This is a genomic window from Streptomyces sp. GbtcB6 (assembly GCF_019091475.1).
GTDB lineage: Bacteria > Actinomycetota > Actinomycetes > Streptomycetales > Streptomycetaceae > Streptomyces > Streptomyces hyaluromycini.
Map to the genome: position 1 here is coordinate 171,877 of NZ_JAGXJL010000006.1, position 115,343 is coordinate 287,219.

The 115,343-nt window shown below is 70.7% G+C and carries 93 protein-coding genes, 3 pseudogenes and 1 riboswitch (2 of these 97 only partly in view); of the genes and pseudogenes, 51 read left to right on the top strand and 45 right to left on the bottom strand.

Features of this window, described 5'->3' with window-relative positions; all coding sequences use genetic code 11:
- The 6 genes from KVT45_RS13125 to KVT45_RS13150 all read left to right on the top strand — a co-directional run.
- Window positions 1–321, top strand: partial view of a hypothetical protein gene (locus tag KVT45_RS13125; RefSeq protein ID WP_217547132.1) — the 3' portion only. Its footprint begins 75 nt before the window's first position; 321 of the gene's 396 nt are visible here — the last part of the coding sequence; its start codon lies beyond the left edge, outside the window; the stop codon is at window positions 319–321.
- A 103-nt stretch (window positions 322–424) separates the two neighbouring features.
- On the top strand, window positions 425–1,003 hold the full coding sequence (locus KVT45_RS13130; RefSeq protein WP_217547134.1) for a carbonic anhydrase: 579 nt from the start codon (window positions 425–427) through the stop codon (window positions 1,001–1,003).
- Window positions 1,004–1,011: 8 nt separating this feature from the next.
- The gene (locus tag KVT45_RS13135; protein ID WP_217547136.1) at window positions 1,012–2,481 is read left to right on the top strand and encodes a SulP family inorganic anion transporter; all 1,470 of its coding nucleotides are present in this window, start codon (window positions 1,012–1,014) and stop codon (window positions 2,479–2,481) included.
- A gap of 144 nt (window positions 2,482–2,625) precedes the next feature.
- Window positions 2,626–3,462, top strand: coding sequence for a slipin family protein (locus tag KVT45_RS13140; protein WP_217547351.1), 837 nt, complete (start codon window positions 2,626–2,628; stop codon window positions 3,460–3,462).
- Window positions 3,463–3,526: 64 nt separating this feature from the next.
- Window positions 3,527–4,381 carry a polysaccharide deacetylase family protein gene (locus tag KVT45_RS13145; protein ID WP_217547137.1) on the top strand — a complete coding sequence of 285 codons (855 nt, stop codon included), beginning with the start codon at window positions 3,527–3,529 and terminating at the stop codon, window positions 4,379–4,381.
- 18 nt (window positions 4,382–4,399) lie between these two features.
- The gene (locus tag KVT45_RS13150) at window positions 4,400–4,582 is read left to right on the top strand and encodes a hypothetical protein (protein ID WP_217547139.1); all 183 of its coding nucleotides are present in this window, start codon (window positions 4,400–4,402) and stop codon (window positions 4,580–4,582) included.
- Here KVT45_RS13150 and KVT45_RS56240 read toward each other — a convergent pair.
- Together KVT45_RS56240 and KVT45_RS56245 are read right to left on the bottom strand one after the other, a co-directional pair.
- Window positions 4,574–5,245 carry an ABC transporter gene (locus KVT45_RS56240; protein ID WP_254646703.1) on the bottom strand — a complete coding sequence of 224 codons (672 nt, stop codon included), beginning with the start codon at window positions 5,243–5,245 and terminating at the stop codon, window positions 4,574–4,576. The genes KVT45_RS13150 and KVT45_RS56240 overlap by 9 nt on opposite strands.
- Entirely contained in the window at window positions 5,242–6,114 is an 873-nt protein-coding gene (locus KVT45_RS56245; RefSeq protein ID WP_254646704.1) for an ATP-binding cassette domain-containing protein, read from the bottom strand. The genes KVT45_RS56240 and KVT45_RS56245 overlap by 4 nt, the downstream gene beginning before the upstream one ends.
- A 108-nt stretch (window positions 6,115–6,222) precedes the next feature.
- Here KVT45_RS56245 and KVT45_RS13160 point away from each other — a divergent pair, with 108 nt between their 5' ends.
- Window positions 6,223–6,942, top strand: a complete 720-nt coding sequence (locus tag KVT45_RS13160) for an aminoacyl-tRNA hydrolase (RefSeq protein WP_217547141.1) — start codon at window positions 6,223–6,225, stop codon at window positions 6,940–6,942.
- A gap of 7 nt (window positions 6,943–6,949) precedes the next feature.
- Here KVT45_RS13160 and KVT45_RS13165 read toward each other — a convergent pair whose 3' ends face one another.
- The gene (locus KVT45_RS13165) at window positions 6,950–8,278 is read right to left on the bottom strand and encodes an NAD(P)/FAD-dependent oxidoreductase (RefSeq protein ID WP_217547142.1); all 1,329 of its coding nucleotides are present in this window, start codon (window positions 8,276–8,278) and stop codon (window positions 6,950–6,952) included.
- 199 nt (window positions 8,279–8,477) lie between these two features.
- Here KVT45_RS13165 and KVT45_RS13170 point away from each other — a divergent pair, with 199 nt between their 5' ends.
- From KVT45_RS13170 to KVT45_RS13190, 5 genes are all read left to right on the top strand, one after another.
- Window positions 8,478–9,269: a DUF4142 domain-containing protein gene (locus KVT45_RS13170; protein ID WP_217547144.1), complete on the top strand. Its 792-nt coding sequence runs from the start codon at window positions 8,478–8,480 to the stop codon at window positions 9,267–9,269.
- Between the two features lie 123 nt (window positions 9,270–9,392).
- Window positions 9,393–10,679 (top strand): DUF692 domain-containing protein, encoded by a 1,287-nt coding sequence (locus KVT45_RS13175; protein WP_217547146.1) that lies wholly within the window; start codon window positions 9,393–9,395, stop codon window positions 10,677–10,679.
- Between the two features lie 263 nt (window positions 10,680–10,942).
- Complete coding sequence (locus KVT45_RS13180; RefSeq protein WP_217547148.1) at window positions 10,943–11,737, top strand: DUF4142 domain-containing protein; 795 nt, start codon at window positions 10,943–10,945, stop codon at window positions 11,735–11,737.
- Between the two features lie 96 nt (window positions 11,738–11,833).
- Window positions 11,834–12,613, top strand: a complete 780-nt coding sequence (locus KVT45_RS13185; protein WP_217547149.1) for a TIGR04222 domain-containing membrane protein — start codon at window positions 11,834–11,836, stop codon at window positions 12,611–12,613.
- A gap of 152 nt (window positions 12,614–12,765) precedes the next feature.
- Window positions 12,766–14,406: an alpha/beta hydrolase gene (locus KVT45_RS13190; protein WP_217547151.1), complete on the top strand. Its 1,641-nt coding sequence runs from the start codon at window positions 12,766–12,768 to the stop codon at window positions 14,404–14,406.
- A 7-nt stretch (window positions 14,407–14,413) separates the two neighbouring features.
- On the opposite strand, the gene hemQ is transcribed toward KVT45_RS13190, so the two are convergent.
- Both hemQ and hemG read right to left on the bottom strand, forming a co-directional pair.
- Window positions 14,414–15,145 carry a hydrogen peroxide-dependent heme synthase gene (hemQ, locus tag KVT45_RS13195; protein ID WP_217547153.1) on the bottom strand — a complete coding sequence of 244 codons (732 nt, stop codon included), beginning with the start codon at window positions 15,143–15,145 and terminating at the stop codon, window positions 14,414–14,416.
- 5 nt (window positions 15,146–15,150) lie between these two features.
- Window positions 15,151–16,635, bottom strand: a complete 1,485-nt coding sequence (gene hemG / locus KVT45_RS13200; protein WP_217547154.1) for a protoporphyrinogen oxidase — start codon at window positions 16,633–16,635, stop codon at window positions 15,151–15,153.
- A gap of 154 nt (window positions 16,636–16,789) precedes the next feature.
- Between hemG and KVT45_RS13205 the strand changes: the two genes are divergently transcribed.
- Complete coding sequence (locus KVT45_RS13205) at window positions 16,790–17,683, top strand: DUF4349 domain-containing protein (RefSeq protein ID WP_217547156.1); 894 nt, start codon at window positions 16,790–16,792, stop codon at window positions 17,681–17,683.
- A gap of 37 nt (window positions 17,684–17,720) precedes the next feature.
- On the top strand, window positions 17,721–19,112 hold the full coding sequence (locus tag KVT45_RS13210) for an FAD-dependent oxidoreductase (protein ID WP_217547158.1): 1,392 nt from the start codon (window positions 17,721–17,723) through the stop codon (window positions 19,110–19,112).
- A 102-nt stretch (window positions 19,113–19,214) separates the two neighbouring features.
- Here the strand turns inward: KVT45_RS13210 and KVT45_RS13215 are convergent, their stop codons facing one another.
- On the bottom strand, window positions 19,215–19,526 hold the full coding sequence (locus KVT45_RS13215; protein WP_217547159.1) for a hypothetical protein: 312 nt from the start codon (window positions 19,524–19,526) through the stop codon (window positions 19,215–19,217).
- Window positions 19,527–19,647: 121 nt separating this feature from the next.
- Here KVT45_RS13215 and KVT45_RS13220 point away from each other — a divergent pair, with 121 nt between their 5' ends.
- Window positions 19,648–20,472, top strand: a complete 825-nt coding sequence (locus tag KVT45_RS13220; protein ID WP_217547161.1) for a rhomboid family intramembrane serine protease — start codon at window positions 19,648–19,650, stop codon at window positions 20,470–20,472.
- Window positions 20,473–20,481: 9 nt separating this feature from the next.
- On the opposite strand, the gene hemE is transcribed toward KVT45_RS13220, so the two are convergent.
- A complete protein-coding gene (gene hemE, locus KVT45_RS13225; RefSeq protein WP_217547162.1) occupies window positions 20,482–21,549 on the bottom strand; it encodes a uroporphyrinogen decarboxylase in 1,068 nt (355 codons plus the stop codon).
- Window positions 21,550–21,669: 120 nt separating this feature from the next.
- On the opposite strand from hemE, the gene KVT45_RS13230 reads away from it, so the two are divergent.
- From KVT45_RS13230 to KVT45_RS13240, 3 genes are all read left to right on the top strand, one after another.
- The gene (locus KVT45_RS13230) at window positions 21,670–22,347 is read left to right on the top strand and encodes a DUF3000 domain-containing protein (RefSeq protein ID WP_217547164.1); all 678 of its coding nucleotides are present in this window, start codon (window positions 21,670–21,672) and stop codon (window positions 22,345–22,347) included.
- 324 nt (window positions 22,348–22,671) lie between these two features.
- The gene (locus KVT45_RS13235) at window positions 22,672–23,331 is read left to right on the top strand and encodes a response regulator transcription factor (protein WP_217547166.1); all 660 of its coding nucleotides are present in this window, start codon (window positions 22,672–22,674) and stop codon (window positions 23,329–23,331) included.
- Window positions 23,332–23,611: 280 nt separating this feature from the next.
- Window positions 23,612–24,892, top strand: coding sequence for a ribonuclease D (locus KVT45_RS13240; RefSeq protein ID WP_217547167.1), 1,281 nt, complete (start codon window positions 23,612–23,614; stop codon window positions 24,890–24,892).
- A 33-nt stretch (window positions 24,893–24,925) separates the two neighbouring features.
- On the opposite strand, the gene KVT45_RS13245 is transcribed toward KVT45_RS13240, so the two are convergent.
- Complete coding sequence (locus tag KVT45_RS13245; protein WP_217547169.1) at window positions 24,926–25,657, bottom strand: TetR/AcrR family transcriptional regulator; 732 nt, start codon at window positions 25,655–25,657, stop codon at window positions 24,926–24,928.
- 839 nt (window positions 25,658–26,496) lie between these two features.
- Between KVT45_RS13245 and KVT45_RS13250 the strand changes: the two genes are divergently transcribed.
- The 3 genes from KVT45_RS13250 to KVT45_RS13260 all read left to right on the top strand — a co-directional run bounded on the left by KVT45_RS13250 (window position 26,497) and on the right by KVT45_RS13260 (window position 31,250).
- A complete protein-coding gene (locus KVT45_RS13250) occupies window positions 26,497–27,513 on the top strand; it encodes a hypothetical protein (RefSeq protein WP_217547171.1) in 1,017 nt (338 codons plus the stop codon).
- A gap of 393 nt (window positions 27,514–27,906) precedes the next feature.
- Window positions 27,907–29,124 carry an acetyl-CoA C-acyltransferase gene (locus KVT45_RS13255; RefSeq protein WP_217547172.1) on the top strand — a complete coding sequence of 406 codons (1,218 nt, stop codon included), beginning with the start codon at window positions 27,907–27,909 and terminating at the stop codon, window positions 29,122–29,124.
- Window positions 29,121–31,250 carry a 3-hydroxyacyl-CoA dehydrogenase NAD-binding domain-containing protein gene (locus tag KVT45_RS13260; protein WP_217547174.1) on the top strand — a complete coding sequence of 710 codons (2,130 nt, stop codon included), beginning with the start codon at window positions 29,121–29,123 and terminating at the stop codon, window positions 31,248–31,250. Before KVT45_RS13255 ends, KVT45_RS13260 begins: the two co-directional genes overlap by 4 nt.
- Before the next feature lie 77 nt (window positions 31,251–31,327).
- Here the strand turns inward: KVT45_RS13260 and KVT45_RS13265 are convergent, their stop codons facing one another.
- On the bottom strand, window positions 31,328–32,344 hold the full coding sequence (locus KVT45_RS13265; RefSeq protein WP_217547176.1) for a hypothetical protein: 1,017 nt from the start codon (window positions 32,342–32,344) through the stop codon (window positions 31,328–31,330).
- Window positions 32,345–32,408: 64 nt separating this feature from the next.
- On the opposite strand from KVT45_RS13265, the gene KVT45_RS13270 reads away from it, so the two are divergent.
- Entirely contained in the window at window positions 32,409–32,780 is a 372-nt protein-coding gene (locus KVT45_RS13270; RefSeq protein ID WP_217547177.1) for an NTP pyrophosphohydrolase, read from the top strand.
- A gap of 95 nt (window positions 32,781–32,875) precedes the next feature.
- On the opposite strand, the gene KVT45_RS13275 is transcribed toward KVT45_RS13270, so the two are convergent.
- The 10 genes from KVT45_RS13275 to ngcE form a co-directional block, all read right to left on the bottom strand.
- On the bottom strand, window positions 32,876–34,324 hold the full coding sequence (locus KVT45_RS13275; protein ID WP_217547179.1) for a glycosyltransferase family 39 protein: 1,449 nt from the start codon (window positions 34,322–34,324) through the stop codon (window positions 32,876–32,878).
- A 72-nt stretch (window positions 34,325–34,396) separates the two neighbouring features.
- Window positions 34,397–35,893, bottom strand: coding sequence for an amino acid permease (locus KVT45_RS13280; protein WP_217547181.1), 1,497 nt, complete (start codon window positions 35,891–35,893; stop codon window positions 34,397–34,399).
- A 224-nt stretch (window positions 35,894–36,117) separates the two neighbouring features.
- Window positions 36,118–38,034 carry a 1-deoxy-D-xylulose-5-phosphate synthase gene (gene dxs, locus KVT45_RS13285; RefSeq protein WP_217547182.1) on the bottom strand — a complete coding sequence of 639 codons (1,917 nt, stop codon included), beginning with the start codon at window positions 38,032–38,034 and terminating at the stop codon, window positions 36,118–36,120.
- 262 nt (window positions 38,035–38,296) lie between these two features.
- On the bottom strand, window positions 38,297–39,562 hold the full coding sequence (locus KVT45_RS13290) for a sugar ABC transporter permease (RefSeq protein WP_308310723.1): 1,266 nt from the start codon (window positions 39,560–39,562) through the stop codon (window positions 38,297–38,299).
- 86 nt (window positions 39,563–39,648) lie between these two features.
- Window positions 39,649–40,440 carry an ATP-binding cassette domain-containing protein gene (locus KVT45_RS13295; protein WP_217547354.1) on the bottom strand — a complete coding sequence of 264 codons (792 nt, stop codon included), beginning with the start codon at window positions 40,438–40,440 and terminating at the stop codon, window positions 39,649–39,651.
- A gap of 328 nt (window positions 40,441–40,768) precedes the next feature.
- Window positions 40,769–41,860, bottom strand: coding sequence for a sugar ABC transporter substrate-binding protein (locus tag KVT45_RS13300; protein ID WP_217547185.1), 1,092 nt, complete (start codon window positions 41,858–41,860; stop codon window positions 40,769–40,771).
- Window positions 41,861–41,994: 134 nt separating this feature from the next.
- On the bottom strand, window positions 41,995–43,194 hold the full coding sequence (locus tag KVT45_RS13305) for an ROK family transcriptional regulator (protein WP_217547187.1): 1,200 nt from the start codon (window positions 43,192–43,194) through the stop codon (window positions 41,995–41,997).
- A 372-nt stretch (window positions 43,195–43,566) separates the two neighbouring features.
- Window positions 43,567–44,466 carry a carbohydrate ABC transporter permease gene (locus tag KVT45_RS13310; protein WP_217547189.1) on the bottom strand — a complete coding sequence of 300 codons (900 nt, stop codon included), beginning with the start codon at window positions 44,464–44,466 and terminating at the stop codon, window positions 43,567–43,569.
- Between the two features lie 4 nt (window positions 44,467–44,470).
- A complete protein-coding gene (locus tag KVT45_RS13315) occupies window positions 44,471–45,397 on the bottom strand; it encodes a carbohydrate ABC transporter permease (RefSeq protein WP_217547191.1) in 927 nt (308 codons plus the stop codon).
- Between the two features lie 28 nt (window positions 45,398–45,425).
- Window positions 45,426–46,877 carry an N-acetylglucosamine/diacetylchitobiose ABC transporter substrate-binding protein gene (gene ngcE, locus KVT45_RS13320; RefSeq protein ID WP_217547192.1) on the bottom strand — a complete coding sequence of 484 codons (1,452 nt, stop codon included), beginning with the start codon at window positions 46,875–46,877 and terminating at the stop codon, window positions 45,426–45,428.
- 423 nt (window positions 46,878–47,300) lie between these two features.
- Between ngcE and KVT45_RS13325 the strand changes: the two genes are divergently transcribed.
- Window positions 47,301–51,044, top strand: coding sequence for a GH92 family glycosyl hydrolase (locus tag KVT45_RS13325; RefSeq protein WP_217547356.1), 3,744 nt, complete (start codon window positions 47,301–47,303; stop codon window positions 51,042–51,044).
- 60 nt (window positions 51,045–51,104) lie between these two features.
- Here KVT45_RS13325 and KVT45_RS13330 read toward each other — a convergent pair whose 3' ends face one another.
- On the bottom strand, window positions 51,105–54,413 hold the full coding sequence (locus KVT45_RS13330; RefSeq protein ID WP_217547194.1) for a GH92 family glycosyl hydrolase: 3,309 nt from the start codon (window positions 54,411–54,413) through the stop codon (window positions 51,105–51,107).
- A gap of 359 nt (window positions 54,414–54,772) precedes the next feature.
- Window positions 54,773–55,864, bottom strand: a complete 1,092-nt coding sequence (locus tag KVT45_RS13335; RefSeq protein ID WP_308310713.1) for a lytic polysaccharide monooxygenase — start codon at window positions 55,862–55,864, stop codon at window positions 54,773–54,775.
- Between the two features lie 264 nt (window positions 55,865–56,128).
- Between KVT45_RS13335 and KVT45_RS13340 the strand changes: the two genes are divergently transcribed.
- Both KVT45_RS13340 and KVT45_RS13345 read left to right on the top strand, forming a co-directional pair.
- Window positions 56,129–56,677, top strand: a complete 549-nt coding sequence (locus KVT45_RS13340) for a hypothetical protein (RefSeq protein WP_217547196.1) — start codon at window positions 56,129–56,131, stop codon at window positions 56,675–56,677.
- A gap of 168 nt (window positions 56,678–56,845) precedes the next feature.
- Window positions 56,846–59,110 (top strand): NEW3 domain-containing protein, encoded by a 2,265-nt coding sequence (locus KVT45_RS13345; protein WP_254646707.1) that lies wholly within the window; start codon window positions 56,846–56,848, stop codon window positions 59,108–59,110.
- 31 nt (window positions 59,111–59,141) lie between these two features.
- Here KVT45_RS13345 and KVT45_RS13350 read toward each other — a convergent pair whose 3' ends face one another.
- Window positions 59,142–60,653, bottom strand: coding sequence for a HAMP domain-containing sensor histidine kinase (locus KVT45_RS13350; protein WP_217547199.1), 1,512 nt, complete (start codon window positions 60,651–60,653; stop codon window positions 59,142–59,144).
- Window positions 60,650–61,375, bottom strand: coding sequence for a response regulator transcription factor (locus KVT45_RS13355; protein WP_217547201.1), 726 nt, complete (start codon window positions 61,373–61,375; stop codon window positions 60,650–60,652). The genes KVT45_RS13350 and KVT45_RS13355 overlap by 4 nt, the downstream gene beginning before the upstream one ends.
- A gap of 290 nt (window positions 61,376–61,665) precedes the next feature.
- Here KVT45_RS13355 and KVT45_RS13360 point away from each other — a divergent pair, with 290 nt between their 5' ends.
- Window positions 61,666–65,349 carry a S8 family serine peptidase gene (locus KVT45_RS13360; protein ID WP_217547202.1) on the top strand — a complete coding sequence of 1,228 codons (3,684 nt, stop codon included), beginning with the start codon at window positions 61,666–61,668 and terminating at the stop codon, window positions 65,347–65,349.
- 57 nt (window positions 65,350–65,406) lie between these two features.
- Window positions 65,407–66,408, top strand: a complete 1,002-nt coding sequence (locus KVT45_RS13365) for a response regulator transcription factor (protein WP_217547204.1) — start codon at window positions 65,407–65,409, stop codon at window positions 66,406–66,408.
- Window positions 66,409–66,479: 71 nt separating this feature from the next.
- Here KVT45_RS13365 and acnA read toward each other — a convergent pair whose 3' ends face one another.
- The 3 genes from acnA to KVT45_RS13380 all read right to left on the bottom strand — a co-directional run bounded on the left by acnA (window position 66,480) and on the right by KVT45_RS13380 (window position 71,856).
- Window positions 66,480–69,194: an aconitate hydratase AcnA gene (gene acnA / locus KVT45_RS13370; protein ID WP_308310714.1), complete on the bottom strand. Its 2,715-nt coding sequence runs from the start codon at window positions 69,192–69,194 to the stop codon at window positions 66,480–66,482.
- A 611-nt stretch (window positions 69,195–69,805) separates the two neighbouring features.
- Complete coding sequence (locus tag KVT45_RS13375) at window positions 69,806–70,696, bottom strand: hypothetical protein (RefSeq protein ID WP_217547208.1); 891 nt, start codon at window positions 70,694–70,696, stop codon at window positions 69,806–69,808.
- A complete protein-coding gene (locus KVT45_RS13380) occupies window positions 70,693–71,856 on the bottom strand; it encodes a hypothetical protein (protein ID WP_217547209.1) in 1,164 nt (387 codons plus the stop codon). Before KVT45_RS13380 ends, KVT45_RS13375 begins: the two co-directional genes overlap by 4 nt.
- Before the next feature lie 148 nt (window positions 71,857–72,004).
- Between KVT45_RS13380 and KVT45_RS13385 the strand changes: the two genes are divergently transcribed.
- The gene (locus tag KVT45_RS13385; RefSeq protein ID WP_217547211.1) at window positions 72,005–73,297 is read left to right on the top strand and encodes a LuxR C-terminal-related transcriptional regulator; all 1,293 of its coding nucleotides are present in this window, start codon (window positions 72,005–72,007) and stop codon (window positions 73,295–73,297) included.
- 260 nt (window positions 73,298–73,557) lie between these two features.
- On the top strand, window positions 73,558–74,337 hold the full coding sequence (locus KVT45_RS13390; protein WP_217547213.1) for a hypothetical protein: 780 nt from the start codon (window positions 73,558–73,560) through the stop codon (window positions 74,335–74,337).
- 263 nt (window positions 74,338–74,600) lie between these two features.
- On the opposite strand, the gene KVT45_RS13395 is transcribed toward KVT45_RS13390, so the two are convergent.
- Window positions 74,601–74,762 (bottom strand): hypothetical protein, encoded by a 162-nt coding sequence (locus KVT45_RS13395; protein WP_217547214.1) that lies wholly within the window; start codon window positions 74,760–74,762, stop codon window positions 74,601–74,603.
- 264 nt (window positions 74,763–75,026) lie between these two features.
- Here KVT45_RS13395 and KVT45_RS13400 point away from each other — a divergent pair, with 264 nt between their 5' ends.
- The 5 genes from KVT45_RS13400 to KVT45_RS13420 all read left to right on the top strand — a co-directional run bounded on the left by KVT45_RS13400 (window position 75,027) and on the right by KVT45_RS13420 (window position 82,667).
- Window positions 75,027–76,556 (top strand): UDP-N-acetylglucosamine 1-carboxyvinyltransferase, encoded by a 1,530-nt coding sequence (locus KVT45_RS13400; protein WP_217547216.1) that lies wholly within the window; start codon window positions 75,027–75,029, stop codon window positions 76,554–76,556.
- A gap of 363 nt (window positions 76,557–76,919) precedes the next feature.
- The gene (locus KVT45_RS13405) at window positions 76,920–77,765 is read left to right on the top strand and encodes a fumarylacetoacetate hydrolase family protein (protein WP_217547217.1); all 846 of its coding nucleotides are present in this window, start codon (window positions 76,920–76,922) and stop codon (window positions 77,763–77,765) included.
- A 51-nt stretch (window positions 77,766–77,816) separates the two neighbouring features.
- On the top strand, window positions 77,817–78,650 hold the full coding sequence (locus KVT45_RS13410) for an enoyl-CoA hydratase/isomerase family protein (protein WP_217547219.1): 834 nt from the start codon (window positions 77,817–77,819) through the stop codon (window positions 78,648–78,650).
- 71 nt (window positions 78,651–78,721) lie between these two features.
- A complete protein-coding gene (locus KVT45_RS13415; RefSeq protein WP_217547221.1) occupies window positions 78,722–81,646 on the top strand; it encodes an FAD-binding and (Fe-S)-binding domain-containing protein in 2,925 nt (974 codons plus the stop codon).
- A gap of 58 nt (window positions 81,647–81,704) precedes the next feature.
- Window positions 81,705–82,667: a phosphotriesterase gene (locus KVT45_RS13420; RefSeq protein WP_217547222.1), complete on the top strand. Its 963-nt coding sequence runs from the start codon at window positions 81,705–81,707 to the stop codon at window positions 82,665–82,667.
- 72 nt (window positions 82,668–82,739) lie between these two features.
- On the opposite strand, the gene KVT45_RS13425 is transcribed toward KVT45_RS13420, so the two are convergent.
- The 5 genes and pseudogenes from KVT45_RS13425 to KVT45_RS13445 form a co-directional block, all read right to left on the bottom strand.
- Window positions 82,740–83,798 (bottom strand): cation diffusion facilitator family transporter, encoded by a 1,059-nt coding sequence (locus KVT45_RS13425; RefSeq protein WP_217547224.1) that lies wholly within the window; start codon window positions 83,796–83,798, stop codon window positions 82,740–82,742.
- A gap of 205 nt (window positions 83,799–84,003) precedes the next feature.
- Entirely contained in the window at window positions 84,004–85,299 is a 1,296-nt protein-coding gene (locus KVT45_RS13430) for a divalent metal cation transporter (RefSeq protein WP_308310715.1), read from the bottom strand.
- Window positions 85,296–86,642, bottom strand: coding sequence for a CBS domain-containing protein (locus tag KVT45_RS13435; protein WP_254646708.1), 1,347 nt, complete (start codon window positions 86,640–86,642; stop codon window positions 85,296–85,298). Before KVT45_RS13435 ends, KVT45_RS13430 begins: the two co-directional genes overlap by 4 nt.
- 311 nt (window positions 86,643–86,953) lie before the next feature.
- Window positions 86,954–87,126: riboswitch (M-box (ykoK) riboswitch) on the bottom strand.
- A gap of 28 nt (window positions 87,127–87,154) precedes the next feature.
- A pseudogene (locus KVT45_RS13440) lies at window positions 87,155–87,443 on the bottom strand (DUF475 domain-containing protein); the annotation flags it as partial.
- A 50-nt stretch (window positions 87,444–87,493) separates the two neighbouring features.
- Window positions 87,494–87,883 carry a metalloregulator ArsR/SmtB family transcription factor gene (locus KVT45_RS13445; protein ID WP_217547228.1) on the bottom strand — a complete coding sequence of 130 codons (390 nt, stop codon included), beginning with the start codon at window positions 87,881–87,883 and terminating at the stop codon, window positions 87,494–87,496.
- Window positions 87,884–87,979: 96 nt separating this feature from the next.
- Here KVT45_RS13445 and KVT45_RS13450 point away from each other — a divergent pair, with 96 nt between their 5' ends.
- A complete protein-coding gene (locus KVT45_RS13450; protein ID WP_217547230.1) occupies window positions 87,980–89,977 on the top strand; it encodes a heavy metal translocating P-type ATPase in 1,998 nt (665 codons plus the stop codon).
- Window positions 89,956–90,138 (top strand): annotated as a pseudogene (locus KVT45_RS56250) (cation transporter); the annotation flags it as partial. The gene KVT45_RS13450 and the pseudogene KVT45_RS56250, both read left to right, overlap by 22 nt.
- Before the next feature lie 59 nt (window positions 90,139–90,197).
- Here the strand turns inward: KVT45_RS56250 and KVT45_RS13455 are convergent.
- From KVT45_RS13455 to KVT45_RS13465, 3 genes are all read right to left on the bottom strand, one after another.
- Window positions 90,198–90,863, bottom strand: coding sequence for a response regulator transcription factor (locus tag KVT45_RS13455; RefSeq protein WP_217547231.1), 666 nt, complete (start codon window positions 90,861–90,863; stop codon window positions 90,198–90,200).
- Window positions 90,860–91,966 (bottom strand): sensor histidine kinase, encoded by a 1,107-nt coding sequence (locus tag KVT45_RS13460; RefSeq protein ID WP_217547362.1) that lies wholly within the window; start codon window positions 91,964–91,966, stop codon window positions 90,860–90,862. Before KVT45_RS13460 ends, KVT45_RS13455 begins: the two co-directional genes overlap by 4 nt.
- A 107-nt stretch (window positions 91,967–92,073) precedes the next feature.
- Window positions 92,074–92,598 carry a hypothetical protein gene (locus tag KVT45_RS13465; RefSeq protein ID WP_217547233.1) on the bottom strand — a complete coding sequence of 175 codons (525 nt, stop codon included), beginning with the start codon at window positions 92,596–92,598 and terminating at the stop codon, window positions 92,074–92,076.
- Window positions 92,599–92,768: 170 nt separating this feature from the next.
- Between KVT45_RS13465 and KVT45_RS13470 the strand changes: the two genes are divergently transcribed.
- Window positions 92,769–92,921: a hypothetical protein gene (locus KVT45_RS13470; protein ID WP_217547235.1), complete on the top strand. Its 153-nt coding sequence runs from the start codon at window positions 92,769–92,771 to the stop codon at window positions 92,919–92,921.
- Between the two features lie 7 nt (window positions 92,922–92,928).
- Here the strand turns inward: KVT45_RS13470 and KVT45_RS13475 are convergent, their stop codons facing one another.
- Window positions 92,929–93,894, bottom strand: coding sequence for a zinc-binding alcohol dehydrogenase family protein (locus KVT45_RS13475; RefSeq protein WP_217547237.1), 966 nt, complete (start codon window positions 93,892–93,894; stop codon window positions 92,929–92,931).
- A 99-nt stretch (window positions 93,895–93,993) separates the two neighbouring features.
- Here KVT45_RS13475 and KVT45_RS13480 point away from each other — a divergent pair, with 99 nt between their 5' ends.
- Window positions 93,994–94,485, top strand: a complete 492-nt coding sequence (locus KVT45_RS13480; protein ID WP_254646709.1) for a MarR family winged helix-turn-helix transcriptional regulator — start codon at window positions 93,994–93,996, stop codon at window positions 94,483–94,485.
- A 161-nt stretch (window positions 94,486–94,646) separates the two neighbouring features.
- Here the strand turns inward: KVT45_RS13480 and KVT45_RS13485 are convergent, their stop codons facing one another.
- The 3 genes from KVT45_RS13485 to KVT45_RS13495 all read right to left on the bottom strand — a co-directional run bounded on the left by KVT45_RS13485 (window position 94,647) and on the right by KVT45_RS13495 (window position 97,327).
- On the bottom strand, window positions 94,647–95,336 hold the full coding sequence (locus tag KVT45_RS13485) for an IMP cyclohydrolase (RefSeq protein ID WP_217547238.1): 690 nt from the start codon (window positions 95,334–95,336) through the stop codon (window positions 94,647–94,649).
- A gap of 169 nt (window positions 95,337–95,505) precedes the next feature.
- On the bottom strand, window positions 95,506–96,486 hold the full coding sequence (locus tag KVT45_RS13490) for an XRE family transcriptional regulator (RefSeq protein WP_217547240.1): 981 nt from the start codon (window positions 96,484–96,486) through the stop codon (window positions 95,506–95,508).
- Window positions 96,479–97,327: a peptidoglycan-binding protein gene (locus KVT45_RS13495; protein ID WP_217547242.1), complete on the bottom strand. Its 849-nt coding sequence runs from the start codon at window positions 97,325–97,327 to the stop codon at window positions 96,479–96,481. The genes KVT45_RS13490 and KVT45_RS13495 overlap by 8 nt, the downstream gene beginning before the upstream one ends.
- A gap of 170 nt (window positions 97,328–97,497) precedes the next feature.
- Between KVT45_RS13495 and KVT45_RS13500 the strand changes: the two genes are divergently transcribed.
- Window positions 97,498–97,758: a hypothetical protein gene (locus KVT45_RS13500; protein ID WP_217547243.1), complete on the top strand. Its 261-nt coding sequence runs from the start codon at window positions 97,498–97,500 to the stop codon at window positions 97,756–97,758.
- Between the two features lie 532 nt (window positions 97,759–98,290).
- A complete protein-coding gene (locus KVT45_RS13505) occupies window positions 98,291–99,295 on the top strand; it encodes a substrate-binding domain-containing protein (RefSeq protein WP_217547245.1) in 1,005 nt (334 codons plus the stop codon).
- A gap of 42 nt (window positions 99,296–99,337) precedes the next feature.
- On the opposite strand, the gene KVT45_RS13510 is transcribed toward KVT45_RS13505, so the two are convergent.
- The gene (locus KVT45_RS13510) at window positions 99,338–100,351 is read right to left on the bottom strand and encodes a LacI family DNA-binding transcriptional regulator (protein WP_217547247.1); all 1,014 of its coding nucleotides are present in this window, start codon (window positions 100,349–100,351) and stop codon (window positions 99,338–99,340) included.
- A gap of 219 nt (window positions 100,352–100,570) precedes the next feature.
- Between KVT45_RS13510 and KVT45_RS13515 the strand changes: the two genes are divergently transcribed.
- The 4 genes and pseudogenes from KVT45_RS13515 to KVT45_RS13525 all read left to right on the top strand — a co-directional run bounded on the left by KVT45_RS13515 (window position 100,571) and on the right by KVT45_RS13525 (window position 103,599).
- Entirely contained in the window at window positions 100,571–101,521 is a 951-nt protein-coding gene (locus KVT45_RS13515; RefSeq protein ID WP_217547248.1) for a TIM barrel protein, read from the top strand.
- An 18-nt stretch (window positions 101,522–101,539) separates the two neighbouring features.
- Window positions 101,540–101,709, top strand: a pseudogene (locus tag KVT45_RS56255) (MFS transporter); the annotation flags it as partial.
- A gap of 10 nt (window positions 101,710–101,719) precedes the next feature.
- A complete protein-coding gene (locus KVT45_RS13520; protein ID WP_217547250.1) occupies window positions 101,720–102,736 on the top strand; it encodes a Gfo/Idh/MocA family oxidoreductase in 1,017 nt (338 codons plus the stop codon).
- Window positions 102,733–103,599, top strand: a complete 867-nt coding sequence (locus KVT45_RS13525; protein WP_217547252.1) for a sugar phosphate isomerase/epimerase — start codon at window positions 102,733–102,735, stop codon at window positions 103,597–103,599. Before KVT45_RS13520 ends, KVT45_RS13525 begins: the two co-directional genes overlap by 4 nt.
- Here KVT45_RS13525 and KVT45_RS13530 read toward each other — a convergent pair.
- The gene (locus KVT45_RS13530) at window positions 103,577–105,802 is read right to left on the bottom strand and encodes a BTAD domain-containing putative transcriptional regulator (protein WP_308310724.1); all 2,226 of its coding nucleotides are present in this window, start codon (window positions 105,800–105,802) and stop codon (window positions 103,577–103,579) included. The two genes, KVT45_RS13525 and KVT45_RS13530, sit on opposite strands and share 23 nt — an antisense overlap.
- Before the next feature lie 63 nt (window positions 105,803–105,865).
- On the opposite strand from KVT45_RS13530, the gene KVT45_RS13535 reads away from it, so the two are divergent.
- Window positions 105,866–106,738, top strand: coding sequence for an alpha/beta fold hydrolase (locus tag KVT45_RS13535; RefSeq protein ID WP_217547253.1), 873 nt, complete (start codon window positions 105,866–105,868; stop codon window positions 106,736–106,738).
- A 57-nt stretch (window positions 106,739–106,795) separates the two neighbouring features.
- Here KVT45_RS13535 and KVT45_RS13540 read toward each other — a convergent pair whose 3' ends face one another.
- The gene (locus KVT45_RS13540) at window positions 106,796–107,170 is read right to left on the bottom strand and encodes a DUF6299 family protein (RefSeq protein WP_308310716.1); all 375 of its coding nucleotides are present in this window, start codon (window positions 107,168–107,170) and stop codon (window positions 106,796–106,798) included.
- A 322-nt stretch (window positions 107,171–107,492) separates the two neighbouring features.
- Between KVT45_RS13540 and KVT45_RS13545 the strand changes: the two genes are divergently transcribed.
- The 6 genes from KVT45_RS13545 to KVT45_RS13570 all read left to right on the top strand — a co-directional run bounded on the left by KVT45_RS13545 (window position 107,493) and on the right by KVT45_RS13570 (window position 112,192).
- Complete coding sequence (locus tag KVT45_RS13545; RefSeq protein ID WP_217547255.1) at window positions 107,493–107,693, top strand: DUF5999 family protein; 201 nt, start codon at window positions 107,493–107,495, stop codon at window positions 107,691–107,693.
- Between the two features lie 111 nt (window positions 107,694–107,804).
- Complete coding sequence (locus KVT45_RS13550) at window positions 107,805–108,617, top strand: PaaX family transcriptional regulator C-terminal domain-containing protein (protein ID WP_217547257.1); 813 nt, start codon at window positions 107,805–107,807, stop codon at window positions 108,615–108,617.
- Between the two features lie 208 nt (window positions 108,618–108,825).
- A complete protein-coding gene (gene cysC / locus KVT45_RS13555) occupies window positions 108,826–109,377 on the top strand; it encodes an adenylyl-sulfate kinase (protein ID WP_217547258.1) in 552 nt (183 codons plus the stop codon).
- A complete protein-coding gene (cysD, locus tag KVT45_RS13560) occupies window positions 109,374–110,276 on the top strand; it encodes a sulfate adenylyltransferase subunit CysD (RefSeq protein WP_217547260.1) in 903 nt (300 codons plus the stop codon). Before cysC ends, cysD begins: the two co-directional genes overlap by 4 nt.
- A gap of 2 nt (window positions 110,277–110,278) precedes the next feature.
- Window positions 110,279–111,487, top strand: coding sequence for a sulfate adenylyltransferase subunit 1 (locus KVT45_RS13565; RefSeq protein ID WP_217547261.1), 1,209 nt, complete (start codon window positions 110,279–110,281; stop codon window positions 111,485–111,487).
- Window positions 111,488–111,739: 252 nt separating this feature from the next.
- Complete coding sequence (locus tag KVT45_RS13570; RefSeq protein ID WP_217547263.1) at window positions 111,740–112,192, top strand: ATP-binding protein; 453 nt, start codon at window positions 111,740–111,742, stop codon at window positions 112,190–112,192.
- On the opposite strand, the gene KVT45_RS13575 is transcribed toward KVT45_RS13570, so the two are convergent.
- From KVT45_RS13575 to KVT45_RS13585, 3 genes are all read right to left on the bottom strand, one after another.
- Window positions 112,152–113,594 (bottom strand): amino acid permease, encoded by a 1,443-nt coding sequence (locus KVT45_RS13575; RefSeq protein ID WP_217547265.1) that lies wholly within the window; start codon window positions 113,592–113,594, stop codon window positions 112,152–112,154. The genes KVT45_RS13570 and KVT45_RS13575 overlap by 41 nt on opposite strands.
- Window positions 113,595–113,697: 103 nt before the next feature.
- On the bottom strand, window positions 113,698–114,705 hold the full coding sequence (gene argF / locus KVT45_RS13580; RefSeq protein WP_217547267.1) for an ornithine carbamoyltransferase: 1,008 nt from the start codon (window positions 114,703–114,705) through the stop codon (window positions 113,698–113,700).
- 197 nt (window positions 114,706–114,902) lie between these two features.
- Window positions 114,903–115,343, bottom strand: the final stretch of a protein-coding gene (locus tag KVT45_RS13585) for an arginine deiminase (RefSeq protein WP_217547268.1). It continues 783 nt past the right edge of the window; 441 of the gene's 1,224 nt are visible here — the last part of the coding sequence; the start codon falls outside the window, past its right edge — the gene reads right to left on this strand; its stop codon occupies window positions 114,903–114,905.

Genomic DNA, 115,343 nt, shown 5'->3' on the forward strand with positions numbered 1-115,343 from the left:
CCTACGGCAACCTTCGCAGCCGCGCACACCCTCAGTCATGTCGAGGCCAAAGCCCAGTCCGGCCCGCACCCCTCGGCGAAGGTCGTGCGCGACGGCTCGCACACCCTCCGCGACCACGGTCGCTGCGGCGAGCCCCCCAGCCCGCCGCAGACCGCCGACCGCCATCGCAGCGCCACCGTCGGCTGGGCGGACGACCGTCCGTCCACCGCGCGCCACACCGAGGCCATACGCGCCTCGGTGCCTCCCGCAGCCAGGCACCACGGCACGTCAAGAGCATCGAGAGCCCACTCACCGGCCACGCTTCAGGTCTTCCGCTGCTGACGGGACGGGCTCTGCCCCGGGGCTCTCCATGCCCTTCATCCCCCCACAAACGTCGTGCAAGCCCGACGCGCTGCTGTAGCGCGCCAGGAGGAATCCACACACCATGCAGCCCCTCATCGACAACGCCCGTACGTTCGGACAGCGCCCTGAGGAGTTCGCCAGACTCGCCGAAGGCCAGTCCCCGCAGGTGCTCTTCATCACCTGCTCCGATTCCCGGGTCGTCCCGGCCCTGATCACCGGCGCCCGCCCGGGCGAGCTCTTCGAGCTGCGCACCGCGGGCAACATCGTCCCGCCGTACGCCTCGGTCCACCCCACCAGCGAGGCGGCCACCATCGAGTACGCCGTGGAGGTGCTCGGCGTCCGCGACATCGTCGTCTGCGGGCACTCGCACTGCGGTGCCGTCGGAGCGCTGGTGCGCGGCGACGACCTGACCGCCGTACCCGCCGTCCGGGACTGGCTGGCGAGTGCCGAGCCACGCCCGACCGGGGCGGTCGAGGACCCGGCCGTGGCCGAGGGCGTGCAGAGCCATGTGCTCGCCCAGTTGCTGCGGCTGCGCTCCTACCCGTTCATCGACAGGAAGCTGGCGGAGGGCGAACTGACCCTGCGCGGCTGGTACTACGAGGTCCACACCGGTGCCGTGCGCGAACACCGCGCCGAGACCGACGCGTTCGAGACCCTGTGAGCGTCGCGATGACCAAGTTCCCCCACATCAAGTTCCCTTACATACGGCAGGACTTCGCCGCCTCTCTCGTCGTCTTCCTGGTCGCGCTCCCGCTGTGCGTGGGCGTGGCCGTCGCCTCCGGTGTCCCGGCCGAACTCGGCCTGGTCACCGGCATCGTGGGCGGTCTCGTCACCGGGCTGCTGCGGGGCAGCAGCCTTCAGGTGTCGGGGCCGGCCGCCGGTCTGACCGTGCTCGTCTTCGAGGCGGTGCGGGAGTTCGGACTGCCGCTGCTCGGGGTGATCGTGCTGGCCACCGGCGTCCTGCAGATCACCATGGGCGTCCTGAAGCTGGGGCGCTGGTTCCGGGCCATCTCGGTCTCGGTCGTCGAGGGCATGCTGGCCGGAATCGGCCTGGTGCTGATCGCCGGCCAGCTGTATCCGGCACTCGCCGCCAAGGCCCCCGAGTCCGGCCCCGGCAAGATCGCCGGGCTGCCCGGGGCGTTTCTGGACGCCCTCGGGGACGGCGGGGCGCTGGCCTCGCTCGCCCTCGGCGCGGGCACGATCGCGGTCCTGGTGCTGTGGAAGTACACCCCGGCGAAGGTGCGGAAGGTCCCCGGACCGCTGGCCGCCGTCGGCCTCGCCACCCTGGCCGCCTTCGTCCTGAGCCTTCCGGTGGCCACCGTCGAGGTGCACGGGCTGCTGGGTTCCGTCCAGCCGCCGCCGCTGAGCGCCTTCGGCGAACTGGCGGGCGTCGGGCTGATCGGCACGATCGTCGCGTTCACACTGATCGCGTCGGCCGAGTCGCTGTTCAGCGCGGCGGCCGTGGACCGGTTGCACGACGGTCCGCGCACCCGGTACAACCAGGAGCTGATCGCCCAGGGCGCGGGCAACGCGCTCTGCGGGGTGCTCGGCGCGCTGCCGATGACCGCGGTGATCGTGCGCAGCGCGGCCAACGTCCAGGCGGGCGCCCGCACCAAGGCGTCCCGGGTGCTGCACGGCGTCTGGCTGCTGCTGTTCGCGGCCCTGCTGCCGGGAGTGCTGGGGTACATACCGATCCCGGCGCTCGCCGGAATCCTGGTCCACTCGGGCGCCAAGCTGATCCCGGTGCGCGCGCTGGCCGTGCTGTGGCGCGAACACCGGGGCGAGGCGCTCATCCTCGTCGTCACGGCGGTGTCGATCGTCGCGGTGAGCATGTTCGAGGGCGTCCTGATCGGGCTCGCCCTGTCGATCGTCAAGACGGCCTGGGAGGCCTCGCACCTCAAACTGGAGGTCGTCGACAAGGGCTCGGGGCCGGTCGACGCCTACCTGTCGGGCAACGCGACCTTCCTGCGGCTGCCGAAGATCCTCGACAGCCTGGAGGCGCTGCCCCAGGACCGCCCGATCCGGGTGGACCTCTCCGGGCTGCACCACCTCGATCACGCCTGCCGGACCGCACTGGAGAGCTGGGCCGAGCGGCACAGCGACGCGGGCACCGAGCCGGTGAAGGTCACGGCCGTCTGAACCGGCGGCCGCCCCGGGCCGGGATGCCGACGCCCCTCGGCATCCCGGCCCGGACCTGCTCCCCGGCGGCCGTGGCCCCTACCCTCCCGCCGGGCATATCGTTACAGCAACAGACATACCGGACCTCTTTACCTGGGGGTCGTGATGGTTCAGGAGTTGCTGGTCGCGGTGGTGGCGGCGCTGTGCTTCGGCGCGCTGTACCTGGCCGCCGGCGCGCGGGTCGTCAAGCAGTACGAGCACGGCGTGCTGTTCCGGCTCGGCCGGGTCACGGGTGACGTACGGACACCCGGCTTCAATCTGGTGATCCCGTTCGTGGACCGGCTGTACAAGGTCAACCTGCAGATCGTCACGCTGCCGGTCCCCGCCCAGGAGGGCATCACCCGCGACAACGTGACCGTGCGCGTGGACGCAGTCGTCTACTTCCGGGTGGTCGACGCGGTGAGCGCGCTGGTCAAGGTCGAGGACTACAAGTTCGCCGTCTCGCAGATGGCCCAGACCTCGCTGCGCTCCATCATCGGCAAGAGCGACCTCGACGACCTGCTCTCCAACCGCGAGCAGCTCAACCAGGGCCTGGAGCTGATGATCGACAGCCCGGCCGTGGGCTGGGGCGTGCAGGTGGACCGGGTAGAGATCAAGGACGTGTCCCTGCCGGACACGATGAAGCGCTCGATGGCCCGCCAGGCCGAGGCCGACCGGGAGCGCCGGGCCCGGATCATCAACGCCGACGCCGAGCTCCAGGCCTCGAAGAAGCTGGCGGAGGCGGCCCAGCAGATGGCGGCCACCCCGTCGGCCCTGCAACTGCGGCTGCTGCAGACGATCGTGGCGGTGGCCGCCGAGAAGAACTCGACGCTGGTCCTGCCGTTCCCGGTGGAGCTGCTGCGGTTCCTGGAGCGGGCCGGCGGGCCGCAGCCGGGGCCGAACGGCGAGGCCCCGGCCGGGATCACCGAGAGCACCCTGCGGACAGGGCCGCCGCCCGGGTGACCCGGCGCCGTGCCGTCCGCCGCGCCACCCCTGAAAATCGGACATTCCGACCTACGTTCATACGGTGATCCGACTAGTACGCCGTCTTACCGGTACGACCGCCGTATGCGTCGCCCTGGGCGCCGCGCTCGCCGCCTGTGGCACCACCGAGGCACCCCACGCCGGCCCCCCGGCTCCCGCCAGGGCCTCCTCCTCCGCCACCCCGCCGCCCACGCTCACCCCCGGCCCCGGCGGTGCGGCGCCCGTCTTCATGAACGGTCCGCGCACCCTGGGCAAGACCGTCGCCCTCACCTTCGACGCCGACATGACCGCCGACCAGGGGCCGCGCGCGGCCGCGGGCGAGCACTTCGACAACCCGGCGCTGATCGCGACCCTACGCGCGCTGAAGGTGCCGGCCACGATCTTCATGACCGGCCGCTGGGCCGACGAGTACCCGGCCCAGGCACGCTCCCTCGGCCGCGACCCGCAGTTCGAGGTCGCCAACCACTCCTACAGCCACTACGCCTTCACCGGCGACTGCTACGGCCTGCCGACCGTCTCCGCCGCGAACATGAAGTCGGACGTGGAGCGCGCCTACGCCGCGCTGCTCCGCGCCGGGGTACCGCACCCGATGCCGTACTTCCGGTTCCCCGGCGGGTGTTACGACCGGCAGGCGCTGCGCGCGGTCGGCGCGCTCGGGGTCACCGCGGTGCAGTGGGACGTGGTGAGCGGGGACGCGTTCGCGACGGACGCCGACGCGGTGGCCAAGCAGGTGCTGGACGGGGTGAAGCCCGGTTCCGTGGTCGTCATGCACTGCACCCGCAGCGCCGCCCCGACCACCGAGCAGGTGGTCAGGACCGTCGTACCGGAGCTGCGCAAGCGGGGCTTCCGGTTCGTGAAGGTGTCCGAGCTGATCGGGGAGACGCCCGGTCACCGGTGACCGTCCTACGCTGGAGGTATGAGCGACGAGGGCTACTGCACGATCACCGGGGCCGCGCAGCCGCCGACGGCGGACGGTCCGCCGTACGCGGAGTGTGTGCTGTGCCGGGAGCCGACCGAGTACCCGGAGTCGTACAAGGGCATCACCATGTGCCCCCGGTGCGAGTGGCAGGAGGCGCAGCGGACCGCCTGTTCAGGGTGAGCGGCGGCCGTTGAGAGCGCAGGCCATGGCGAAGGCCGCGGTGGTGAGCAGGGCCGCCGCGGCCACCGGCAGCGGGGAGACCGGGATCCGGCCGGACTCCGAACCGGTGACCAGGCCGCTGACGGCCGCGTGCGCCGGGGAGCCCGCGGCCACCATCGAGAACAGCGCGGCCAGCAGCATCGCGGGCACCGCCCGGCCCGGCGAGCGCAGCAGCGGCCGGTTGGTGAGCGCGCCGACGGCGCTGCCGAGCAGCGCGCAGGCAAGGGTCGCGAGGAGACCGGCGGCACCGGCCCGCAGGGGTGGTACGGGGAGCCGGTGGTCGTTGGTGGCGTGCCGGCTGATCACCGTCACGACGAGGGTGGCCGCGGTGCCGAGCAGCGCGGCGGCGAAAAGTGCGGTGAGCAGGGCTGCCAGATGGGCCCTGGCCGGGCCGCGCGCCGCGGTGACACAGGCGCGGGCGGCCGGCGGTTCGCCGGTGACACAGATCCGTACCAGCCAGGCGGCCACCGGCACCAGCGCGGCGGCCGTGTAGCCGAGCGAGTCCAGCACCGGCTGACCGCTCTGCACGCCCACGCCCAGGAACGCGGCGTACAGGATCACCGGGGGCAGCCAGCGCTGGGAGCGCAGGAGGAGAGCGGTCTGGTAGCGCAGGAGTGCGGTCATGGGCGGTCTTTCTCGTCCGGTGGGACGTCCGGGGGACTGACGGAGACCACATGCCAGGGCGGGTGGGCCGTGAGGAGGGCACGCAGCACCACGTCCGAGTGGGACGCGGGAACCGTAAGACGGTAGGTGCCGGGGGCCGGTTCCTCGGCCGAGGCCGCCGTGCGGGTCGCGTCGGCGGGCAGCCGGCCGCCGGCCGGGCCCCGGACGGTGACGGCGGTGAGCGGGCCGACGGGTGAAGGCGCCTGGTCGGTACGGGGTCTGAGGGTGCCGTCGACGACCTGGTGGATCGCGTCGGGCGCGCCCGCGAGGCGCCGGGGATCGTGGTCGACGAACACGACGGCGCCCCCGGCGGCGGTGCGCTCGGCCACGGCCCGCTCCAGTTCGGCGCGGGCCTCGGCGTCGAGGCCGGTCCACGCCTCGTCGAGGACGAGGAGTTCGGGGTCGGCGAGCAGTGCCTGGGCGACCGCGACCTTCTGGCTGGTGCCCTTGGAGAGCTGGGCCATGGGGGTGACCGCGTAGGCCGCGGCGCCGAACCGCTCCAGCCAGGTCGCTGCGCGGGCGGCGGCCGACCGGCGGGAGAGGCCGTGGACGGTGCCGAGATGGGTGAGATAGCCGGAGGGGGTGAAGGGGAGGGCCGAGGGGAAGCGCTCGGGCACGTACGCGGTGCGGGGGCGGCCGGTGATGCGGCCCTCGGTGGGGGCGTCTATGCCGGCGACGAGGCGGAGCAGGGTGGACTTGCCGGTGCCGTTCGCTCCCTCCACGCGGGTGAGGGAGCCGGGGGTGATGGTGAGGTCGACGCCTCGTAACACCCAGGGGCCGCGTATGCCGTAGCGGCGGCCTACGCGGGCCAGTTCAAGATCACGGTGCATGGGGACATTGTCGTGCGGGATCGGGGTGGTGTGTTTCGGTTGTGCGCGGTCTGCGGGTGGGTGGGGGCCGTTCGCGCAGTTCCCCGCGCCCCTTATAGGTTGGCTGGTGTGAGCGAAGTTCCCACGCAGCCCAGCGACAGTCCCTTCCAGTCGGAGCCCACCAAGCGCGACAAGGCACCTCAATTCGTGTTGCCGCTCGTCGTACGAATCGAAAAGGCCGCTCCTCCAGCCCGCACCGACGCTCTTGAGACCGCTGCTCGGGCCGTGCTGGCCATGCTCAGTGATGGGCGGGCCCTCGGGGACGGGGAGTGGGCGCAGGCCGTGCGGGACTGGGAGGACGCGCGGATCCGGAAGGTCGTGCGGCGGGCGCGGGGGGCCGAGTGGCGGCGGGCCGGGGAGCTGCCCGGGATCACCCTCACGGGGAAGTCCGCCGAGGTACGGGTGTTTCCGCCCGTTCCCCTGGACGGGTGGCCCAGGGAGCTGGCCAAGTTGCAGGTGTCAGGGACCGAGTTGGACGATCCGGAGCCGCCCGTGGGCGCCGACCGGACCGGGCCTGTGCTGTGGCTGAACCCGGAGTTGGAGATGTCGGCAGGCAAGGCGATGGCGCAGGCCGGGCACGGGGCCCAACTGGCCTGGTGGGCGCTGTCGGAGGAGGAGCGGGACGCCTGGCGCGACGCCGGGTTCCCGCTCGCCGTGCGGACCGCCGATCCGGCCGAGTGGCGTGAACTTACGGACAGCGGGCTGCCGTTGGTGCGGGACGCCGGGTTCACCGAGATCGCGCCGGGCAGCTGCACGGTGGTCGCGGACCATCCCGCGCTCCGGGGATAGCACGCGGTCAGTCGGTGTCGGCACCCCGGTAGGCGTACATGTCGGCGAGGAACTTGCGGCGCAGGGCGGGGACCTTGCCGGTCGCGCTGAAGAAGCTCCGGGTGGCGAAGAGGGCGAGGCGGCCGGTGACGGGCCGGTAGAGCGGGTCGTCACCGCTGGTGCCGTTGTTGTCGAGGGACTCGGCGACGCGGGTGAAGCCGTAGGGGATCATCTCCGCCTCGTAGTCGCCGATCGCGGTGAGCAGCGGCTTGTCGCCGCGGGCGGCGGCGGTCAGTTCCCGGCAGAGCAGCGCGGCGTCGCGCAGCGCGGTGTTGGCGCCGACGCCCTGGCCCGGGGTCATGGTGTGGACGGCGTCGCCGAGCAGGGTGACGGCGGTCGTCGGCCAGGGGTCGACGGGGACCGAGGTGGCGATCCTCAGCGGGAACGCCGCCGCCGGGTCGGACAGTTCGAAGATCCTGCGCAGGTCCGGGTGCCAGTTGCGGGTCACCCGCAGGACCGTGTCGACGAGCTGCTTGCCGCGCTGCCGGGCCGTGTCCTCGGGGAAGCGGTCGTGGGAACTCCAGACGGACAGGTTGATGTAGTCGCGGGTGTTGTCGAACCGCAGGCCCGACCAGCTGTCCAGGAGTGCCTTGTCGGCGGGGTTCTTGGGCCGGCCCTCGGCGTCCCACTTGAACTCCATGACGTGGAGCATGCCGATCAGGCCCTTGGTGCCGAAGATCAGGGAGAGTCCGTTGAGCACCTCGTCCGACAGCAGGGCGCGGGTCTCGGGCGTGAGGGCGGTCCTGGTGGCGACGGCCGTGATCCCGGTGTCCTTGATCTCCGCGTGCGGCAGGTATTGCCGGCGTACGGCGGAGCGGGTTCCGTCGGCGGCGACCAGGACGTCACCGGTCGCGGTGGTGCCGTCGGCGAAGTGGGCGGTGACCCTGCCGTCCGGGTGCTGCTCGTAGCGGGTGAACTCCTTGCCGTGGTGCACGACGTCGTCCATGCCGGTGAACAGCACCTGGCGCAGGGTCGAGCGGGACACGGAGCGTTCGCTGTTCACCGCGTCGGCCGCCTCGGGCAGTTCGATCGTGGCGGTGGTGCGGTTCGACTGGGTGAGCACGTTGAAGTACCGGGGGTCCCGGGCGCAGGTGCCGACGAACGTCGTGAAGAGCCCGGGCGGCAGGCACTCGTGCAGAGCACGGCTGCCGGTGGGGTCGATGCCGACCCGGTAGCCGTACAGGCCGTCGCTCCGGGAGCCGTAGCGCTCGTACACCGCGACGGAGACGCCGGCCTTCTTCAGACCGTGCGCCAGGCACATCCCGCCGGTACCGCCGCCTATGACCAGGACGTGCATGGCGATCACTTTCCTCGATGTTCACTCATCTCGATTTCCAAGACAGATAAGATTGAACATAGAGATACTCGAATGTCAAACCATTGACTCCGGCCTCGGATTTTTTACCTTTCCTTGGAGACTTTGCCGTTTGTTTGAACACCGCTGCCGCCCCACTCGTACGTCCTGGCACTGAACCAGCGACACGGGGAGGCATCCCTTGCGGCGTTTCAACGGAACGGCCCTGATCATGGCGGCCCTCGCCACCACGCTCGGCGCACTCGCCTACCCCGTGTGGTCGTACGCCGACCGTTCCGGCACCGGGCAGGCGAATGTGGCGGCGGGCACCGTGGCGACTCAGTGGGGTCCGCTGACCGCCGCCGACCGGGACCTGATCGTGCGGGTGCGGCTGGCCGGGCTGTGGGAGCTGCCGGCCGGGCAGCAGGCGATCCAGCGGGCGCCGAGCACGGCGATCAAGGAGGCAGGCGACCACCTGATCGTGGGCCACACCGACCTCGACAAGCGGGTCCGGATCGTCGCGGCGCAGCTGGGCGTCGAGCTGCCCAACGTGCCGAACGAGCAGCAGCAGGGCTGGCTCGACGAGATGTCGGCGGCGACCGGCTCGGAGTACGAGTACAAGTTCGTGAACCTGCTGCGGGCCGCGCACGGCAAGATCTTCCCGGCGATCGGTACGGTGCGGAACACCACCCGCAACACCCTGGTGCGGCAGCTGGCCTCGGACGCCAACCAGACCGTGCTCGACCACATCACGATCCTGGAGAAGACCGGCAAGGTCGACTTCGACGCCATCGCCAACGAGATCGCCAACGCGACGACGGCCAGCCCGACCGGTCCGGCCGTGCCGGTCCCCGGACAGGTGGTGCCCTCCGCGCCTGCCGCGCAGGCCAGCGTCAACGTCCAGACCTCGTCGAAGCCCTCCCCCGGCGCGCCGGGCACGGTGAACACGGCTCGCCCGGACCCGACGGACTCGCTCGGCGTACTCGGCCAGTAGCCGGAGAGCTCCCCGGAGCGCGACCCCGAACCTCAAATGTTGCTCTGAAGCGGCAGGCAACGCGGTTCGCGGGCGCGCTCCGGGGCCATACCCCCCTCACTCGAAGCAGCAGGGGGGACGGCCATGGCTCTGGAGCGGCTGGGAACGGGCATCGGCTGGCGGCCGGAGATCGCCGACGCCGTGGAGCGCATGCCGGGCATCGACTGGGTCGAGGTCGTGGCCGAGAACACCTGCCCGGGCCACCTCCCCGAGTCGCTGCGGCGGCTGCGCGAGCGCGGGGTGACGGTCGTACCGCACGGCGTCTCACTGGGCCTCGGCGGCGCGGACCGCCCGGACGAGAACCGGCTGGCCGCACTCGCCGAGCGGGTGGCGGCGCTGGGCTCGCCGCTGGTCACCGAGCACATCGCGTTCGTCCGCGCGGGCGGCCCGCGCACGGTGTCGCCCGTCCTGGAAGCGGGCCATCTGCTCCCCGTCCCCCGCACCCGGGACGCCCTCGACGTGCTTTGCGAGAACGTCCGGATCGCCCAGGCCGCACTGCCCGTGCCGCTCGCCGTCGAGAACATCGCCGCGCTCATCTCGTGGCCGGGCGAGGAGATGACCGAGGGGCAGTTCCTGTACGACCTCGTGGACCGTACCGGGGTACGGCTGCTGATCGACGTGGCGAACCTGCACACCAACCACGTCAACCGCGGTGAGGACCCGGCCAAGGAGCTCGCCGAACTCCCCGTGGAGGCCATCGCCTACGTCCATGTCGCGGGCGGCTTCGAGCGGGACGGCGTCTGGCACGACAGCCACGCCCATCCGGTGCCCCCGGCGGTCCTGGACATCCTGACCGGCCTCGCGTCCCGGGTGGCGCCGCCGGGTGTGCTGCTGGAGCGGGACGAGAACTTTCCGGAACCGGCCGAGCTGGAGCGGGAGTTGACGGCGATCCGGGCGGCCGTGGCGGCGGGGGGTGCGGTGGCCGCCGGCGAGCCCTGGGAGCCCTCGCCGGCGGCGGCCGCGCCAGAGGTGTCCGACGCCACCCGGCAGCGGGTCGGGCTCGCGCAGGCCGCGGTGCTGTCCTCGCTGATCGCGGGGACACCGGTGCCGGAGGGGTTCGACCGGGTACGGATGGGGGTGCAGGCGCGGGCGCTGGCGGCCAAGCGGGCGGACGTGGTGGCGAAGGTGGCGCCGGAGCTGCCGGAGATCCTGGGGGCGGGTTACCGGGCGGCGTTCCTGGCGTATGCGCAGGAACGGCCGATGACGGGGGGCTACCGGCGGGACGCGCTGGAGTTCGCGGGGGAACTGCTGCGGGAGGGGCGGCCGGGGGACGGGGGGTCTCATCGGCGGTTGGAGCAGTGGTGGCTGGAGCGGGCGGGTCCGACACCTCGGCGGTCGCTTGCGCGGAGGGTGCTGCTGCGGCGCGGGTAGTGGCCGGGGGGTGGGGACGCTCACCGGCGCTGGCCGGGTGCCGCCGCGCCCACCCGTGCCGCCCTGCGGCACGCCTGCCCGCAGCTATGTAGGGCGCGGCTGGGAAGCGCCCCGTCAGGGGCGCGGGGCTGTATTTGATTTGCGGCTCCGCCGCGTGGGTGCGATCAGTCCCCACCGGCCCGCGGCCGAACAACCGTCCTGACCCCCTCGGTAATATGCCAACCCCGCGCGGCGAAGCCCCACCGTGCGGTGCAGGAGGCATCATGCGCGCGCGACCCCGACCCCCCGTCCAGGGACGAGGCATATTCAGCGGTACCTCGCTGATCATCGTCTGTCTCGCGGCGACCCTCGCCGCCCTGGTGTTTCCGATCTGGTCGTACGCCGACCGCTCGGACCCCACCGGCTCGGTGAACGTGCTCAGCGCCCAGACCGTGTCGACGGCGTACGGCCCGCTGTCCGCGCAGGACCGGGACTTCATCGTCAAGGTCCGGCTCGCCGGGCTCTGGGAGCTGCCGGCCGGGGAGATGGCGGAGGAGAAGGGCACCACGGCGGCCGTACGGACGGCCGGTCAGCACCTCGTCGACGGGCACACCTCCCTCGACGCCCACGTCCGCACCGTCGCCACCCAGCTCGGCGTGCCGATCCCGAACGGGCCGAACACCCAGCAGCAGCAGTGGCTCGCCACACTGAACGCCGCGCAGGGGCAGGACTTCGACCGGGAGTTCGCGAACATCGTGCGGCTGGCCCACGGCCGGGTCTTCTCCGTGGTCGCCCAGGTCCGCGCCGCCACCGAGAACACGCTGGTCCGCGACCTCGCCGACGACGCCAACAACACCGTCCTGGACCACATCAAGGTCCTGGAGGCGACGGGCTACGTCGACTTCGCCACACTGGCGCAGCAGTTGGCCACCACCCCCTCCCCCGTGGCCTCGCCGCCCGTCGTCGCCCCCGCCGACGCGACCGCGGTGGCGGCGGCGGCACCGGCCGCGTCGCCGTCCTCGACGTACGCGCTGCCGCCCGCCACCGCCAGTCCGGAGCCGACGTCCCAGAACCCCTGACCTGCACGGGAAGCGGAACGTCACATACCGACAACACTCGGTCCGGAATGTGAACAGGGCATGGCGGTGGCCAGGCCGCTGGCATAGAAACGTGTCATGTTCTGGGTCCTTCTCCTGCTCCTGGCCTGGGCCGTCGCCGGCACCGCCTGCACCCGGTTGTGCCTGGCCGCCGTACGGACGGCGGTCGTCGACGCGGACGCGGGCCGGGGACACGATCTGACGCTGTACGAGGCCGCGTTCCTGTCCGGCGGGCCCGCGCGGGTCGCTGACCTGACGCTGGTGTCCATGGCCCGGCAACGGCGGCTGCTGCTCGCCCACACCGGCTGGGCGACCGTCGTGGACCCGCGGGGGCGGGACGAGATGGAGCGGTCGGTGATAGGGGCCATCGGGCCCGAGGGGCAGTCGCGGATAGCGCCGGTGCGTTCGGCGGCGGCCGACACGGACGCCGTGCGGAGTCTCGGCGAGGGGCTTGTGCGGGCGGGGCTCGCGGTGCCCGACGCCGCGGCGCGGACCACGGTCGCGTCCGGCGTCCGGCAGGTCCGGGCCGCCGCACTGGCGGTCCTCGGGCTCGGCGTGGCCGCGCTCACGCTGCCCGCCCCGACCGAGATGCCGCGCGACCTGGTCGCCGTCTGGTTCGCGCTGCCCCTCACCCTGACGCTGAGCTGCCTGGCCATCGCCCGGGTCGAGGTGCACCCGTACTCGCGGTGGGCCTCCCCCGCCGGGCAGCGGCTGCTCGGCGTGCTGCACCGGCGGGTGAACCGCACGGTCGACGACCACTCGCTGCTGACCTCCGTCGCGGTGCGCGGCATCCGCGCGATCGGCGAGCCGGAGCTGCGTGCGGCCTTCGCACACCGGGACCAGCTTCCGCGGGAGTGAGCGGGGGCGCATAGGGGGATTGGCGCCGACACCGGCCCACGGTGCTTGCCTTCGTCGACAACCGGTCGAAATATCCCTTTTATTGCTGCCGTGCAGTCGCCGCGGTGCCTTGCCGCCACGCCACCGCAGCCGTGCACCGAAGGGATACGCCATTGAGAGCCCCCGCCCTGTACTCGGCAGCCGGGTCCCTGATCCTGACCACCCTGGCCGCCGCCCCGGCCGGGAGCGCACCCCGCGTCCCGGACTCGGCGTCGGCCGAACTGCGCGGTACCGCCGTGGCCGCCGCGCGAGCGCGCGCGGAGGGCATCGACTTCGGCCGGTGCGCCACCGATCTGGAGGCGCCGGACACCTTCCGGTGCGGCACGGTGAGCGTCCCGCTTGACTACGCGCACCCGGACGGCAAGCAGATCAAACTGACCGTCAGCCGGGTGCCGGCCACCCACAAGGATCCGCACAACAGCAAGCGCAAGGTGCCCCGGCAGGGCGTCCTGGTCTACAACCCGGGCGGCCCCGGCGCCTCCGGCATGCTCTTCCCGATGATCGGCGTACTGCCCGAGTGGAAGCGCATCGCCGCCGCCTACGACCTGGTCGGCTACGCCCCGCGCGGCGTCGACCGCTCCGCCCCGCTGTCCTGCGTCGACCCCAAGCACTTCTACAAGGCGCCGTCGCAGTCGCCGACGCATCCCTCCGAGTCGTACAAGAAGGCCCGGATCAAGGAGGCGAAGGCGTACGCGAAGGGCTGCCTCAAGCGCTCCGGGAAGAGGCTGCGCCACTACACCTCGCTCAACAACGCCCGGGACCTGGACGTGCTGCGCGCGGCGCTCGGCGAGGACCGGCTGACCTTCATGGGCGCCTCGTACGGCACCTACTTCGGCGCGCTGTACGCGACCCTGTTCCCCTCGCACGTACGGCGGATGGTGCTGGACTCGGCGGTGAACCCGGACCCGGAGCGGATCTGGTACCGGGACAACCTGGAGCAGTCGGCCGCGTTCGAGGGCCGCTGGGCGGACTTCCGGGACTGGATCGCCAAGCACGACGACGTGTACGGGCTCGGCGACACGGCCGCGAAGGTGCAGGCGAGCTACGACAAGGCGAGCCGGCGGCTGGCCAAGAAGGCGGCCGGCGGGAAGGTCGGGCCGGGGCAGTTGCAGGGCGCGTTCCTGTCGGCCGGGTACTACGACGACTTCTGGCCGAGCCGGGCGGAGGCGCTGTCGAAGTTCCTGAAGGGGGACGCCAAGCCCCTGGTCCGGCTGGCGGCGCCGGTGACGGAGACGGCCGCCGAGGCGGAGAACGGCAACGCGGTCTACACGGCCGTCGAGTGCAACGACGCCCCCTGGCCGAGGAAGTTCACCACCTGGGACCGGGACAACACCCGGCTGGCCCGCGTGGCACCCTTCGAGACCTGGGACAACGCCTTCATGAACCTGCCGTGCGCCTACTGGCCGGTGCCCCGGCAGAAGGCCCTCGACGTGGGGACGGGCCCCGGTGAGCTGCCGCCGACGCTCATCCTCCAGGCCGAGCGGGACGCGGCCACGCCGTACTCGGGCGCGCTGGAGATGAACCGGCGTCTGGCCGGCTCGGTGCTGGTGACCGAGCGGGACGCGGGCACGCACGGCATCGGCGGCGGCCCCAACAAGTGCGTGAACGGCTACCTGGAGGCCTACCTGCTGGAGGGCCGGCTCCCGGACCGGCGCGCCTCCTGTGCGGGGCACCCCGAGCCGAAGCCGGCGGCCGACCATGCCCGGTGGAAGAACCTGCGGGACTCCCTGAAGGGCAAGGCCGGCCAGCGCTGACGAACGGTCAGGCGAGGCCCGCGACCAGCTCCGCGATGTCCTTGCGGCGGCCCGTGTAGAACGGGACCTCCTCGCGGACGTGCATCCGGGCCTCGGAGGCGCGCAGGTGGCGCATGAGGTCGACGATGCGGTACAGCTCGTCGGCCTCGAAGGCCAGCAGCCACTCGTAGTCGCCGAGCGAGAACGAGGCGACCGTGTTGGCGCGCACGTCCGGGTAGCCGCGGGCCATCTTGCCGTGGTCCGCGAGCATCCGGCGGCGGTCCTCGTCGGGCAGCAGGTACCAGTCGTACGACCGCACGAACGGGTAGACGCTCACGTAGTTGCGCGGGGTCTCGTCGGCGAGGAAGGCCGGGATGTGCGAGCGGTTGAACTCGGCGGGGCGGTGCAGCGCCATGTTCGACCAGACCGGCGTGAGGGCGCGGCCCAGCTTCGTGCGGCGGAAGAGGTTGTACGCCTCCTGGAGCTGGTCGCTGGTCTCCGCGTGCCACCAGATCATCAGGTCGGCGTCGGCACGCAGCCCGGAGACGTCGTAGGTGCCGCGGACGGTCACGTCCTTCGCGGCGAGCTGGTCGAACAGCTCCTGGACCTCTTCGGCGTAGCCCGCGCGGTCCTCGGGCAGCACGTCCTTCAGCTTGAAGACCGACCACAGGGTGTAGCGGATGACCTCGTTGAGGTCCTTGGCCAGCTTGCCCTTGTTCGGGATCCTGCCGGACTCGGTGGTGGGGGCGTCGTCACTCATGGTCCCTATTCTCCCGCTCCGCCGTGCAGGCTCTGCACCGGGTTGGCCGTGAGCTCCTCGACGGCTCCCAGGTCGCCCGCCAGCTGGTCCACCGCCGCGTACGCGCTCGCGATGCAGGCGGGGATGCCCACACCGTCGTACTGCGCCCCGCACACCGCGAGGCCCGGCAGCTTGGCGACGTGCTCGCGGACGCGGGCCACGCGCGCGTGGTGGCCGACCGGGTACTGGGGCAGGCCGTCGGTCCAGCGGGTGACGCGGGTGGCGACGGGGGCCGCGTCCAGGCCGGTGGCCGCGTGCAGGTCCTGCCGGGAGACGTCGACGAGGCCGGCGTCCTCGCGGCCGAGGACCGCGGTCTCGCCGTACCGGCCGACCGAGGTGCGCAGGACGACGACGTCCGGGTTCTCGTCGGCGATCCAGCCCCACTTCTGGGAGGCGAAGGTGGAGGCCTTGATGGTGCGGCCGTCGACGGGCGGGACGAGGAAGCCGCTGCCCTCGGGAAGGGCGAGGTCGGCGCGACGGTAGGCGAGGGTGACCAGGGCCATCGAGGCGTACTCGACGGCCGACAGCTCCGCCGCGGCGGCGGGCGCCTCGGCGCGCAGCAGGGCGGCGGCGACGGGCGCCGGAACGGCGACGACCACCGCGTCGGCGTGCAGCACCCGGTCACCGGCGACGATGCGCCAGACGGTGCGCGAGCCGTCATGTCCGGCCGCGTCCGCCTGGTCGGGCCGTACCCTGCGCAGCTCCGTCACGGGCGCGCCGGTGACGATCTCGCCGCCGCGGGACCGGACCGACTCGGCCACCGCGAGCGGCAGGGTGCCGACGCCGCCCTCGATGCCCATGAAGACCGGCCCGGTCTGCTGGTTGGCGACCGCCTTGGCCTGGATCTCGCGGACGGCCTCCGTCAGCGAGTCGTGGGTCTTGGCGGCCTGGTAGAGCTGCGGGACCGCCGAGCGCATCGAGATGCGGTACGCGTCACCCGCGTAGACCCCGCCGAGCAGGGGCTCGACCAGCCGGTCGACGACCTCCCGGCCCAGCCGGGCGGCCACGTACTCCCCCACCGCGACGTCGTCGCCCACCTCGGTGCGGGGCAGCTCGGTGTCGCGCTCGATGCGGGCGAGGCCCTCCTCCGACAGCACACCGGCCAGCGCGGCGGCGGTGCCGGGGACGCCCATGACATGGCCCTTGGGCATCGGCCGCAGCGCGCCCCGGGTCCAGATCGAGGCCGTGGCGGTGGCCGGCGGCTGCAGCCGGCCGGTGAGGCCCGCCTCGTGCGCGAGGGCGACCGCCTCGGGCCGGCGGGCCAGCATCGACTCGGCGCCCAGGTCGACCCGCACGCCCGCGATCTCGCCGGGCAGCAGCTTGCCGCCGACTCTCTCCGAGGCCTCCAGCACGGTCACGCGCGCGCCGCGCTCCAGCAACCGGTGCGCCGCGGCCAGCCCCGCGATCCCGGCTCCGATGACGACGACCTGGCCCGTACCCGTTGCGCTCATGCCCTCACTCTCTCAAACCCCACTGACACTCCCGCCCCCGCCCGGTGACCCGTACGCGTCCGGACCGTGACCGCATCGGGACCCGCGCCGCCAAACGTCCCGCCCCGCCCCGGCGTCGAAGGAGCGTCAGTCATCAAGACCCCCGGGGGGAACCATGCGCCATCCCGTACGACCCGCCCTCGCCGGCCTCCTGCTCGCCGCCGCCCTCGTCCTCACCGGATGCGGTGCGAACGACACCGCGGACAGCAGCTCCGCCGGCGATGCCAAGGCGGGCGCGAACAGCGCGGCCAAGGAGGCGGCGGGCTCGGCAGGCGCCAAGGACAGCGGCAGCGGGACCGGCCGGACGACGCCCGACCTCACGGTGAACCGGATCATCCGCACCGCCTCCCTGACCGTGCAGGTCAAGGACGTACCCAAGGCCCTCGACGCGGCCCGCACCACGGCCGAGGACGCCGGGGGCTACGTCGGCAACGAGACCACCACCCGGGATTCCGGGGGCCGCGAACGCACCCGCGTGGTCCTCCGGGTCCCCACCGACAAGTACGACGAGGTGCTCACCGGCCTCCAGGGCGCGGGCAAGCTGATCGACCGTACCGCGAAGGCGCAGGACGTCACCGACCAGGTGGTCGACGTGGACAGCCGGGTCACCTCGCAGCGGGCCAGCGTGGCCCGGATCCGCGAGCTGATGGACCGGGCGACCAAGCTCAGTGACGTGGTCACCCTGGAAGGGGAGTTGAGCAGCCGGGAGGCCGACCTGGAGTCGCTGCTGGCCCAGCAGGCGTCCCTGAAGGACCGCACGAGCATGGCCACGATCACGCTGTCCCTCACCCAGACGCCGGTGAAGAAGGCGGCCGCGAAGGACGACTCCCCGGGGTTCGTGGACGCCGTGTCCGGCGGCTGGCACGTCTTCGTCACCATGCTGCGCTGGATCGCCCTGGCCCTGGGCGCGGCCCTGCCGTTCGCGGCACTGGCGGCCGTGGCGGCGCTGCTGTGGTGGAAGCTCGTGCGCAGGCGCCGTACCCCGGCCCAGCCCGGCAGCGAGACCTGAGCGAGCCCGAAATGCCCGCGCCCCGTAGCGTGTTCGCATGAACATGAGCGGTGGGCGGGAACGACTGGTCGTGATCGGCGGTGACGCCGCGGGCATGTCCGCGGCGTCCCAGGCACGCCGGCTGCGGGGACCGGACGAGCTGGAGATCGTGGCCTTCGAACGCGGCCACTTCACCTCCTACTCGGCGTGCGGGATCCCGTACTGGGTCGGCGGTGACGTCGGGGAGCGGGACGATCTGATCGCCCGCTCGCCCGAGGAGCACCGGGCGCGCGAGATCGACCTGCGGATGCGTACCGAGGTCGTGGAGATCGACGTGGCCGGGAAGCGGGTACGCGCGCGTGACGTCGATTCCGGCGCCGAGTCCTGGACGTCGTACGACAAACTCGTCATCGGCACCGGCGCCCGGCCGATCCGCCCCGACATGCCGGGCGCGGACGCGCCGGGGGTGCACGGCGTGCAGACCCTGGACGACGGCCAGGCCCTCCTCGACACGCTGGCACGCACGCGTGGCCGCCGGGCCGTGGTGGTCGGCGCCGGTTACATCGGCGTCGAGATGGCCGAGGCGCTGATCAACCGGGGCTACGAGGTGACGGTCGTCAACCGCGGCAGCGAGCCGATGTCCACGCTCGACCCGGACATGGGCCGCCTGGTGCACAAGGCCATGGAGGGCCTCGGCATCACCATGGTGAACGACGCCGCGGTCACCAAGGTGCTCACCGGCCAGGACGGCAGGGTGCGCGCGGTGGCCACGGAGGACGCCGAGTACCCGGCGGACGTGGTGATCCTCGGCATCGGCGTCCGCCCCGAGACCGGCCTGGCCCAGGCGGCGGGCCTGCCCGTCGGCGGGCACGGCGGCCTGCTCACCGACCTCGCGATGCGGGTGCGCGGGCACGAGGACATCTGGGCGGGCGGCGACTGCGTGGAGGTCCTGAACCTGGTCTCGGGCCAGGAGCAGTACATCCCGCTGGGCACCCACGCCAACAAGCACGGCCAGGTCATCGGCACCAACGTGGGCGGCGGTTACGCCACGTTCCCGGGTGTCGTCGGTACGGCGGTGAGCAAGGTCTGCGACCTGGAGATCGCGCGCACCGGCCTGCGCGAGAAGGACGCCCTGCGGGTGGGCCTGCAGTTCGAGACGGTCACCATCGAGTCCACGAGCCGCGCCGGCTACTACCCCGGCGCGAGCCCCATGACGGTCAAGATGCTCGCGGAACGCCGGACGGGCCGCCTGCTCGGCGTCCAGATCGTCGGGCGGGAGGGCGCGGGCAAGCGGGTCGACATCGCGGCCGTCGCCCTCACGGCCAACATGACGGCGGAACAGATGACGGCCCTGGACCTGGGCTACGCGCCACCGTTCTCGCCCGTGTGGGACCCGGTACTCGTAGCCGCGCGCAAGGCAGCGGCCAAGGTACGCGGCGGGACTTTCTGAGAAGCGCCAGCGTTGCCTACCAAGGGGCGCGGGGCGTAATCGATTTGCGGCTCCGCCGCGGGGCGCGACCAGCCACAGTCCACCCGCACCCCGCAACAGCGATCAAGCCGTCCCACTGATCCGCGGCAACGAAGTGACCCCCGCACCACCCGGCGCAGCCGCAACCCCAGCCCCGGCCCCCTGCTCGGTCCCCGGCCGCGCATGCGCGGCCGCCGGCCGCGTAGACCGCAGCCGGTTGCTGACCGCCTCGTCCAGCGTCACCGGCCGCTGCATCTGCGCAGCAAGTCGCCCCGCCTCCTGGCCGAGCCGTGCCACGTCCTCCCAGGGCAGCCGCACGACAAGGGAGATCTCGGCCTCGCCGTCGGGCAGGGCCTGCATGGGAGGGAATGCCTGAGGAGTAACCCGCTCGTTCATCGCCTGTTCCTCACGTCGCCTGTACCTCACGTCGGTCGCAGGGACATACGCACGCGCGCGTGCCGACGTTCACGAAGACTCCCCGCGCTTCGAGCGCCCCCGCCCTGGGCACTAGTCAGCTGTGGTCATCCCCGTTCATGACGTGAACCCGGTGCGTCGCACGCCGTATGTGACGTACGCACTGATCGCCGCGAACGTGCTCGTCTTCCTGTTCACGCCCGGCATAGCCGGCTCCGTGGCCGGCGGCAGCGATCTGGCGCAGTTGTGTCATCTGCAGGCTTTCATGGACCACTACGCGGCGGTCCCCCGGGAGCTGATCCACCATCAGATGCCGCAGGTGGTCCCGAGCGGCCAGGTGGGCATCGGCCGGAACGGCCCCGGCTGTGTCGTCGGCCCGCCCGGCTACGACAAGTCGCCGGTGCTGTCGGTCTTCACGGCGATGTTCCTGCACGGCAGCTGGCTGCACCTGCTGGGCAACATGCTGTTCCTGCTGATCTTCGGCAACAACGTCGAGGACCGGATGGGCCACATCCGTTTCTTCCTCTTCTACGTGTTCTGCGGCTACGCGGCCGGCTACGGCTTCGCGCTCGTCAACGCCTCGTCGGGCGACCCGCTGATCGGCGCGTCCGGCGCGATCGCCGGGGTCCTGGGCGCCTATCTCGTCCTCTACCCGACGGCCAGGGTCTGGGTGCTGGTGCCGTTCCTGGTCTTCCTGCCGCTGCGGCTGCCGGCCTGGCTGGTGCTGGGCTTCTGGTTCGTGCTCCAGGCCGTGTACTCGTCCGGCGAGGGCGTCTCCGACGCCGGGACCGTGGCGTACGCGGCGCACATCGTCGGCTTCCTCGTGGGCATGCTGCTCGCCTGGCCGCTCAAGCCGGGCACACCCCCGCCGCCGGAACCGCGCGGCCTGCTGTTCGGCAGGCGGGCCCGACCCCGGCACAGCTGGTAGCGGGGCGGGTCAGCGCGCCGTCTCGGTGTGGACGAACTCGACGAGCCGGGTCAGCGCGTCCGGGTCGGTGGACGGCATCACACCGTGGCCCAGGTTGAAGACATGGCCTTCGAGACCGGCGGCCGCGTCGAGCACCTCGCGCGCCTTGGTCTCCACCGCGTCCTTGCCGGCGAACAGGACCGCCGGGTCGAGGTTGCCCTGGAGCGCCTTGCCGGGGCCGATCCGGCGGGCGGCCTCGTCCAGCGGGACCCGGTAGTCGACGCCGACGACGTCCGCGCCGGCCTCGCCCATGAGCTTGAGCAGTTCGCCGGTGCCGACCCCGAAGTGGATGCGCGGGACGCCGTATCCGGCGACGGCCTCGAAGACCTTCGCGGAGGCGGGCAGCACCGAGCGGCGGTAGTCGGCGGGGGCCAGCGCCCCGGCCCAGGAGTCGAAGAGCTGGACGGCGGAGGCACCGGCCTCGATCTGGACCTTGAGGAACGCGGCCGTGATGTCGGCGAGGCGGTCGAGCAGGTCGGCCCAGAGCTCCGGGTCGCCGTACATGATCGCCTTGGCGTTCTCGTAGGTGCGCGAGGGGCCGCCCTCGACGAGGTAGCTCGCGAGGGTGAACGGGGCGCCGGCGAAGCCGATCAGCGGGGTCGGGCCGAGCTCGGCGGTGAGCAGGCCGATCGCCTCGGTGACATAGGAGACGTCGTCGGGGGTGAGGTCGCGGAGCTGGGCGAGGTCGGCGCGGGTGCGGATCGGGTGCGCGACGACCGGGCCGACACCGGGCTTGATGTCGAGGTCGATGCCGATGGCCTTGAGGGGGACGACGATGTCGCTGAAGTAGATCGCCGCGTCCACGTTGTGCCGGCGGACGGGCTGGAGTGTGATCTCGGCGACCAGCTCGGGCCGCGTGCACGACTCCAGCATGGGGATGCCCTCGCGCACCTTGTGGTACTCCGGCAGTGAGCGCCCGGCCTGCCGCATGAACCACACGGGAGTGTGCGGTACGGGTTCACGCCTGCACGCCTTCAGGAAGGCGCTGTCGTACGTCGCTGTCGGCTGCTGGCCCGCGGGGCTCCCGTTCGCACTCACGACGGCAAGTCTCGCACGCCCCCGAAGGCGCCGTGACCGCACCCTGCGCGGCACCTCGGGTGGGGCCTTAGGTGGTGTCTCTCCCTGCGCGAAGGCGTCGTTCCCCTTACTCTTCCCCGCATGGCTGCGGCTCAGGGACGACTGTCGGACGGCGCTGGCGGGATGGGCGAGGGGAAGGACACCGAGGAGGACGAAGGACATACCGGGAGTACCGCGCCGCCGGCCTTCCGGGCCGCGGTCGACGCGCTGCGCGGTGCCCGGCTGCGGCCGCAGGTCGAGGTGGAGCCGACACCCGCCCCGCAGCGTCTCGCCCCGTTCGCGTACGCCGTGGAGGCGGCGGTCGTCGACGGCGACCAGGATCTCGCCGACGGGCGTCTCGTGCTGCTGCACGACCCGGCCGGGCACGACGCCTGGCACGGCACGTTCCGGCTGGTCACACTGGTGCGCGCGGAGCTGGAGCCGGAGATGGCGGCCGATCCGCTGCTGCCGGAGGTCTGCTGGGCGTGGCTGACCGGCGCCCTCCAGGCGCGCGGCCTGGTGTACGGCGAGCCGAGCGGGACCGTGACGCGCGCCAGTTCGCACTACTTCGGCGGGCTGTCCGCGCGCCCCGCCGCCTCGCAGATCGAGATCCGGGCCTCCTGGACGCCCCGGGAGGGCCGCACCGGCGTCCCGGACACCGCGTCCCACCTGGCCTCCTGGTGCGACCTGCTGGCGCAGGTGGCCGGCCTGCCGCCGGCCGCCCCCGGCGACGCCTCGGTGGTCACACTGCCGCAGCGCCGCGACCCGCAGGCGCGCTGAACCCGCACCGTCGTTGATCAGGGGCCCGTCCACCCGGGTCCCGTCGACTCACCCTGTCCACCCGAGTCCCGTCGACTCACCCTTCATTGACCATCTCTTTGTCGATACGGCCACTTTCTGTCCCGTACGGCAACAGCCCGAACCGATTCGATCTTCGGATGATCGATCGCGTGTCCGAATTGCACGTATTGTTACTCACCAAATCGTGATCATTCTCTAAAGGCGGACGGGTTTGGTGCCGAAGACGACTGTGACCTTGAAAGCACGGTTCGTCCCGGCTTCATCCCCACAAGCCGGCCCCCGTCCCCCACCCCAGGAGGCCTGGTGTCCGTTCTCCTCGAGCAGCCCGCAAGCCTGGTCGCCTACCGCCCGAACAAGCCCACCGCCATGGTGGTCGTGGCCGACCCGCGCGTCCGCTCCACCGTCACCCGCCACCTGTGGGCGCTCGGCGTGCGCGATGTCATCGAAGCCTCGTCCATCGCGGAGGCTCGTCCCCGCATCGGCAACCCCCGCGACATCTGCGTCGCCGACGTCCACCTCCCCGACGGCTCCGGCCTGACCCTCCTGTCCGAGACCCGCGCGGCGGGCTGGCCCAACGGCCTGGCCCTGTCCGCCGCCGACGACATCGGCGCCGTGCGCAACGCCCTGGCCGGCGGTGTCAAGGGCTACGTCGTCACCGGCACCCGCACCAACATCGGGCTCCCCACCCGACCCGGTGCCTCCCCCATCGGCGCCGCCTCCCGCATGCACCGCCGCCCCCCGGGTGCCCCGAGCCACCCGGGCGGCTACCGCGAGCTCTCCGGCCGTGAGGTCGAGGTGCTCCGACTGGTCGCGGAGGGCCAGTCGAACAAGGCGATCGGCGTCTCGATGGGACTGTCCGCCCTCACCGTCAAGAGCCACCTCGCCCGCATCGCCCGCAAGCTCGGCACGGGCGACCGCGCCGGAATGGTCGCCGTCGCCCTGCGCACCGGCATCATCCACTGACCGGCCGATCACCGGCCACCGGCCACCGATGGCCGATCACCTGCCAACGATCAACGACGGCCGGTCACCGACCGTCGGCCTCACTGATCGCCGGTCACTGACCGGTCGTACGTTCACCGACATGACCGGACCGGCCGCTGGTCCGTCGTCATGTCGTAACCCGCTGTCCCCCGTTCGTGGAGCTGATCTTTCACCGGCCTGACTGGTTTACGCCCCTCCGGCGCCCGTCGACGGAACGTTCCGTCGACGGGCGCCGTCCACACACAGATACCCTTGACATGTGACCGACGCCCAAGAGACCGCAGCAGACAGTTCACTGCGCACCACCGGGGGCACCCCTCCGGACGACGCCGGATCTTCTGTGGCGGGGGCGCCGATCCCTTTGCTCGAGCCCCGTGAGGGCATTCCGCCGGTGGTCGTGGACGAGGCCGCGCTGGCCCGGGTGATCGCCGCCTTCGCCGCCGGCTCCGGCCCCGTCGCCGTCGACGCCGAGCGAGCCTCCGGTTACCGCTACGGCCAGCGCGCCTACCTGGTCCAGCTGCGCCGCGAGGGCGCCGGGACCGCGCTGATCGACCCCGTCGCCTGTCCCGACCTGTCGGGCCTCGGCGAGGCACTGGCCGGCGTCGAATGGGTGCTGCACGCGGCCACCCAGGACCTGCCCTGTCTGCGCGAGATAGGCATGACGCCCAGCAGCCTCTTCGACACCGAGCTGGCCGGCCGGCTCGCCGGGTTCCCCCGGGTCGGGCTGGGCGCGATGGTCGAGGGCGTGCTCGGCTTCGTGCTCGAAAAGGGCCACTCCGCCGTCGACTGGTCGACCCGGCCGCTGCCCGAACCCTGGCTGCGGTACGCGGCGCTCGACGTCGAGCTGCTCGTCGACCTGCGGGACGCCCTGGAGAAGGAGCTGGACCGGCAGGGGAAGCTGGAGTGGGCACGGCAGGAGTTCGACGCGATCGCGGCCGCGCCGCCGGCCGAGCCGCGCAAGGACCCCTGGCGCCGGACGTCGGGAATGCACAAGGTGCGCCGGCGCCGGCAGCTCGGGGTGGTGCGGGAGCTGTGGGAGACCCGGGACCGGATCGCGCAGAAGCGGGACGTGTCGCCGGGCAAGGTGCTCAGTGACACGGCGATCGTGGAGGCGGCGCTGGCGTTGCCGCCCAATGTGCACGCCCTCGCGGGGCTGAACGGCTACGGCCACCGGATGGGGCGGCGGCAGCTGGAGCAGTGGCAGGCGGCGGTGGACCGCGCCAAGGCGCTGCCGGACACCGCGCTGCCGCAGCCGGGGCAGCCGGTGACGGGGCCGCCGCCGCCCCGGGCGTGGGCCGACAAGGATCCCGCCGCGGCGGCTCGCCTGTCGGCGGCCCGGGCCGCGGTGTCGGCGCTGGCCGAGCAGCTCACCATGCCGCAGGAGAACCTGATCGCACCGGACACCGTGCGCAGGCTCTGCTGGGAGCCGCCGAAGGCGGTCGACGCGGAGACCGTGGGGACCGCGCTGGTGGGCTACGGCGCGCGGCCCTGGCAGGTGGAACAGGTGACGCCGGTGCTGGTGGCGGCGTTGTCCGCCTAGGCGGACGACGCGGCCGACGCCCGGCACCCACACTCACACCGGGCCTTCTCCGACCGGTTCGTCCTGCGACGGTTCCGGACCGGCCGCATCGGCCTGGCCGGCCGGGCCTTCGAGGAACGCGGTGTAGAGATGGCCGCCCCGGTTCACGGAAAAGTCGATCTCGGGCAGGAGGTCCGGGACCGCGATTGCGGTCATCAGATTGCGGTACATGCGCGAGATCCGCGCTTCGATATTCCCCAGGTGCCGGTCGATGGTGTTCGAGATGAGCACCAGTCCGGCCCAGTCGCCCGCGATTTGGTAGGCCTGCTGTTCCACATCGACGAATTGTTTCAGCTCGCCGCGTCGCCGCGCTTCGGTGAGCTGACCCGTATTGAAAGCGATCCAGTCCGGCCACGGGGTTCCATAGGTCTCCGGCGCATTACTGTGGAACGACAGTTTCCAGGCGGCCTGAAGTGCGTTCTCCCGGGAAATCCGGTAAGCGAGGATCATCCCGATGTCGACCACTTCCTGGAGCATGATCCGCTGCTCTCGCAGACCGTCCATGGACAGCGTGTCCTGCATGATGGCCGTCGCCACTTCGATCTTTCCACCCGGGAAATGCCTGTAGAAGGCCCCTTTGCTGGTCCGCGCGGCAGTGATGAGATCACCGACCGACGTCCCGTCGTAGCTGTCCCTCACAAAGAGCGCGCCGGCGGCGTCGAGGATTCGCTGCCTCGTGTCGATGGCACGTTGTTGCTGACGCCGCGGTCTGCGCGGGTTGCTCATTCGATCTCGCCTTCGAGACCCATTCACGGGTTGACGGATTCACGGATTCACGGCTGAACAGGCTTTGTCCGGGATGACCGCGTACGCGGTGATTCAGCCCCCCGATACTACCCCGAAGATCGGACCGGGCGAGGGGTTCAAAGGATTGTTCGCGACCGCCCGGACACCTCCTGCGACCGAGGCTCGCTTGACGTGACCGGGCCCGAGTTCCAGACTGGGCGCCTGACAGAACAGACCGAGTGGTCCCTTCTGGCTCAGGCGCCATCCGGGCAACAGGGACATCTCTCCCTTCACGGCGAGACATCCTGGTTGCCCTGAGCGCCTGGCCAGCCGTCCAAGCAGGGTGATTGCCGCCCGAATCCGGGAAAAATCCCTGCAGTTGAGGGACCAGCGTGCTGTTCTGCCGCAACAGACGAGGGGACGGAGCAGAAGAGACCACTCGGTCCGAACAAGACCCGGTGACACAGAGGCCGCAAACACCACCCAGATCACTACCCAGCCAATGCACGGGGGCGCATTGAGCGGGCGTCATGGCACGCGCCTGCTCAAGGACAGTCTCAGCCAGGATCCGCGGGGCCGGTCTCCCTGCCCTGGAGGACTGCCCGGACTGCCGGCCCCCACTTCACCGAGGGGAGTCTTTGTGCACGCACGTGGCCGTTCACGGGTGCCCGGCGAACACCGGGGCGGGCGAGCAGCACCACCGCCGGACACGGCGCGGCAGTGCTCTTTCAGACACTTTCACCGCCCGAGCGGCGAGCCGAACCGCGGCTCCATCCCCGTCGGCACCCGCTGACCCCGTCCAGCAGCCAGCCACCCCACCCGCTCGGGAGCCCGCCGCCATGACCACCGTCCCCTCCTCCTCCGCCGCCGCGGCCGTGCTACGGGCCGGTCCCGCCGCCGGCGCCGTGGCAGTGGTCGCGCCGTACGACGGCGGGGCCCCGTATCAGCAGGCCTTCGCGCGGCACGGCTGGCGGACCGTGGCCGTCCTCCCGGAGCACCGGCTGCGCCCGCCGGCGTACCGGAACGCGACGCTGCCCGTCGGGTACGGCGACCGGGTCGTGCACCGGGGGCTGCGGCAGACGGTCAAGGCGCTGCGGGCGCTCGGGGTGTCGGCCGTCGTCGCGGGCGGCGCCGAGGGCATCGAGCTGGCCGAGCGGATCGCCTGGCAGCTCGGACTGCCCGGAGCCGATCCGGCGTCCTCGCCGCTGAGGTACGACCGCGGTGCCCAGGCGGCCCGGCTGTCCCGGCTGGGCATCCCGGCGCTGCGGGGCATCCGCACCGCGCGTCTGGCCGACGCCGTGACCTGGGCACGGTCGTACCCCGCGGCCGGCTACCTGCTTGCCCCGGCAGCCGCCGGAACCCCGGTCGACGCGGTGGAATGCGCGGACGAACGCCAGGTAGGCGCGGCCTGGCCGGCCCTGTGGCACGCGGCCGCCCAGCACTACGGAAGCCCGCACCTGGTGCTCAGCGAGCTGCCCGGTCGCCACCGGTACACGGTCGACAGCGTCACCCGCCCGGGCCCGGACGGACGGCCCGAGCACGTCGTCACCGGCCTGCGGGCGGATGTTCATACCGGTCCGCGCACGCCGGGCGGCCCGCCGGCACCGGCCCTCGCGCGCTACACGGCCCGGGTGCTCGACGCGCTCGGCGTGGTGTGCGGCCCGGCCACCACGCGGCTCGCGTGCGGCGACGACGACACGGCCTGCCGCGGGCCGCTGCTGGTCTGTGCGATCGCGGCGCCCGTCATGACACGGGCCGACGAGGCACCGCGTCCGGCGACCGGCCGTCACCGGGCTTCGGGGGTGCCGGACCCCTGGTCCGCTCCCGCCGTCCCGTTCTTCCGGGACCGTTCATGACCCGACGGCCGTCCGCATGCGTACACCACCACCCGAGAGGAGCCCCCGTGCTCACGTCCCCCGCGCCCCGGTCCCGCCCCGCCGGCACCCGGCGGCTGTTGACGGGCAACACCCGCATCTTCGAACTGGGCACACCGCGGACCGAGCCGTCTCCGCAGCATCCATTCGCCGCCCCGGTGATGCGCGCCGTACGGACCTGCGGGTCCGATGTGGCTGGTCGCGCAGTTCCCCGCGCCCCTAAAGGGGCGCTCCAGACGAGGCACCTTGCCATGTGACGTTCGCCGCTCCACCCACCAGGACTGGGCAGCCACGTTACTCATAAGTAGCATGGGGCCTGAGCGCGCGCTCAGCGCATCGCAGCAGTGCCATCCCGCACCCTGGAGGAGAGCCATCGTGCCTCGTACCGTCAGGGATGTCGTCTTCGTCGACGGCGTCCGCACCCCGTTCGGCAAGGCGGGCCCGAAGGGCATCTACCACGAGACCCGTGCCGACGACCTCGTCGTGAAGGCGATCCGGGAGCTGCTGCGCCGCAACCCCGGGCTGGACACCAAGAAGATCGACGAGGTCGCCATCGCCGCGACCACCCAGATCGGTGACCAGGGTCTGACCATCGGCCGTACCGCGGGCATCCTCGCGGGCCTGCCGACCTCCGTGCCCGGCTACTCCATCGACCGTATGTGTGCCGGCGCCCTGACCGCCGTCACCACGGTCGCCGGTTCCGTCGCCTTCGGCGCGTACGACGTGGCCATCGCCGGCGGTGTCGAGCACATGGGCCGGCACCCGATGGGCGAGGGCGTGGACCCGAACCCGCGGTTCGTCAGCGAGAAGCTGGTCGACGAGTCGGCGCTGTTCATGGGCATGACCGCGGAGAACCTGCACGACCGCTACCCGCAGATCACCAAGGAGCGCGCGGACGAGTACGCGGTGCGCTCGCAGGAGAAGGCCGCCAAGGCGTACGCCAACGGCAAGATCCAGGCCGACCTGGTGCCGATCTCGGTGCGCCGGACGAACCCGGAGGGCGGCGAGACCGGCTGGGGTCTCGTCACGGCCGATGAGCCGATGCGCCCGGGGACCACCCTGGAGAACCTGACCGGTCTGAAGACGCCGTTCCGCGTCCACGGCCGGGTCACCGCCGGTAACGCGGCCGGTCTGAACGACGGTGCGACCGCCTCGATCATCGCCTCCGAGGACTTCGCCCGCGAGAACAACCTGCCGGTGAAGATGCGTCTCGTGGCGTACTCCTTCGCGGGTGTCGAGCCGGAGGTCATGGGCTACGGCCCGATCCCGGCCACGGAGAAGGCGCTCGCCCAGGCCGGTCTGAGCATCTCCGACATCGGTCTGTTCGAGATCAACGAGGCCTTCGCCGTGCAGGTGCTGGCCTTCCTCGACCACTACGGCATCGCGGACGACGACGAGCGCGTCAACCAGTACGGCGGCGCCATCGCCTTCGGTCACCCGCTGGCCTCCTCGGGTGTGCGTCTGATGACGCAGCTGGCCCGTCAGTTCGAGGAGCAGCCGAACGTCCGCTACGGCCTGAACACCATGTGCGTCGGCTTCGGCATGGGCGCGACGGTCATCTGGGAGAACCCGCACTTCGAGGGGGACAAGTGAGCACCACCGCCGAGCTTCTGAAGCAGGCCTCGGACCTGTTCCCCGACGAGGTCGTCACGTCGGCGCACGTACGCCACTTCGACCTGCCGTCCGGGGCCGGCCGCTTCGCGCTGATCACCCTGGACAACGGGCTCGACCACACCAAGCCGACCACCTTCGGCCCGGCCTCGCTGGCGAACCTCAACACCGCCATCGACCAGGTGGAGAAGGAGGCGGCCGACGGCACGATCGTCGGTGTCGGCATCACCGGCAAGCCGTTCATCTTCGCGGTCGGCGCGGACCTCAAGGGCGTCGAGCTCCTCAAGGAGCACGAGCACGCGCTCGCCATCGGCAAGGGCGGTCACGAGGTCTTCAAGCGGCTGTCGGGCCTCGCGGTGCCGACCTTCGCGTACTACAACGGTGCCGCCATGGGCGGTGGCGTCGAGGTCGGTCTGCACTGCGCGTACCGGACCGTCTCGAAGGCCATCCCGGCGTTCTCGCTGCCCGAGGTCTTCCTCGGTCTGGTCCCGGGCTGGGGCGGCTGCGCGCTGCTGCCGAACCTGATCGGTGCCGACAAGGCCGTCTCGGTCATCATCGAGAACTCCCTGAACCAGAACAAGCAGCTCAAGGGTGAGCAGGTCTTCGACCTGGGCATCGCCGACGCTCTCTTCGAGGGTGCCGACTTCCTTGAGCAGTCGCTGATCTGGACCGCCCAGGTGCTGAAGGGCGACATCGAGGTCGAGCGTCCCGTGATCGACCGCGGCGAGGCCTGGGACCAGGCTGTCGCGCGCGGCCGCTTCATCGCCGACAGCAAGGTGCACGGCGCCGCCCCGGCCGCCTACCGCGCCCTGGACATCATCGCCGCCGCCAAGAACGGTGACCTCCAGCAGGGTTACGACGCCGAGGACCTGGCCCTCGCCGACCTGATCACGGGCGGTGAACTGCGCGCCGGCATCTACGCGTTCAACCTGGTGCAGAAGCGCGGCAAGCGCCCGGCGGGTGCGCCCGACAAGAACCTGGCGCGTCCGGTCACCAAGGTGGGCGTCGTGGGCGCGGGCCTCATGGCCTCGCAGCTCGCGCTGCTCTTCCTGCGCCGCCTGGAGGTGCCGGTCGTGCTGACCGACATCGATCAGGAGCGCGTCGACAAGGGTGTGGGCTACGTCCACGCCGAGATCGACAAGCTGCTCGGCAAGGGCCGTATCAACCAGGACAAGGCCAACCGCCTCAAGGCGCTGGTGACGGGTGTCCTGGACAAGGCCGAGGGCTTCTCCGACGCGGACTTCATCATCGAGGCCGTGTTCGAGGAGATCGGCGTCAAGCAGCAGGTGTTCGCGGAGGTCGAGGCGGTCGCCCCGGCGCACGCGATCCTCGCCACCAACACCTCCTCGCTGTCGGTGACGGAGATGGCGTCGAAGCTCAAGAACCCCGAGCGGGTCGTGGGCTTCCACTTCTTCAACCCGGTCGCGATCCTGCCGCTCCTGGAGATCGTCCGCGGCGAGCAGACCGACGACGCCTCGCTGGCCACCGCGTTCGCCGTCGCCAAGAAGCTGAAGAAGACGGCGGTTCTGGTGAAGGACGCCCCGGCGTTCGTCGTGAACCGCATCCTCACCCGCTTCATGGGCGAGATCCAGAACGTCATCGACGAGGGCACCCCGGTCGAGGTCGCGGAGAAGGCGGTCGAGCCGCTCGGTCTCCCGATGTCCCCGCTGGTGCTCCTGGAGCTGGTCGGTCCCGCCATCGGCCTGCACGTCTCGGAGACCCTCAACCGGGCCTTCCCGGACCGCTTCACGGTCTCCCCGAACCTCGCCGCCGTCGTCAAGGCGGGCAAGCGCGGCTTCTACGTGTACGACAGCGGCAAGCCGGAGCTGGACCCCGAGGTCGCCGCGCTGCTGAAGCAGGGTGACGTCGTCCTCAGCGAGGAGCAGGTCCGCGACCGTGTCCTGGCCGCCGTCGCCCAGGAGATCGGGCTCATGCTCGACGAGGGTGTCGTCGCCGAGGCGCAGGACATCGACCTCTGCCTGATCACGGGCGCCGGCTGGCCCTTCCACCTGGGCGGCATCACGCCGTACCTGGACCGCGAGGGCGTCTCGGAGCGTGTGAACGGCAAGAAGTTCCTGGCCCCGGGCGTGGCTTCGGTCCCCGCGTAACGGCCACAGCAGCGTCAAGGGGCCCTCCGCACCACGCGGAGGGCCCCTTTCGCGTGCCGTCACCGGCGGTCCGGACGTCAGACCTCTTGCCAGGCCTGCAGCGCCAGCCCCGGCTCGTCCTTGCGGCGGGTGAGGAGGAGCTGGCCGGTGGCCGGGGACAGGCTCGCCGCGGTCACCCGGCCCTCCGCGTCGGTGGTCAGGGCGACGGTCGCGTCCGCGGGCAGCTGCGGGCCGGACTCGGTCCACCAGACGCCCGCCTGTTCGTCCTCGGTCGGGTAGGCGGCGAAGGCGACCCGGCCGCTCGCCGAGCGCTGGGCGAGCAGGGTGCAGTCGTACCCGTCGAGTTCGCAGCGGACCGCGGCGACCGGGCCGGGCCCGGCGGAGGGCAGCAGGGTGTACGGCTTGCCGCCGGGACGCCAGGCGCAGAGGTCGCCGGACTCGTCGGTGTAGTAGAGGGTCGTGCTCTCCGGCGAGGTGGCGAGGGCGCGCAGGGTGCCCGGCCGGACCGGGGTCTCCAGGGACTCAAGGAGCACGGGCGGCTTCCCGGCCGCCTCCTGGCGCCAGTGCACGATCCCGCCGGGCACGGCCGCGTACACCTCGACCCGCCCCGACTCACCGGTCACCGCCGCGAGCCCGTCCTCGACCAGCCGCCCCTTCAGGTCCCGCCACGGTTCCCAGCCGCCCTTCGCCTTCTGGGCGACCATGCTCACCCCGCGCCCCCGGTTGCGGACGAAGACTTGGGCGCGGCCCTGCGCGTCCACCGCGACGGCCGGGGAACCGGTGACGTCGCCCTTCTTGCTCGGGTGGCCGATCGACTGCCAGTCCAGGGCGGCCAGATGCGGCCGGTAGTGCGTGGAGTGGACGAGACCCGACTCGCCCTTCACCGTGGGCCGCCAGGCGACCAGGTGGGCGTATCCGTCGGCCCCCTGCCCGACCGAGAAGCCGGAGTGCAGCCGCTGGTCGCCGCCCATTTTCCGGGGGGTGCCCCAGAGGCTGCCCGGGCCGCGCTCGGCCCGGCACAGCACGGCGTCGCCCGACGGCAGATAGACACTGAGCCGGCCGTCACGGCCGCGGAGGAGCCAGTCGCCGTTCACCGCTTCACTCTAAGCGGGGCCGTTCGCAGCAGTGTCGGGGCCCCGGGCGTGCGAGGCTTGGGGCATGGAAGACGAAGCTCCCCTGCTGGTGATCGTCGACGGCGCGAACGTCGTCGGGTCACGGCCGGACGGCTGGTGGCGGGACCGCAGGGGAGCCGCCGAGCGGCTGCGCGACCGGCTGGCCGAGCAGGGGCTGCCCGGTCGGCCCACGCCGGTGGAGCTGGTGCTCGTCGTCGAGGGCGCGGCCCGCGGGGTGGCCTCGGTGCCCGGGGTACGGGTGGAGTCGGCACCCGGAAGCGGCGACGACCGCATCGTGGAGCTGGCCGCCGAGGACCCCGGCCGGCCCCGGCTCGTCGTCACCGCCGACCGTGAACTGCGCGGCCGGGTGACGGAGTTGGGCGCCGAGGTGATCGGGCCGAGCGCCCTGCTGCACTGAGCGCTCCGCTGGTTGGGCAGTTCGTTCACCGCGGGCCGGTGGGGGCTGGTCGCGCAGTTCCCCGCGCCCCTTACGGGGCACTCCACCAGGCCCGCCTACTCCCCCGGCACCCTGACATACAGCACCGCCCCGTCCACCTCGCCCGCCTGCTCGTACTCGGCCGCGAGCAGCCTGCGCAGGCTGGGGACGTGGTCGGGGCCGTACGGCTTGCCCCGGGAGTCGTCGATGACCAGGGCCGGCGCCCGGTCGGCCAACTCCGCGCGGAAGACCGGCCAGGTGCCCTCGACGGCGTACTTCTCGCCGACCTGCGGGCCGTCCCGGCCGCCGCTGAAGTTGGTGAGGAGGCCGGCGGTGAGATAGCGGGTGGCGGGGATGCGGTCGGCGAGCCAGTACGTCTCCGGGTGTATGCCCCAGACCAGGACCCGGTCGCCGGGCGCGGTACGTCGGTCGAGGGTGAGCGCCAGCCGCTGCGCGTGCGCGAGTTCGGGCCTGGGGGCCAGGACTCCCCAGGTCAGGAACAGGGCGCAGGCGCAGGCCGAGGCGAGGACGGCGGCCGAGGTCCGTTCCCGCGGCAGGATCTGCAGCGCGGCCGTGGCCAACAGCGCGAGGGGCGGGGTGAGTTGCAGGAAGTAGTGGCCGAAGAAGTGGAAGCCGAGCGTGACGGCGACCGCCGACGCGGCCAGCCACAGCCACAGGTCGGCGGCGCCGGTGCGGGCGATGCGCAGGGCCCGCGCGATGGGCGGGAGCAGGCCGGCCGAGGCCGCGCCGAGGATCGCGGTGTTGGTCAACGCCCGGGCCAGGACATGGAGTTCGGAGCCGGTGAAGGAGGCGTAGGCGCCGGAGCCGGTGACCGTCCAGAAGGCGAAACCGGCCGGGTCGGTGGCCAGGGCCACGCCCAGCACGGGCAGGGCGGCGCCGGCCGCCAGTCTGAGCAGGCCCGCGCGCGGGCCGCCGTACCGGTTGAGCAGGTAGAGCACCGGCAGCAGGACCGCACCGCCGGTCTGCTTGGTGAGGAAGGCGCAGGCGACGGCGGCCCCGGCCGCTCCCCAGCGGCGGCGGTCGGCGCACCACATCGCGGCGGCCGTGCAAGGCAGCATGAACACCTCGAAGGTGGCCGCCTGCGCGTCCTCGGGGTTGAGCCCGACCGAGACCAGCAGGTACAGCGTCCCGGCGGTACGGCCCGCGCGGTCGTCCCAGCGCCGCCGGGCGATCGACGCGAGCAGTACGGCGGTGGCCAGCTGGGCCAGCACGGCGAGGACCCGGACCGGGGTGAGCGACCCGGACCCGAAGACCGCGAACGTCCCCTCGTACAGCCACGGCAGCAGCGGCGGCTTGCGGTCCACGACGGTCTCGTACAGCTGCCCGCCGCGCGCCAGCAGGCGTGCCTGTACGGCGAGATAGCCCTCGTCCGGGTTCCACAGCGGCCGGACGAAGGACGGCACCCGGGTGACGCAGGCCAGGACGGCGAGCAGCGGCAGCAGCCGCGCCCAGTACCCCTTGCGTACGACTACGGACCGTGGCGGCGCGAGGGGCACGAGAAGCATGGGGAGCACGCTATCCGGCCCCGCAGTCCCACCCGGACGGGACATACGGGGCCGGAGTGGCGAGCCTGCCGGTCACGGAGCGTCGGCGGGGGCCCGCTCGGCCTGGGCGAGGCGGCTGTGCGAGCGGCCGTAGAGGAAGTAGACGAAGAAGCCGATGACCATCCAGATGGCGAACCGCAGCCAGGTCTCGGCGGGCAGGTTGAGCATCAGCCACAGCGAGGCCAGCACGGACACGATCGGCAGCACCGGCACCCAGGGGGTGCGGAAGGACCGCTCCAGGTCCGGCCGGGTGTTGCGCAGGATGACCACACTGATCGCGACGACGATGAAGGCGAAGAGCGTGCCGATGTTCACCAGTTCGGCGAGTTCGCTGAGGCTGGTGAAGCCGGCGACGATCGCGATGACGACGCCGAGGAGGATGGTCGGCCGGTACGGGGTGCGGAACTTCGGGTGGGTGTGCGAGAAGAACCGGGGCAGCAGTCCGTCCCGGCTCATCGCGAAGAACACCCGGGACTGGCCGAGCAGCAGGATCATGCACACGGTGGTCAGGCCGACGGCGGCGCCGAAGCTGATCAGGCCGGCGAACCAGGGGTGCCCGGTGGCCTTGAACGCGTCGGCCAGCGGGGCGTCCACGGACAGTTCGCTGTACTTCTGCATGCCGGTCACCACGACGGCCACGGCGACGTACAGCAAGGTGCAGATGATGAGGGAGCCGATGATGCCGCGCGGCACGTCCCGCTGGGGGTTGCGGGTCTCCTCTGCGGCGGTGGCGACGACGTCGAAGCCGATGAAGGCGAAGAAGACGACCGACGCGGCGGTGAAGATGCCCATCAAGCCGAAGTTGGAGGGCGCCCAGCCGAACATCAGCTGGATCAGCGGGGCCTTGAGGTTGCCGCCCGCCGGTACGGGCTCCTTCGGGGGGACGAAGGGGCTGTAGTTGCCGCTGTGGATGAAGAAGGCGCCGGCGATGATGACGACGAGGACGACGGCCACCTTGATGGCGACGACGACCGAGGTGACCCGGGCGGAGAGCTTCATGCCGACGACGAGGATCGCGGTGAGGACGAGGACCAGGGCGGCGGCGAGGATGTCGAAGCCGAAGCCGTGGGCGCCGTCGCGGCCGCTGAGGTACTCGGGCAGGTGCCAGCCGGCGTTGTCGAGCAGCGAGTGGATGTACCCCGACCAGCCGACGGCGACCACCGCCGTGCCCAGCGCCAGCTCCAGCACCAGGTCCCAGCCGATGATCCACGCGGGGAACTCGCCCAGTGAGGCGTACGAGAAGGTGTACGCCGAACCGGCGACCGGGACGGTGGAGGCGAACTCGGCGTAGCAGAGTGCGGCGAGGCCGCAGACGACGCCGGCCACGACGAAGGACAGGGCCACGGCGGGGCCCGCGGTGTTCTTGGCGGCCGTGCCGGTCAGGACGAAGATGCCGGTGCCGATGATGACACCCACGCCGAAGACCGTGAGGTCCAGGGCCGACAGCGACTTCTTGAGCGCGTGCTCCGGTTCCTCGGTGTCCTTGATGGACTGCTCGACGTTCTTGGTCCTGAAGAGCGTACTGCTCACGTGCCTACCTCCCACGTTTGTCGTCCTCGACATGATCGAGAGGGCCGGGGGTGCGTATGCCCCGGCAAGGGAAGGTTCACGCAGATGGGTCGGTCTCGCCACCGGAGGGGTGAGCGAAACCGACCCATCGGAGTGGTTTGTGTTTCGTCGGGGGCTGTCGGCCGGTGGGGGCTGGTCGCGCAGTTCCCCGCGCCCCTGAAGGGGCGCGCCTCAACTGGGGCGTCTCAATCCCTCGCGGGCTCCACCGAGTCGACCTCCGTCGTCGTACCGTCCAGCTTCGCGACCAAACCGGTGACCTGGCGGGCGATGTCGGGGGCCGTGAGGCCGATCTCCGCCATCACCTCGGCCCGCGACGCGTGGTCGAGGAAGCGGGGCGGGATGCCGAAGTCGCGGAGGGGGACGTCCACGCCCGCGTCCCGCAGGGCCTGGGCGACGGCGGAGCCCACGCCGCCCACGCGGATGTTGTCCTCCACCGTCACGACCACCCGGTGGCGCTCGGCCAGCGGGGCCATGGCCTCGTCCACCGGCTTGACCCAGCGCGGGTCGACCACGGTCGTCGAGATGCCCTGCTTGTCGAGGAGGCCGGCGATCTCCAGGCACATGGGGGCGAGGGCACCCACGGAGACCAGGAGCACGTCCGGGGTGTCGGTGCCGGGCTGGCGCAGCACGTCCATGCCGCCGACCTTGCCGACGGCGGCCACGGCGGGGCCGACCGCGCCCTTGGAGAAGCGGACGACCGTCGGGGCGTCGTCGACCTCGACGGCCTCGCGGAGCTGGGCGCGGACCTGGTCGGCGTCGCGCGGGGCGGCGAGCCGCAGGCCGGGGACGACCTGGAGGATCGACATGTCCCACATGCCGTTGTGGGAGGCGCCGTCGGTGCCGGTGACGCCGGCCCGGTCCAGGACGAACGTCACTCCGCACTTGTGCAGGGCCACGTCCATCAGGACCTGGTCGAAGGCGCGGTTCAGGAAGGTGGCGTACACGGCGAAGACGGGGTGCAGGCCGGCCGTGGCGAGGCCCGCCGCGGAGACCGCGCCGTGCTGCTCGGCGATGCCGACGTCGTAGATGCGGTCCGGGAAGGTGTCCGCGAACTTCTTCAGGCCGACCGGCTGGAGCATGGCCGCCGTGATGGCGACGATGTCCTCGCGCTCCTTGCCGAGCTTCACCATCTCGTCGCCGAAGACGGAGGTCCAGTCGGCGCCGGAGGCCTTGACCGGCAGGCCGGTGTCGGGGTGGATGGGGCCGATGCCGTGGAAGCGGTCGGCCTCGTCCTGGAGGGCGGGCTGGTAGCCGCGGCCCTTCTCGGTGAGGCAGTGCACGATCACCGGGCCGCCGAACCGCTTGGCCCGCGCCAGCGCCGACTCCAGGGCCTCCATGTCGTGGCCGTCGATCGGGCCGACGTACTTCAGGCCCAGGTCCTCGAACATGCCCTGCGGGGCGATGAAGTCCTTCAGCCCCTTCTTGGCGCCGTGCAGGGTGTCGTAGAGCGGCCTCCCGACGACGGGTGTGCGCTCCAGCAGGTCCTTGCCCCGGGCCAGGAACCGCTCGTACCCGTCCGTGGTGCGCAGGGTCGCCAGGTGGTTGGCGAGGCCGCCGATGGTCGGGGCGTACGACCGCTCGTTGTCGTTGACGACGATGACCAGCGGGCGGTCCTTGGCGTCGGCGATGTTGTTCAGCGCCTCCCAGGCCATGCCGCCGGTGAGGGCGCCGTCACCGATCACGGCGACGACGTGGCTGTCGCGTTTGCGGAGCTGGTTGCCCTTGGCGATGCCGTCGGCCCAGCCGAGGACCGTGGAGGCGTGGCTGTTCTCGATGACGTCGTGCTCGGACTCGGCCTGCGAGGGGTAGCCGGACAGGCCGCCCTTCTGCTTGAGCCGGGAGAAGTCCTGGCGGCCGGTGAGCAGCTTGTGCACGTAGGACTGGTGGCCGGTGTCCCACAGCACCTTGTCCTTCGGGGAGTCGAAGACGCGGTGCAGGGCGATGGTGAGCTCGACCACGCCCAGGTTGGGACCGAGGTGTCCGCCGGTCTTGGAGACCGCTTCCACGAGGAAGGTCCGGATCTCCTCTGCCAGCTGGACCAGCTCCTCGGGGCTGAGCCGGTCCAGATCGCGCGGTCCCCTGATACGGGTCAGCAGCGGCACCCGTGCCTCCTTGCAGTAGAGCTGATCGAGCTGTTGCCGGGCTTGTCGAGTCTAATGTTCCGCCCGGGCGGCCGACGCGCGGGCTGTACGTCATACGTCACGCGAACGGCCGTACCCATCGAGAGCCCTTCCTATGACACGACTGTGCCCGGCACTGTTCAGTGCCGGGCACAGTCGGAAACCCAGGGGCGCGGGGAACTGCGCGATCAACCACGACGGCGGGAAGGCCGCCCGCGCACCGCACCCCCAACGGCGATCGGCGTCAGCCGCGACCCGCGGCCTTCTGGCTCTTACGGGAGACCGAGTCGATGACAACCGCACCCAGCAGAACGCCACCCGTGATCATGTACTGGATCGACGTGTTCATGTTCAGCAGGTCGAGGCCGGTCTGGATGGACTGGATGACCAGCATGCCCAGGAGGGCGGACCAGACGCTGCCGCGGCCACCGAACAGCGACGTACCACCGATGACGGCCGCCGCGATGGCGAGCATCAGGGTGTTGCCGCCACCGGCGTTGAGGGTCGCGCTCGCCGTCTGACCGGCGAAGAACATACCGCCGATGGCCGCGAAGCCACCGGAGATCGCGAACACGGTGATGCGGACCATCGGCACGCTGATACCGGCACGGCGGGCCGCCTCGATGCCGCCACCGACCGCGAAGACCTTGCGGCCGTACGTCGTACGACGCAGCACGAAGTCGACGATCACCAGCGACGCGAGGAAGATCACCAGCGCGTTGGAGACGCCGGCCGCGTTGTTCAGCACGGCCGCCGCGGCGAAGGACGCGATCGCGAGCAGTGCGACGCGGACCACGATCTCGCTGGTGGGCCGGAACGGCACGCCCGCCGCGCGGCGCCGGCGCTGCTCGTTGAACTGGCCCAGGGCCGACAGCACGACACCGAGGCCGGCCAGCAGGTAGGCACCGATGATGGCCTGGTCCATGAAGAAGGAGCTCTGGCCGAGGAGCTTCACCGGGCCGTTGTCGGCCGGGATGTTGATCGTGCCGCTGGAGCCCAGCAGCCACAGCATCAGACCGTTCCAGCCGAGGAAGCCGGCCAGGGTGACCACGAACGCGGGTACGCCGATCTTGGCGAAGAACCAGCCGTGCAGCGCGCCGATGCCGATGCCCGTGATGATCGTGAGGATCAGCGCCAGCCACTGGTTCATCCCGTGGTTGACCACGAAGACGGCGAACACCGTGGAGGCCAGACCGCTCACCGAGCCGACGGAGAGGTCGATCTCGCCGAGCAGCAGCACGAACACCAGGCCGATGGCGAGCATGCCGGTGGCCGCGAGGAAGTAGCTGATGTTGGAGAGGTTGTCCGCGCTGAGGAACAGGCTGTTCTTCACCTGGAAGATGGTCCAGATGATGATCAGGCCGGCGACCACCGGCAGCGAGCCCAGCTCGCCGCCCTTCACCCGGCGCTTGAACTCCGTGAGGTAGCCCTTGAGGCCCTCTTCACGGACCAGCAGGCGCGGGTCGACGACCGCGACCGGCGCGCCCGTGGGGTCGTCGGCGGGGGCCACCGTGACCGGGGCCGCGGCCGGCTCGGTCGTGTCGGCCTTCTCGGTCTTGGGCGACTCGTCGCCCTTCACGGTCTTGGACGTCTCGCTCACTTTGCCGCCTCCGGGGTGCGACGCTCCGAACGACGGGTCACGGCGTTGTCCGTGGCACCCGTGATCGCCGCGATGATCTCTTCCTGGCTGGTGCTCTTCACGGGGAAGAAACCATTGTTCTTGCCCAGACGCAGCACCGCGACGGTGTCCGCGACCGCCTTCACATCGGCCATGTTGTGGCTGATGAGGATGACGGCGAGGTTGCGCTCGCGCAGCCGCTCGACCAGGTCGAGGACCTGCGCGGTCTGCTCGACACCGAGGGCGGCGGTGGGCTCGTCGAGGATGACGACCTTGGGGTCGCCGATCAGGGCGCGGGCGATGGCCACGACCTGGCGCTGACCGCCGGAGAGGCTGGCGATCGGGATGCGCACGCTCGGGATGCGGATGGAGAGCGTGCTCAGCAGCTCGCGGGACCGCTTCTCCATCGACACCTCGTCGATGACGCCGCGGTGCAGCAGCTCACGGCCGAGGAAGAGGTTGCCGACCACGTCGAGGTTGTCGCAGAGAGCGAGGTCCTGGTAGACCGTCGCGACGCCGAGACCTTGGGCGTCGTGCGGCTTGTTGATGTTGACCGGGTTGCCCTCCCACTCGATGACGCCCTCATCGATGGGATGCACACCCGCGATCGTCTTGACCAGGGTCGACTTTCCTGCGCCGTTGTCGCCCACCAGGGCGACCACTTCTCCGGCGTGGACCTCCAGTTCGACATCGGTGAGTGCCTGGACCGCACCGAATCGCTTGGAGACTCCGCGCAACGCCAGCACGGGCGTAGCGGACACGTGAACCATCTCCTTCGCCGCCTGACCGGCGGGGATGCCGCGCTTGGTGATCAGGCGCGGAGGGGCGTGCGACACCACGGGTTGCCGTCGGTGTACGCACGCGGTTTACAAGATGAACATGCGCGAATCCGCTGCGCTTGGCAACGGGTCCGTCCGACGCCCGCTCCGGCAGCGGGGTATGAAGGCCGGAGCGGGCGTCGGAGGGGTTTCGCGTGACCGTCGGACGCCCCCGGGCGCCTTGCGGAAGGGCCGGGGTGCGTCGGGCGGCCGGGGCCCGGGTGTCGTACTGCGATCACCCGGGCGCTGGCGGCCGGAGCCCTGCGGCTCCGGAGCCGGGCTACTGGAGGCCGGCGGCCTTGCAGGCCTTGGCGAACTCGCTGGTGCAGATGTCGGAGACGGTGTAGAGACCGTCCTTGATCACCGTGTCGCTGATGTTGGCCTTGGTGACCGACACCGGGGTCAGCAGCTGCGAGGGCACCTTGTCGCCGGAACCGCTGGTCTGCGTGGTGGTGGCGAGCGAGGTGATGCTCTTGTCGTTGAGCAGGTTCACCGCGATCGTGGCGGCGGCGTCGGCCTCCGGCTTGAACGCCTTGTAGACGGTGGAGGACTGGGTGCCGGCGACGATGCGCTGGATACCCGCGAGCTCCGCGTCCTGACCGGTCAGCGGGATGCCGCTGATGCCGGAGCCCTTGAGGGTGGTGGCGATACCACCGGCCATGCCGTCGTTGGCGGAGTAGACGCCCGCGATGTTCTTGGCACCGAGCTGGGTGATGGCCGCCTTCACCTTCTGCGCGGCGACCGTGTCCTTCCACAGACCGGACTGCTCGTAGGCGATGTCGACCTTGCCGTCGAGGGCCTCGTGCGCGCCCTTCTTGAACTGGGCGGCGTTCGGGTCGGCGTCGTCACCGTTGATCATGACGATCTTGGACTTGGTGGTCGCCTTGGAGCCGAGGGCGTCCAGCAGGGCCTGGCCCTGGAGCTCGCCGACCTTGACGTTGTCGAAGGAGACGTAGGCCGACACCGGGCCCTGGGCGAGGCGGTCGTACGCGACGACCTTGACACCCTTGTCCACGGCGGCCTGGATGGAGGACTTGATGGCCGCGGAGTCCTGGGCCGAGATCACGATGACCTTGACGCCCTTGGTCACCATGGTGCTGACCTGCTGGGCCTGCTTGGCAGCGTCACCGGCGGCGTTCGCGTAGTCGACCGTGCAGTCGGCACACAGCTTCTTGACCTGCGCTTCGAAGTACGGGTGGTCGAACTTCTCGTAGCGAGCGGTCACGCTGTCGGGGAGCAGCAGGCCGATGGTCTTGCCACCGGAGGAGCTGCTGCTCGACGAGTCGCTCTTCTTGTCGTCGCCGGCCTTGCCACAGGCGGCGACGGACAGCGCCATGGAAACCGCGGCGGTGCCGATCACGACTCTACGCATCGTTGCGTTCATTTGGGGGTGCCTCCCTGACAGGGCCGCAACGCTGCGGCCGAGGTGGCTGGAAGTCAACTCGGCCGTGACTTCGACGTCAAGAAGTAAATACTTAACGAGATGGCAACGGCGCCATTCGTTCTCTAAGTGAAGGCAGGTGCAACAGCGGGCAACGATCCGTCCAAAAGGGTCGAATCGCCCATCTCGCTGAGTGCGAGAGCGAGCGCGCCGAGCACCTCCGCACGGCCGCCAAGCGCCCCCGGAAGTACCGAGAGTTGGCGCGCCGCACTGGGGATCGCATAGCGGCTCACGGACTCCCTGATGGGCCCCAGGACCAGCTCTCCGGCCTCGGCGAGATCACCGCCGAGGACCACCCGGCTCGGGTTCAGCAGGTTGCAGAGATTCGCCACACCACTGCCGATGTGACGGCCGACGTCGCCGATCACCCGACGGCAGCCGGGGTCGCCTTCCCGGGCCAGCCGCACGACGCCCTCCATGGTCAGGTCCGCGCCGTGACCGGGCTGGAGCAGCGGCAGCACGTAGCGGGCCGACGCGAAGGTCTCCAGGCAGCCGCGGTTGCCGCAGCGGCAGACCGGGCCGGACTCATCGAGCGTGATATGTCCGATTTCACCCGCCGTGCCGCCGGGGCCCCGGTAGATCTTCCCGTTGATCACCAGACCGGCGCCGACGCCGCTGGCGACCTTGATGTAAGCAAGATCACGTACGCCCTTGCCGCTGCCCCAGACCAGCTCACCGAGGGCGCCTAGGTTGGCGTCGTTGTCCACGTGCACGGGGACGCCGAGCCGCAGCCGCAGCTCCTCCGCGGGTCTCGCGCCGATCCAGCCGGGCAGGATGGCGCTGGAGCCCAGGGTGCCGGACTCCACGTCGATCGGGCCGGGGACGCCGACGCCCACGCCGGCGATCTTCGAACGGTCCACGCCGGTCGCCGCGATCAGGCGGTTGACCAGCTCTTCCGCCCTGTCGAAGCCCTGGCTGGACGACGCGTCCACGTCGAGGGGCTCGGACTCCTCGGCCAGCACCTGGTGGGCGAGGTTGCCGATCGCCACGCGCAGGTGGGTGTGACCGAAGTCGATCCCGATGACGATGCCGGCGTCACCGCTCAGACTCACGCTGCGGGCCCTGCGGCCGCCCGCCGACGTGGGCGTGACCTCGACGGTTCCGCCGTCCTTGAGCTCGCGCACGATGTTGGAGACCGTCGCAGCCGACAGGCCGGTCGTGCGCGCGATCTCCGCCTGCGTGAGCGATCCGGCCAGACGTACGGCCCGTACGACACGTTCCAGGTTGGCTCGGTGCAGCGACGACTGCGACCCCGGAGTCTCCATCGACCCATCCACTCCCGCCATCGGAGGCGGCCACGGCGCCGCCAACGTGACCCAGATCACCTCACTGAGACCGGGCCACTTACAAGTTATGAACTCCAAGCTCTGCTGAACGGGTTACCGCCGTCAAGTCCTTGACAGAAATCGTTGGCGGTTCGGGGGTTGCCTGGGGGACATGCATTCGACATGTCTAGGCCACTGGTCAGCAGGTGGCGGAGGGGGCGGTGGGTGACCGTGGTGGTGCGGGTGCGGCGTCGTTGTGGCTGGTCGCGCCCACGCGGCGGAGCCGCATAGTGAACACAGCCCCGCGCCCCTGGGGCGCGGTCGTGGGCGCCGGATTCAAGGGCGCCCTCTTTCGGGTTGCGAACGTTCGGGTTACTTCAGAGCGCCCGCTGTCAGGCCCGCCACCACCTGGCGCTGGAAGATGATGTACGCCGCCAGGACCGGGAGCATCGCCATCACCAGGCCGGCGAAGAGGCCGGACCAGTCGCCCTTGTAGCCCTGGCTGACCGCCAGCTGGACCAGGCCCTGGGTGAGGACGTGTTTGTCGGGGTCCGTGTTGAGGACCGTCGGGAGCATGTACTGGTTCCACTGGCCGAGGAAGTTGAAGATCCCCACGCTGATCAGGCCGGGCTTCGCCATCGGCAGCATGATCTGGAAGAACGTGCGGGTGTGCGAGGCGCCGTCGACGAAGGCCGCCTCGGCCACCGATGTGGGCAGGGTGCGGAAGAACGCCGTGAGGAAGAACACCGTGAACGGCAGCGAGTACGCGATGTAGACCAGGATCAGGCCGTGCAGCGTGTTCAGCAGGCCCATGTTGTTCACGACGTAGAACAGCGGGACCAGCGCGAGCATGATCGGGAAGCTCATGCCGCCGATGAACAGGTAGTAGATGAAGCGGTTGCCCGGGAACTGGAAGCGGGCCAGGACGTAGGCCGCCATCGAGCCGAGGACCAGGGTGCCGATCAGCGAGCCGCCCACCACCAGGACGGTGTTCAGGAAGTAGTCGCTCATGTTGGCCTGGGTCCACGCCCGCGACCAGTTGTCGAAGTGCAGCTTGTCGGGGAGCGCCCAGGGCGAGCTGAAGATGGACCGGTCGTCCTTGAAGGACGTCATCACCGCCCACAGCAGCGGCGTGACCACCATGAACGCCCAGATGACCAGGACGCCGTGGGAGAAGACGTTCAGGACCCCGCCCTCGCGCTGCCGCCGGGGCGGCTTCGGCGCCGGGATGTCGGTCTTCGTGACGGGGGTGTCGGTCTCGGTCGTCGTCATCGCTTCAGTACTCCAGCCGCTCGCGACGGCCCAGCCGCATCACGACCGCCGCGAAGGCGAGCGTGACGATCAGCAGGGCGACGCCGATGGTGGTGGCGTAGGCGGCCTGACCGTCCCGGAACGCCTTCTGGTACACGTACAGGACCATCACGGTCGTCGAGTAGTCGGGCCCGCCCGGTCCGGTCGTCATGATCTGTACGACTGCGAACGACTCGGCGCCGAGCGCGAGGATGCCCATGTAGACCCAGCCGGACTGCACGGTGTCCCAGAGCAGCGGCAGGGTGAGGCGGAAGAAGGTGGTGGCGCGGCCGGCGCCGTCGAGCAGGGCGGCCTCGTAGAGATCCGCGGGGATGGACGCCATGCCCGCCGAGAAGAGGACCACGAAGAAACCGACCGTGGACCAGACCAGTACGGCCATCACGCACCACAGGGCGAGGCTCGGGTCGCCCAGCCAGAGCGGCTGGATATTGTCCAGACCAATTCCGCGGAGCAGTGAATTGATCGCACCGCTGTCGGGGTTGTAGGCGAAGGCGAACAGCAGCGAGACGATCGCGATCGACAGCACCTGCGGGAAGAAGTAGACGATCTTGTAGAAGGAAGAGCCCCGGACCCCGGAGATGACCGGGCCGCCCTTCCTTCTCCGGCCGCCCACATTGATCATGAAGGCGAAGAACAGCGCCAGGCTGATCGTCACCAGCGGCAGCACGATCGCGAACATCAAGCTGTGCTGCAAGGACTTCCAGAAGATGTCGTCGTGCAGCATCCTCCGGTAATTGTCCAGGCCGACCATCTTGAATTCGGGGCTCAGGCCGGTCCAGTCCGTGAACGAGTAGTAGATGGACTGGATGAACGGCCACACCACGAAGAGCGCGTACAGTCCGAGGGGCAACGCCAGAAACCCCACAATGAACCGGTACTTGCCGTGCTGCATCGCCACTCCGGTGCCGTGAGGGTGAGTGTTACGGGTGCTTGTAGTGCTTGATCGTGGTGTCCTTGGCGGCCTCGTCGGCGAAGCCCTGGATCTTCTTGACGGCCTCCGCCGGGGTGAGCCGGCCGGCCATCATCTCGCCGAGGCCGGCGACTCCGATCTTCTCCTTCTGGAGCTGCACGTACCAGTCCTGGAGCCGCGGGTTGACCACGTTCGACCCGGCCAGCTTCAGCGCGGCGACACCGGAGGTGAGGCCCGGGGTGAGGGTGATGCCGTCGGTGCCGCCGTTGTACGCGGTCAGCGACTTCACCTTCGTCGTGAAGTTCTTGGAGGAGGCCTCGCTGAGCATGATGCGCAACTGCTCCATGCCGCCCTGGGCGTTCGCGGCCTTGGCCGGGACGACGAACGGCTCGCCGCCGGAGGCCCAGATGGTGCCGAACGGCATCTTGTCGTTCTTGTCGATGCCGGTGGGCGCGGAGACGGCGAGGTTGAAGTCGGAGGGGATGACGTTCGCCGACTCGTTCTCCACCCAGGAGCCGTTCGGGATGAACAGGGCCTTGCCCTGCGCCCAGGCGGTCTGGGACTGGATGTGGTCCAGGCCGGGGGTGCCCTTGAGGATGTAACCCTTCTTGTAGAGCTCGTAGTAGGCCTCGAAACACGCCTTGACGGCCGGGTGCTTCCAGGCGTTGGGCTCCAGGTTGTCGATCGCGTTCAGGACTTCGACGCCGCCGACCTTGCCGATCATCGGGTAGAGCGAGAAGGGGATGTAGTACGGGTACTTGCCCGCGTAGGTCCAGCCGGCCATGCCCTTCTTCTTGGCCTTCTCGCAGACGGCGATCATCTGGTCCCAGGTCTGCGGGTACTCCGCGTCGAGCGAGTCCAGGGCCTTCTGCGAGTACCAGACGCCGTAGACCGTGTAGGCGTAGTACATGATCCAGACCGGGTCGCCGTCGAACTGGCCCATCTCGACGATGCCGGGGCGCAGCGTGTCGCGGACCTTCTTGTTCGGGTCGTCGTACGACGGCGCGTCGAGCAGCGGGGTGAGGTCGGCCAGCTGGTTCTTGCCGACGAGCACACCCATGTCCATCTGCTCGGCGCCGGAGTTGTCGATGAGGTCCGGCGGGGTGCCCTGGTTGAAGCGCGGCTGGAGAGTGGACTGGATCTTCTGGGTGGCGGAGAACTTGACCTTGGCCTTCGGGAAGTTCTTCTCGTAGATCTTCACCGCGTCCTGGGCGTACTCCTTGCCGAAACCGCCGTCGAAGAGGACGAATTCCATCTGCGCGGTCTCGTTGACGCCCAGCGGGTTCTTGGCCGTCTTCTTGCCGGCCTTGTCCTTGGACTGACCGCCGCCGCCACTGCTGGCACAGGCGGAGAGGAATCCGACGGTGGGTACCGAAATCAGGCCGAGTGCGGCCGAACGTTTGATCAGATCGCGGCGGCCGACACCCTCGGAACCATGGTTCGCTGCGGAAGGGGATCCCATGCTCAAGTCCACGCCTTCTCCAGGACTCAGGCGGTGAACCGGATCCTCCCCGGCACCGCGGTCGGGTAGTGCTGGGTCGTGCAGGAAGTCATGCGGGAAACGCCGACAGGTATAGTCCACTTTCCGCCAGCGGGGCAAGATCGAATGCAAGGTTGCCCATGGGTCTTTTCCTAGTTGAGACCTGTCGGAAATATGAGCGATCTCTGTACGCCTTGCCGGAAAAAGAGCCGACATACACCCCTGAATGCCGCAGCCAACACCCTTGACATCACGGGCCACTTGACCACCTACTGGTTCCTGCGCCAGCAGCTGACAACGTTGTCTCGTGTGGCAGGGAGGGTACCCGTTGTGATGCAGCGGAGAACGCAGCGAAGAACAGGACACGGATCTGGTACGGCGGTCGTGATCGCGGCCGCCGTAGTCATGACCCTGGGCTCCCAGGGAACCGCGGTCGCCCTGCCGGCGAAGGCACCGGCCGCCGCGACACAGTTCGCATCCTCGTTCGAGTCTGGCGATCCGTCACCGGACTGGACCGACACCGTGGACACCGACCCCAGTGGCGCACCGCGCGCCGCGGGCGTGGACGGCGGCTACAGCACCGGCATCCCCGGCAATGTCACCGACCATGTGACCGACGTACGGGCGAGCGGCGAGAACACCGGCGCGGGCGAGGTGAAGGAGAACCTCGTCGACGGCGAGCCGGGCACCAAGTGGCTCACCTTCGAGCCCACCGGCTGGGTCGAGTTCGACTTCGACAAGCCCATCAAACTGGTGACCTACGCCCTCACTTCGGCGAACGACTACGACGAGCGCGACCCGAAGGACTGGACCCTCCAGGGCTCGACGGACGGCAAGGACTGGAAGACCGTCGACACCCGGACCGGCGAGTCCTTCTCGGAGCGGTTCCAGACCAAGTCGTACGACCTCTCCGCGCCCGCCGAGTACCAGCACTTCAGGCTCGACGTGACGAAGAACAACGGCGCCTCGGACATCCTGCAGATCGCCGACGTCCAGTTCTCCACGGGCGGCAGCGGCGGGCCGGTGCCCCAGGACATGCTCTCGCTGGTCGACAGGGGCCCGAGCGGCTCGCCTACCGCGAAGGCGCGGGCCGGGTTCACCGGAACGCACGCACTGCGATACGCCGGACGGCACACGGCGAGCGGCCGGGCGTACTCGTACAACAAGGTCTTCGACGTGAACGTCAAGGTCGGCCGCGACACCCGGCTGGGCTACCGGATCTTCCCGTCGATGGCCGACGGCGACCTCGACTACGACGCCACGAACGTGGCGGTGGACCTGGCCTTCACGGACGGCACCTATCTGAGCGGCCTCGGGGCCGTCGACCAGCACGGGTTCGGGCTGTCGCCGCGCGCGCAGGGCGCGTCGAAGGCGCTGTACGTCAACCAGTGGAACAACGTCTCGTCGGTGATCGGTTCGGTCGCGGCCGGCAAGACGGTCGACCGGATCCTGGTGGGCTACGACTCCCCCGCCGGGCCGGCCAAGTTCCGCGGCTGGATCGACGACGTGTCCCTGAAGCCGGTGGCCCCGGAGAAGCCGAAGGCGCATCTGTCCGACTACGCGCTGACCACCCGCGGCACCAACTCCAGCGGCAGCTTCTCGCGCGGCAACAACTTCCCGGCCACGGCCCTGCCGCACGGCTTCAACTTCTGGACGCCGGTGACCAACGCGTCCTCGGAGAGCTGGCTGTACGAGTACGCACGGGCGAACAACGACGACAACCTGCCGACGATCCAGGCGTTCAGCGCGAGCCATGAGCCGAGCCCCTGGATGGGCGACCGGCAGACCTTCCAGCTGATGCCGTCCGTCGCGGCCGGCACCCCGGACACCGGCCGGGACGCCCGCGAACTGGCCTTCCGGCACGAGAACGAGACCGCACGGCCGTACTACTACGGGGTCACGTTCGAGAACGGCCTCAAGGCCGAGATAACACCCACCGACCACGCGGCCGCGCTGCGCTTCACCTACCCGGGCGACGACGCGAGCGTGATCTTCGACAACGTGACCGAGCAGGCGGGCCTGACCCTCGACAAGGAACACGGGATCGTCACCGGGTACTCGGACGTCAAGTCGGGCCTGTCGACGGGCGCGACCCGCCTCTTCGTCTACGGCGTGTTCGACAAGCCGGTGACGGCCGGGGACTCCAGCGGGGTCAAGGGCTACCTGCGCTTCGACGCGGGCTCCGACCACACCGTCACGCTCCGCCTGGCCACCTCCCTCATCAGCGTCGACCAGGCCAAGGACAACCTGCGCCAGGAGATCCCGGACGGCACCACCTTCGACACGGTGAAGGCGCGGGCCCAGAAGGTCTGGGACAAGCTGCTCGGCAAGGTGGAGGTGGAGGGCGCCACGGCGGACCAGCTGACCACCCTCTACTCCAGCATGTACCGGCTGTACCTGTACCCCAACTCCGGCTTCGAGAAGGTCGGTTCGACGTACCAGTACGCCTCCCCCTTCTCCCCGATGACCAGCCAGGACACCCCGACGCACACCGGCGCGAAGATCGTGGACGGCAAGGTGTACGTCAACAACGGCTTCTGGGACACCTATCGCACGACCTGGCCGGCGTACTCACTGCTGACACCAGGTCAGGCCGGTGAGATGGTCGACGGGTTCGTGCAGCAGTACAAGGACGGCGGCTGGACCTCGCGCTGGTCCTCCCCCGGCTACGCCGACCTGATGACCGGCACCTCCTCGGACGTGGCGTTCGCGGACGCGTACGTCAAGGGCGTGAAGTTCGACGCGAAGGCGGCCTACGACGCGGCCCTGAAGAACGCGACGGTGGTCCCGCCCTCCTCGGGCGTCGGCCGCAAGGGCATGTCCACCTCCCCCTTCCTCGGCTACACCAGCGACGACACCCGCGAGGGCCTGTCGTGGGCGATGGAGGGATACGTCAACGACTACGGCATCGCCGAGATGGGCAAGGCGCTCTACGCGAAGACGGGCGAGAAGCGCTACAAGGAGGAGTCGGACTACTTCCTCAACCGCGCCCAGGACTACGTCGACCTCTTCGACTCCAAGGCCGGCTTCTTCCAGGGCAAGGACGCCCAGGGCGGCTGGCGGGTGGACTCGTCGGCGTACGACCCGCGCGTGTGGGGCTACGACTACACCGAGACCAACGGCTGGGGTTACGCCTTCACCGCCCCGCAGGACAGCCGGGGCCTCGCCAACCTGTACGGCGGCCGCTCCGGCCTCGCGGACAAGCTGGACGAGTTCTTCGCGACGCCCGAGACGGCCTCCCCCGACTTCGTCGGCTCGTACGGCGGGGTCATCCACGAGATGACCGAGGCCCGGGACGTCCGGATGGGCATGTACGGCCACTCCAACCAGGTCGCCCACCACGTCATCTACATGTACGACGCGGCCGGCGAGCCCTGGAAGGCGCAGGCCTACGTCCGTGAGGCGCTCTCCCGGCTCTACCTCGGCAGCGAGATCGGCCAGGGTTACCACGGCGACGAGGACAACGGCGAGCAGTCGGCCTGGTACCTCTTCTCGGCCCTCGGCATCTACCCGCTGGTGATGGGCAGCGGCGACTACGCGATCGGCTCCCCGCTGTTCAAGAAGGCGACGGTCCACCTGGAGAACGGCCACGACCTGGTGATCCGGGCGCCGAGGAACAGCGCGCAGAACGTCTACGTCCAGGGCGTCCGCGTCAACGGCCGCATCTGGACGTCGACTTCGCTGCCCAACTCCCTGATCTCCAAGGGCGGTGTCATCGACTTCACGATGGGCCCGAAGCCGTCGACGTGGGGCACCGGCAAGGACGCCGCCCCCGTCTCGATCACCAAGGACGACAAGGTCCCGACCCCGCGCGCGGACGTCCTGAAGGCCAACGGCGCCCTGTTCGACAACACCTCGGCGACGCAGGAGGCGGTGACGTCGGTTGACCTGCCGGTGACCAGGTCGGCCAAGGGCATCCAGTACACCCTCACCTCCCCGTCGGACCACACGAAGGCCCCGACGGGCTGGACCCTCCAGGCCTCCACGGACGGCACCGACTGGAAGACAGTGGACCACCGCTCGGGCGAGACCTTCGCCTGGGACCTCCAGACAAGGGCGTTCACGATCCAGAAACCGGGGGCGTACGCGCACTACCGGCTCGTCCTGGACGGTGAATCGACGCTGGCGGAGGTGGAGTTGCTGGCCTGAGACAGCGGCACGGAAAGGGGGGCGGGCCCGTTCGGGTCCGCCCCCTCTCTCTTGTCCGGCTCAGCCGGTGGCGAGAGTGAACACGTGCAGGTCGCTGTTCCCGGGGAGGCGGACGCTCTTGACGGTCCTGCCGTCCGGGGCCGTGAACGGCCTGGTCGCGAAGACGTAGGTCGCCACCGGGTCCTTGTCCGCGCCCGCGACATTGCGGTACGCGGTCTTCGCCACGATCTCGTTGCCGTACTGGACGGTTCCGCCGCCACCGCCGATGGTCCAGTCGGTGAAGGAGAGGTCGATCGTGTCGGTCGTGCCGTCGGTGTAGGTGACGGTCGCCCGGGCGGGCTGGTTGCCGTTGGTGGCGCTGCCGATGAAGGACAACCTGGCTGCGGGAGTGGGGAGTTCGATGGTCTGGGCGGCGGCCGTCGCGTTGTCGGGGCGGCCTGCCGGGGCGTTGGGCCAGGTGTAGGCGAGGCCGTCGATCGTGCCCTGGCCGCCCGCGGTGAGGCCGGCCGCCGCGAGGGCCTGGCGGGAGTAGCTCCAGCCGCCACCGTCGAAGTCGGCCTCGTCGTGGTCGCCGGAGTCGTCCGAGACACCGGTGTTGTCGTAGGCGGCGAGGAGGGTGCCGGGCGAGGCGACGGTGAGGGCGACCGGCTGGGAGTAGGAGGCGTTGGCGGAGGTCACCGTGACCCGTACGTCGTAGTAGCCCTGCGGGGTGTCGGGGGCGGTGGTGAGGGTGAGCTGCTGGGAGCCGTCGGTCATCGTGCCCTCGGCGGGGGTGGCCGTGACGCCGTCCGGGGTCTCGACGCGGAAGCGGACCTCCGGGCCGGTGCCGCCCGTCAGGGAGAGCGCACGGATGTCCACCTTCGCGCTGTCACCGGGGGTGATCGTCGCGGCCGTGGGACCGACGCCGATCTGGTACGGCTGCTCGCCCTGGCGGAAGGACGGGGGCGCGGAGGAGACACCCCAGGTGCGGTTCGGGGTGGTGGAGAGGGTGTAGTCGAGCCGGCCGCCGTCGCGGACGAACGAGCTGTCGAGCCAAGGGCGGTCGCTGGTACGGCCGTTGACCTTCAGTGACTGGACGTACGGGGCGCCGGCGGCCGCTCCCGTCGCGTGGATCGAGATGTCGTTTCCGTCCGGGCGGTCGATCTCGACGCGCTCGAACAGGGGTGAGGCGAGGACGAGTTCGGCACGGGAGGGGACCTGCGGGTACATGCCGAGCGCGGAGAAGACGTACCAGGAGGACATGGCGCCGAGGTCGTCGTTGCCGGGGATGCCGCCGGGCTGCGTCGACCAGAGCTGTGTCATCGCGGCACGGACGGTCTCCTGCGTCTTGTAGGGGGCCCCGGCGTAGTCGTACAGGTAGGGCACGTTGAGCGAGGGCTCGTTGTCCAGCTCGGACTTGTCGCCGCCGCTGCCGGTGAAGGCCCAGCCGCCGTCGCTGTCGTGGAAGAAGGCGTCGAGGCGGGCGAGGGCCTGGTCGGTGCCGCCCATCGCGGCGAAGAGCCCGGCCGGGTTGTGCTGGACCATCCAGGTGTACTGGGCGGCGGTGCCCTCCACGAACCCGTTGCCGGTGCCCGGGGTGAACCCGGTGACCCAACTGCCGTCCGCCTTGCGGTTGGCGATGTAGCCGCCGCTGGGGTCGGCGGCGATGTTGAAGTTGTTCTGCCACCACTGGGAGCGGTCGGCGAAGGTCGCGGCGGTGCTCTTCTCCCCCGCCGCCGCAGCGAGTTGGGAGAGGGAGAAGTCGGCGGTGGACATCTCCAGGGTCTCGGCGGCGCCGCCCCAGGCGTTGGACACGGACGGCATGTAGTGCTCGTCCAGGTACTTGTCGAGGGACGGGCGTTGGCCGACCGACAGCACCGGTTTGCCGGCCGCCGAGAGATCCTGGGCCGTCGGGACCGTCGCCGCCTTCACCAGGGAGTCCAGCGCGCCCTTCAGGTCGAAGCCGGTGCCGCCGAAGGCACGGATGCCGGCGAGGGCGGTCGGCGACGGGTCGCCGTTCATGACGTGGGTGCCGCTCGCGCCGTGCAGCCAGCGGTCCCAGACCCCGCCGTTCTGCCGGGCGAGTTCGTAGAGCGACTGGGCGATGTCCGAGCCGGTGCGCGGGTCGAGGAGGGTGAGCAGCTGGACCTGGTCGCGGTAGACGTCCCAGCCGGAGAAGGTGCCGTACTGCGCCCGGTGGCCGCGGGCGACACGGTGGACCTTGTCGTCGCTGCCCCGGTAGCGGCCGTCGGCGTCGCTGATGACGTCGGGGTGGAAGAGGGAGTGGTAGAGCGCGGTGTAGAAGGTGGTGCGGTCGGCGTCGGTGCCGCCGCCGACGCGGATGGCGCCGAGGCGCTCGCGCCAGGCGCGGTGGGCCGCGTCGCGGACGGCGTCGAAGGAGCGTCGCGGCGGGTTCTCCGCCCTCAGGTTCGCCTCGGCGGCGGCCCGGCTGACGTACGAGATACCGACCTTGACGTTCACCGGGCCCGAGCCGGGCGCGAACTGCACGTATCCACCGGCCCCCTTGCCGGCGACGGGCCGCCCGCCGTTCGCCGGGAAGCCGCCGGTGCCGCCGGAGGCGGTGGTCGAACCGGGGCTCAGCCTGTCGTCCTGCCAGGTGCCGGTGGCGGTGAAGGCGCGGTCGAAGTGGGCGGTGAAGTAGAGGGTGTAGTAGGAGCGTTGGCCCTCGGGGTCGAGATAGCCGCAGAAGTCCCCGGAGGTGACCGAGCCCGAGACCGTGCGGGTGTCCGGGTCGATGGAGACCGTCGAATCAGCCGAGCCCACCTCGGAGTTGGCGGTGCGGATCAGCAGGGAGGCGGGCTTGTCGGCCGGGTAGGTGAAACGGGCCGAGCCGGTACGGGTGGTCGCGGTGAGGTCGGCGGTGACGCCGGAGGCGAGGCCCACCTGGTAGTGGCCGGGCTCGGCGGTCTCGTCGGCGTGGCTGAAGTCGGAGGCGTAGACGGCGTCCTTGGTGTCGGTCGCCGGGGACGAGGTGACCTCGCCGGCGTACGGGAAGAACGGGATGTCGCCGCTGCCGCCCGCGCAGCCGGTGCCGGACATGTGGGTCAGGCTGAAGCCGCGGATGCGGGTGGCGTCGTACTGGTAGCCGCCCGGTGCGGCCGTTCTCGTCGCGTCGCCTCTGGTGTTCTCCGGGCTCCAGGAGAGCATGCCGAACGGCACGACGGCGCCCGGGAAGGTGTCGCCGCCGTTCCTGCTGCCGATCAGCGGATCGACGTACGCTGTGGGGTCCTTGACCAGTTCGGGGGGTGCGCTGGCGGTCGCCGCCAGGGCGGGGGATGGGGGTCCCCCCGCGCGAGCGAAGCCGAGCGTGGGGGAGCCGCCGGCCGCGAGTACCGCGGCCAGCAGCAGGGACATGGGTCGGAAACGCATGACGCGGCCCTTCCTCCTCCGGACGGGTCGCGCACCACAGGTCGCACAAGCCGCAGGGACAGTAACGTGCGCCACCGGTAGCACGGAAGACCGCGCATGCCGCGGAGGGCACTGGCCCGGTTCACTCGGTCGGGCGATCCGAAATACCTTGACATCGTTGTCGGTTGAGACGGTAAAGTCATGTACAGACCATGAGACAACGTTGTCGCTCGTCACAGCGTCGACACAAGCCGCACAGCAGGACACGTACGAGGCACTTCGAGCAACTCCCACCCGGACAGGCCTACCCCCCCTCGCCTGCCCGGCTCGCGGACCCGGTGCGCACCGACACCGGGTCCGCCCAGAGCCGATCGCGTACGTCAACCGACCTGACACGGCAGGCCGGTTGCGCTGTCCCCGCCGTCGCCCTGGACGACGTAGCCGAACGTCGTGCTCTGCCCGGGACTGAGCGAGCCGTTCCAGTCGGCGTTGTGGACCATCACGTCCTGTCCGCTGTAGGTCGCGTTGCCGTTCCAGAGGCTGGCCACCGACTGGCCGCCGGGGAGCGTCCAGTCGACCATCCAGCCGAGCATCGCCACATCACCGCTGTTGGTGACGGTGACCTCGGACTGGTAGCCGCCGGGCCAGCTGTTGGTCGTGGTCCGGGTGGCGGTGCAGGTGCCGGGCGGGGGTTCGGTGGGGTTGCCCGGGTCGTGGATGCCGGTGACCTCGCCGTTGCCGCCGTCGAAGACGACGTCCGAGCAGGAGTAGAAGGTCTCCGCGCTGTCCGAGCGCTGCCACACCATGTAGATGATGTGCCGCCCGGTCTTGTTGGCCGGAAGCTGCCCGGTCCAGGAGTAGTTGGCCTCGACCGTGCCCGGGGTGCCGTTGAGCGGCGGGTGGTCGACGGTCAGGAACGGCGTGTCCTCGATGTCGTCCCAGGTGAGCGGCTGGGTCGGGTCGTAGCCGTCCTTGGTGACGTAGACGTAGAACCAACCCGGGTGCGCCGCCCAGGCGTTGTAGGAGAAGTCGACGGTGGCGCCGGAGGTCAGATGTGTGACCGGCCAGTCGTCGCGGGGCAGGTCGAAGCCCGTGAAGTTGGGGTTGCCACCGCTGCACAGCTGACCGTCGGGCACGAAGCCGCGGGTGCGGCCGGCGCCGTCCGAGCGCAGCACCGAGAACCAGTTGTAGAACGGCGTGGTCCCGCTGACCTGCTGGGCCGCCTTGCAGGCCGGGTTGACGGGCTTGATCTCCCCGGTGTCGGTGAGCGCGTCCTGCCAGCACAGGAAGGTACGGCTGCCGGGTTTCATGGGGGTGCCGTGCGCCTGGGCCGGGGTGCCGGCGGCCAGGACCAGGGCGAGGGCGGGGATGGCGGTGAGCAGGGCGAGGAGGGTGAGGAACAGGGCCCGGCCCCGGGTGGGGAGGGGTAATCGGGGCAGACGGTACGGAGATCGTGCACTTGTCATAGGCATGACAGATCTACCTCTGTGTGGGGTGAACGGTCGTGCGCGGGTCACGGAGACGAACGCGGGGTGGAAGCGGGCCCGACGCGCCGGCGGGTTCCGGTCCGCCGATGCATATGGGAGCGCTCCCACCCCACTCCCCTGTGAAGCTAGCGCGGACGGGGGCGGCTGTAAACGGCGTGGCACGCCAAGCTCGTCACCGAGCTGCCGTTTCCCGTCCAGATCGGCCTCGACGCCCTCGTCGGATTCTGATCACGCCCATACGATCGGCGCATGATCGCAGCCGCCGTCACAGTCGCACTCGCCTTCGCCGGGTACCTCGCCACCTACCTCAACGGCCTGCGGCTGACCCAGCGGCAGGAGCGGCTCGCCCGGGTGAATCGGCAACTCAGCGACTTCTACGGGCCGTTCTTCGCGTTGACAGAGGCCAACGGCCGCGTCTTCGCCGCGTCCGTCGAGCGACACGCCCGGCCCGGCGGCACCTCCCCCTTCAGCGACGCGGCTCCGCCGAACGACGACGAGCCGGCCGAGTGGCGGCTGTGGGTGACGACCGTGTTCCTGCCGGTTCTGCGGGAGTTGCGTGATCTCGCCGTCGGGCGGGCCGATCCGCTGCGGGAGCCGGAGATGCCGCCGCTGCTGCTGGAGTTGTGTGCGCATGCGGCGGGATACGAGATCACGTCGGCGCGCTGGGCGCGGGGCGACTTCTCGGAACATCTGTCGCTCGTGCCGTTCCCCAGCGAGGAACTGGCCGCATACGCCCGCCGGGGCTTCGGCGAACTGAAGCGGGAGCAGGCGCGGCTGCTGGGCAGTCAGCGGCCATAGCGGGCCCACAGACTTGACTCATTTTTGGCCAAGCGCGCTATGTGGTGACTGGCGTTCGGTCATGTTCACTTGACGCGGCCATGGGGTTGGTTCTTGACGGTTTCTGAGTCATCGGCCTTCCGATACCGACCGTCGCGCTGTCAGGGCGCTGCGATGGAGGAAGAACTCATGAGAAGACAGATACGCGGGGTAGTAGCCGCGTTCACCGGAGCACTGCTGCTCACGATGGGAATCACCGCGACCGGCGGCCAGCCGGCGCAAGCCGATGACAACGGTGTCGGACTCAAGCCCGTGCTCGGGTGGAGCAGTTGGAGTTTCGTCCGGCGCAATCCGACCGCGCAGACCATCGAGGCACAGGCGAAGGCCCTCAAGACCAGCGGCCTGGCGAAGAACGGTTTCGTCTACGCCAACGTCGACGACTTCTGGTACCAGTGCCCGGGCAGCCAGGGGCCGGACGTCGACCAGTACGGCCGCTGGGTCACCGACCCCGCCAAGTTCCCGCCCCGCGGTGGGGAGAACGGCATCCAGGTCGTCGCCGACTATGTCCACTCCCTCGGGCTGAAGTTCGGGCTCTATGTCACTCCGGGCATCTCCCAGCAGGCGGTCGCGCAGAACACCGCGATCAAGGGAACCGCGTACCACGCCCGGGACATCGCCACCTCGACGACGGAGAACAACTACAACTGCGGCGGCATGGTGGGCATCGACTACACCAAGCCCGGCGCGCAGTCCTTCATCGACTCCTGGGCCGGTCAGTTCGCCGGCTGGGGCATCGACTATCTGAAGATCGACGGTGTCGGCACCCCCGACCAGCAGGACGTCCAGGCCTGGTCGGACGCTCTGAAGCACACCGGGCGGCCCATCCATCTGGAGCTGTCCAACAACCTCGACATCAACAACGCGGCCACCTGGGCCAAGCTGTCCAACGGCTGGCGCACCGGCGGCGACATCGAGTGCTACTGCGGACCGGACGACAGCAGCTATCCGCTGACCACCTGGGCCTCGGTCGCCTCGCGGTTCGACCAGGTCGCCGCGTGGGCCCCGTACGGCGGTCCCGGCGGGTACAACGACTACGACTCCCTGGAAATCGGCAACGGCGACCACAACGGCCTGACCCCCGACGAGCGCAGGACGCAGATGAGCCTGTGGTCGCTGGCCGCCTCCCCACTCGTTCTCGGCACCGATCTGACCCACCTCGACCCGGCCGACCTCGCCCTGCTGAAGAACACCGACGTGCTCGCGGTCGACCAGGACGGCATCGACGCCAAGCGGATCTCCTCGGACCCGAACTCCCAGGTGTTCGCCAAGACCGAGCCCGACGGGGATGTCGTGGTCGGCCTGTTCAACACCGGTTCGGCTCCGCGGGAGGTCGCCACGACGGCGGCCGCGCTGGGCCTGCCCGCGACGCGCGACTACGCCCTGCGGGAGCTGTGGAACCAGCAGCTGACCGAGTCCGCGGGCCGGATCGCCGCGAACGTGCCGCCGCACGGCGTGGTCCTGTACCGGGTGCACCCCAGCCGCCACACGGTGGCCGCGGCTCCGGACGTCTCGCTGGCGCTGAACTGGGCCCCCGCGTCGAGCGACAGCACCACGCGTACCGTGACCGCGGTCCTGTCCGACAACGGGTCGCGGCCGATCACCGACACCGGCCTGACCCTCACCGGGCCGTCCGGCACGAAGATCACCACGCATTCACCGACGTCGGCCCGGACGATCCGGGGCGGCCACGCGCTGAAGGCCACCTACTCCGTCGCCATCCCGCCCTCGGCGGAGCTCTTCGCCTCCAGCGACTTCCAGGGGACGGCTGCCTACCGCTTCCGGTCGGACGGGAGGACCGGGCTCACCGCCGGTGACACGATCACCGTCAACCACCAGGTGACGGCCCCGTACCGGACGTTCGCCTCCACCACGGCGAGCTTCAGCGAGTCCGGCAGCCGGCTCGGCATCCGCGCCCAGGGCGCCGACCTGTACAACGGCACCAACGAGTACGGCACGGTCTATCTGCCGGGGGCCGAGCACGACGGTTCCGTGACCACCGTGAAGCTCGACTCCCAGTCGAACACGAGCGTCTGGGCGAAGGCCGGGATCATGGTCCGCAACGACATCACCCAGCCCGACACCTCCGCCGGCTATCTCGCCCTGGTCGCGACCCCCGCCAACGGCTACCTCCTCGACTGGGACAGCGACGGCGACGGCAAGCTGGACTCCCAGGACTCCACCGGCACCGCCGTCTACCCGTCGTGGCTGAAGCTGGTCCGTGACGGCACCACGTACAGCGGCTACTACTCCACCGACGACGCCACCTGGAACCTGGTCGGCACCATCACCGTCCCGACCGCCGCGGCCACCCAGGACGTCGGCCTCACCCAGACCTCGCACGCCTCGGGCACCACCGGCGAGGCCGACTTCGACACGTTCACGACCACTCCCTAGCGATCCGGCTGTCCGCCCGCACGGTGCTCTGCTACACGGGTGCCGTGCGGGCGCTGATCGCCGTTCCGGTCGGCGGGAGTTCGGTGACCGGGAGTTCCAGGGTGAACTCCGTGCGGCCCGGGGTGCTCTCCACCTCGATGCGGCCGCCGTGGGCCGTCGTGATGGCCGAGACGATCGCGAGGCCCAGGCCCGAGCCGCCCTCCAGGACACCGGCGCGGGTGCGGGAGGTGTCGGCCCGCGTGAAGCGTTCGAAGACGGTCGGGAGGAGGTCGGGCGGGATGCCGGGGCCGTCGTCGCGGACCCGGACCACGCAGGTGGTCGAGGTGACTTCGACCGAGGCGGTCACGGTGGTGCCGACGGGGGTGTGGACCCGCGCGTTGGCCAGCAGGTTGGCCACCACCTGGTGCAGGCGGGCCTCGTCGCCGAGCACCAGCGACGGGCCGTCCAGGTCGAGTTCGAGCTGCCAGAGGTGCCCGGCGCCGGCCGCCCGCGCGTCCCACACGGCCTCCGCGACCAGTGCGGCCATGTCCACCTCGGCGGACTGCAGCGGACGGCCCTCGTCGAGGCGGGCCAGCAGCAGCAGGTCCTCCACCAGGCTGCGCATCCGGGCCGACTCGGCGTTGACGCGGCGCCAGGCCAGGCCGGGCTCGATACGGTCCGTGCCGCGGTTCATCAGCTCGGCGTACCCGGCGATCGAGGCGAGCGGGGTGCGCAGTTCGTGGCTGGCGTCGGCGAGGAACCGCCGCATGCGCTCCTCGCTCCGGCGCACCTGTTCCTCGCTGCGCTGGCGTTCCGTCAGGGACGCCTCGACGTGGTCGATCATGCGGTTGAGGGCGGCGCCGACCTGGCCGGCCTCGCTGCCGGGGTCGGTGTCCCGTTCGGGCACCCGGGTCAGGCCGGTCACCTGGCCCCGGCCCAGGGGCGCGCGGGAGACCTCGACGGCGGTGGCGGCGACCCGGCCGAGGGGGCGCAGCTGCCGTCGTATCACCACCGCGCACACGCATCCCGCGACCGTGAGGCCGACGCCGGCGACCACGCTCTCGACCTCCACCAGGCCGCTGATGGTGTCCAGTACGTCGTCCATGGGGAGCCCGGCCAGGACGCGGACACCGCTCGCGTTCAGGGCGGTGACCCGGTAGGTGCCCAGGCCGGGGACCTGGCGGGTGTGGGTGGAGCCGTCCTGTGCGAGGCCCTTGAGGGCGCTGGTCTGGGCGGTGCTGAGGGAACGCGGGGGCGCGTCCTGGCTGACGACGGCCGCGTTGATGATGTCGCCCTCGGCGTCCAGGCGGGCGGCGAGCATGCCGGCCGGGTGGCCGCTCTCGTTGAGGAAGGTCAGGTCGCGGGTGAGGTCCGGGTGCAGGGCGGCGCCGCCGACGCCGCGCTCGGCCGCGTCGCTCACCTGGTTGTCCAGGTTGCCCATCAGATAGGCGCGTTGGGCGAACACCGTGGTCAGGGCCATCGCGGCGCACACGCAGACGAGGACGGCGGTGATGAAGACGAGCAGTCGCGTGCGCAGCGACCGGCTCCGCAGCCGGGCGGTCATCTGCTCTCCTCCACGGGCCGGACGACGTAGCCCATACCGCGCACAGTGTGGATCATCGGCGCCCGGCCCCGGTCGATCTTGCGGCGCAGGCTGGAGATGTAGACCTCGACGAGGTTGCCGCCTCCGTCGAAGGAGGTGCTCCAGACGTGGTCGAGGATCTGGGCCTTGCTGAGCACCTGGCGCGGATGGTCCAGGAGCAGGCTGAGCAGGTCGAACTCCTTGGCGGTGAGCTTGACCGGGGTGCCGGCCCGCTGCACCTCGCGGGACTCGCCGGTGAGCACCAGGTCGCCGAGGACCCGTACCGAGTCGTCGGCGGGCGGCTGTTCGGTGCCGGCCCGGCGCAGGAGTCCGCGCAGCCGCAGCACGACCTCCTCCAGGGAGAAGGGCTTGGTGACGTAGTCGTCGGCCCCGGCCTCCAGGCCGTCGATACGGTGTTCGATGGCGTCGCGGGCGGTGAGCATCAGGACGGGCAGCCTCGGCATCTCGTAGCGGAGTCTGCGCAGTACCTGGAGGCCGTCGAGGTCGGGCAGCATGCCGTCGAGCACCACCGCGTGCGGGGCGCAGCCGCGGGCCAGCCGCAGGGCCGTCTGTCCGTCGAGCGCGGGGTAGGGCCGCCAGCCCGCGTCGGCGACGGCGGCGGAGAGCAGCTCGGTGAGACCGGGCTCGTCGTCGACGATCAGGACGCGGACTCGGCCGGTTCGGGCCGCTGCGGTGGCAGACATGTAGCAAGTCTGTGCCGGTCTCCTGGGGGAATGCTGTGTTCCCGCTGAGCCGAAGCCGTGGGACAGGACGGGCGCGGGGGCCGGAATGCGGACGCGAGGGCCGGGGGCGACCGGCCGCGGCCGGGTCCGTCAGGCGGGGCGTTTGCGCCAACTCTCCTGGCCGAAGCGGGCATTGGCACGCTCCGGCCACCGTGTTCCCTTGAGCCGCCGCCGACCCGGCGCCCACTCTGATCTCTGGCTTCCGCTTACCGGGCGGAAGCGTTTCCACGTTCAGGGGAGGACGTCCACCCATGCGAAGACTCCACGCCCTGTGGGCCGTGGCAGGAGCGGCCGGACTGCTCGCGGGGGCTGTCATGCCCGCGACAGCCGCTCCGGGGTCCCCGGTCACCACACCCGTCACACCCCTCACGGGTCAGAGCACCACCACCCCACCGCAGACCGTCACCCTCATCACCGGCGACACCGTGACCCTCGCCGTCGGACCGGACGGCAAGAAGGCCGTCGACGTCCGGCGCGGCAAGGGCCGTGAGGCCGCCACCTTCCTGTCGAGCGAGAAGGACGGCGAGATCAGCGTCCTGCCGGCGGACGCCATCCCGCTGATCAAGGCGGGCCGTCTCGACCCTGCTCTGTTCAACGTCTCCCAGCTGGTCGCACAGGGGTACACGGACGCGAAGACCGGCAGCACCCCGGTCATCGCGACGTACACCAAGGGCTCCGAGACCCCCGAAGGTACGCGCCGGACGCTGGCGCTGCCCGGGATCGACGGTGCGGCGCTCAGCGCGAAGAAGTCGACCGCGTTCTGGTCGGACATCGCCCCGCCGCTGGGCACCGAGCCGACCGCGAAGGCCGCGCGGCGGCTCGGTGACGGCATCGACAAGATCTGGCTGGACGCCAGGGTGAAGGCCTCCCTCGACGTGAGCGTGCCGCAGATCGGCGCGCCCGAGGTGTGGCAGGCGGGCTACGACGGCACGGGCGTCGAGGTCGCGGTCCTGGACACCGGCGTGGACCTCGGGCACCCGGACCTGGCCGGGAAGATCGCCGGCTCGGAGAGCTTCGTACCGGACGAGACGGTGCAGGACGGCTTCGGCCACGGCACCCATGTGGCGTCCACGATCGTCGGCTCGGGCGCGGCCTCGGGCGGCCGGTACAAGGGGGTGGCGCCGGGCGCCCAGCTGCTGGTCGGCAAGGTGCTGGACAACACGGGCAGTGGTCAGTCCTCCTGGATCATCGCGGGCATGGAGTGGGCGGCGCACTCCGGTGCGAAGATCGTCTCGATGTCCCTGGGCGGTACGGCGTCCGGCCCCTCTGACGTGCTCAGTGAGACCGTCGACGAGCTGTCCGCGGACACCGGCACGCTGTTCGTGATCGCGGCGGGCAACGCGGGGCCGGGCGAGCAGACCGTGGGCACCCCGGGCATCGCCGACTCCGCGCTGACGGTGGGCGCGGTCGACAAGTCGGACCAGCTGGCCTCGTTCTCCAGCCGGGGTCCGCGCATCGGCGACTACGCGGTCAAGCCGGAGATCACCGCGCCGGGCGTGAACATCACGGCGGCCCGCGCCGCAGGCACCAGCATGCCTGGTGGTACGCCGGTCGACGACTACTACACGACGGCGAGCGGCACCTCGATGGCGACCCCGCATGTCGCGGGCACGGCGGCGCTGGTCGCCGAGGCGCATCCGGACTGGACGGGCGAGCAGATCAAGGAGGCCCTCGCCAGTACCGCGAAGACGAATCCCGACGACTCCGTGTTCGAGCAGGGCGACGGCCGCGTCGACGCGGTACGCGCCGTCGAGCAGGACGTCTTCGCGACCCCGACACTGAGCTTCGGCAGGTTCGAGGACGGTGACACCGGGGCCGTCAGCAAGGACATCACCTACACCAACACCACCGACAGCGCGGTGGAGTTGAAGCTCTCGTCGTCGCTCGCCGACCTCACACTGGGCGCGGACACCCTGACCGTGCCCGCGCACGGGACCGCCTCGGTTCCGGTCGGCGTCGACCCCGCGCAGGAAGCCCAGGGCCGGTACTCGGGCCATGTCACGGCGACCGCCGACGGCATCCAGGTCACCACGGGCGTCGGCTTCGAGAAGGCGCCGAAGACGTACAACCTCAAGGTCTCCCTCGTGGACCGCGAGGGCAACCCGTCCACCGGAGCGTCGATCTACACGCTCCAGGAGCTGAACGGCGCCTACCCCGACGAGTACGGCTTCATCGGCACCGGCTGGACCTGGCAGGTACCGGCCGGCACCTACTCCATCGCGACCTGGATCCCGGACCGGGACGCGGGCGGCCTGGCCGTCGGCACCTCGGTCGTCGGCAACCCCGAGATCAAGGTCGACGGGGACACCTCGGTCGTCCTCGACGCCCGCGAGGCGGTCGAGATCAAACCGAAGACCAAACAGGACTCCGAGTTCCGGGGCTTCAGCACCAACTGGCACCGCGCGGGGCCGGGCAGCGCCTGGGGGCTCACCTACAGCCAGGGCTTCTGGACCACGCACGTCTATGTGGCACCGACCCAGCAGGTCACCGTGGGCACCCTGGACTTCTACGCCAAGTTCCGCCTGTACGCGAAAGAGCTGACGGCGAGCGTCACCAGCCCGGAGAAGACCGCGCTGTCCTCGCTCTACTACTCGCAGACGTACAACGACTTCCCGTTGAAGATCAGCGGTGATCACAAGGTCGAGGCGGTGGACGCGGGCGGCGGTACCGAGGCCGACTTCGCGGGGCTCGACGTCAGGGGCAAGGTGGCGGTCGTCGGGCTCGGCGCCACGGAACGGGCACAGACCGCCCTGGACAACGCGACCAAGGCCGGGGCGGGTTACCTCATCGCGTACCGCAAGACACCCGGCTTCTGGATCGAGGCCGTGGACCGCGCGACCAGCGTCCCGCTGATGATCGCCACCGGCGAGGAGGGCGCCGAGCTCGCCGGCCTGCTGAAGACCGGCAAGAAGGTCACCCTGAAGCTGAGCGGTACGCCGGTCAGCCCGTACGTCTACAACCTGCTCGCCGCGCAGAGCGGAGCCATCACCGCGAACCAGACCTACACCCTGGACAAGTCCGACACGGTGCAGCGGAAAGCCCGTTACTACGGGGCCACGGCCGGCGAGATGGGCGCGGACACCCTGTACACCTTCCGCCCCTGGCAGCTCTTCGGCGTCGAGACCAGCGTCTACACGCAGCTGGGCACGGAACGCGACGAGTACTACTACGTCGACCCCGACACCCGTACCTGGCACGTCGTCTATCCGAACTGGACGGCGTACAAGGGCGAGTGGAGCCCGCTGCGGACCTTCGGCGAACCGGGCAGGGAGCCCGCCGAGAACTGGCTGCGCCAGGTCGTCCGGCCGGGAAGCAGCGAGGAGTACGGGCTCTCCGTCCGTGACGGAGACAAACTCACCTTCCGGGTGCCGGAGTTGGCCGACTCCACGCCGGGCCACTACGGAGCCGTCGACGGCACCGACAACACCGCGAAGGGCAAGCTCTACGCGGACGGGCAGCTGGTCGGCGACTCGACGCTCGGCGGGTACGGCACCTTCGACGTGACGGCGGACCGGGCCGCGTACCGCTTCGAACTGGACGTGCAGCGCAGGGCGGCCTGGGCCAGGTACTCGACGAGCACGCACACCGAGTGGACCTTCTCCTCGGCGCACACCGATACGAAGACGGCGCTGCCGCTGCTCACGGTCGGCATCAGCCCGAAGGGCCTCGACCTCCTCAACCGGGCCGACCGCAGGCGTGCGGTGGAGATCGGGCTGCCGGTCGCGAACCAGCTGGGCAGCGTGCGGGCGAGCAGCCTGAAGGCCTGGGTCTCCTACGACGACGGCACGTCCTGGAAGGAGGTGAAGGTCAAGAACGGCACGGCGCGGTTCAAGCCGGCGAAGGGTGCTGAGACGGTGTCGCTGCGGGTGCGGGCCGCCGACCGGGACGGCAACGGGATCGACCTGACCGTGCTGCGGGCGTTCGGCCTGAAGTGAGCGACGGCCCGAGCCACTGTAAGGATTCTTAACAAAGCACCTCTACCGTGGCGAGCCATGGTGAACACGGCACAAGATCCTGCAAGACAGACCCCTGCCGCGAGCCCCTGGGCCGCGGTGGGGGTCTCCGCCTTCGACGAGATGGTGTACCGGGCGATTCTGCATCAGCCCGACGCCGGCGCGGCCGGCTGGGCGCTGCTGACCAGGGCGACCCCGGCCCAGCTGCGAGAGGCGTGCAACCGGCTGCTCACCCTTGGTCTGCTCCAACCGCCGGACTCCATGGGCGGGTTACGAGCGGTCGACCCGCGGGTGGCGATCCGTGCGCTGATCCGGCGGCGCGAGACGGAGTCCGAACTGCTGGCCGCCACCGCCGAGGAGATGGCCACAGCGTACGAGGCCGGGCTGCTGCGCGAGGAGCCGTCCCGGCTGATCGAGGTGGCCTCCGGCGAGGGTGCCATCGCGGCCCGTCTGGAGGAGATGTACGCCCGTGCCGAGCACGAGGTGTGCCTTTTCGACACTCCGCCGTACCTCGCCCCGCCCGCACCGCAGGTGAACCTCCAGGCCGATCTGCTGAAGCGCGGGATCGTCTCACGCGGCGTCTACGCGGCCAGCGGCCTGGAGGATCCGAACACTCTGTCCCGCGCCTGGAAGATGGTCGAACTCGGCGAGCAGGCACGGGTGTTGCCGTCCGTGCCGCTCAAGCTGCTGGTGGTCGACGGACGCCGCGCGATGCTCCCGCTGACCTCGTCCGCGGCGGGCGGCTACTGCGCCGTCGTCGTATGGCACTCGGCGGTCACCGAGGCGCTGCAGAAGCTCTTCGAGCTGGCCTGGCAGCAGGCGACTCCGCTCGGCCGGCCCGAAGGGAACGGCGAACTCTCCGAGGACGAGCAGACGTTGACACGGCTGCTGGGGGCCGGGATGAAGGACGAGGCGGTGGCCCGTCATCTGGGGGTGAGTCTGCGAACGCTGCGGCGGCGGGTGAGCGACCTGCAGGAACGGCTCGGGGCTGCGAGCCGTTTCCAGCTCGGTCTGCGGGCCGCTCAGCGCGGCTGGCTGTAGCGGAGCGGCGGAACAGTGCGGGGCCGCGCTCCCTCCACAGGAACGCGGCCCCGACTGCCGTACCGAATCCCTTACTTGCGGATCAGGCTGCGCAGCACGTACTGCATGATGCCGCCGTTGCGGTAGTAGTCGGCCTCACCGGGGGTGTCGATCCGGACGACCGCGTCGAACTCGACGCCCGTGTCGGTGGTGACCTTGACCGTGCGCGGGGTGGTGCCGTTGTTGAGCTCCTCGACACCGGTGAAGGAGAAGGTCTCCTCGCCGGTCAGGCCGAGGGACTCGGCGGTGGCGCCCTCCGGGAACTGCAGCGGCAGCACGCCCATGCCGATCAGGTTCGAGCGGTGGATGCGCTCGTACGACTCGGCGATGACGGCCTTGACGCCGAGCAGCGCGGTGCCCTTGGCGGCCCAGTCGCGGGACGAACCGGAGCCGTACTCCTTGCCGGCCAGGACGACCAGCGGGATGCCCTGCTCGATGTAGTTGCGGGAGGCGTCGTAGATGAACGCCACCGGCGCGTCGGTCTGGGTGAAGTCGCGGGTGTAGCCGCCCTCGGTGCCCGGCGCGATCTGGTTGCGCAGGCGGATGTTGGCGAACGTGCCGCGGATCATGACCTCGTGGTTGCCTCGGCGGGAGCCGTAGGAGTTGAAGTCACGACGCTCCACACCGTGCTCGGTGAGGTACTTGCCGGCCGGGGTGTCGGCCTTGATGGCACCGGCGGGCGAGATGTGGTCGGTGGTGACCGAGTCGCCGAGCTTGGCGAGGACGCGGGCGCCGGCGATGTCGGTGACCGGCGACGGCTCGTGCTGCATGCCCTCGAAGTACGGGGGCTTGCGGACGTAGGTCGACTGCGGGTCCCAGTCGAAGGTGTTGCCGGTCGGGATCGGCAGCGACTGCCACTGGGCGTCACCGGCGAAGACGTCGGCGTAGGACTTGTTGAACATGTCCTCGCCGATCGCGTTGGCGACGACGTCGTTGACCTCGGCCTCGGTCGGCCAGATGTCCGACAGGTAGACCGGCTTGCCGTCCTGGTCGGTACCGAGGGCGTCCTTGGTGATGTCCACCTTCATGGAGCCCGCGAGCGCGTACGCGACGACCAGCGGCGGGGAGGCCAGGTAGTTCATCTTGACGTCGGGGTTGATCCGGCCCTCGAAGTTCCGGTTGCCGGAGAGGACCGAGGTGACGGCGAGGTCGTGGTCGTTGACGACCTTGGAGACCTCCTCCGGCAGCGGGCCGGAGTTGCCGATGCAGGTGGTGCAGCCGTAGCCGACGAGGTTGAAGCCGACCTTGTCGAGGTAGGGGGTGAGCCCCGCCTTGTCGAAGTAGTCGGTGACGACCTTGGAGCCGGGGGCCAGGGTGGTCTTGACCCACGGCTTGCGGGTCAGGCCCTTCTCGACCGCCTTCTTGGCCACCAGGGCGGCGGCGACCATGACGTACGGGTTCGAGGTGTTCGTGCAGGAGGTGATGGCCGCGACGGTGACCGCGCCGTGGTCGATCTCGTACGTCGAGCCGTCGGCGGCGGTCACGGTGACCGGGTTGGACGGGACGCCGTTGATGGAGGCCGGGGCGTCGGAGGCCGGGAAGGACTCCTTGCCCGCCTCGTCGGCGGTGTCGACGTAGTTGCGGACGTCGGCCTTGAACTGCTCGGCGGCGTTGGCGAGGACGATACGGTCCTGCGGGCGCTTCGGGCCGGCGATCGACGGGACGACCGTCGACAGGTCCAGCTCCAGCTTCTCGGAGAAGTCGGGCTCGGCCTTCGGGTCCAGCCAGAGGCCCTGCTCCTTGGCGTACGCCTCGACGAGCGCGACCTGCTGCTCGGAACGGCCGGTGAGCCTGAGGTACTTCAGGGTCTCGTCGTCGATCGGGAAGATCGCGGCGGTGGAGCCGAACTCCGGCGACATGTTGCCGATGGTGGCGCGGTTGGCGAGGCTCGTGGCCGCCACACCCTCGCCGTAGAACTCGACGAACTTGCCGACGACGCCGTGCTTGCGGAGCATCTCGGTGATGGTGAGGACGAGGTCCGTGGCGGTCGTGCCCGGCTTCAGCTCACCGGTCAGCTTGAAGCCGACGACGCGCGGGATGAGCATGGAGACCGGCTGGCCGAGCATGGCGGCCTCGGCCTCGATGCCGCCGACGCCCCAGCCGAGGACGCCGAGGCCGTTGACCATGGTGGTGTGCGAGTCGGTGCCGACCAGGGTGTCGGGGTAGGCCTGCCCGCCCCGCACCATGACGGTCCGGGCCAGGTGCTCGATGTTCACCTGGTGGACGATGCCGGTGCCCGGGGGTACGACCTTGAACTCGTCGAAGGCGGTCTGGCCCCAGCGCAGGAACTGGTAGCGCTCCTTGTTGCGGCCGTACTCCAGCTCGACGTTCTGCTTGAAGGCGTCGTTGGTGCCGAACTTGTCGGCGATGACGGAGTGGTCGATGACCAGCTCGGCCGGGGCCAGCGGGTTGATCTTCGCCGGGTCGCCGCCGAGCTCCTTCACGGCCTCACGCATGGTGGCGAGGTCCACGACACAGGGGACGCCGGTGAAGTCCTGCATGATCACGCGGGCCGGCGTGAACTGGATCTCCTGGCTGGGCTGGGCCTGCGAGTCCCAGCCGCCGAGGGCACGGATGTGGTCGGCGGTGATGTTCGCGCCGTCCTCCGTGCGGAGCAGGTTCTCCAGCAGCACCTTCAGGCTGTACGGAAGGCGAGCCGAGCCTTCCACCTTGTCCAGCCGGAAGATCTCGTACGACTCGTCGCCCACCTGCAGCGTGCTGCGGGCGTCGAAGCTGTTCGCCGACACGACAGTCTCCTTCATTGATGTGCGCGTACCACCGTCAATCGTGCCGCCACGCCGACTTGGCCGATCCAGTAAGGTCAGGCTAAGTTAGGCATGCCTTACTAGACTGGCAGCTACGGTGCGCCTGGGCAGATATCTCGATGTCGAGATAACTCTAGTACACGGGCGCCGGTTGGTCATGCCCGGACCCGATGTGGTGTCGCGGCGGCGCCGGGGCGGCCCCGGTCCTTCCGGGACCTCGGCGGCTGTGTCCCCGTCTTTCCCGGGCCGTCACACGCCGCCCGGCAGCCAGGCGGGAGCCGAAGCGGACCGTCCCCGCGGACATGGCCGGCACACACCCGAGGTTCGACGCTGGTCAACCCGACGTCCCCCGGTCCCCGGTCGCGCCGGCCGCTGCCGCCGGGATCGCGAAGAAGGCCAGTGCCGCGAGGGCCGCCACACCGACAGCGAGGGCCAGAGCCCCCGGAAGGGACCAGGCCACGGCCGGTCCGCCGACCGCCGCCCCCAAGGCGAACCCGGTGATCTTGAAGCTTGCGCCGCCGGGGAACTCCCCTGTGGTTCCCCGGCCCGCCCCTGTCGCCCCGTTCCCGCCCGCAGTTCCTGCCCGGTCCGTGTCAGACCGAGCTCAGCAGAACCACCAGCAGGGCCACGGACAAGATCAGTACGGTGGCCGTCAGCGCACAGACGATGCCCCACGGCCGGTCGACGAGCCGTCCGCCGGCCGGCTCGGACCGCCCGCCGCCGACGTCCCCGTGGTCTCCAGAGCCTCCAGTGCTTCGAGGGCTGCCGCGGCCGAGTGGGCCCTGGCGCCCAGGGTCTGGGCTCCCCTGCCGACCCGCTCCAGCGTGGTACCCGCCAGACGCAGCATCCCGGCCGCGGTCCGGCGGTACCGAAACGGCCGCGGGCCCGCCGACCGGCCCGGCCAGGACTCGCCGGTCGCCCGACGGTCGGCGGCGGCCCGGAAGGGCCGCCTCGATACTCCTCTGCGAGTGGTAGGTGTCCTGGATGACGCAGCGCAGCGGCGCTCCCTCCTCCGGTACCTCGATCTCGTCGGCGGGGTGCACCCCGAAGGTGTCGGAGTCGGCGTCGTAGAAGTCCTTGACGACGTCCGCGCACAGGCCGTGCACGAGGTGGAAGAGCTCCCGCGTGGCCTCGCCGGTCCGCGGCCTGTCCCGGCGGACGACGCCTTCCATCAGCGGCGTCCGGCGCCCGTGGTTGCGGACGTACTCGACGTCCCGGCCGACGTCGGCTCCCGTCAGGTAGACCACGCGGTACAGCAGCCACAGGGAGCGCCCGCCCCGGTCGCGGTACTCGCGCAGGTAGGCGCCGTCGTCGGAGACCTCGCCGCCCGCCACGCTCGCGAGCAGTCCGTGGGTCCGGGTCTCGGCGAGGAACCTGGGGCCGACCACCACCTGGAAGTCGTGACTGGCGGTACGGGTGATGACGAAGGGCCAGGCGTCCGGCCGGTCCGCTCCGGCCGGCGGCTCGGCCGGTCCATGGGTCATGAGGCCTCCTTCAGCACGAGCGACCCCGGGTGCACGGCCTCGAACTCGGCCAGCACGGCGTCGAACACCTCGGCCATGCGCGTCAGCGCCTCGTCCGCCGAACGCGCCTGCAGCATCTGCCCGCGCACCTGGGCGATCTCCTGCTCGACCTGCTGCCTGCGCTCGGCGATCCGGCTCTTCCCGTACGACTCCGCGGCTCCGAGAACATCCTGCTGGACCGCCCGCAGCAGGGGCGAGCGGGCGGGCCGGGCGCCCAGGACGCTGCGCAGCAGGGACAGTTTGCCGTCCCACCCGTCCATCCGTTCGAGCCGTTGCCTGTGCTGCTCCAGCAGCGGACCCGCGGTCTCCGCCCGCCGCGCCGAGGCCCTCAGCTCGTCGCGGACCAGGTCCACCAGGACGGCCATGAACGGTATCTCGACGTTGTACGGCCTCGGGTACGTACCGGGCTTGACCTGCTTGACCATGGTTCGGGACGCGGGGTCCAGGGCCGCGTACCCCTGGCCGAGCGCGCTCACCGGGATGAAGCGGAACGTCCCCACCGACTTCCGGTTGAGCCGGTCCAGGTAGAAGGCCTCGAAGTCAGGATGTTCCAGCAGACCGTCGAGCACGCTGCGCAGGGTGTGTCCGGCCGCCTGCAGCAGATCCCACTTGGTGACCACGACGTGCACGGCGGCGTCGGTCTGCTGGATCTCGTTGAGGATCGCGATGAGTTCGTCGGTCAGGCCCGGCTCACCGTCTAGCTGGCGGAGCACCTTCTCCCCGTCCAGGAGGAGCAGCAGGAACCTGGAAGCCCTGACCCGGTCCCAGACCGCCTGCCCCTCCTCGGTCTCCCAGGCGTCCGCGATCTGCAGGAACGCGCCCGAGTAGTCCAGGTAGGAAAGGGCGAACGGGCTGAAGACCGCGTCGTCCTCCGTCCGGAGCGAACACGTGAACGTCCATTCCGTGGTTTCCGCCTGCAGGCTGGGGTCGGGCCACACGTCAGGCGCCCCGGCGGCCACATCGCGGAAGATGTTGTTCAGCCTGATCTTGTCGGCGCCGGGGACGTTCACGAAGAACCCCGTGTCCGGCCGCTGGATGGCCAGCCGGCGGAAGAGGCTGGCCAGATAGAGGGTCTTGCCGGAGCCGGACGGTCCGAGCACGGTGACAGGAATCGTGTCCATGCGGTGCCTCGTTCGGTGACACAGAACAGCGTCGCGGAGGCACGAGGCCTCCGCGACACACCCCCCGTGTGGAGCGGTACGGCGACCGTAAGCGGCGGATCGCCCGGAACCCATCCCAACTATCCGGGATATCCGTAGAGTTGCGGATATGCCTCGACCCGCGTCAGAGCCCCCGTCGGAGCCCGCCGCGGGCCGTTCCGGTTCGTTACGCGCCCGTTCCGGCGATCTGGTGGACGCCTTCGAGCGCCGCTCCCGCCGGCTGCTCGCCACCGCGCCCGCCGCCGGCGCCGCCCTTGAGGTGCTGGGCGCCGCCGCCCACTGTCTGCTCAGGCGGGTACCCGCGGACGTGTGGTGCGGGGTGCTGCTCGATCCTGCGACGCTGCTGGACACGGGCGGCCGCCATGAACAGGGGTTCCCCGAGCGCGTGATGCCCCGGCTGTTCGAGATCGAACATGCCGAGCAGGCGGGCGTCGACAACATCCGGGCGCTGTCCCGCCGTACCGAGCCGGCCAGTCTGCTGAGCGTGTCCGCAGGCCGGCGCCTGGATGACAGCGTCTACTACCGGGACATCCTGCACCCCGAGGGCCTCGCCGACGAACTGCGCGTGGCGCTGCGGGACCGGGGCCGCTGCTGGGGCCTGCTGGTGCTGTGCCGGGCCCGGGGCACGCTGCCGTTCTCCCCCGCCGACGTGGCACTCGCCGCCCGGCTCAGCACCCCGGCGGGGCGGGCGCTGCGCCAGGCGTTCCTGCTGGGCGGCACGGACCTGGGCGACACTCCGGACGCGCCGGGCCTCGTCATCCTCGACCGGAACGGCCGGATCCAGCAGGCCACGCCGACCGCGCGGCACTGGCTGGGCCAGATCCAGGAGAGCCGTCCGACGGACGACGAGACGGGTCCGCTCGCCCTGCAGGCCGTGGCCGCCAGGCTCCGCACCACCGCCCACGAGAACCCCGGCGAGTCACCGGTCCACTCGACGCGCTCCCGGGTCAGGACCCACAGCGGCCACTGGGTCACCCTGCACGCCACCCACATGTCCGCCCCGGGTCATGGCGGGGGAAAGGACGGGGGAACAGGGCACGGTGAAGAGACCGCGGCCGGGCACACCTATGTCTCGGTCGGCCTCAGCCAGCCCGGGGAACTCGCCGCGATCGTGCTCGACGCGTACGGCCTGTCGGCCCGCGAACGCCAGGTCGCCCAGCGAGTGCTCGTGGGCCGGTCGACCACCGAGATCGTGGACGAGCTGGCGATCACCGAGGACACCGTCCAGGACCATCTCAAGAAGATCTTCCGCAAGGCGGACGTGCACAGCCGCCGTGAACTCATGGAAGAGGTCTTCTTCCACCACTATCTGCCCGGCCTCGTCCAGTCTCCGCTGACCACGGACGGCAGGAGGCGTCCACGGGACCGCGGCGCCGGGAGAGGGGTCTCCGGGTCGGGCTGAGGGGGAGCACACTGCGCCGGTGACGGCCACCGGGGCGCCGCCGTCCGGCTCCGGACGGCGGTACAGGGAACCCACACGGCGGATCGTCGGCGTGTCGTAAATCTACCCAGAACGTGTCGAGTCGGGCCCACCGCGAGATGAAGTCGAAGCGCATACCGGTCAGGCCGTTGCCCACCCCCGGATGGACGCCGGCGGCACCCTCGTTGAGCAGGCAGTTCGGGCTCCGGTCCACCCGGTCGGCGGACAGCACGCCGGTGCCGATGGCGACCTCGGTGACCGCGCCCCGGCACTCGGGGCCGCTCGTCGCGTGGATGCCGTCGACGAAGGGGCCGAACCCGTCGACGAACCGGTTGACCTGGACCCTCACCCAGCAGCGGGCAGGATGTCGGCATCTCCTCCGCCATTTCGGCGGCGGCCGTGAATCGGCTGGCGCGGGCACCCGCCAATTCACGGTGTCCGGCTACGAGTACGGAATCGATCCGCAACATTCCGGAAACCGTGAGTTCGATGTCGACGCGACCGGCCGGATCGGTCGGCGACATGGCCACCTCGAAGTGGTTTCCGATGGTGGAGTGCTCGTCCGGAAGAATTCCTGGACGGGTGCGGCTGGCGAGCTGGAGTTGTTCCGGAGGGCGGATGAAGCGATCCGTTCCGGCGCCGGTCATACGTACTTCTTCGCGGGCCAGCAGAAGTTGGGAGACGATCCGGTGGTTCGCCGCGGAACAGCCCGGGATGTCGATCTCGGAGAGCCATTCCAGACCGTGTCTGGCGACCCGTGGATCGGCAGAGAAGGAGGCCAGTGGAATCCACAGCACGCTGGACCTGGAAAACATGTCGCGCAGGGCGCGGCGGGACGGCAGCCGACCGTAGTCGAGCGGTACCGCGACGGCTTGCCGAGGCGCCGGCTCACGGCCGCTCGGCATGCCGTCGAACGTCGACGCCGGCGCCCCGTGCGCCGTCAGCCAGTCCGCGAGACCCGCCTCGCCGGTCAGGAAGAAACTGTCCTGACCTGTGAAGTCCACATCCAGGTCGGGATGTGACCCAGATGGCTCTTGGGGACCGCGGGAGCCTGCCGCCGCCCGTCCTCTCCGGCGGCCGCGCCGGGCTCAGGTCTCCCGTCCGGAATCTTCAGCGCGCGACCGCATATACCGCCGTCGCCCGCCACACCCTCCGCCGCCCAAATCCTTCGAGACGTATACGAGCACCGCTGTGTGCGGTGAGAGTGCGGGAATTCCGGGCGGTCGCCGTCGGCGCACCTTCCGACAGGGCACCGGCGGCAGCCTTGGGCACAACGGACCATGAATCAGATTCCGTTGTGGGTGATCGCGAGGAACGGCTTCGGATTCTCGCCTTCGGGCGTCAGGGTGATCGTTCCCTGATCGGCGTCGAGAGACCCGAGCGGGGTGATCTTCGGAACTTCCAGATATCCGGCGGACAGGACGGTCTCAATGGCCTCCTGGGGCATTTCTCGCACCTCCGAATCGAGCCTTGTGACGGGTGCCGACGGATAGCGCCTGGCGCCACTCCAGCACTCGGATGAAAGGCCTCCGGACAACGGCCGGCGTAATACCTGACCGAACGTTGGGAGCCGTTTTGACGTGCGCTCACCCCGCCCTTGCGCGCATCGGAACGACGGTCGACGGGCCGAACAGCCAGGCTCGTTGACAGGGCATCACCCGAACGGACCCCCCAACGGGTGCCATCTCATATCTGAGATAACCTCGGCCTCATGGCAGACGACTACCTCGTACGCATCGGCAAGCTCATCCGTGACGCCCGGCAGCACCGCGGCTGGACACAGACACAGCTCGCGGAGGCGCTCGGCACCAGTCAGAGCGCTGTCAACCGCATCGAGCGCGGCAACCAAAACATCAGCCTTGAGATGATCGCTCGAATCGGTGAAGCCCTGGACAGCGAGATCGTCTCACTGGGCTACGCGGGCCCGATGCATCTGCGGGTGGTGGGCGGACGCCGACTGTCCGGCGCGATCGACGTGAAGACCAGCAAGAACGCGTGCGTGGCCCTGCTGTGCGCCTCGCTGCTCAACAAGGGGCGCACGGTGCTGCGCCGGGTGGCCCGGATCGAGGAGGTCTACCGCCTGCTGGAGGTGCTCAACTCCATCGGCGTGCGCACCCGCTGGATCAACGACGGCGTCGACCTGGAGCTGGTCCCCCCGGCCGACCTCGACATGGCGTCGATCGACGCCGAGGCCGCCGTACGCACCCGCTCGATCATCATGTTCTTCGGCCCGCTGCTGCACCGCATGGACCACTTCAAGCTGCCGTACGCCGGCGGCTGCGACCTCGGGACGCGGACCATCGAGCCGCACATGATCGCGCTGCGCCGGTTCGGTCTGGACATCGCGGCGACCGAGGGGCAGTACCACGCGCAGGTCGACCGCGCGATCCGCCCCGACCGCCCGATCGTCCTGACCGAGCGCGGCGACACGGTGACCGAGAACGCGCTGCTGGCCGCGGCCCGCCACGACGGCGTGACGGTCATCCGCAACGCGTCCTCCAACTACATGGTCCAGGACCTCTGCTTCTTCCTGGAGGCACTCGGCGTCAAGGTCGAGGGCATCGGCACCACGACGCTGACCGTGCACGGCGTCCCGAACATCGACGTGGACGTGGACTACTCGCCCTCCGAGGACCCGGTCGAGGCGATGAGCCTGCTGGCCGCGGCCGTCGTCACCGAGTCCGAGCTGACGGTCCGCCGCGTCCCCATCGAGTTCCTGGAGATCGAACTCGCCGTCCTGGAGGAGATGGGCCTCGACCACGACCGCAGCCCCGAGTACTTCGCGGACAACGGCCGTACCCGCCTGATCGACCTCACGGTCCGCCCCTCCAAGCTGGAGGCGCCGATCGACAAGATCCACCCGATGCCCTTCCCCGGCCTGAACATCGACAACGTCCCGTTCTTCGCCGCCATCGCGGCGGTCGCCCAGGGCAAGACCCTCATCCACGACTGGGTCTACGACAACCGCGCGATCTACCTCACCGACCTGAACCGCCTCGGCGGCCGCCTCCAGCTCCTCGACCCGCACCGAGTCCTGGTGGAGGGCCCGACCCGCTGGCGCGCCGCCGAGATGATGTGCCCGCCGGCCCTGCGCCCCGCCGTCGTGGTCCTGCTGGCCATGATGGCGGCCGAGGGCACGTCCGTCCTGCGCAACGTGTACGTCATCAACCGCGGCTACGAGGACCTCGCCGAACGCCTCAACACGATCGGGGCGCAGATCGAGATCTTCCGCGACATCTGAACACCCTGCGAAATGCTGCCGCCACACCCCTTCTGACCTGCATGAACGCGGGGAGGGAGGGGATGTGACGGCGCCTCGGGCCAGAAACGACGCATCAGGGCCTCAGAGCGCCGGACGAGCGTCATGGCCGAGTGACGGTGCACGCAACCTGTGACTCGTAGACGCCAGGACCGGCGAGGCGCCGGGCTGGGTGGCTGCCTCCATTGAGCCGCTTTAGCATGTATCGCATAGAAACGACCGATCTGGTGGGACTGTCAGCCCCGTGAACGCCCGCCGCTATGGGGATTGCTCTCAACCCTCCAGCCTGAGTCATCTGTTCGGGCGCTCACCCGGGTCCACATCGTCGATGTCCAGGGAGCGACAGTGCGCATCGGAAACCTTTCCGGCCGACTGGCCATGTTCACCGAGCAGGGTGCGGTGGATGTCGAGAAGGCCAGCGGTGGCAGGTTCGGACCCGAGCCGCAGGCGGTCTACCACGTTTGGGAGGACTTCCTGGGCTGGGGCAAGGACGCCAAGCCGAGCGGCGCGTCCACGTTCGATCCCGCCGATCTCGGGTCGCCGACCCCGGCGCCGCCCCAGTTGTTCGGCGTCGGCGTGAACTACCGCGAGCACGCCGAAGAGACCAAGCTGGACACCCCGGACAAGTTCCCACCGGTGTTCACCAAGTTCCGCACGTCGATCAGCGGACCGGTCACCACGGTGACGCTGCCCGAGGGCGGGCACACCGACTGGGAGGTGGAGCTGGTCGCGGTGATCGGCCGACGCGCCGAGCGGGTGTCCGCCGCTGACGCCTGGTCCTACGTGGCCGGGTTGACCGTGGGCCAGGACATCTCCGAACGGATCCGGCAGATCGAGGGCCCCGCCCCGCAGTTCAGCCTGGGCAAGTCGCTCCCCGGGTTCGCCCCGATCGGCCCGTGGGTGGTCACCGTGGACGAGTTCGAGAACCCGGACGACCTCGAACTCGGCTGCGCCATCGACGGCGAGACCGTGCAGCACTCCCGCACCGGCAACCTGATCTTCTCGGTTCCCCGGCTGATCGAGGGCCTGTCCGCGACCCTGGCACTGCTGCCCGGTGACGTGATCTTCACCGGCACCCCGGCCGGCGTCGGCATCGGCCGCAACCCGCCGCGGTGGCTGCGGCCGGGTGAGGAGCTGGTCAGCTATATCACCGGCATCGGCGAGCTTCGCCAGCGTTTCGTGAGCGCCTGAACCGGGAGCGGCGATCCGCTATCGGCCGTCATCCCGAAAGGGGCAGGGCCCATGGCATACTCGGATTACCGGTATTTCCGGTTCGAGTTTGATGACGGGGTGGCATTTGTCACCCTCGACTACCCGCCGATAAATCTCCTCGACGAATTCCTGTCGCCGGAGTTCGACAGGCTCGGCAGGGAAATCGAGGCGGATGAAAGCGTCCGAGTCATGGTTCTGCAGAGTGCGATTCCCGAGTTCTTCATGGCGCACTCCGGACTGGGCCGGGTCGGGGCGGCTCCGTCGACAGTTTCCCATACGCCCAGCTTTCGTCTCACGCAGCTGATCGGCGAGCGGTTCAGGAACATGCCCAAGGTGAGCATCGCGAAGATCGAGGGCCGGGCCAGGGGCGGAGGCAGTGAGATCGCGCTGGCCATGGACATGCGTTTCGCAGCGCTCGGCAAGGCGATCTTCGCCCAGCCGGAAGTGGCGATCGGTCTCGTTCCGGGTGGTGGTTCCACGCAGAGACTGCCGCTGCTCAGGGGGCGCGCCTTGGAGGTGCTCCTGGGCTGCGATGACATCCCGGCTGACGTGGCAGAACGCTACGGCTACATCAATCGGGCTCTGCCGCCGGAAGAGCTGACACCTTTTGTCGAGAGGCTGGCTCGCCGCATCGCGACCTTTCCTCCGCATGCGATCGCGCACGCCAAGGCGGCCGTGGATTCCGGAGTATACGGTTCGCTGCCGGAGGGGCTTCTGGTGGAGGCCCACGAGTCCGATCTGAGTGTCGCCAGCGACGTTGCAAAGGCGCGCATCAAGGATGCGATGAAGGCCGGCGCCGAAACTTTTGAAGGCGAGTTGGAAATGCGTTTCCTGACGAATCTCTCCGGCCCGCCGTCCGCCTGAACGCAAGGCGGATCCTGCGCCGGTCTGCCACGGACACCGCAATGCACCGCCGGGCCTTTGGAGGCCGTCGCATGAGAAAGCTCTTCACTCCCGAGGCCGGCCGCATCGGGCGTCCGGAGGGGCCGGTGCAGCCCGATGCGGTCGGCGTCGAACACCTCGGTGGCTCACCGGCCGGCCTGGCCCGCGACCTCACCGGCCTGCTGGGTTCCGAGCAAGTCCTGCACCGGCTCTCGGACCTGGTGCGCTATGCCTCCGACGCGAGCCCCTACCGGCTTCTTCCACAGGTCGTCGTGCAACCACGAGATGCGGACGACGTCACCGCCGTGTTCGACTACTGCCGCCGGACCGGGCGCCATGCCACCTTCCGGTCCGGAGGCACCAGTCTCAACGGCCAGTCTCAGTCCGACGACATACTGATCGATGTCCGGCGCCACTGGGCCGGAATGACCGTGGAAGACGGCGGCGCCCGCCTGCGGACAGGCCCGGGCACGATTCTGTCTCACGCAAACGCCGTCCTGGCACCGTACAGGCGCCGACTGGGTCCCGATCCGGCCAGCGCCGACGTCGCCACCATGGGCGGGGTAGTCGCCAACAACGCAGGAGGCATGCGGTGCTCGCTGCCCAGGAACGCGTACCACTGCGTGGCCGGGATCACCTTCGTGCTCCCCTCCGGAACCACGATCGACACCGAGTCCCCCGACGCCGAATCCGCGTTCCGCGAAGCCGAGCCGGAATTGGCCGACGGCCTCCTGGCCCTGCGTGCGGAAATACTCGCCGATGAGGAACTCGTCGAGCGGATCAGGCACAAGTACACCATCCGCAACACCACCGGATACGCCCTCAACGCCTTTCTCGACGCGGAGACGCCGCTGGAGATCTTCCGTCGGCTGCTCGTCGGTTCGGAAGGAACACTGGCCTTCATGGCCGAGGTCGTGTTCGACACTCTCCCCGACCCCGGGCTGACCACGGTGACGTGGATCGCCACCGAATCCGTCGATGCGGCGGCACGTCTGGTACCCGCGCTGGTCGGCCTGGGCGCGGAGGCGGTGGAGCTGCTGATGGCACCCGCGTTGACCGTGGCGGCGCAGGCATACCCGGGCGCCCCCGCCTACTGGCGCACGCTCGATCCCAAGGCGGCTGCTCTCCTCGTGGAGTTCCGCGGCGCGGCCGATGCACTCGATGACGCCGAGCGGCGTGTCCGAGAGGTGGTCGCGGACACCACCCTGCTGGACCCGATCGAGTTCACTCGGGACGAGGAACTCATCGAGTGCAACTGGCGGGTGCGTGAAGGCCTGCTCGGCATCGTCGGTCACCTGCGACCGGAAGGCAGCGCGGTCATCAACGAAGACGTGTGCTTCCCTCCCGCACGTATCGCCGAGGGTGCCCACGACCTGCAACAGCTGCTCAGCAAGCACGGATTCCTCCCCGGGGTCGCCGGCCACGCCGCCTACGGCAACCTGCACTTCACGTTGACTCCCATATTCACCGAGGAAGCCGACAAGGAGCGCTATGGGGCATTCATGTCCGACCTGGTCGGCCTGGTCATCGGAAAGTACGACGGCTCGCTCAAGGCCGAACACGGCACCGGGCGCAACATGGCGCCCTTCGTCAGACACGAGTGGGGCGCCAAGGCAACCGACATCATGTGGCGGCTGAAGCGGCTCGCCGATCCACACGGAATCCTCGGACCGGACGTCATCCTGACGGCCGACGAGGGCATCCACCTCAAGGGTTTCAAGTCCACACCCAAGATCGAAGAAGCGGCGAATCTGTGCATCGAGTGCGGCTTCTGCGAGGCCGTGTGCCCCAGCCGCAATGTGACGACGACCCCTCGGCAACGGATCGCCCTCCGCCGGGAGATGGCCCGGCAACCCGAGGATTCTCCCGTGCTTGCACAGCTGCAGGCCGAGTACGAATACGACGGCATAGAGACGTGCGCCGCCGATGGAACCTGTGCCATCCCGTGCCCTGTGCAGATCAACACGGGGGACCTGATGAAGGGGTTCCGCCGTGCCGAGTCCACCGCTTCCCGTGAGCGTGCCGGGCTGGCGGCAGCCGAGCACTGGGACAAGATCGAAAGACTCGCACGCGCAGGGATGTCTGCGGTCGACGGCGTCCAGTCCCACATGGGCGTGAAGGTCCTCACGGAGCTGACCAACGCGGCGCGATTCGTCGCCAGCGGCGATCTCGTCCCCTCGGTACCGGGTCCCATGCCCCGCCCGGCACCCGCCCGCCTCCCGCACACCGAGCGGAGATCCGCGCGTGCGGTGTACTTCCCGACCTGCATCAACCGCATCTTCGGACGCGACCCCGACAAGCCGAGAACGCCGTCGCTCCCGGAGGCGTTCGTCACGCTCTCCGCCCGCGCCGGCATGCCTCTGTGGATACCCGATGACGTGCACGGACTGTGCTGCTCGACGCCCTGGGCGAGCAAGGGTCTCACCGACGGGCATCTGTGGATGGCGGAGGCGATCTGCGACGCCCTGTGGAAGTGGAGCGATCACGGCTCGCTTCCGATCGTGATCGATGCCGCGTCCTGCACCCACGGGCTGCTCGACGATGTCGCCCGGCACGTCGATGACGCGCGGCGCGCCCACATGGAGGCCATGAGCATCCAGGACTCGATCACCTGGTGCCGGGCCCTGCTTCCGCGTCTCACGGTGAACCGGAAGCTCAAGACGGTCGCAGTGCATCCGACGTGTTCCACGACGCACCTCAAACTCAACCGCGACCTCAGGACCATCGCGTCCTTCCTGGCCGACACGGCCATGGTGCCCGTCGGCACCACCTGTTGCGGTACCGCGGGAGACCGCGGTCTGCTCCACCCGGAGTTGGTGGTCTCCGCGACACGGGACGAGAAGGCCGGACTCGACGCCTCTCCGGCCCAGGCATACCTGTCAGCGAACCGCACGTGCGAAATGGGTCTGCGACACGCTACCGGGCGGTCGTACGAGTCCTTCGTCTTCCTCCTCGAGGAACTCACCAGACCATCCTGATCGATGACGTTCCGGACGGCGGTCTACCCGAACTCGGAGTTCCAGGGAGTGACTCGCGATGAGCGTGGTGCCCACGGTGCGCGGCCCGGTGGACTCCTCACGGTTGGGCAGGGTGCTCATGCACGAGCACGTCTTCGTACTCAGCGAGGAGTTGCGATGCAACTACCCGCGGCGGTGGGACGAGGAAGTGCGCGTGGCGAATGCGGTCGCCAAGCTGCGTGCCCTCAAATCCCGGGGGATCGACACGATCGTGGACCCCACCGTGCTCGGACTCGGCCGCTACCTCCCACGCGTGGCCCGGGTCAACGAGCAGGTCGACCTCCACATCGTCCCCGCCACCGGCTACTACACCTACACCGAGCTGCCGTTCTTCTTCCAGTACAACGGCCCCGGACGGTGGATCGACGGTGCCGAGCCGCTGCTGGAGATGTTCCGCACCGACCTGGAGGAAGGCATCGGCGGAACCGGCATCCGCGCGGCCTTCCTCAAGTGCGCCATCGACCAGCCAGGGCTGACCCCCGACGTGGAGCGCGTCCTGAAGGCAGTTGCCGCCACCCACCGGACCACCGGCGCGCCGATCACCGTACACACCAGCGTGGCGAACCTGTCGGGTCTGGTGGCGCAGAAGCTCCTCGCCGAGGAGGGCGTGGACCTGGCCAAGGTGGTGATCGGGCACGTCGGCGACACCACCGACCTGGACTACCTCACCACGCTCGCCGACGCCGGATCGCTCCTGGGCATGGACCGGTTCGGCCTGGATGACGCCCTGCCGTTCGAGCGGCGAGTGGAGACGGTGGTCGCGCTGGTGGCCCGCGGATACACCGACCGCCTGGTGCTCTCCCACGACGCCGCCTGCCACCTCGACTGGGTGCCCGAGGACCGTGTCCAGGCCGCCAACCCGCGCTGGGTCTTCACGCACATCAGTGACGACGTGCTGCCGGCACTGCGCGCACGCGGGATCACCGAGGAACAGATCGACACCATGCTGATCCAAAACCCCCGCCGCTACTTCGAACGCTGACGACTCCTGGCGTAATGAGCTCGCCGTTCCCAGCGGATGCGCAGCCGGCGGAAGCCGAGCTGACTCGATGCCTCAGTGCTCGTGTGGCTCATCCCGGTGGACCGGGCCGTGCGGTTCCTCGCAGTGTTCGGCGTCCTCGGTGGGCAGCAGGTCGCGGTCGCCGGGCAGGGCCGCCTGCAGAACAGGAACCGGGGCGTGATCGACCTGGAGCGTGGTGTGGGTGATGCCGTAGTCATGACGCAGGAGTTCTTCGAGGTCGCGGCGGACGGCGTGACAGTCGCCGCCGGGCTCGACCAGGACGTGGGCGGACAGGGCGGACTGGCCGGAGGTGATCTGCCAGACGTGCAGGTCATGGACCTCGACGACCCTCTGCTCGGCGACCAGCTGGTCGCCGACGGCGTCCGGATCGACGTTGGCCGGCGCCGCCTCCAGGAAGATACGGCCGGACTCGCGCAGCAGCCCGTAGCCGGCCTTCACCATCAGGGCCACCACCACGAGGGTGGCGATGGCGTCCGCGCGGGCAAAGCCGGTCAGGACGACGATCAGGGCGGCGATCGCGGTGCCGACGAAGGCGAACAGGTCGTTGAGGATGTGCTGGTAGGCGCCCTCGACGTTGAGGGAGGAGCGGTTGGCCTTGGAGAGGCACCAGGTCGCCGCCACGTTGACGGCGATGCCCGCCAGCGCGGTGGCGAGCATCAGGCCGCCCTCGACCTCGGGCGGAGAGATCAGGCGGCGGATCGCCTCGTACGCCAGCCACGCGCCGAGCAGGAGCAGGGTGAGGCCGTTGGCCTGGGCGGAGAGGATCTCGGCGCGCTTGAGGCCGTACGTGAAGCCGCCCCTGGCCGGCCGGGCGGCCAGCCGCATGGCAATCAGCGCGAGGACGATCGAGGCGGCGTCGGTGAGCATGTGCGCCGCGTCCGAGATCAGAGCCAGCGAACCGGCGATGATGCCGATGACGACCTCGATGGCCATGAACGCGGTGATGAGGGTGAGGGCGATCGCCAGCCAGCGGCGATCCGCGTCCGCGGAGACGCCGTGCGAGTGCCCTGCGTGACCGCCCGCACCGTGGCCGTGTCCCGAATCGTGCGCGTGCCCCGGGCCATGCTGGTGGCCGTGGTCGTGGTCGTTCATGCTGACGCCTTCCCCCTCGCGGCGGATGTTCTGCCCGCAGTGAAACGCACACGTACTCGAATCACCAAAGGCTGCATCGGTGACCGTTGTCATGCTCGATAACAGGCCTATGACCTGCATAAACACATCGGGCGTGCGAAGTGTTCCGGGAGCCGCGTCGCGACTTCCACCCTGTTGGGAACGGGCGGCGTGGCGGAATCCGCGATCAGCCGAGGCCGAACCAGCCCAGGACGGTCTGGACGAGCAGAATCGTGGACATCCCCGCCACGCCGACCACGACGGCGGTCGCGGCGACGCGGTAGCGCGGGCCGTTGGCCGCCGGGCCGAGCACGGAGCGGCGGTTGGTGAGCACCAGCAGGTAGACCAGCACGATGGGGCTGATCAGTCCCTGCAGCACCTGGGTGCCGATGAGCAGCTGGATGACGTCGACCGGGGTCATCGCGACCGTGGCGCCCAGCACGATCTGGGCCGTGAACAGGCCGAGGAAGAGCGGGGCGTCACGGAAGCTGCGGGAGACGGAGCGTTCCACGCCGGCGGCCTCGCCTATGGCGTAGCTGGCCGACAGCGGCACGACCGCGCCCGCGAGGGCGGAGGCGCCGATCAGGCCGAGGGCGAAGAGGAGTTCGGCGTTCTGCCCGGCGACGGGTTTGAGGGCTTCGGCGGCCTGGGCGGCGGAGCTGAGCGGGCCGGTGCCGCCGATGACGGAGGCGGTGGCGATGATGATGGTCAGGCTGATGACGCAGGCGAAGACCGCGCCGAGCATGGCGTCCAGTTTGATCAGCCGGTAGTCCTCGGGCTTGGCGCCCCGGTCCACGACGCCCGCGGCGGCGTAGAACTGCATGTAGGGGCTGACAGTGGTGCCGATCAGGGCGACCGCGAGCAGGATGAAGTCCTTGCTCGGCTCGATGTGCGGGACGACGAGGTGTTTGCCGACCTCGGCCCAGTGCGGGTGGCCGAGGATCATGGCGATCGGGTAGGCGAAGAACGCCAACGACATGATCAGGAAAATGCGCTCGGCCCAGCGGTAGGAGCCGAACAGGACCAGCGACCACAGCAGGATCGCGGCCGGCGGGATGACCGCCCACTTGGGGACGCCGAGGAGTTCGAAGGCGGCGCCGATGCCCGCGAACTCGCTGACGACCAGACCGGTGTTGGCCAGCAGCAGACAGAAGACGGCCAGCCCGGTCAGGCGCAGGCTGAACTGCTCGCGGATCAGGGCCCCCAGGCCCTTGCCGGTGTAGGCGCCGAGGCGGACGGCCATCTCCTGGACCATGACCAGGGCGATGGTGACCAGCACCATGAAGAAGAGGGTGCCGTACGTGAACTGGGAGCCGGCCGAGGCGTAGGTGGCGATGCCGGCGGCGTCGTTGCCGGCATTGGCGGCGACCAGGCCGGGACCGGCGATGGCGGCGATCATCGCGAGGCGGCCCAGGCCGCGCCGCCGCTTGGCGGGGCCGGCGGTGGGCGGAGCCGCGGCCGTGTCGAGGTCGCGGGTGGTCACTGCAGGAACCTCCGGAAGTGCAGGCGCCCGCGCTCGGGCAGCAGGGCGTCGAGCAGGTCGTCGGCCAGGATCCGGCCGAGCGGTCGGCCGGTGTCGTCGACCACCAGCAGTGAGGAGGCGCGGGCGGCGACCAACTGGTCGGCGGCCTCGTTGAGCGGGGTGTCGGGACGGACGGTGTCGGGCGGGCCGAACTGGGCGCGCCAGGCCACCAGGTCGGCCACCGGGGTGGTGTCCTCGGCCACCGCCACGTCGAACAGGGCGATGTCGCACATCAGCCGGCCCTGGTCGTCCACCACGGCGACGGCGTCGATCTCGGTGCGGTGCTCGGCCTGCTCGGCCAGCTGGGCCCGCACCTGTGCGACGGTCTCGTCCCGGCGGGCGGTGATCAGCAGGGTGGTCATGGCGCCGCCCGCGGTGCCCTCCCGGTGGGCGAGCAGCCGGCGCAGCTCAGCCGCTTCCGTGGCGGGCATGCGGGCCAGCAGGGTCTCGCGCTCCTCGGGGGTGAGGTCGCGCAGGGCGTCGGTGGCCTCGTCCGGTTCCATCTCGTCGACCAGCCGGGCGGCGTGTTCCGGCTGTACCTCGCGCAGCAGGTTCTCCAGCTCGGCCGGTTCCATCTCCTCCAGCGCGTCGGCCGCCTGCTCGGGCTCCAGCCAGCCCAGCAGCTGCTGCCGTTCGGCGCGGCCGAGGTCTTCGAGGATGTCGGCGAGGTCGGCCGGGCGCAGCCGGTGGAGTGCGGCCCGGGAGGCGCGCAGCTTCACCTCGGGAGGGCCCTCGGTGGCCTGCTCGGCGAACGGGGCCACGGCCTGCCAGTCCAGCACCCGCTCCGGGGTCGGGCGGGCCTGCCAGCGGCGCGGGCCGAGCCGGCGCAGCAGGGTGGGCAGGGAGACGTCCACGCCGACGAGCACCACCCGGTCGGGCAGCGGCGCCAGGTACAGGTCGGCGGCCCGGGTGACCTGGATCCCGTCCACGTCGACGAGTTGGTGGTCGAGGACGTCCTTGGCAAGCAGTACCTCGCCCGGGCGGCGGGTGAAGTCGCGCAGGTCGACCCGGGCGGTGGACAGTCGTACGTGCCCGGCTTGGACCTTGCCGATGGCGTCGGCGGCGAGGAAGGTGCGCCGCCGCCCGATGCGCAGGATCAGGCCGGTGACGGGCGGGTACGCGTCCGCGCCGTAGAGCCGGGCGACCACGTCGACGACGCGGCCGACCTCCTGGCCGGACTGGTTGGTGACCGGACCGCCGATCAGGCCGGCCAGCGAGACGAGTGAGGTGCGGACCGCCTTGGAGGCGGTGGCGCGGCGTTCCAGGTGGACCCGGCGGTCGCGCAGGCGGGCCGAGGTGGACATGAGCAGAGTGTGGGAAGCCAAGGTGAACACCCCCTTGCCCCGTCATGACGGGGCATCGGGCGGTCCCGGGGCAGCACTTCTCTACGCGTACGGGCAGCAGGACGCGCGCCGGTGCGCGGCCTGCCCCGGACGGTGGACCGTACGGGTCAGGGAAGAGCGGGCTGCTCCGGGCCGCGGAAGGACGGCGCGGACAACACGAAGAAGGGCCGACTATGGCCCGGACCACTGTCCATGTCGCCTCCTCCCGGTCCTGGCCGCGCACAGGGCGTCGCGGTCATGCGGCAAGGGGGAAACCGGGGACGTACGTCCCCGGTACACCCCATCTCGTCAGAGCTTTGGCACTCCACGGCGTGATCCCCCTGCGGGGGAAGCCACTTGGGGTCACCCCTTGGGCCGGGGAGACCTGTCCTGATCCGGAGCGTCTCTCGACGGGTGGGATCAGTGGCCTGTGTCCGTGAAGACGCCTCACCGAACGAGGTGTCTGGTCAAACCGCCCACAGAGTACGCCCGCGTCACCCTGCCTCCCTAATCCATGACCCGCCCTTGACCTGGGGGACCGGGACCGGGACCGTGCCGGCCGCCTCCGTTGCTCCCTCGTCCGCCGCGAGGGCACGGTTGCGGCGGACGGAGAACCAGCAGGACCAGAGGGACCGGAGGGACCAGCCGATCAGGACGACGCCGAACAGACCGGTGACGACCTCGTTGATCTCGTACTGGATGGTGACCATGAGAATCACGGCCGGGGCGCCGCAGAACCACGACATGCACCGCATCAGCGCCGGTGCCGCGCTGAACGCCGTGCCCGGCGCCATCGCCGGCGTCTACGCCGGAAGCACCGGCTGTGACCAGGCTCAGCGCGTGGCGCCGAGTGCCGCCTCCTCGGCCTCCTCGGTGTCGCTCATGCCGAGGCGCAGGTGCTCGATGTGGTAGACGGCCTGGTCGAGGAGTTCGGCGACGTGGTTGTCGTAGAGCGCGTAGATCACCGAGCGGCCCCGGCGCTCGCCGGTGACCAGGCCGAGGTTGCGCAGCAGCCGGAGCTGGTGGGAGCAGGCGGACTGCTCCATGCCGACCTCGGTGGCGAGTTCGGTGGCGGCGCACGGGCCCTCCCGCAGGCGGGCCAGGATCAGCAGCCGTGACGGGGTGGCGAGGGCCTGGAGGGTGGTCGCGACGCGGGCGGCGTTGTCCGCATCCAGGCGGGTGCGCGGTACGGCGTTCTTCGCGGGAGCTGCTCCATGGCCCATGGCAGCCATCATACAAGCAACACTTGAAGACCTCTTCATATGTACCTGTATGGTGGACGGGTTGCCACGTCCTGCTCTGCCGAAGGTTCTTCCGCCATGTCTTCCACCCTGACCGAGCGCCCCGCGCCCGCACCGACGGTGCGTCCCGAGGCCGCCCCGCGGCGGCGGACCCGGGTGTTCGCGCTGCCCGAGGCCCGCTGGGCCGCGGCGGCAACGGTGCTGTTCCTGATCGCGCTGCCGCTGCGGCCGGCAGGCGCGCCCGCCTGGGCCTCGGGTGCGCTGTACGCGCTCGCCTACGCCTCCGGCGGCTGGGAGCCGGCCTGGGCCGGACTACAGGCGCTGCGGGAGAAGACCCTCGATGTCGACCTGCTGATGATCGTGGCCGCGCTGGGCGCGGCAGCCGTGGGCCAGGTGATGGACGGCGCGCTGCTGATCGTCATCTTCGCGACCTCCGGCGCCCTGGAGGCGCTGGCCACCGCGCGCACCGCCGACTCAGTACGCGGCCTGCTCGACCTGGCCCCGGCCACTGCCACCCGGCTGACGTCGGGCGGCGCTGAACAAGCCGTGCCTGTCGAGGAGTTGGCGGTCGGCGACATCATCCTCGTACGGCCCGGAGAGCGCGTCGGTGCCGACGGCCGCGTGATGGACGGGGCGAGCGAGGTCGACCAGGCCACCATCACCGGCGAGCCGCTGCCCGTCGCGAAGGAGATCGGCGACGAGGTGTTCGCCGGCACCCTCAACGGCACCGGCGCCCTGCGCGTCCGGGTCGAACGCGACGCTTCGGACTCGGTGATCGCCCGGATCGTGCAGATGGTCGAGGAAGCCTCCGAGACCAAGGCGCCGACCCAGCTGTTCGTCGAGAAGGTAGAACAGCGCTATTCCATCGGCATGGTGGCGGCGACGCCGGCCGTATTCGCGGTGCCGCTCGCGTTCGGGGCCGACCTGACCGGCTCGCTGCTGCGGGCCATGACCTTCATGATCGTCGCCTCGCCGTGCGCGGTGGTGCTCGCGACCATGCCGCCGCTGCTGTCGGCGATCGCCAACGCCGGGCGGCACGGCGTGCTGGTGAAGTCCGCCGTGGTGATGGAACGCCTCGGCCAGATCGACGCGGTGGCCCTGGACAAGACCGGCACCCTCACCGAGGGCACCCCGCGGGTGACCGACATCCGCCCGCTGACCGGTTCCGGACTCACCGAAGACGAGCTGTTGGCGCTCGCGGCGGCGGCCGAGCACCCCAGCGAGCACCCGCTGGCCCGCGCCGTCGTGGACGCCGCCCGCGGCCTCACCCTGGCCGCATCGGAGGACTTCACCTCCACCCCCGGCGTGGGCGTAACCGCGACCGTCGACGGCCGCAGGGTCACCGTCGGCGCCCCCGCCCGGCTGCTGGCCGGTGCCGAGGGCGCACATGCCGCCCGTGCCCTGGCCGTGGCGTCCGGGCTGGAGGACGGCGGACGCACGGCGGTGCTGGTACTGGCCGACGGCGTCCCGGCCGGGGTGCTGGGCATCGCCGACCGGCTGCGGCCGGACGCCGCCGGCACCGTCGCCGCCCTCACCGCGCTCACCGGCACCGCGCCGATGCTGGTGACCGGCGACAACCCGCGCGCCGCCGCCCGCCTGGCCGCCGAACTCGGCATCACCGACGTACGCGCCGAACTGCTGCCGCAGGACAAGGTGAGCGCGATCCGGGAACAGGAGCAGGCCGGCCGTAAGGTGCTGGTCGTCGGTGACGGCGTCAACGACGCGCCCGCCCTGGCCGCCGCCCACACCGGCATCGCCATGGGCCGGGCCGGCTCGGACCTGGCCCTGGAGACCGCCGACGCGGTCGTCGTCCGCGACGAGCTCGCCACTGTGCCCGCCGTGGTGGCGCTCTCCCGCCGGGCCCGCAGCCTGGTCGTGCAGAACCTCGTCATCGCTGCCGTGTTCATCTCCGGCCTGGTCGTCTGGGACCTGGCCGCCACCCTGCCGCTGCCGCTCGGCGTCCTCGGCCACGAGGGCTCGACCGTCATCGTCGGCCTCAACGGCCTGCGGCTCCTGCGCGACGCCGCCTGGACCGGGGCCCGCGCGGAGGGCAGGTCGACGCCGTCCGCGCGCTGATCGGCACGGGAGAGGCGGAGCGCTCCATACCCGGCATGGCGCTCGCCGCCCTCTCTCTCGCGGTCATGCCGTTCCTGTCAGCAACTCAACGCCGCACGGGCCGTGAACTCGATTCCGCCGGCGCGGTCGCCGACTCCAAGCAGACCCTGTTGTGCACGTATGCCACCAGTGCACCGGACGGCACCGCGATCTCCTTCTGCGCTTCTTCTCCTCAGGCAGGTCAGGCCAGACCTGCCGCGATGGCGCGACGGACGGCGTCGGTTCGGTCGCGGATCCCCGCTTTGGCGAACAGGTTGTTGATGTGGCTCTTGACCGTGGCCTCGCTGATGAAGAGCTTCTCGGCGATGCCCCGGTTGGGCAGGCCCTGGCCGATCAGTGTGAGTACCTCGCGTTCGCGGCGCGTGAGGTCCTCGGGCAGGGCCTGTCCCGGCACCGGCGCCTTGGTCCTGAGGGTGGCGAGCAGCCGGTCCTGGACCTCGCGGTCGAGCACGGACTGACCGGCGGCAGCGGCACAGATCGCCCGGGTGATGTCCTGGCGTCCTGCGTTCTTGGTCAGGTAGCCCCGGGCCCCTGCGTTCAACGCCCCCAGGATCGAGTCGTCGTCGGCGAAGGTGGTCAGCACGACCACCGCCACCTCCGGGTACTCCTCGCTCAGCCGACGGGTTGCCTCGATCCCGTCCATCACGGGCATGCGCAGGTCCATCAGCACGACGTCCACCGGCCCGGCGGCAACAGCCGTCAGCACCTCGCTTCCGTCCGCGGCGGCCGCGACGACGTCGAGGTCCTCGGACAGCCCGAGCACTGCGGCGAGCGGCTCCCGGACGGCGGCCTGATCGTCGGCGACGATCACCCTCAACCGCCGCGGTCTCTCGGTCGGTTCGCTCATCCCGGTATCACTGTCTCCACTTGCCAGCCGCCCTGGTCCGGTCCCTCGGTGACCGGGCCCGCGGTGACGGTTCCACCCAGGAGAGCGACGCGCTCGCGCATTCCGATCAACCCCATCCCGCTGCCGACACCTGCGTTCACCGCGCGGGTGGCGGGGCGGTTACGGATCCTCAGCGTGGTCGACGAGGCGGCGAACGTCAGCTCCACGCGGACATCTCCCCCGGGAGCGTGCCGGGCGGCGTTGGTCAGCGCCTCCTGGGCGATCCGCAGCAGTTGCTGGGTCACTTGGGCCGGAGCCTCACGGATGGTCCCGGTGACGGTGAGAACGTCACGGTGGCCCGACGATTCGAGCATCGCGGTCAGGCTCTCCAGCAGCGGCAGCGCGTCCTCGCGCAGCGCGTGTACGGTCCACTGCGCCTGTTTCAGGCTCTCCTTGACCAGGCCGTGGGCCTTGTTGTTGGCCTCCCGAACCTTCTCCAGGTCACCGGTGTCGATCAGTGCGTCGGCCAGTTCCAAGTGCATGTTGATCCCGGCCAGCGAGTGTGCCAGGACGTCGTGCACATCCCGGGCGATCCGGCTGCGCTCGGTCAGCACGGCGGTCTGGGCCTCGGCCCGGGCTGCGCGTTCGGCCGACTCGGCCGCCGCGATCGCCGCCAGTACGGCCCGGCGCTGACTGCGGTTGGCGATGCCGACCAGGACCGGGGTGCCGGCGGCGAGACCGACCGCCCAGGGCAACAGGTGGTGCCCCGGTCCGAGGTGGAAGTACAGGACACCGCCGCAGAGCAGACTGCAGATCCCCGCGAGAACGAGGGCCGGCCTGGTATCGAGCCGGTATCCGATGTGACCGGCGAGGAAGAAGGCGAAAAGGTAACCCGTTCCGCTGCGGCTGACACCGATCAGGGCGGCCGCCGCGACGATACCGAGGGACAGCCAGGCGAGAGCGAGGGGCTTGGGAATCCTGTTCTCGGGCAGGCGCCGAGCCAGCAGCGCCGCGGAGTTGATCACCAGGAGGAGGGTGACGGCCAGACCCCTGCCGCTGAAGTCCATGGGCCGGATCGTCAGCATTCCGACGACGATGACCGCGAGGGTCAGCGCCCACTGCATACGCGGGTCCTGTCCGGGAATCGACCGCGGGCCGCCCGCTCCCTCGGCCGCGGCGTTCCCGGGCGGGGCGCTCTGGGTTGCGGACACGGGCAGAACGCACTGCACGATCAGGCCGTACGGTCGAGGACGGGCACGGGGTGGGTCACCGTACGGGCCCGGCTTCGTATGAAGATCGTGGCCAGCCGTGTGACCACTTCGGTGAGTGCCATCAACACGAACGCCGCTACCCAGGCGTCCTCGCCGGTGATGTGGTGAGTGATGCTGAACCGGGCGACGTCGTCGGCGCCACCGCCGTGCTCGACCCACATCTGGAAGCCCATCCGCGCCCCCATGCCCAATACCCACAGGATCGCCGACACCGCACCGGCCTTGATCAGGACGTGCTCGCCGACGCTCCGGATCCGGGTGTAGACGCCGCCGGCGATGCCGAGCGCGGCACCCACGCTCATCAGGGCCCCGATCAGCACCAGGTCGTTGCCCCCGGTGGGAACGCTGTCCAGGTACGAGTGCGCCACGAAGGCCACGATCCCCAACGGGATCAGAAAGGACTTGAGGTCGAGTCTGCCTTCCCGCAGCTGCCGGAAGACGACCAGGATGAGGGCGATGTCGGTGATCCACTCGGTCGTTGTCATGCTCCCAAGACTGCTGCGACGAGGCCCAGAGCACCTGGACCCATGGGTGGAATCGGGGGTGGAATTAGAGGCTCCACGATCTCCACCCTGCCCGCCGGAAACGGGCCCGTCCCGATGAGCCTCCGCTCGCTCCGGCGCCGGCCCTGAAGTGCTGGAGGAGCGGCACAGAGATGGAAGAACTCTCCCTTCCCACTCTCGTCGCGGTCGTAGAGGATGCCGAGTTCCCGCGTGTCGGCCAGGAGTTCAGGATCAACGAGCCGACCGGCGAGGTCAGGTCTCTCCAGCGCAGACAGGCTGACCTTCGGCTGCCGCCGAGGCCGTGAGGCGGGTTCAGGGCACCAGGACGGTGCGTACGCCCGGGACGTCGGGCGCCTTCCACGCGGTTTCGACGTCGGCGAGGGGGACCGCCTGGGCGGTGACCGCAAGGCCGCCGCTCTCGATCTCGTCGATGAGGGACGGCAGTTCCTCCAGGTACGTCCTCGTCGATACGGCGCCCTGGCCGTTGCCCTGGAGCCGGAAGTCGGCCGAGCGCAGTGCGACGGAGGGCAGTTCGATGGTGGGGCCTGCCATGGCGCCGATCTGGATCCAGTTCAGGGCGCGGCCGCGGTCGGCTCGGGCCCGCAGCACCGACGTGATCGCGTCACCGGCGGGCTTGCCCCACAGGTAGTCGATGACGAGGTCGACCTCGGCGGCCTCCTTGGCCAGGGCCGCGGCGGTGGCGTCGGAGTCGTCGGTGAGAGCGACCGTCGCGTCCGCGCCGATTCCGGGCAGAGCCGCCAGGCGGGCCTGGTCGCGGCCGGCGCCGACGACCCGGCCGGCGCCGAGCCGCTTGGCGACCTGGACGGCCATCTGGCCTGCGTTGCCGGTCGCGCCGAGGACCAGCACCGACTGCCCGGCCTCGATCGGGACGCGGCGGCGCAGCGCCACCCACCACGACATGGCCGGGTTCATGGCGGCGGCGATCTTCACCACGTCCACGCCCTCCGGCAGCGGGACGCTGCGGCGGCTGTCGATGACGGTCCGGGTGGCCATCGGGCCGACGAGTTCGTCATCGGCGACGAAGTACACCAGCCGGCCGTCCGCCCGCCGGCCGACCCCGTCGACGCCGGGCACCATCGGCAGCTTGCCGGTGCTGGTGTAGTGGCTGCCCGACGCTCCGGTCCGCACCCTGGGGTGCAGGCCCACGGCGAGGACGTCGACGGCTTCCTGGTCCTCGCCGGAGGGAGCGGGCAGGTCGAAGGGTTCGTATCGGGGCGGGTTGTCGAACGAGCTGACGACGGCGGCGCGGATGTCCATGGCTGCTCTCCTCGGATTTGGTACGTGGGACGAAGGATTTAGTTCGTGGCACAAATGAAATTAGTGGGTGCCACGTACCTTTGCAAGTAGAATCGGGACATGACGTCATCCCACGACATGCCGCCCGCGCCGTCGTCCGCAGATGAGGATTTCGGGCTGGTCGACGCGCTCGCCCAGCTGTCGTTCCTGGTTCAGAGCGCCCTGGCCGAGATCGCAGGGCGCCACGACCTGTCGATCGTCCAGACCCGGATGCTCGGGATACTGCGGGACCGGGAGCCGACCATGAACCAGCTCGGCCGGCACCTCGGCCTCGACAAGTCCTCGGTCAGCGGCCTGGACGACCGGGCGCAGCGCCGGGGGCTGGTCACCCGCGCCGTCAGCACCGTCGACCGCCGCTCGTTCCAGGTATCGATCACCGACACCGGCCGACAGCTCGTGGAGCAGATCGCCGCACAGTTCAGCGAGCGGATCGAGAGGTGTGCCGAGCCGCTGTCCGAAGCCGACCGGAAGCGGCTGTCACGCATGGCGACCCGGATCGTGACCGCCGACGCCCAGGACCGCGGCATCGACCTGCGCACCGCACCCCGCTGACCGGACTCCGTCAGACGGAGCTACGCGGCACCGTCACCACGTGCCTGCCCACGACGCCGCCGCACTCGAACGCCCGGTGCGCGCACGGCATCCACAGGGGACGTGACCCGGGATGACGGCATCCCAACGTCGGTTGTCGACCGGTGTGTCCGGGAGGACGATCACGCCGGTCGGGCGTGGCGGATGGGGCCCTGCACCCCGGTGACCGGTGCGAACGCGGCCGCGGCGACCCGGAAGCGCGGGTCCAGGGCCGCCCACACTTCCGTCAGCAGCGCGTCCGCGTCCTGGGCGGAGGTGTTCAGGTCGAGATGGTGCCGAGCGGTCGACACGGAGTCCCCGTCGGACTGGTAGGTGCTGAGCAAGACCGCCTGCCCCCGGCTGAGTTCACCCAGCGCGACGACCGTGATGTCCGCGCTCTCACGGTCACCGCCGGGCCGGCGTGCCGCACCGAGCCAGGACCGTCGGCCGGCACGATCCACGACGGCGGTGATCCGAGGCGTGTGGATCGGCGGATCCGGCTCATAGCCGAGATCCGCCAGGGCGCTGCCCGGTGCGAGTCCCTTCGCCAGCCGACCTGCTACCTCCGCCACCTGTTCTCCGTTGCCGTAGACGGTCCAACGCTCGTCCGTGGTCGCGGCGATGTAGTGCCGGAGAGCGTCGTGACCCGTGGCACCGACGGGTACGACGGCCAGTTCGCCGGAGGGAGTGGATTCGATCCGGCGAGCCTGGGAGGCTTCGCTCCGCCCGGTGAGCGCGTATCCGGCGGTCAGTTCACCGTTCAGCGTGCAGGCCAGCAGGATCAGCCGACCAGGGTAGGGGTTGTCCCGCAGGGCTTCCGGGATCGAGGTCATGCGCCAGCGCCTTTCTGATGTCGGCTCGGTACGAGATCATCCAAACGGAAGACCGAGGTGAGTATCACACCGTCTCGCGCCGGCGCCTCGGCCGTCCCGGACGCTGCCGCGCAGTAAGGACGCAGTCGGGACCAGCAGGTGTCCGGCCGGCGGTCCGGCCGGCGTGGTGTCAGCGTCCCCAGCCGGTGCAGGTGGACGAGCCGTCGGGCAGTTCGATGCAGGCCCGCGCCTCGGACGGGCGTCCGAGGCCGATCATCAGGGTGTAGAGGTACCGGCCTGGCACGAGCACCAGCCGTGACTGGTGCCGTCCGTCGGTGGTGTCGACCTGCAGCCGGTCACCGCTGCGGGGCGCCGTGATCCGGCCCCAGGCCGCCCGGCACGTCGGGCTGAAGCGCAGTTCCACGATCCGCCCGGCTATCTCCCGTCGCGCCCGGGTGCCCGCGTCCGTCCAGCAGTCCGTGTCGTGCTGTTCGGCGTCGCGGTCCGTGCAGTTCTCGCCCCGACAGGTACCGCTGGTGGGTCTCGACGCCGGTTCCCGGTGCCAGCCGCCGTATGTCCATGCCACGGCGCCCACACCGAGGGCGGTGGCCAGCGCGGTCCCGGCCGCCACGAGCAGGACGGTGCCGCGGCGCGGTTTCCGGTCCCGGGGTTCCGGCCTGCCGTCGCCTTCCGGGTACCGCCGTACGGTGGCGCTTCGGGTGGGGGCGGGCTCGCCGGTCTGCCCCGGGGGCGGGTCCACGACCGCGGCCTGCGCTCTCGTCTCTCGCGACGCGTCCGTGCCGGGCGCGACTTGCGCGGGGTCGGCGGTCCCCGGGGCGGTGGCCGCCCGGTCGCTGGCCGCCGGGTCGGTGGCGCGTGCGTCGCGGCCGCTCCATGCGCGGTCGGCGAGCTGCCACAGCGCCAGCAGCCGTACGGGATCCGCGCCGCTCAGCTTCGCCAGCGTCTCCACCGCGTCCCGGGGCGGGAGCGTCTTGCCGTTGAGATACCGCTCCCAGGACGACTTGCTGTACGCGGTCCTGGCCGCCAGCGCGGCGAAGCTCAGCCCGGTTCCCTCCCGTGCCTCCCGCAGCCGTTCCACAAGGTGGCGGACCTCGGGGGCGCCGACTGCCCGCGGCTCACGACGCGGGCCCGGCCGGGCGCCCTCAGTCACCCGGCTTCCTGAGCTCGCGCCAGGTCATGGGGCCCACGATGCCGTCGTCGGTGAGCCCGCGGGACCGCTGAAACCCCCGGACCGCGGCCCTGGTGTTGGGCCCGAACGAGCCGTCGATCCCCTTCGGGTCGAAGCCGTGCCGTCTGACCAGGCACTGCACCTCCGCCACCGCCTCGACGGTGATGCCGACGTGGTACTCGTCGGTGAGGGTCGTGCTGTGACCGGCGTACAACAGGCCGTCGTGCAGGGTGAAGTAGCACGGGAACGTCTTGGCGGAGTAGGTGGAGGTCGGCACCTTCGTCGTCGCGGTGGCCGCGCGAGGCTCGGGCTCCGCCGACGGCGACCCGGGCCAGGCGATCGCCACCGCCACCGCCACCAGCACGGCGAGGCCTGCCGCCACCACGGCCACACCGGCGACGGTCGCGGCCGGCCGTGCACGGCGCGGAGTCCGGCCGTCGTCCGGGCCGCCGTCGACCGGCCGGTCACCGGGGGCCGTTGACTGCCGGGGTTCCTCGGGCACGGCCTGGGGGGCCGCCGGCTGTTCCGGCTCCTGCGGAGCCGGTGCCGTGGGGCCCGGCGCGGTGTCGGAGGTGGCCACCTCCCACAGCGCCGCCAGGCCGATCCGGTCCCCGCCGCACACGTCGGCCATGGTCTCGACGGCCTGCCGGGGCGGGGTCACCTTGCCGTTGAGATAGCGCTCCCAGGACGACTTGCTGAACCGCGTCCTGGACGCCAACGCGGCCATGCTCAGCCCGCTGTGGTCTTTCAACCGGCGTAACTCGACCACGAGCCGACGGATCCGGGGATCCAACGACTCGGGCAGCGCCTTCCAACGCGACATGCCCCAACCCTTCGCGTACGCCGTCGCGTACCCGTCCAGCCCCCGTCCCGCAAGCTTCCCGCCTTCACGATATCTGCACATCCCGCCGTCCCGTCGTCCCGCGCGACGTCCCGGCAGCTCAGCACCGGGATCGTCCCCTGTTGTCCCAACTGGCTTTGAACCGTGGCCGGTTGGGCGACGACCCGGCCACGATGGGCCGCGCACCGACCACAACGGGTTCCGGGGGTCTCCATGACAGCCACCACGGCGACAGCCACCACGACGACGGTCGCCACGACAACGGTCGCCACGGCGCGCAGAAGTACGGCACGGGTCCGGCGTCGGCGAGCACCTACTGCGGCAGGACCGGTCCGCTGAACGACGGCACGGTCGGCCGGGTGAAGGACTCCCTGCTTCCCGGGAACGGCTCCAACGACTACTGCGGCTTCTGACCGAGACGCCCCTCGAACAAGCTCGCGCGGGGGCGACGGGGGTGTCCCCGCGCGAGCTCTCCCGACCCCGACCGCCCCCGGCTGAGCCCGGCCACCCGCCGACCGCCCCCGGCCGAGAAGGCCGTTGCCCTCGCTTCACACCGCCCGCCACCCTCACAGGCGCGGCGGCCATCGGCATGCCTGTCGGCCGGCTGCGCGCCCCATCGGTGGCGGCCCGCGGCAGCCTCATCCTCTTTGTTGGAACGTCATGACAAAGTCATTGACATCCCCTGAGGGCGCCCCCATAGTACGTGTCACTAGAGCGCGCTAATAACGCGCTCTAGTACAGACGCAGGCCGTCGACGGTCGCACCCCTGACCGTCGGCACGGAGCTCCGTCCCCGCCCGTGCGAGGCACCCGGTCGGCCACCGGTGCCGTAGCCCCCCCCACCGCCGGCGGTCCACCCCTCGCGTTTCACGACACCTCCCCCGCCATTCATCACTCGTTCCGCTCCGCAGAGCCGACCCAGATCGCACAGCGAGGTGCAAGGGACATGCACAGAAACCACCGAGCCGCCACCACGGCCGCCACCGTTCTCGCGGGCGTCCTGCTCGCCGCAGGCTGCTCCAGCAGCTCCGGCGGCAAGAACTCCGAGGACAGCGGCGCGGCCGCGGCCGCCGGCAAGGCGTCCACGCCCCGCATGACGGTGGCCATGATCACCCACGCTCAGCCCGGCGACACCTTCTGGGACCTGATCCGCAAGGGCGCCGACGCGGCCGCCGCCAAGGACAACATCAAGCTGGTCTACTCGGCCGACCCGAGCGCCGCCAACCAGGCCAACCTGGTGCAGAACGCCATCGACCAGAAGGTCGACGGCATCGCCCTGACCGCTGCCACACCCGACGCCCTGAAGTCCGTCGTGGCCAAGGCCAAGGCCGCGGACATCCCGGTCGTCGGTTTCAACTCCGGTGTGGACGACTGGAAGAGGCTCGGCATGCTGGAGTACTTCGGCCAGGACGAGAACATCGCCGGCGAAGCCTTCGGTGAGCGCCTCGACCAGCTCGGCGCCAAGCACGCCCTGTGCGTCGTGCAGTCCCAGGGCCAGGTCGCCCTCGAAGCCCGCTGCGCGGGCCTGGCCAAGGGCTTCAAGGGCAAGACCGACAAGATCTACGTCAACGGCGCCGACATGCCCTCGGTCAAGTCCACCATCACCGCCAAGCTCCAGCAGGACTCCTCGATCGACCAGGTCGTCACCCTCGGCGCCCCCATCGCCCTGACCGCCGTCCAGTCCGTCAAGGACGCCGGCAGCAAGGCCAAGGTCGCCACCTTCGACCTCAACAAGGACCTGGTGTCCGCCGTCCAGGACGGCTCCGTCGAGTTCGCGGTCGACCAGCAGCCATATCTCCAGGGCTACCTCGCCGTCGACGCCCTGTGGCTGTACAGGAACAACGGCAACTACAGCGGCGGCGGCACCGAACCCGTCCTGACCGGCCCCGCGTTCGTCACCAAGGACAACGCCGACAGCATCTCCGAGTTCGCGGCCAACGGCACCCGCTGACGCTCGGTCAGCGGTCAGCGGTCAGCAGTCACCGGTCACCGGTCACCGGGCGAGCGGGCCGTCCTCCGCGGGGGGCGGCCCGCTCGTGCCGCGTACCACCAGTTTCGGGTCAAGCACCGCCTCCCGCGGCTCCAGTTCGGGCTGCTCCAGCCGCTCCACGGCGAACCGCACCGCGTACTCGGCCATCAGCCGCGCGTCCTGGCGGACGGTGGTGAGGCCGATCGGCATGAGGTGGGAGAGATGGCTGTCGTCGAAGCCGACCACGGAGACGTCTCCCGGGACCTCGACACCGCCCCGCGTCATCGCCATCAACACGCCCATCGCGCAACGGTCGTTGCCCGCCAGCACCGCCGTCGGCAGCTCCAGCCCGCGGTCGCGTTCCGCGAGCAGCAGCCGTCCGGTCTCGATGCCGGACTGCTCGGTGTGCTCACCCGGTATCACCCGGGTCTCCGGCTCCAGTCCGTGCCTGCGCATCGCGGCCCGGTAGGAGCGCCGCCGCTCGGCCGAGCCGGGACCCCGGCCGCCGTCGATGTGCACGATCCTGCGGTGCCCGAGCTCCACCAGGTAGTCCATGGCCTGCCGGACGCCCTTGCTCTCCGCGCTGTGCACGAAGTCCACCCGGGCCCGCGGCACCCGGCGGCTGACCGACACGGTCACGGCGCGCCGGCCCAGCCCGTCCAGGTAGGCGGGGTCCGCGTCCGGGCCGAGCAGGATCAGCGCCTCGCAGCGGTGGCCGAGCAGCGCCTCGACCGCCTTCTCCTCGCTGCGGCCCTGGGCGGCGGCGGAGAGCAGCACGTCGTAGCCGAGCCGCTCGGCCTCCGGGTAGATGCCCTCGATGAGGTCGGTGTGGAAGGTCTGGTGGACGGTGAACATCACGCCGAGGGTGCGGCTGCGGCCCCGGGCCAGCAGCCGGGCCGCGCTGTCGGGGCGGTAGCCGATCTCGTCGGCGACCCGCAGCACCCGCTCGCGCGTCTCCTGGCTCGCACCGGGCTGGTTGCGGAACACGATCGACACCAGCGCCCGGGAGACACCCGCCTTGTCGGCGACGTCGGCCATCGTCGGCCGCCGCCTGCCCGCTGCATCCACGTGTGCACCCACCCTTCGACGGAGCCCACCCTAGGGCCTGTCCCCGGAAGCTCCCGGAAATCCCCCGGCGACAAGGTATTGACATGACATTCGGACAGAGGTCATCGTACTCGCACTAGAGCGCGCTAGTAGAGCGCGACAAAGGCCCGCCCGACGCGGCAGAGTCGCCCCTCCCCCGAAGGACACTCCATGGCAACGGCGCCAACCGCCCTCCGCACCACCGCCGGCAACCTGTGCCTGGGCTCGGCCCCCGACTCCTGGGGCATCTGGTTCCCCGAGGACGAGCACCAGGTGCCGTACACCCGCTTCCTCGACGAGCTGGAGCAGGCCGGCTACGAGTGGTTCGAGCTCGGCCCCTACGGCTACCTCCCCACCGACCCGCAGCGGCTCAGGGAGGAACTCGACGCGCGTGGGCTCAAGGTCTCCGGCGGCACCGCGTTCGGCGCGCTGCACCGCCCCGAGGCCTGGGACGAGATGCTCGCCCATGTGCGGCAGGTCGCCACGCTCACCCAGGCCGCGGGCGCCCACCACCTGGTCCTGATCCCGCCCATGTACCGGGACGAGAGGACCGGCGCGTTCACCGAGTCGCCCGAGCTGACCGCCGGGCAGTGGGCGGGCTTCGGCAAGGCCGCCGACCGGCTGGGCCGGCTGCTCCTCGACGAGTACGACGTGCGGCTGGTGATCCACCCGCACGCCGACAGCCACATCCAGACCCAGCCGGAGATCGAGCGGCTGCTGGGCGAGTCGGACGGCCGGTACACGAACCTGTGCCTGGACACCGGGCACGTGGCCTACGGCGGTGGTGACAACGTCGACCTGATCCGCCGCTTCGGCGAGCGCGTCGGCTACGTCCACATCAAGCAGATGGACCCGGAGATCCTCGCCCAGGTGGCGGCGGAGGACCTCGGCTTCGGCGAGGCCGTGAAACGGGGCGTGTGCGTCTCGCCGCCGGCCGGGGTACCGAACCCGGCCGACGTGGTGGCCGAGCTGGCCGGGCTCGACGCCGAGTTGTTCGTGATCGTCGAGCAGGACCTGTACCCGTGCGCCCCCGAGGTGCCGCTGCCCATCGCCACCAGCACCCGCGCGTACCTGAACGGCTGCGGCCTGTCCGGTACCCGGCGCCCGGCCCTCGACCGGTGAGAAGGCGGCCATGAACAACCGTCGTTGGTCTCCGCCATCGGGATCTCCGACACGACACCTTCTTCCTCTTCGTCGTGGCGGGGTTCCTCTCGCTCACCTTCGTGAGGCTCTGCGTCCCCGAGACCAAGGGCCGCACCCTCGAAACCCTCGAAACCGAACTCCGGGCGCGCTTCTCCCGAACCCCCTGAAGGGACGACCATGACCGTACGTGTAGGAGTCATCGGCGCCGGCTGGATCGGCGCAGAGCACATCCAGCGCCTCACCCACACCGTCACCGGAGCCCGCGTCACCGCGGTCACCGACATCGACCCGGCCCGCGCCGCCGAGGCCGCGGAGCCGGTCGGCGCCCGGGTGCTGCCCGACGGGGCGGCCGTGGTCGCGGCGGACGACGTGGACGCCGTACTCGTCACCTCCTGGGGCCCCACCCACGCCGAACACGTCCTCGGCGCGATCGCCGCCGGGAAGCCCGTCTTCTGCGAGAAGCCCCTGGCCACCACCGCCGAGGACTGCCTGCGGATCGTCGAGGCGGAGCAGGCGCACGGCCGCCGCCTGGTGCAGGTCGGCTTCATGCGCCGCTACGACGCCGGCTACCGGCAGTTGAAGGAGGTCATCGACTCCGGCCGCATCGGCGCGCCGCTGATCGTGCACTGCGCCCACCGCAACCCGACCGCCCCGGAGTCGTACACCTCCGCGATGGCCGCGCTGGACACGGCGGTCCACGAAGTCGACGTACTGCGCTGGCTCCTCGACGACGAGTTCGTCTCCGCCCAGGTGGTCCTGCCACGCTCCACGAGCAACCGGTTCGAGCACCTCAAGGACCCGCAGATCATGCTCTTCGAGACCGCCAAGGGCGTCCGCGTCGACCTGGAGGTCTTCGTCAACTGCCGGTACGGCTACGACATCCAGTGCGAGGCGGTGGGTGAGGAGGGCCTGGTCCGGCTGCCCGATCCGGCCGCGGTCGGCGTCCGTACCGCCGGACAGCACAGCACCGCGGTCCTCACCGACTGGGTGGGCCGCTTCAAGGAGGCCTTCGACACCGAGTTCCGCGAGTGGATCGCCGGTGTCGCGGCGGCCGAGGAGCCCACCGGCCCCTCGGCCTGGGACGGTTACGCCGCTACCGTCATCACCGCCGCGACCGTCGAGGCCCTGGAGTCCGGCGGTGTCGTCGCCACCGACCTCAAGCCCCGCCCGGCCTTCTACGGGGGTACCGCGTGAAGATCGCCCTCGACCCGTACATGTTCCGCGCCCTGCCGATCGACGACATGGTGCGCACGGTGGCGGAACTCGGCTACGAGTACCTGGAGTTGTCGCCGCGTGACGACTTCATGCCGTTCTTCCTGCACCCGCGCGCGGACGACGGACGAATCGCGGAGCTGAGGAACTCCCTGCGCACGCACGGTGTACGGCTGTCCTCGGTGCTGCCGCTGTACAAGTGGTCGTCCCCGGACGAGACGGAGCGGCAGGCGGCCGTCCGCTACTGGAAGCGGATGATCGAGATCACGGCCGATCTCGAATGCCCGCTGATGAACAGCGAGTTCAACGGCCGCCCCGAGCGCGCCGCCGAGAGCGAGGCCGCGTTCTGGCGCTCGCTGGAGGAGCTGCTGCCCCTCTTCGAGCGCGAGGGCATCGCCCTGAACCTGGAGGCCCACCCGGACGACTTCTGCGAGGCGAACACCCCCGCGGTCGACCTGGTACGCGCGATCGACAAGCCCTGGGTGAACTACCTCTACTGCGCCCCGCACTCCTTCCACCTCTCCGGCGCCGACCCCACGGCCGACATCGCGGCGATGATGCGCTACGCGGGTGACAAGCTGCGGCACGTGCACATCGCGGACTCCTTCAACCACAAGGGCTCCAGCGGGCTGCGCTACATCCTCAACCCGCCCGGCACCGCGGCCCGGATCCACCAGCACCTGGACATCGGCCAGGGCGAGGTCGACTGGGACGCCTTCTTCGGCACCCTGCGCGAGCTGGACTTCGACGGTGTCGCCACCGCCTGTGTCTTCGCCTGGGAGGAACGGGCCCGCGAGTCCTCGGCGTTCATGCTGGACCGCATCAGGAAGGAGCTGGCGGCCTAGGGCTAGTCCGGCCGAGGGCTTCGTCGATCGCCGCCAGCCAGCCGTCGACCGGCCCGGCCGTCACCAACCCGCTGCCCGCGCCGGCGAGTTGACCGGCGGCCGGGTGCAGCGCGGCCCGGCAGCGGCGCAGGGCCGCACGGTCGCCGAGCTCCAGGGCGGCGGCCGCCGCGACACACCACAGCGCCTCCTGCACGAGGTCGGCAGGAGGCTCGGGCAGCCCGCGCAGCGCGTCGCGGGCTGCCCTTTCGTCGTCGGCGGCGAGGGCGAGCGCAGGCCGGATCCAGGGGAGATACGGCCCCCAGTCGGCGCCCGGGTCGACGGCGTGCCGGATTCCGTACGGCCGCCCCGCCAGGCGGAGGCAGAGCAGCGCGAAGGGAAGCAGTCCGTCGCGCACCCCGGGCATACCGGGCCCGTCGAGGAGCCGGCCGACCTCACGGTAAGCGGCCTCGACGGCACCGGCAGGGGCGACCCGCGTTCCGGTCCCGCGGGCCGCGAGGGAGCCGACGACGGGCACGGGCCCGTCGGTCCGGAGGTCCGTGGCGGGGCCGGCGCCGGGCACCGGTCGGCCGCTCCGCCCGGCTGCTCCACCCCGGCCTGAATACGGCGCACCACCCCGCCCGGCCTGCCCGCCGGAGACCGGTGCGCCCCTCCCCCGCGCGGGGTCGGCTCCTCCCCCGGCATGCCCCGTCTCACGCGTCGCCGCCAGGCGCAGCGCCCGATAGCCCTCCGTGAACACCCGGACCAGCGGCAGTTCATGGCGGTCGGCCAGCCGGTCGGCCGCCGCCGCGTGTTCGTCGGCCGTGGTGAAGTCGGCGAGCGCGGCCCGCGCCTGTACCCGGATCAGGTGGCCGAGCACCTCGTAGGTGACCAGGCCGTGCCTGGCCGCCAGGGTGACCAGTTCGGTGCCGACGGCGTCGCGGCGCGGGGCGAGGCCGGCCCGGGTGCAGGACTGCATGAAGACGCCGTTGAGGGCGAAGGCGAGCAGCGCCGGGTCGTCCAGGCGGCGGGCGAGGAGCTCCGCCTCGGCGGCGGCTTGCACGGCGCGGGCGGACCTGGTGCCGCGTGACTCCAGGGCGACGGTGGCGAGCAGCCGGCAGCGGGCCGCGTCCTGGGCCGGGGTGGCGGGGAGGCGGGCCAGCGCCCGTTCGGCGGCCCCGACGATGCGGTGGGCGCCCGTCTCGTCGTCGGACCGGGTCCAGATCGCGGGGACGTCGTAGGCGCCGATGACCCGTGCGGTGAGTTCCGGGTCGCCGAACTCCTCGGCCGCGGTGATCGCCGCGAGCCGGTGTTCGCGGGCGGCGGCCAGCCCGCCGGAGCCGGTCACCGCGAGGGTGCGCAGCAGTCCGACGGTCGATTCGAGCCGGGCCCGGGAACCGGCGGCGACGGTACGGTCGTACGCCTCGGCCGCCCGGGACCAGACCCGGGCCGCCGTGGCCTCGGGGGCGGCGGGGGCGTCCAGGCCGGGGTCCTGGGCGAGCACGTCGGCCTCCAGCCGGCGCAGCGCCCGGCCCGGGTCGACGCCCAGCTGTCCGGCGAGGGTCGCACGGGCCCGGCGCAGCACCGCGAGGGCGTCGCCCTGGCGGCCGGTCCGGTAGAGGGCCAGCGCCAGCAGCCGCCAGGCCTCCTCGCGCCACGGGTGCCCGGTGAGGTGGGCGTCCAGATCGGGCACCGCCTCCGCCGCCCGGCCCGCCGCCAGCAGCGCCTCGGCCCGCTGCTCCACGGCCCGCAGCCGCAGCTCGGCGAGCCGGGCCCGCTCGCCCCGGCACCACTCCTCGTCCGCGAACTCGGCGTAGGCGGGCCCCCGCCACAGCTCCAGCGCCTCCCGCAGCAGGTGTGCGGCCCGGCCGGGCTCCTCCTGCCCGGCGGCCGCCACGGCCCGCTCGAACCGCCAGGCGTCGACCGCTTCGGCGCGCAGGGCGTAGCCGGGGCCGTCGGTGACCAGCAGCCGGGCCGGGGTGCGGGGCGGCCGGTCGGGTTCGAGGACCCGCCGCAGATCGCCCACGAAGGTGCGGACGGCGCCGACGGCGGCGGGCGGCGGCTCCTCCCAGAGGTCGGCGACCAGCCGGGCCACGGGCACCGCGCGTCTGCGGGCGACGATCAGCCGGGCCAGTACGGCACGGTGCCGGGGGCCCTTCAGGGCGAGCGGGAGACCGGCCCGCTCGGCCGTCACGGATCCGAGCACCCCGAAGGCGACCTGGTCGATCCTCACACGCCCACCGTACGTGCCGCTGATCCACTGCTGATCCGGGCACGGGAGCCTCGGCGCATGAACATCCCCGGTTTTCAGCAGCACCGTGTCCCGGTCGCGGACGGCGTCGCCCTGCACACGGCCGTCGGCGGCACCGGCAGCCCGGTCGTCCTGCTGCACGGTTTCCCCCAGACCCACCTGATGTGGCGGCACGTGGCCGCCGGCCTCGCGGACGGGCACACCGTGATCTGTCCCGACCTGCGCGGCTACGGCGCCAGCGACAAGCCGGCCGACACGGACGGGACGTCGTACGCGAAGCGGGTCATGGCCGCCGACGTGGTCGCGCTCGCCCGGGCCCTCGGCCACGAGCGCTTCGCGCTCGCCGGGCACGACCGGGGTGCGCTGGTCGCCTTCCGGGCCGGGCTCGACCACCCGGACGCGGTCACCCACCTGGCACTGCTGGACGTGCTGCCCACCCTGGACATGTGGGAGGTGCTGCACGGCGCCACGGCCGCCGTCGCCTTCCATCTGTATCTGATGGCCCAACCGCCGGGCCTGCCGGAGGAGTTGATCGGCGCGGCCCCGGATCTGTTCTTCGGCCACTTCCTCGACCTGTGGACCCGCGACCCCGCGGCGATCCCGGGCGACGTCCGCGCCGCCTATCTCGCGGCCTGCCGGGAGGCGGTGCCCTCCATCGTGGCCGACTACCGGGCCTCGGCGGGTATCGACGCCGGCCACGACCTGGACGACCGGACCGCCGGGAACGTCCTGTCCATGCCGGTCACCGTGCTCCAGCAGGACTGGGGGGCCGCCCTCGGCTACGACGCGGCCGCGGTGTGGCGGGCCTGGGCCCCTGAGCTGGAGCACCACACGGTGACGTGCGGGCACTTCATGGCGGAGGAGGCGCCGGACGAGGTCACCGCGGCGCTGCGAAAGCTGCTGGCACGCTGACCGGGCTCCGGCGACACCGGGCCCCGGCGACACCGGAGCCCGGTTCCCGCGCCCGGGTCAGGCCTCGGTGAGGTTGATGTCCTGCCGGCCGGTGGCGTGGAAGGACGGCAGCGGCAGGCCGCCCGTGGAGCGCAGCTCCATGATCGTGGCCTCCACGTGGGCCGCGCCGGGCTTCAGCTTCTCCGAGGTGACCTTGCCGGTGTTCTCCCAGCGGTGCTCGGCGCCGTCGCAGACGGCCCGGGTGCCGCCGATGCCGTGCTTGTAGTTCGGGGAGTCCTGGCTGACCGAGGAGCTGATGAACACCGGTCCGCCGGCACCGGTGCAGGTGTAGGTGCCGGAGAGGGTGACGGTGCCGTCGGAGGCGAGCCGGCCGGTGCGGTGGACGGTGACGGACTCGCCGGAGGCGGCGGTCGCGGGGCGACGGCGGCGCACAGCAGGGCGACGGAACCGAGGGCCGCGGCGAGGACGGGGCGTACGGGCATGGTTTCCTTCCCGGATCGTGAGGTGGGGGCATGCTCTGGATACCGGGCGGCCCGGTCCGGGAGCGTGATCGTCACCCCTTCGGTGGCGCGTCCCGCCGTACCCGGAACGCCGGTCGTATCCCGGAGCCGCGGCGGCCGTCGTGGAAGCGTCCGGGAGTTGTCCGCGTGTTGTCACAGGTCGCGGCAGGAGGTTCCCCTGCGTTCACGGCAGGAGCATGGTCTGGTCATGCCGGTCGGCGACCGTGCCGGAGGCAGACCCGTGGAGGTGCGCCATGTGTTCCCACCAGTCCCCGAGCGCGACGGCCGACCGCGGCCTGGCGCACATCGTCGCCGCCCGCCCCGAGCAGGGCTGGACCCTGTTGTGCGACGGGGCGATCGTCTTCGACGACACGGGCGAGCTGCACGCCGACGGCAGCGTGGTCCCGCCGCACCGCGGCCCGGCCGACCGCCTCGCCGTCGCCATCGCCGCCTGACCCGGCACCGGGCCAGGCACCGGCCACCGGCCACCCGGGACGGGCCCCGGAACCCTGACTCACGTTCAGCGGTGCACCGAAGGTGACCAGCAGCGATGCCGGGGACCTAAAATGATCAACGTGCCCGAGCAACACGCCCCGAGGTCCCTCATCGTCACGCTCTACGGCGCGTACGGCCGCTTCCTGCCCGGCCCGGTGCCCGTCGCCGAGCTGATCCGGCTGCTGGCCGCCGTGGGCGTGGACGCACCCTCCGTACGTTCGTCGGTGTCCCGGCTGAAACGGCGCGGGCTGCTGGCCCCGGCCCGTACCGCGCACGGCACCGCCGGATACGAACTCTCCGCGGAGGCAAGGCAGCTGCTCGAGGACGGCGACCGCCGGGTGTACGCCGACGCGCCGCCGGAGGACGAGGGCTGGGTGCTCGCGGTGTTCTCGGTGCCCGAGTCGGAGCGGCAGAAGCGGCACGTGCTGCGCTCCCGGCTGGCCGGACTCGGCTTCGGCACCGCCGCGCCGGGCGTGTGGATCGCCCCGGCCCGGCTGTTCGAGGAGACCCGGCACACCCTGCGACGGCTCGGCCTCGACCCGTACGTGGACTTCTTCCGGGGTGACCACCTCGGCTTCGCACCCACCACCGAGGCGGTCGCCCGCTGGTGGGACCTGACCGCGATCGCCAAGGCGCACGAGCAGTTCCTCGACGCCCACGAGCCGGTGCTGCGCGGCTGGGAACACCGGTCGGACACCCCGCCCGAGGACGCCTACCGCGACTATCTCCGCGCCCTCGACTCCTGGCGCCACCTGCCGTACACCGACCCCGGACTGCCGACGGGCCTGCTGCCCGCCGACTGGCCCGGCACCCGCTCGGCGGCCGTCTTCCGCGCACTGCACGAGCGGCTGCGGGAGGCCGGGGGCACCTTCGTCGGTCTGTGACCCGGCTCCGTGGGACCTGTGACCGGCTCTGTGAACAGCCGGACGGGCCTTTGTGAAATGTTCATTGCAGGACTCTGTGACCTCTTGTGTACCAGGAGTCACTCAGTTAAACCTCAGCTTCCTTAACCACTCCTCTCAGACTTCTTACCTACTCTTCGACGGGTCGTTCGCGGGTTTGCCGAGTAGGTAAGGAAGAGGTCTGTTGCGCATGACCACCACGCCAAGGGCTCAGGGAGCCACGGTCTGGCTGACGGGACTGCCGAGCGCGGGCAAGACGACGATCGCGCGCCTCCTCGGCGACCGGCTCAAGGCCGAGGGACATCGCGTGGAGGTCCTGGACGGCGACGAGATACGCCGCTTCCTCTCGGCCGGCCTCGGCTTCTCCCGGGCGGACCGCAACACCAACGTGCAGCGCATCGGCCTGGTCTCCGAGGTGCTCGCGCGCAACGGCGTGCTCTCCGTCGTCCCGGTCATCGCCCCCTACGCCGACAGTCGCGAGGCGGTGCGGGGCCGGCATGAGAAGAGCGGGACGCCGTACCTGGAGGTGCATGTGGCGACCCCGGTCGAGGTGTGCAGCGAGCGGGACGTGAAGGGCCTGTACGCCAGGCAGGCCGCGGGTGAGCTGACCGGGCTGACCGGTGTCGACGACCCGTACGAGCCGCCCACCGATCCGGCGCTGGTGCTGCGCACCCAGGAGCAGACCCCGCAGGAGTCGGCGGATGCGGTGCACGCGCTGCTGGTGGAGCGGGGGCTGGCATGAGCACCTTCACGCTGTCCCATCTGGACGCGCTGGAGTCCGAGGCGGTCCATATCTTCCGTGAGGTGGCGGGCGAGTTCGAGCGGCCGGTGATCCTGTTCTCCGGCGGCAAGGACTCCATCGTCATGCTGCACCTGGCGCTGAAGGCCTTCGCGCCCGCGCCGGTTCCGTTCTCGCTGCTGCACGTGGACACCGGGCACAACTTCCCCGAGGTGCTCGCCTACCGCGACCGTACGGTCGAGAAGCACGGGCTGCGGCTGCACGTGGCCTCCGTGCAGGACTACATCGACCGGGGTGTGCTGCGCGAGCGGCCCGACGGCACCCGCAACCCGCTGCAGACCGTGCCGCTGACGGAGAAGATCCAGAGCGAGAAGTTCGACGCGGTCTTCGGCGGCGGCCGCCGGGACGAGGAGAAGGCCCGCGCCAAGGAGCGCGTCTTCTCCCTGCGCGACGAGTTCTCCCAGTGGGACCCGCGCCGCCAGCGCCCCGAACTGTGGAACCTCTACAACGGCCGGCACGCCCCCGGCGAACACGTCCGCGTGTTCCCCCTGAGCAACTGGACCGAACTCGACGTCTGGCAGTACATCGCCCGCGAGGAGATCGAACTGCCGCAGATCTACTACGCCCACCACCGCGAGGTCTTCATGCGCGGCGGGATGTGGCTGACCGCCGGTGAGTGGGGCGGGCCGCGCGAGAACGAGACCGTCGAGAAGCGGCAGGTGCGCTACCGGACCGTCGGCGACATGTCCTGCACCGGCGCGGTGGACTCCGGCGCCGACAGCATCGAGAAGGTGATCGCCGAGATCGCCGCCTCCCGGCTCACCGAGCGCGGCGCCACCCGGGCCGACGACAAGCTCTCCGAGGCCGCGATGGAAGACCGCAAGCGCGAGGGGTACTTCTAAGCATGAGCACGACCATCGACACCCTGCGGTTCGCGACCGCCGGCTCCGTCGACGACGGCAAGTCCACCCTCGTCGGACGGCTGCTGCACGACTCCAAGTCGGTCCTCACCGACCAGCTGGAGGCCGTCGAACAGGCGTCCCTCAGCCGCGGCAAGGACGCCCCCGACCTCGCCCTCCTCACCGACGGACTGCGCGCCGAACGCGAACAGGGCATCACCATCGACGTGGCCTACCGCTACTTCGCCACCCCGAAGCGCCGCTTCATCCTCGCCGACACCCCCGGCCATGTGCAGTACACCCGCAACATGGTCACCGGAGCCTCCACCGCCGAGCTGGCGATCATCCTCGTCGACGCCCGCAACGGGGTCGTCGAGCAGACCCGCCGGCACGCCGCCGTGGCCGCCCTGCTGCGCGTCCCGCAGGTCGTCCTCGCCGTCAACAAGATGGACCTGGTCGGCTACGAGCGGGCCGAGTTCGAGCGGATCGTCGCCGACTTCACCGCCCAGACCGCCGAGCTGGGGCTCCCCGAGGTCACCCCGATCCCGGTCTCGGCGCTGGTGGGCGACAACGTCGTCGACCGCTCCGCGCACATGGACTGGTACGGCGGCCCGGCGCTCCTGGAGTTCCTGGAGAGCGTCCCGGTGGCCGCGGACCCGGCCGACGCCCCGGCCCGCTTCCCGGTCCAGTACGTCATCCGGCACGGTGACATCCGTCACTACGCCGGCCAGCTGGTCTCCGGCTCGGTGCGGGTCGGCGACCGGGTCACCGTGCACCCCTCCGGCGAGACCTCCGAGATCGCGGCGATCGACGTGCTCGGCACCGAGGTCGAAGCGGCGCACGCCCCGCAGTCCATCGGGGTGCGCCTGGCGGACCAGCGGGACGTCTCGCGCGGCGACATGATCACCGCCGGGCCGGAGGCGCCCGCGCTCACCCAGGACGTCACGGCCGCCGTCTGCCATCTGGCCGACCGGCCGCTCAGGGTCGGCGACCGGGTGCTGCTCAAGCACACCACCCGGACCGTCAAGGCGATCGTCCGCGACCTGGCGGGCGCCACCGAGCTGACCGCCAACGACCTGGGCCGGATCACCCTGCGCAGCGCCGAGCCGCTGCCCCTGGACGCCTACGCGGTCTCCCGCCGTACCGGCGCGTTCATCCTGATCGACCCGGCGGACGGCGCGACGCTGACCGCGGGGATGGTCGAGTTCGGCTGATCCCCGCACGCACCTGAAGGAGCCCCCGGCAGCTGCCGGGGGCTCCTTCACGTTCCGGACGGACGGTCACAAGGTCACGGCGCGTCAATAACGCGGTAACAGTGCGGGCGCGGGTGCGAGACGGCCCGTCGGCCGGGGTAAGCAGCCCGTTACCGGGACGAAGGTCCGGTCCGGGGCCCGCCGACGGGTTCCGGAACGGGACCCGTACCATTCCTACAGTTGAAAGCAGGACAAGCAGTGATCGCCTGCGCCATGAACGGAATCGCCGTGTACGAACCACCTTCCGCAGCCGCCTCCTGGCGTATCGCGCTGCCGCACACCGTCGCGGCCGTGCCGGTCGCCCGTGCCCTGGTGCGCTCGGCGATGGAGGAGGCGGAGCACGCCGCGGACACCGACACCGCCGAGCTGCTCACGGCGGAACTGGTCGCCAACGCCGTGGAGCACGCCTCCGGCAAGGGGCCGATAGAGCTGGTCGTCGAGCTGCTGCCGGGGGGCTGCAAGGTCGAGGTGCACGACCCGGACCCGGCGCCGCCCGGCCATCTCACCCGTCCGGTGATCGAGGAGCCCGACCCCATGCAGGAGGGCGGGCGCGGCCTGCTGCTGATCCGCGCCCTCAGCTCGTCCTGCGGTCACCGCCCCACCGAGTCCGGCAAGGCGGTGTGGTTCAGGCTTCCTGCAGTACCGCGTCAGTGGCGTCGGGCGTGACCGCGTCGCTCTTCACCAGGGCCAGCGTGGAGTTCCGGCGCCCGTAGCCGAGGTAGACCAGCAGGCCCACGGCCAGGAAGACGGCGAACTGGATCCAGGTCGTCCACCCGGTCTCGTACATCAGATACAGGCAGAAGCCGACGCCCAGCAGCGGCACGACCGGGTAGAGCGGTACCCGGAAGGTGCGGGCGAGGGCCGGTTCGCGGCGGCGCAGGGCGATCACTGCGATGTTCACCACGGCCATGATCGCGAGGGTGCCGATGGTGCACAGGTTCATCACCGCGTCCAGCGAGGCGAAGGCCGCCGGGAGCGCGAAGACGGCCGCGACGATCAGGGTGCCCGCGACCGGGGTGGCGGTCTTCGGGGAGACCTTCTCGAAGACGCGCGGGATCAGGCCGTCCCGGGACATGGACATGAGGATGCGGGTCTGGCCGTACATCACCGCGAGGACGACCGAGGCGATGGCGACGACCGCGCCGAAGGCGATCACACCGCCGCCGATCGTGGATCCGGTGACCTGGTTGACGACGTAGGAGAGGGCGGCGGGACGGCCCGCGACCTGGTCGCCGCCGATGGCGCCGATGGCGGCCAGCGCGACCGCGCAGTACAGCAGGGTGACGACGCCCATGCAGACGAGGATGGCGACCGGGATGTCCCGGCGCGGGTTCTTGGCCTCCTCGCCGGCCGTGGTGATCGCGTCGAAGCCGATGTAGGAGAAGAACGCGGCGGTGGTGCCCGCGCCGATACCGCCGAGGCCGGCCGGGGAGAACGGCACGAGGTTGCCGTCCTTGAAGGCGCTGAAGCCGATCGCGCAGAAGGCGACCAGGACGACCAGCTTCACGGCGGCCATCGCGGCGGTGGCCCGGGCGCTCTCCCGCACCCCGCGCACCAGCAGCACTGCGGCCATCGCGATGACGATCACGGCGGGGAGGTTCACGATCCCGCCGTCGCCGGGGCCCGCGGACAGGGCGTGCGGGAGCTGGCGGCCGGTGAGGCTGTGCAGCAGTTCGTTGACGTACTGGCTCCAGCCGACCGCGACGGCCGAGATCGAGATGCCGTATTCGAGGAGCAGACACCAGCCGACCAGGAACGCGGTGGACTCGCCGAGCCCGGCGTAGGCGAAGGAGTACGACGATCCGGAGACCGGGATCGCGCCGCCCAGCTCGGCGAAGGCGAGGGCCGTGAAGACGCAGGTGATCGCGGCGAGCACGAAGGAGACGACGACGGCCGGGCCGGCCTGGGCGACCGAGTCGGAGAGGCCGACGAAGATGCCGGTGCCGACGATCGCTCCGATGCCGAAGCAGATCAGCTGGAAGAGGCCCATGGTGCGGCGGAGGCCGTGGCCCGCGCGGTCGGCGCCGGATTCGGCGACCAGCAGGTGCGGGGACTTGATGCGGGACATGCGGGTGGTGCTCGTTTCTGGTGGTGCGGGTGCGATCCGGGTTCGGTCGCGATGGCGGCCCCGGCGTGGGGTGGTGCCGGGCCGCCGCAAAGAACAGGGCCGGTCAGGCGAGGGTGGCCACCAGGACCGCCTTGATGGTGTGCATCCGGTTCTCGGCCTCGTCGAAGACGACCGAGTGCTCGGACTCGAACACCTCGTCGGTCACCTCCAGCTCGGTCAGCCCGTGCCGCTCGTGGATCTCGCGGCCGATGACGGTGCCGAGGTCGTGGAAGGCCGGCAGGCAGTGCAGGAACTTGACGTCGGCGTTGCCGGTGGCGCGCAGCACGTCCATGGTGACGGCGTAGGGGCCGAGCAGCGCGATGCGCTCGTCCCAGACCTCCTTGGGCTCGCCCATCGACACCCAGACGTCGGTGGCGACGAAGTCGGCGCCGCGCACCCCCTCCTTCACGTCCTCGGTGAGCGTGATCCGGGCGCCGGACGCGCCGGCGAGCTGCTGGGCCAGCTCGACGATGGTGTCGTCCGGCCACAGCAGCCGGGGCGCGACGATCCGGACGTCCATGCCGAGCAGGGCGCCGGTGACGAGGTAGGAGTTGCCCATGTTGTAGCGGGCGTCGCCGAGGTAGGCGAAGGCGATCCCGTCGAGCGGCTTGTCGCTGTGCTCGGTCATGGTGAGCACGTCGGCGAGCATCTGGGTGGGGTGCCACTCGTCGGTGAGGCCGTTGTAGACGGGCACCCCGGCGAACGCGGCCAGCTCCTCGACGACGCCCTGGCCGTGCCCGCGGTACTCGATCGCGTCGTACATCCGGCCGAGGACCCGGGCGGTGTCCTTCACCGACTCCTTGTGCCCGAGCTGCGAGCCGGCCGGGTCGAGGTAGGTCGTGGAAGCGCCCTGGTCCGCGGCGGCGACCTCGAAGGCGCAGCGGGTGCGGGTGGAGGTCTTCTCGAAGACCAGCGCGATGTTCTTGCCCCGCAGGTACTGCGTCTCGGCCCCGGCCTTCTTGGCCGCCTTCAGCTCGGCTGCCAGCTCGACCAGCCCGCGGAACTCCTCCTGGGTGAAGTCCAGCTCCTTGAGGAAATGGCGGCCGGCGAGGGCGGTCGGGACAGTCGCCATGGGGGCGCTCCAGCGGTAGGGGTCAGCTTCGGGGACTTTGGAAGTCTATACGATGTTCCACATTTCTATACAGGCACCGCTGGACCATCCCGATCGGCACGTTTTCATACTGCGCCCCTTGCGGGGATCCATATGGCTTTAGGCGCCGCATGCCGCCACCAGAAGCAGGGTGTCTCATACGGCTTGTGCGGCGTTCCTCATACGGCGTCCCGCTCCACCGGACAGCTCATACAGCGCGGCCCGCCCCTCCCCCGCCCCAGCTCACTGCCCGGGATCTCGATCACTTCGATGCCCTGCTTGCGCAGATGGGTGTTGGTGGTGGAGTTGCGTTCGTAGGCGACGACGACACCGGGTTCGACGGCGAGGACGTTGCAGCCGTCGTCCCACTGTTCGCGCTCGGCCGCGTGCACGTCCTGGGTGGCGGTCAGGACCCGGATCTCGCTGAGGCCGAGGGCGGCGGCGATCGCCCGGTGCATGTGCTCCGGCGGATGGTCGGTGACCTTGAGCTCCTTCTCGCCGGTGCCGGGTTCGATGGTGTACGAGCGGAGCATGCCGAGTCCGGCGTACTGGGTGAAGGTGTCGCCGTCGACCATCGTCATCACGGTGTCGAGGTGCATGAAGGCGCGCCGCTTCGGCAT

Excerpts from the sequence above, each read along its gene's own strand:
- KVT45_RS13415 (WP_217547221.1), top strand. The coding sequence starts at position 78,722 with ATGAGAAAGCTCTTCACTCCCGAGGCCGGCCGCATCGGGCGTCCGGAG.
- KVT45_RS13335 (WP_308310713.1), bottom strand. The coding sequence starts at position 55,864 with ATGCCTATGACAAGTGCACGATCTCCGTACCGTCTGCCCCGATTACCC.
- KVT45_RS13310 (WP_217547189.1), bottom strand. The coding sequence starts at position 44,466 with ATGACGACGACCGAGACCGACACCCCCGTCACGAAGACCGACATCCCG.
- KVT45_RS13275 (WP_217547179.1), bottom strand. The coding sequence starts at position 34,324 with ATGCTTCTCGTGCCCCTCGCGCCGCCACGGTCCGTAGTCGTACGCAAG.
- KVT45_RS13210 (WP_217547158.1), top strand. The coding sequence starts at position 17,721 with ATGAACATGAGCGGTGGGCGGGAACGACTGGTCGTGATCGGCGGTGAC.
- KVT45_RS13470 (WP_217547235.1), top strand. The coding sequence starts at position 92,769 with ATGGAAGAACTCTCCCTTCCCACTCTCGTCGCGGTCGTAGAGGATGCC.
- KVT45_RS13150 (WP_217547139.1), top strand. The coding sequence starts at position 4,400 with ATGAGCGACGAGGGCTACTGCACGATCACCGGGGCCGCGCAGCCGCCG.
- KVT45_RS13375 (WP_217547208.1), bottom strand. The coding sequence starts at position 70,696 with ATGACCCATGGACCGGCCGAGCCGCCGGCCGGAGCGGACCGGCCGGAC.
- KVT45_RS13475 (WP_217547237.1), bottom strand. The coding sequence starts at position 93,894 with ATGGACATCCGCGCCGCCGTCGTCAGCTCGTTCGACAACCCGCCCCGA.
- KVT45_RS13575 (WP_217547265.1), bottom strand. The coding sequence starts at position 113,594 with ATGTCCCGCATCAAGTCCCCGCACCTGCTGGTCGCCGAATCCGGCGCC.
- cysD (WP_217547260.1), top strand. The coding sequence starts at position 109,374 with ATGAGCACCTTCACGCTGTCCCATCTGGACGCGCTGGAGTCCGAGGCG.
- KVT45_RS13330 (WP_217547194.1), bottom strand. The coding sequence starts at position 54,413 with ATGCGTTTCCGACCCATGTCCCTGCTGCTGGCCGCGGTACTCGCGGCC.
- KVT45_RS13185 (WP_217547149.1), top strand. The coding sequence starts at position 11,834 with ATGTTCTGGGTCCTTCTCCTGCTCCTGGCCTGGGCCGTCGCCGGCACC.
- KVT45_RS13135 (WP_217547136.1), top strand. The coding sequence starts at position 1,012 with ATGACCAAGTTCCCCCACATCAAGTTCCCTTACATACGGCAGGACTTC.
- KVT45_RS13350 (WP_217547199.1), bottom strand. The coding sequence starts at position 60,653 with ATGACCGCCCGGCTGCGGAGCCGGTCGCTGCGCACGCGACTGCTCGTC.
- KVT45_RS13505 (WP_217547245.1), top strand. The coding sequence starts at position 98,291 with ATGCACAGAAACCACCGAGCCGCCACCACGGCCGCCACCGTTCTCGCG.
- KVT45_RS13515 (WP_217547248.1), top strand. The coding sequence starts at position 100,571 with ATGGCAACGGCGCCAACCGCCCTCCGCACCACCGCCGGCAACCTGTGC.
- hemG (WP_217547154.1), bottom strand. The coding sequence starts at position 16,635 with ATGAGCGCAACGGGTACGGGCCAGGTCGTCGTCATCGGAGCCGGGATC.
- KVT45_RS56245 (WP_254646704.1), bottom strand. The coding sequence starts at position 6,114 with ATGCACCGTGATCTTGAACTGGCCCGCGTAGGCCGCCGCTACGGCATA.
- KVT45_RS13245 (WP_217547169.1), bottom strand. The coding sequence starts at position 25,657 with ATGAGCAACCCGCGCAGACCGCGGCGTCAGCAACAACGTGCCATCGAC.
- KVT45_RS13385 (WP_217547211.1), top strand. The coding sequence starts at position 72,005 with ATGCCTCGACCCGCGTCAGAGCCCCCGTCGGAGCCCGCCGCGGGCCGT.
- KVT45_RS13410 (WP_217547219.1), top strand. The coding sequence starts at position 77,817 with ATGGCATACTCGGATTACCGGTATTTCCGGTTCGAGTTTGATGACGGG.
- KVT45_RS13450 (WP_217547230.1), top strand. The coding sequence starts at position 87,980 with ATGTCTTCCACCCTGACCGAGCGCCCCGCGCCCGCACCGACGGTGCGT.
- KVT45_RS13300 (WP_217547185.1), bottom strand. The coding sequence starts at position 41,860 with ATGCGTAGAGTCGTGATCGGCACCGCCGCGGTTTCCATGGCGCTGTCC.
- KVT45_RS13365 (WP_217547204.1), top strand. The coding sequence starts at position 65,407 with ATGGTGAACACGGCACAAGATCCTGCAAGACAGACCCCTGCCGCGAGC.
- KVT45_RS13205 (WP_217547156.1), top strand. The coding sequence starts at position 16,790 with ATGCGCCATCCCGTACGACCCGCCCTCGCCGGCCTCCTGCTCGCCGCC.
- KVT45_RS13465 (WP_217547233.1), bottom strand. The coding sequence starts at position 92,598 with ATGACAACGACCGAGTGGATCACCGACATCGCCCTCATCCTGGTCGTC.
- KVT45_RS13390 (WP_217547213.1), top strand. The coding sequence starts at position 73,558 with ATGGCGACCTCGGTGACCGCGCCCCGGCACTCGGGGCCGCTCGTCGCG.
- KVT45_RS13455 (WP_217547231.1), bottom strand. The coding sequence starts at position 90,863 with ATGAGCGAACCGACCGAGAGACCGCGGCGGTTGAGGGTGATCGTCGCC.
- KVT45_RS13510 (WP_217547247.1), bottom strand. The coding sequence starts at position 100,351 with ATGGCCGACGTCGCCGACAAGGCGGGTGTCTCCCGGGCGCTGGTGTCG.
- KVT45_RS13400 (WP_217547216.1), top strand. The coding sequence starts at position 75,027 with ATGGCAGACGACTACCTCGTACGCATCGGCAAGCTCATCCGTGACGCC.
- KVT45_RS13175 (WP_217547146.1), top strand. The coding sequence starts at position 9,393 with ATGGCTCTGGAGCGGCTGGGAACGGGCATCGGCTGGCGGCCGGAGATC.
- KVT45_RS13315 (WP_217547191.1), bottom strand. The coding sequence starts at position 45,397 with ATGCAGCACGGCAAGTACCGGTTCATTGTGGGGTTTCTGGCGTTGCCC.
- KVT45_RS13520 (WP_217547250.1), top strand. The coding sequence starts at position 101,720 with ATGACCGTACGTGTAGGAGTCATCGGCGCCGGCTGGATCGGCGCAGAG.
- hemQ (WP_217547153.1), bottom strand. The coding sequence starts at position 15,145 with ATGAGTGACGACGCCCCCACCACCGAGTCCGGCAGGATCCCGAACAAG.
- KVT45_RS13165 (WP_217547142.1), bottom strand. The coding sequence starts at position 8,278 with ATGCACGTCCTGGTCATAGGCGGCGGTACCGGCGGGATGTGCCTGGCG.
- ngcE (WP_217547192.1), bottom strand. The coding sequence starts at position 46,877 with ATGGGATCCCCTTCCGCAGCGAACCATGGTTCCGAGGGTGTCGGCCGC.
- KVT45_RS13480 (WP_254646709.1), top strand. The coding sequence starts at position 93,994 with ATGACGTCATCCCACGACATGCCGCCCGCGCCGTCGTCCGCAGATGAG.
- KVT45_RS13360 (WP_217547202.1), top strand. The coding sequence starts at position 61,666 with ATGCGAAGACTCCACGCCCTGTGGGCCGTGGCAGGAGCGGCCGGACTG.
- KVT45_RS56240 (WP_254646703.1), bottom strand. The coding sequence starts at position 5,245 with ATGACCGCACTCCTGCGCTACCAGACCGCTCTCCTCCTGCGCTCCCAG.
- KVT45_RS13395 (WP_217547214.1), bottom strand. The coding sequence starts at position 74,762 with ATGCCCCAGGAGGCCATTGAGACCGTCCTGTCCGCCGGATATCTGGAA.
- KVT45_RS13270 (WP_217547177.1), top strand. The coding sequence starts at position 32,409 with ATGGAAGACGAAGCTCCCCTGCTGGTGATCGTCGACGGCGCGAACGTC.
- KVT45_RS13215 (WP_217547159.1), bottom strand. The coding sequence starts at position 19,526 with ATGAACGAGCGGGTTACTCCTCAGGCATTCCCTCCCATGCAGGCCCTG.
- KVT45_RS13445 (WP_217547228.1), bottom strand. The coding sequence starts at position 87,883 with ATGGGCCATGGAGCAGCTCCCGCGAAGAACGCCGTACCGCGCACCCGC.
- KVT45_RS13420 (WP_217547222.1), top strand. The coding sequence starts at position 81,705 with ATGAGCGTGGTGCCCACGGTGCGCGGCCCGGTGGACTCCTCACGGTTG.
- argF (WP_217547267.1), bottom strand. The coding sequence starts at position 114,705 with ATGGCGACTGTCCCGACCGCCCTCGCCGGCCGCCATTTCCTCAAGGAG.
- KVT45_RS13325 (WP_217547356.1), top strand. The coding sequence starts at position 47,301 with ATGACCCTGGGCTCCCAGGGAACCGCGGTCGCCCTGCCGGCGAAGGCA.
- KVT45_RS13130 (WP_217547134.1), top strand. The coding sequence starts at position 425 with ATGCAGCCCCTCATCGACAACGCCCGTACGTTCGGACAGCGCCCTGAG.
- KVT45_RS13535 (WP_217547253.1), top strand. The coding sequence starts at position 105,866 with ATGAACATCCCCGGTTTTCAGCAGCACCGTGTCCCGGTCGCGGACGGC.
- KVT45_RS13305 (WP_217547187.1), bottom strand. The coding sequence starts at position 43,194 with ATGGAGACTCCGGGGTCGCAGTCGTCGCTGCACCGAGCCAACCTGGAA.
- KVT45_RS13495 (WP_217547242.1), bottom strand. The coding sequence starts at position 97,327 with ATGTCGCGTTGGAAGGCGCTGCCCGAGTCGTTGGATCCCCGGATCCGT.
- KVT45_RS13230 (WP_217547164.1), top strand. The coding sequence starts at position 21,670 with ATGGCTGCGGCTCAGGGACGACTGTCGGACGGCGCTGGCGGGATGGGC.
- KVT45_RS13435 (WP_254646708.1), bottom strand. The coding sequence starts at position 86,642 with ATGTCCACCTCGGCCCGCCTGCGCGACCGCCGGGTCCACCTGGAACGC.
- KVT45_RS13570 (WP_217547263.1), top strand. The coding sequence starts at position 111,740 with ATGAACGGAATCGCCGTGTACGAACCACCTTCCGCAGCCGCCTCCTGG.
- KVT45_RS13345 (WP_254646707.1), top strand. The coding sequence starts at position 56,846 with ATGAGAAGACAGATACGCGGGGTAGTAGCCGCGTTCACCGGAGCACTG.
- KVT45_RS13355 (WP_217547201.1), bottom strand. The coding sequence starts at position 61,375 with ATGTCTGCCACCGCAGCGGCCCGAACCGGCCGAGTCCGCGTCCTGATC.
- cysC (WP_217547258.1), top strand. The coding sequence starts at position 108,826 with ATGACCACCACGCCAAGGGCTCAGGGAGCCACGGTCTGGCTGACGGGA.
- KVT45_RS13340 (WP_217547196.1), top strand. The coding sequence starts at position 56,129 with ATGATCGCAGCCGCCGTCACAGTCGCACTCGCCTTCGCCGGGTACCTC.
- KVT45_RS13295 (WP_217547354.1), bottom strand. The coding sequence starts at position 40,440 with ATGGTTCACGTGTCCGCTACGCCCGTGCTGGCGTTGCGCGGAGTCTCC.
- KVT45_RS13565 (WP_217547261.1), top strand. The coding sequence starts at position 110,279 with ATGAGCACGACCATCGACACCCTGCGGTTCGCGACCGCCGGCTCCGTC.
- KVT45_RS13425 (WP_217547224.1), bottom strand. The coding sequence starts at position 83,798 with ATGAACGACCACGACCACGGCCACCAGCATGGCCCGGGGCACGCGCAC.
- KVT45_RS13550 (WP_217547257.1), top strand. The coding sequence starts at position 107,805 with ATGATCAACGTGCCCGAGCAACACGCCCCGAGGTCCCTCATCGTCACG.
- KVT45_RS13545 (WP_217547255.1), top strand. The coding sequence starts at position 107,493 with ATGTGTTCCCACCAGTCCCCGAGCGCGACGGCCGACCGCGGCCTGGCG.
- KVT45_RS13140 (WP_217547351.1), top strand. The coding sequence starts at position 2,626 with ATGGTTCAGGAGTTGCTGGTCGCGGTGGTGGCGGCGCTGTGCTTCGGC.
- KVT45_RS13460 (WP_217547362.1), bottom strand. The coding sequence starts at position 91,966 with ATGCAGTGGGCGCTGACCCTCGCGGTCATCGTCGTCGGAATGCTGACG.
- KVT45_RS13250 (WP_217547171.1), top strand. The coding sequence starts at position 26,497 with ATGACCACCGTCCCCTCCTCCTCCGCCGCCGCGGCCGTGCTACGGGCC.
- KVT45_RS13485 (WP_217547238.1), bottom strand. The coding sequence starts at position 95,336 with ATGACCTCGATCCCGGAAGCCCTGCGGGACAACCCCTACCCTGGTCGG.
- KVT45_RS13380 (WP_217547209.1), bottom strand. The coding sequence starts at position 71,856 with ATGGACACGATTCCTGTCACCGTGCTCGGACCGTCCGGCTCCGGCAAG.
- KVT45_RS13180 (WP_217547148.1), top strand. The coding sequence starts at position 10,943 with ATGCGCGCGCGACCCCGACCCCCCGTCCAGGGACGAGGCATATTCAGC.